The organism is Corynebacterium sp. HMSC14H10 (genome assembly GCF_001807105.1).
Taxonomy (GTDB): domain Bacteria; phylum Actinomycetota; class Actinomycetes; order Mycobacteriales; family Mycobacteriaceae; genus Corynebacterium; species Corynebacterium jeikeium_D.
Genome location: NZ_KV787410.1, coordinates 1 through 112079, shown reverse-complemented (window position 1 = coordinate 112079; position 112079 = coordinate 1). Strand labels below are relative to the sequence as shown.

Sequence of the window (112079 nt, the reverse complement as noted above, 5' to 3'; positions counted from 1 at the left end):
CTCGCTGCACTTGGATCCGGAAGCCATCGCGGAGGAGCTCGGCTTCGACTCTGCCACGGACAACTCCATTGACGGCACTTCTTCGCGTGACTTCGCCTCTGAGGCGGCATTCGTCTTCGCCCAGATTGCCGTGGACATGTCTCGCCTGGCAGAGGAAATCATCTACTGGGCCACCCCTGAGTACGGCTACGTCACTCTGGCTGATGCCTGGTCGACTGGATCCTCCATCATGCCGCAGAAGAAGAACCCGGACGTGGCAGAGCTGACCCGCGGTAAGACCGGTCGCCTGATCGGTAATCTTGCAGGGCTCATGGCCACGCTGAAGGCTCAGCCGCTGGCCTACAACCGCGACCTCCAGGAGGACAAGGAGCCTCTGGTGGACTCGGTCGAGCAGCTAACCCTACTGCTTCCGGCTTTGACCGGTCTAGTGGCAACGCTGACCTTCCACGAAGACCGTCTGCGCGAGCTCGCTCCGGCTGGCTACACCCTGGCCACGGACTTGGCTGAGTGGCTGGTCCGCGAGGGCGTACCGTTCCGCGACGCTCACGAGGCATCCGGCCAGTGTGTCCGCATCGCAGAGTCCAAGGGCAGTATCGGTCTGGACGAGCTTTCCGACGAGGACCTCGCCGGTGTCCACCCGGCACTGACTCCGAAGGTCCGTGAAGTGCTTACTATTGACGGCGCTGTCGCTTCCCGCGATACTCGCGGCGGCACCGCGGGTGTCCGTGTTGCAGAGCAGCTCGCTCGCGTTGACGAGAAGAATACCGAGCTGAAGCAGTGGGCTGAAAAGCCGGTTCGCGGCTAAAGCTGCTAGAGCTAGCAAACCTGCTAGCCCAGCTAACGCAGCTAATTAATCGGTGTGCGGTCAATCGACCGCACGCCGATTTTTTACAGCCCGGGGGGGGGAGGAGAAAAACCAGCAACCCGACAACTGATGACCCGGTAACTATCAACCCGATAACTGGCCACCCGAAAAATTACGGGCTCCACGTGCGAATACGGGCTGCAAATGTGAAACTGTGTAAGTTTATGACACTTTCAAGCCATTTTTCGGACCATTTTTGTCATAAACGCAGTCACTAACTCGCGTTGGCACGCCGTCGCCAGCCATAAACGCAGACAGTAATTCACGCAGTCACTAACTCGCATTGGGTCGGTACCGCCAACCTGCGGAAGCCAAAAAGTAGCCCCGAGGGGGATTACCCTCGGGGCTACTGTGATGAGCTGGCTAGCTCGAAAGTCTTAAATCAGACCCTGCAGCTTCGACAGGTCGAACGGAATGGCTGCGACCAGTTCCTGCGGGAGCTCAACCTCGCCGGTCAGTGCACGGAACTCAGCGATGAGTGCCTGAGCGTCGGACAGGCTGTCGACGTTGGACAGGCGGTCAGCGAACTGCTGGACCAGGTCAGTCTTGGAGTCGGAAGCAGCAGCTGCCGGAGCGGCCTGTGCGCGAACAGGAGCGGAGCCCTGGCTCGGGTGCGGACGATCGGTCGGGCCGGAGGAGAGACCCAGGCTTGCGGAGCAAGCCGGCCATGCGCCCCAACCCTGCTGAGCCAGGACCTTCTCAGCAACGTAAATCTGCTGCTCGCGGGAAGCCTGATCAGCGGTCGAAGCGAACTCGTTACCACCGAAAGCGTTCCAGGTGCTTGCGGAGAACTGCAGACCGCCGTAGTAGCCGTTTCCGGTGTTGATGTGCCAGTTGCCGCCGGACTCACACTGTGCCAGGCGGTCCCAGTCGGAGTCCGGAGCTGCAGAAGCGGTCGGTGCGAAGATAGCGGCACCGGCACCGAGGATTGCGCCGGTCAGTGCAACCTTTGCCGAAGTGGAAGCGAAGGTGTTGGTCTTAGCTGCGTGGCGAGCCATATGAAAATTTCCTTTTCGTCGATTTTCTTTGTGGCGCCAGTGGGGCTAATGCAACCCCATCTCACTCTTATGGAAAGTTCTTCACGTTATTGATAACGGGCCGATGTCATCGCACTGGAGTGAGATGAAGGCGATCTATGCGACTTCGTCCGTTAAACGCGTCGATTGCACACCGTAGCGGTTGATAACGAAATAGTCACGCGAATCGCCGGATTCTTAATTTTGAGCGCAGGTGGGAAATATGCATAAAAGTAGGTGAAACTGCAGGTAAGAGACGTGACTGTTATTGGTGTTGTGTAAGTTAAAACTTCAAAATGTGATAAAGCTCACGTTATCGTCTTGTTATTTTTCCGGTTTTGGCGCGCCGCATGCACTGAGAAGGATGGCCATAAGAGATAGCCATAAAGAACCAACGCTGGCAGTTAGTTGCCGTCTCGGTGCGTCAATCCGCGAGAGTGTTCGCTTCACGCAGATCCGTCTTCCCTTTATGTCCCCATCTATGGGTATAATTGAGTTCTTTAGGTAATCGGAGGTGACGTGCACATGCACGCCGCTACCGCTGCCGCCACTTCGCACTAGTAAGCAGTAATAAATAATGTGTTCCCCGTTGGAGTGCGTCCTGTTTTGGTCGCACCTTAATTAAAGGAACACCATTAAGACAGCACCCGGCCTGGCATATCCTCGCGGTCCTGTCTGGCCAAGCTCGCCCCGAGCGAGCCTCTAACTCTGGCCGTTTGTGCGTGCGAGGACGGTGGCAAATGCGGAAGAATTGCATCTCCGATCCGAAGACCCTGAAGGGCAGTCACCGCTGCACAAGGGGAACGAGGTTGAGTGCCCCCAGTCACAGGGCACGGGAAGGTTAGGTGGAAAGTGCCCATCGGTAAGGTCAGGTGGTACGACAAGGATCGCGGTTTTGGCTTCGTTTCGAATCCGGACGGTGAAGATGTCTACATCGGCAAGAACGTGCTGCCGAAAGGCGTGGAAGAACTCGTAACTGGTCAGCGCCTGGAGTACGACTACGCTGACGGCCGCCCAGGCCCGCAGGCCCTCCGGATCAAGGTGCTCGACGAGGGACCGCGCGGTGCCCGTCACCGCCGTGGCGGGGCAGGTGGGGGCGCAGGAGCCCGTCGTCAAGCAAAGAAGCACAGCCCCAGCGATCTCAACGGCATGATTTCGGACATGATTTCCATGCTGGAGTCGACGGTGCAGCGTGACCTGCGCGCCGGGCGTTACCCGGAGCGTAAGGACGGCCACCAGATGGCTGAAGTCCTGCGTGCGGTCGCGCGCGAGCTGGACTCGTAAGTCGGTAGAAGATGTGAAAAACGCCCGCTCACGAAGGTGGATAACCTCAGTGAGCGGGCGTTTTGCTGTGCTTTACGACGGTTCGTTGACGATCGACCAAGTAATACCGTAGGTGGTCTCTTCACCCTCGGAGTTCTTTCCGATGAGCGCGGTGGAAACCTCCACGACCCCGAGTGGGGTGCGTTTGCCGGCAACAGCTGCGGAGCCGGCGATGGTCTCGGTCGTGGCTTCGCCCGGATCCTTGCGAGAGGTGGAGTTGACCGCATCGTCGGAGAAGAAACGCTGCAGAGTCCAAGAGTTAGAGCCAACAGTGGAGCCGACGTTAACCTCAGCTGTCTCCTGCTCGCCCAGAGAAATCTTGGCGGCGTTGGCCTCAGTCGTGGTGCAGGCATTCTTCTCAAAGAGGTCGCAGACACGGTAGGGAAGAACCTCTGTGGTTTCGCCGTCCTGAATGACCTCGATGGACAGCGCGTGCGGGTCGTCGATTGCCTGGTTGGTCCACTTATTGACAGCAAGGACAATGCCGGTGACGACAAGACCCACCACGACAATAGCGCCGACAACCATGAACGCCTTACTATTCTGTTGCCAGCGGCGCCTACTCGATCCCATCAACTCTCACTTCCCGACATTCGTAACGGAATTGAAGCTACGTTCAGTCACACTAGCCGTTTTCGGGCCAGATACTGCTATTCACTCACGGTAACACGGTAGGCCGTGGGCCATTTCTTCCCTGTGAGCAGGAACTGGCGGGGGCCATTGGGGGAGGTAGAGGAAGAATCCGGCATTAGAGCAATGCCGTTGAGCACATCAATACTGTTTTGCTCTGCTGGGGAGAGCTGCGCGTACAAGTCGCGGAAGAGTTCGGTGGCATCGACGATGCCTGTGACCTTTCCGTCTTCCGGGTTGATGCGGTAGATGAATGGACTCTGCCAGACGTTGGCCCAAATCTCGCGGTGCGATTGCGGGGAGTTTGGTCCGTCCGCGTTGCTCTGGTTGTTTGAATCGCTCGTGTCCGCTGGTACTTCGTCCGGCACTTCGTCCAGAGCTGCGTCGCCGTTGACAGTGACGCACTCGAGTTCGTTGAGCCACGTTGTCTCTGTACCTGCTGCAGTGACCGCCAGTTGACGCTGGGAAGAGAGGTCATCGGGGGCGCGGAAAGTGAGGGTGCCACTGCCGTCGGAGGTCACGATGGTGTCATCGAAGGAGCACGCGCCCCAGCCCTCGGTGTCGAAGGGAACCTCGCGACGCTGCTTGAGAGTAGCCGCGTCGCGTTCAATGGCGCGTCCTTCCTTCCACGTCAGCTGCCACACGGTATCTCCATGACGGGTAATCCCCTCGCCGAAGAGTTCAGGCTGTAAATCTTCCACGTTGGTCGGCTCGGCTGCAGAGTTGTCGAGCCACTGCGGTAATCGGTAAATCTGGGACTCACCGTAGAGGCCGGTGCCCATCAACAAAGAACCATCGGGTTCGAACTCAAGGCCCTGGACAAAAGGCGCAGCGACATTCTTCTCCGTGGGAAGTGGTGGAGCCGAGACAGGATAGGACTGCTCGATGGCCAGTTTCAGTGTCGGAACGTCACCGAGCCCCGGCACCTTATCGGCACCGACCAGTTCGGAGGGATTAACCGATGCTGAAGTCGACCTTGGGGCGGTGCCGGAGTTCGAGTCCGCACTAGCTCCACTAGAAGGGGCCTCGCCTGAGGGATCGCCACCTGAACCAGTTTCAGCCGCACAGCCGGCCAATAGGGCGGCAGTTGCCACGGAGAGGATGGCAGCTCGGACCGTCGTAAAGCGTGATGAGTGGAAAGGGCGGGCGAGTTTTGCATCGCCCGACGGGAATCTGTCCATAGCTTCACTCTAGGATAGGAAACGTGACTGAAAATCGACGACGTTCCCGAAACAGCCGCCGACGGGGGAAGGTGATGAATCACCAGGCGGTCGACACTGCCCGTACCGCGATTGAAGAGCTCGGGGAGGGGCCTGCCGGCGCGCACACCGGTGTAAGTGTCGTAGGCGAGGGCGTTGCGGTGCATCGTTTTGCGGCTGACCTGCCCGGATACAGGGGCTGGGAGTGGCATGTGGTGGTCGCGTGCGCGCCGGGCACTCAACAGGCGACGGTCAGTGAAGTGGCTCTTGTCCCTGGCGAAACCGCGCTGCAGGCGCCTGAATGGGTGCCCTACGAGGAGCGGCTGCGCCCCGGTGACCTCGGTCCACGCGATTTGTTGCCGGCTGCAGTGGGAGATGAGCGACTCGACGGCGATGACTTGCAGACCCGCACCTTGTCGGCGCGTGGTGTGGAAGACACCGAGCAGCGTTGGGAAGAGGGCGATACCGGCCCCGAGAGTGACTTTGCTCGGGAAGCATTGCACCGTTGCCGAACCTGCGCCTTTATGGTCCCGCTGACCGGGCCGCTCGGTAAGAACTGGGGCGTGTGCGTTAACGAATGGACATTCGATGCCACGGCCGTAAGCTTTGACCACGGCTGCGGTGCTCACTCAGCTATCCCGGAAGTAACGGGGCAGGGTGCACCGGTGGCGGAACCCTACCAGGATTCCCACCTGTAGCTTTCCACCTAGGCAAACGCGATGACGAAGAAGGTGCAGTTTCGACGCCACCGTGGCCCCAGAGACTGCACCGTTACGGTTTTCGGCACAAAAATTCCGCTCTGACACGGATAAACACGTGACACGGATAGTAAAGAGACTCTAGAGAGGCATAAAAAATGGACAAAGGTACGTCCACCTCTGCAGCATCCTCAGATGAGGCGAAGGACTCCAAGCCTGCACGGAAGGGGAGCCATCTTTCGGCAGTGGACCGCTATTTTCACATCACGGAGCGCGGTTCGACGACCGTGACCGAGATTCGCGGTGGCGTAGTGACCTTCTTCGCGATGGCCTACATCATTCTGCTCAACCCGCTGATCCTCGGCAATATCGAGGATGTCAACGGCAATAGCCTGGGGATACCACAGGTCGCCGCTGTCACCGCGCTCGCCGCGGGTGTCATGACCATTACTTTTGGTCTCTTTGCCAAGTACCCCTTCGGCATTGCGACGGGCCTGGGCATCAACACCCTGGTTGCCGTGACATTCGTTGCTAACGAGGGGCTGGCCTGGGAAGAAGCGATGGGCCTGGTCGTGCTGGACGGCGTGATTATCGTGCTGCTGGCGCTGACCGGATTCCGCACAGCTGTCTTCCACGCGATTCCGTCCGATATGAAGGCCGCGATGAGTGTGGGTATCGGCCTATTCATTGCCATGATTGGTCTGGTCGACGGTGGCCTGGTTCGCCGTATTCCCGATGCCGCTGACACGACTGTTCCGGTGCAGCTCGGCATCAATGGTCAGATTGCCTCGTGGCCGACCGCCGTGTTCGTCCTCGGGCTGATTATCTGCGGCATCATGGTTGTCCGCAATATTCCAGGTGGCCTGTTCATCGGCATCGTGCTGAATACCATCATTGCGCTCGCAGTCGAGGCCTTGACGGATGCGGGCCCCTCCTTCGCTGATGGCAAGCCAGTGCCGACCGGTTGGAATCTTGCGGTACCGACTCTGCCGGACCGCGTAGGCGGCATGCCGGACTTGTCCCTCGTTGGAGCTGTGGATCTTTTCGGATCCTTTGCCCGCGTCGGTGCCCTCAGCGCCACCATGCTGTTGTTTACCTTGGTCCTGGCGAACTTCTTCGATGCCATGGGCACGATGACTGGTCTGGGCAAGCAGGCCGCACTTGTCGATGAAGACGGTGTGCTGCCGGACATGAAGCGCGCACTGGTTGTCGAAGGCACCGGTGCCATTGTCGGTGGTGCAGTCAGCTCCTCGTCGAACACCGTCTTTGTGGACTCCGCAGCGGGCATCGCCGATGGTGCACGCACTGGCCTTGCCAACATTGTCACCGGCATCCTCTTTCTGGCAGCGATGTTTTTCACCCCGCTCTATGAAATCGTGCCCATCGAGGCTGCCGCGCCAGTGCTGGTCATCGTCGGTGCCATGATGATCGGGCAGATTACCGAGATTGATTTCACCCGTTTCGACATCGCACTGCCGGCATTTTTGACTATTGTCACCATGCCGTTTACCTACTCGATTGCAAATGGTATCGGCATCGGTTTCATCACCTTTGCTGCGATGGCTATCTTCTCGGGTCGTGCCAAGTCCGTACATCCGCTGATGTGGATTGTCTCCGGCCTGTTCATCATCTACTTCGCCGCCGATCCGTTCACCGCTCTGCTGGGCGGCTAAAGAGTTTCCATGAGTACCACCACATCCCTCGAACGCTTTGCGCCCATCGTCGTCGACGATCCCGCCGACAGCCGTCTCGATGACATCCGCAACCTCAACAAGTCCGATTCCCGCCCCGATTTGCCCGGTGGGAAGGGGCTGGTCATCGCCGAAGGCACGCTCATTGTGCCGCGGTTAGTGCGCTCACGCTTTCCGCTCCGCGCAGTCTTTGGTACTCGCCAGAAGCTCGCATCGCTTGCCGACGGACTGACCGCGAGCGAGGCCGTTATTGCGGAAACGGTGCCCTGGTTTGAACTCGACCGCGAGGTTCTGGCCGCAGCGGCCGGATTTGATCTTCACCGCGGCCTTCTGGCCACCGCTGACCGCGCGCCGGAGCTATCGGTGGACCAAGTTCTGAGCGGAGCCACCACCTTGGCCGTGATGGAGGGCGTCGGCGACCACGAGAACATCGGAGCCCTGTTCCGTAACGCGGCGGGCATGGGCGTGGATGGGGTCGTCTTCGGCGCGGCCTGCGCCGATCCGCTGTATCGCCGCAGCGTGCGCGTTTCCATGGGGCATGTGCTGACAGTCCCATTTGCGACTCTGCCCGGTACTACGACCACCTGGCAGCGAAGCCTGGACCAGCTCAAAGAGCAGGGCTTCCGCGTGGTGTCCATGACCCCTGCGGGCACGGTGGACCTGTGGGATGCCATGGACACGGACAAGGTCGCGATTCTCGTTGGCGCTGAGGGACAGGGGCTTACCGAGCACGCGATGGTAGCCACCGATGTGCGTGCTCGCATTCCCATGTCACCGGGAACTGACAGCCTGAATGTGGCTACCTCCGCAGCGATTGCGTTCTACGAGCGACTGCGCGTTCAGTCGCAGCGCGCAGTGCGGTAGAGACTATTTCCCGAACTTGCCTCGCGCCCGCCGCCAGGTGCGGCCAGCGAAGTTCTTGGCCTTAGCCCCAAAGCGACTGAGCTCCTCCAGAAAGTCTCGGTTCGGCTCTGCGTTGTGAACTTCGTAGTCGTCGTAGGCGCGGTCAAGCTCTGCGCCAGACTCGGACGAACCCGGCTCACCCATTAGCCCGCGTGGACTACGAGACGTCGAATACGAAGCTCCGGGAGCCGCACGACGGCCATCCACCGCAAAACCACTAACAGGGATGTCTGTAGCGGGCGAATGCGGGTCGAATCCGAGCCAGTCGGTGATGACGGCGTCGGCAAGCTCTGCCGGAACGAACGGCAAACCGACCCCCTCGCGTGGACGTGAACCCGTATCTTCGAAAGCGTCGGGCAGCGGGCGGTGCTTGCCCGCCCAGAAACTGCCCTCTGCGGGGCAGGGAAGACCGATGTCTTCCAGTGTGCGGTAGCGAGTAGCGGAGAAAGCGCGCTTGAGCTCACCATCGTGCCAATGCGCAAAGGCACCGAAGCCCGTGGATTTATTCGACACACTCGCGAAGACGTCCGTGGCGGCAATCTCCTGCCGCAGACGAGGCGACAGCTTGGACAGCTGCGAGACATCATCGAGAACCGTCTGCAGTACGGCAACGCCCTCAAAGCCACCGATGTAGTATTCACCGTCACCGGTTTCCGCCGAGCGGTTGAGCGGGAAATCACCAATCGGTGTTACCGGCAGCGTTGAGTCATAGAGAGCTAGGAAACGACGCCCGAAACCGCGGTCGTGCTGAACACCTGTCTCCAGGGCCGCAGCAGGGTCATTGGTGCTGATAAACCAAATTGTGACTACACCGCGGCGAATCGCGGAGAATTCGAAATCAGAAGCGTTGCCACTGGTCATGGAGCTCATTGTCGAGGGAAACTCCTACTTCTTCGGGCCGTTCGGACGTACGCCGAGAAGCACATCCTCCCACGACGGCATGACAGTCTTCTTCTTGCGCTTCGGCTGCTCCGCGTCCGGGTGCTGCAAGAACTCCGTCTCGTCAATATCGTCGTCGGCGGCATCGCTTTGCGACGGAACGTCCTGCTCCCCGTGGCCTCGCTGCGGCTCCGCCGAAGACTGCCATGCGGCTGGCATCTCAGAGGTATCCGCGGTATCAGCAGCTCGATTGGCCTGCGGAGCCAAGTCTCGGTTGCGGCGGGCAAAGTCGGGGTCAATCAGCTCTGCTGCCAGCTCATTGCGAGCAATGGTGAGCGCGGAAAGTCCCTCCGCCTGGTAACTCCACTCGGCCACGTTGGTGGTATGGCCGACATTCCAAGTAACCGTCACAATCCACTGTCCACTCGGGTCGCGGTAGGCGTCCCACGAGGCATCGGCGAGTTCCTGGCCACGGGCGGCAAAAGCGGTGGCGAGAATCTCCCACAGGGACAACTTGGCCGGGCCATCAATGCGACGTGGCTTCGACTGCTTGCCGAGCTCCGCAATACGTGCGCGCTCTGCAAGCACCGGGTAGGCGAAGGACTCAATCTTGCGCGGCTGCATGCCGCTGTACTCAATGAGCTCCTCCACCGTCTGACCGCTGCGAATGCGGTCCTGAATTTCGCGCGGCGACAAAACTACGCGAGGCTCTTCCAGAACAGGCTTCGGCGCCGTTGGAGTCTTCTTCGGTGCCCCGCCTGCCGTAGCGGAGTTGCCGGCCGCCTCGCTGCCTTCGGCCGCGTCGCCGCTTGCGGTGGTGGCTTCCGCTGTGCTGCCACTAGTGGAACTTCCGTCGGTGGAGCCCCTCTCTGCGGTAGCACTCTCCCCAGAGCTACCGCTGGCAGTGGCGGTGGCGGCGCTGGATCCGTCGGCAAGCGATGCGGAATCAGCTACAGCAGGGGAACCAGTGGCATCGGCGAGCTCGAAGTGCTCGACCAGGAAAGTGCGCAGGTTCTCGTCGAGAGGCAGCGTGAAGCGAAGTCCCTCCTGCCGTTCCTGCTCGGTGATATCGGCGGGAACGAGAATCAGTGAATCGGTCACATCGCCGTCCAGAACGGGCTTCAGCTCCCTCATGCGAGAACCTCCTTGTTGGTCGACGTTATAAGTAATGCTCACTAATCATGGTAAACGACAAAACTCCCGCGTCACGGACAAATGGGGCAATGCCCTTGCGCGTGGCGCGGGAGTTATGCGGCTGAGGCCGGTATTTGGCTGTTACTTTGCAGCGTAGCCGTTGTCCAGAACCCAGTCGATAGCGCCAGTCAGACGACGGATGTCCTCCGGGTCGATGGCCGGGAACATACCGATGCGCAGCTGGTTGCGGCCCAGCTTGCGGTAAGGCTCGATGTCGAGGATGCCGTTGGCGCGCAGAACCTTGGCGATCTGTGCGGCGTCGATGTTGTCCTCGAAGTCGATGGTGCCGACGACCAGCGAGCGCTTTGCAGCATCGGTGACGAACGGAGTTGCCTCCGCGCGGTTCTCAGCCCAGTTGTAGAGGTGGGAGGAGGACTCGGTGGTGCGGGCAACCATGCCATCGAGGCCACCGTTGGCGTTCATCCACTTGACCTGATCAGCCAGCATCAGCAAAGTACCGACGGCCGGGGTGTTGTAGGTCTGGTTCTTGCGGGAGTTATCAACGGCAGTCTGCAGGTTCAGGAAAGCCGGGATGAAGCGGTCGGAAGAATTGATCTTCTCAATACGCTCGATGGCAGCCGGGGACATTGCAGCCAACCAGATGCCGCCGTCAGAAGCGAAGCACTTCTGCGGGGAGAAGTAGTAGACGTCAGCCTGGGACATGTCGACCGGGAGGCCGCCGGCACCGGAGGTGGCATCGATAGCCACGAGCTGGCCCTCGGAGCCTGCCGGGCGGGTGACCGGAACCATGGTGCCGGTGGAGGTCTCGTTGTGAGCCCAACCAATAAGGTCAACGCCCTCTTCGCCAGCGACAACCTCAGGTGCGGAACCCGGCTCTGCTTCGATGATCTGCGGAGCGTCGAGCCACGGAGTCATCTTGGAGGCCTTGGCAAACTTGGAGGAGAACTCACCGTAAGTCAGGTGAGCGGACTTCTTCTCGATGAGCCCAAAGGTGGCAGCATCCCAGAAAGCGGTTGCGCCGCCGAGGGACAGGACAATCTCGTAGCCGTCCGGAAGCTGGAAGAGCTCAGCCAGACCCTCGCGAACCTCACCAACAACGTTCTTCACTGCCGGCTGACGGTGGGAGGTACCCATGATAGAGGTACCGCCGTCAACGATTGCCTGAATCTGTGCCGGGCGAACCTTCGACGGACCGCAACCAAAGCGGCCGTCGCCGGGCTGGAACTCTTCAGGGAGGACTGGGAATTGATCGCTCATATGAGGCGCAACCTTTCAAAGTGCATTCAAAGTGAAGCTTGATATACAGCCGTTGTCTTCAAACTCTAGCGGTAATCGGGGGTACTTATAGCAAAAGGGTGGGGTTCAATTGCCCCCGCTTCCGTACTTTGCATAACAAAACAGGGTGGATTGGCGTATTTGCAAAGTTTGCGAAGAATTTTTTCCAGTTTTGTTGGTGCTGAAAACTTGGCGGTGTGGGGCCTCGGGCGGGCGGCGAGGGGTGAATTATTGTGGATTTAGTCGATGTGTTTTCGGGCGTCGGCTCAATGACTTTTGAACTTTTAAAGACATTGGCTGTTGAATGGGCTCCTGACCTCCTGATTAGTAAATGAGCAGTGACAACGTAATAAACCCGTTTTTTCCATTTGCATTTCGGGGTGAAGAAGGGTCAAGATTGGGTAAGCCCAGGCTGCCCGAATGGGGTAGAGGGTGTTGCACTGCTCACACTCTTTGATATTGTGTGTTCTAATCCACTGCAGGTGTCGGTTCTTTATGGTTACGACACGGTCGATGTGAACTAAGCAAACTTTTTTCACTGGGCAAGATGCAATGGAACGCAAATGTCGCGCATAATTGAATCATTGAAAACAATGCGACCCCGAAGGGGTGGCGTGGAGTTGGGAGGCAGCATGCTGTTTTCCGCTGTGCCTGCTTCCCCCGCACTCTGGAGTCGTTAAGAAGAATTTTTCTGTGAAAGGGAAGTTGTGGCTACTAAAGACGGCAAGGCTGTACTCCACTACCCGGGCGGCGAGTTCGAGATGGACATCGTCAAGGCAACCGAGGGTAACGACGGTATTGCACTGGGCAAGATGCTCCAGGAAACTGGACTGACCACCTTTGACCCGGGCTACACCGCCACCGGTTCTACCGAGTCCAAGATCACTTACATCGACGGCGGTAACGGCATCCTGCGCTACCGCGGTTACCCGATTGAGCAGCTGGCTGAGAAGGCTACCTTCAACGAGGTTTCCTACCTGCTGATTCACGGCCACCTTCCGTCTGAGGAAGAGCTTGCGCAGTTCAACCACGACATTCGTCACCACACCCTGCTGGACGAGGACTTCCGTCGCGCATTCAGCATCTTCCCGCGTGGCGCACACCCGATGCAGACCCTGGCTTCCTCGGTCAACATTCTGGCTTCCTACTACCAGGACGAGCTGGATCCGCTGAACGAAGAGCAGCGCAACCTGGCTGCGGTTCGCCTGATGGCTAAGGTCCCGATGCTGGCTGCATACGCTTACCGCGCATCCAAGGGCGAGCCGTACATGTACCCGGACAACAACCTGAACGCTCGCGAGAACTTCCTGCGCATGATGTTCGGTTACCCGACCGCTGACTACGAGGTTGACCCGGTAGTGGTTGACGCTCTGGACAAGCTGCTCATCCTGCACGCTGACCACGAGCAGAACTGCTCCACCTCCACCGTCCGCATGGTCGCTTCCTCCGGCGCTTCCATGTTCGTCTCCATCGCTGCTGGTATCAACGCTCTGTCTGGCCCGCTGCACGGTGGCGCTAACCAGGCTGTTCTGGAGATGCTCGAGGACATCCAGCAGAACCACGGTGGCGACGCAACCGAGTTCATGAACCGCGTGAAGAACAAGGAGCCGGGCGTCCGCCTGATGGGCTTCGGTCACCGCGTCTACAAGTCCTACGACCCGCGTGCAGCTATCGCTAAGAAGACCGCCCACGAGGTGCTCCAGCACCTCGGCGGCGACGAGCTGCTGGATCTGGCTATGAAGCTGGAAGAGATTGCACTGGCTGATGACTACTTCGTCTCCCGCAAGCTCTACCCGAACGTTGACTTCTACACCGGTCTGATTTACCGCGCCATGGGCTTCCCGACGGACTTCTTCACCGTCCTGTTCGCCATCGGCCGCCTCCCGGGCTGGATCGCTCAGTTCAACGAGCAGGTCACTGACCCGGCATCGAAGATCAACCGTCCTCGCCAGATTTACACCGGCGAGACCGAGCGTGACTTCGTTCCGCGCGACCAGCGCTAAGGATTTTCTAGCGATTACCGCGTAGGAGTTTCTCGCAGGTAACTCAGCATAGAAAAGTCCAGCGTTGAAAACGCGAAAAGGCGCGTACTAGCCTTCGAAAGGTTGGTACGCGCCTTTTATTTTTCCTAGAATTCTAAGAAACCCCATTTAAGTTGGGTCCATTTACGTTGGGCTGAATACCAACTGTGAAAAAGCCAACTGTGATAGGAGATTGTCTTGTCCAAGCCAGAACTCACTGCTAAGTCCGGTCCGGCTCCGACGGAACTCGTCATCAACGACCTCACTGTCGGTGACGGCAAGGAGGCCACCCCGGGTGCTCGTGTCGAGGTCCACTACGTGGGTGTTGACTACGAAACCGGTGAAGAGTTCGACTCTTCCTGGAACCGTGGCCAGTCCATCGAGTTCCCGCTGAACGGCCTGATTGCCGGTTGGCAGGAAGGCATTCCGGGCATGAAGGTCGGCGGTCGTCGCGAGCTGATTTGCCCGCCGGAGAAAGCTTACGGCCCGGCTGGTGCAGGACACTTCCTGTCTGGTAAGACCCTGGTCTTCGTCATCGACCTGTTGGACGTTAAGTAAAAGTCCGCATGCTAGCTCTGTTGGCCGGCTGAGCTTCGCTTCGCGGTTCCTGCCCATCCCTCCGTCGGCGGTTTGCAGGATTTCCGGCGAAGAAAGTGACTGCGTTTATGACACTTCAGGCGTGAAAAATTGCCCAAAAGTGTCATAAACTCAGTCACTTTCTTGCTTTCTGAGGTTGGGGTGGGGGCTGAAGGCCCAAACCAGCCCCACGCCAGCCCCAAACCAGGCCCAGACCCCTTACTCACCCAGCGCGAAGCGACGGTAGTGGTCGAAACGTTGCTCACGGCCAACGCGAGCCGGATTCTTCTCCAGCTCCCAGAGGGCGTGCTCGATAGCACTCAGAGCACGGCGGGGCAGTTCGGCCGGATTCTCAGGTTCGGCCACAATCTCGTCGATGACCCCGGTCTTCAGCATGGCCTCGGCGCCAACGCCCTGCTCCTCCATCATTTCCGGGGCATGCTCGGTGTCTCGGTAGATAATCGCCGAAGCACCCTCCGGCGGCAACGGAGACATCCAGGCATCGTGCATTGCCAGCACGCGGTCAGAGGGCAGCATGGCCAGCGCACCGCCACCGCAGCCCTGGCCGAGAATGAGTGACACGGTCGGAACCTTCAAGTTCACCAGCGTGGTCAAGGTGCGGGCAATCTCGCCGGCCATGGCATTTTCCTCGGCGTCTTTGGTCAACTCAGCGCCTGGGGTGTCAATGACCGTGACTAGCGGAATGTTCAGGCTCTCCGCGATGCGCATCGCACGGCGGGCAAAACGCAGTGAGCCAGGCCCCATTGGATGCGTGCCCAGCGGCGGCTGGTTATGGCGATCCTGGGCGACCAGAATCACCGGCCGCTCACCAATCCGCGCCAGGCGAGCCCGGACCGACAGCGACTTGTGGCCATCGCCGGTGCCGGAGATTGGCACGGAGCAGTCGACAAGGGCATCGATAATATCGCCGCCACCTGGACGAGAAGTATCGCGGGTGCGCAGGATAGCTTCCCAGGTATCGCGACCGTCAATGGCTGCTACTGGCGGTGGGGTGGGTTCGCTGGGGTCTCCGTCGGCAAGCACGTCGATGGTGCGGCGGACAGCGCCGCGCAGACCTTCGAGCGGAATGATGCCGTCGATAATGCCCTGCTTGAACAGGTTCTCGGAGGTCTGAACGCCTTCGGGCATGGGTTCGCCGGTAGCCAGCTCGACGACGCGCGGGCCGAGGAAGCCAAGAAGCGCGCCGGGCTCTGCGAAGGTGAAGTGGCCTGCCGACCCCCACGACGCCATGACACCACCGGTGGTGGGATTGCGCAGGTACACCAGGAATGGCAAGTGAGAATCCTTGTGGCGCGCCACTGCGGTGGTAATAGAGATCATGAGCGCGAACGCAGCAGTGCCCTCCTGCATGCGAGTGCCGCCCGAGGTCGGGGAGAGCAACAGCGGCAGCTGCTCCGCAGTCGCGCGCTCGATGCTGCGAATAATACGACGAGCGGTTGCGGCGCCGATAGAACCGCCGAGGAAGCCGAACTCAGAACAGATGACGGCGACGCGCTTGCCGCCGACGGTGCCTTCACCGGTGATAACGGCCTCATCGAGACCGGTCTTCTCAGAGGCTCGGGACAGTGTGCCGCGGTAGGCCTCGTCGATGTTGCCATGCTCGGGCGCGCCGTCCCAGGATGTGAAACTTCCGTGGTCGAGGACGGTATCTATTACTTGTTGGGCGCTGATTCTAGCCATACCTCCACGGTAGTAAACAAGGGGTAAACCGGCTTAGTTGATGGTGGGCGGAAAGGGGTAGCGCTATTGTCGGAAAAAACGTGTCCGCACTACCGAGGAGTCGAACCAATGCCGATTACTGAGCGCCTCACCGAGCTGGCTGAACAGAGGCCAAACGTATGTGTCGTCGGTTCCATCAACGCAGACCTGACTGTCACCGTGAAGCGCCTGCCGCATGGTGGCGAGACTATCGAGGGCAGTCCTCTGCGCATTCTGCCGGGCGGTAAGTCGGCGAATCAGGCGGCGACGGCTGGAAGACTGGGCGCGGCCGTGGAACTGGTCGGCGCGGTCGGTTCGGATCCCAATGCGCAGTTGCTGCGCGACGCGCTTACCGACGCTCACGTGGACATCTCTGCAGTTGAGACCGTCGACTCTGCCACTGGTACAGCCATGATTGTCGTTGATGATGCGGCGGAGAATTTCATTGTCATCTCCGCTGGCGCCAATGGTGAAGTCGATGCTGAGATGGTGCGCAGTCATGCGGACAAGATTCAGCGGGCTGGGTGCCTCGGTCTGTGTCTGGAGATTTGTGATGAGGCTGTCCTGGCCGCCGCACAGATTGCCCACGATGCGGGTGTGCCGGTGGTGTTCAACCTGTCGCCGATTCGGGCGGTCAGTGAGGATCTGCTCGCGCTGGTCGATGTCCTCATTGTCAACGAGCACGAACTCGCAGCCATCATCGGCTCCGAGCGCGCGGTCGCCGGTTGCGAGCACGGTCAGTGGGATGCGGTTGGGCGCGCGCTTGCCGACGAACACGGGATTTCCACGGCCATTGTCACACTTGGCGGGGAGGGGTCTGCGGTCTTGAGGACGTCGGAAAGCGAGGTGGCAGTCACTCGCATTCCAGCGCTGCCCATCGAGGTCGTGGACACCACGGGCTGCGGTGATGCGTACATGGGTACGGTCCTCACCGCGTTGGCCGCGGGCGATGATGTGGTGACGGCAGCTCGTCTTGCGGCGGTGGTCTCGGCTCATGCGGCGACAGGCGTGGGGGCGCAGACCTCCTATGGCGAGACAGGAAAAATCGCGCAGTTTGCGGCGGACCATGGTCTATAAGGTGCGCTGAGCAAACTACGCGATTGACGATTATTCGGTTTTAGGTGACCGTGGCCGAAGGAGTCACGCTCTTTTGGGCAGGGCTGGGGCTAGCTCTTGGCTGTCAGAGCCTTCTTCCAGCTGACCGCGGCACCGGTGCGCAGGACATTGCGCGGGTAGATCCAGGCGGCGAGTGCGATGACTGCGGCTACTCCCACAACCATGATTAGCAGCGAAGCCGCCAACTGGAGTGCGGAGAAGTTGCCAACGGCGTACTGCATCGGGGCAGTGGTGATGGAAACCGGTGGAATCCACGCTGCAATCTGCATGACGGTAGAGTCCAGCTTGCTCCAGCCAAACAGCGGAACATACATCGTGATCAGCGAGAACACTAGTACCGGCATCTGTGCGCCCTGGAAATCTTCCATACGGCTGACCAAGGATGCGGAGGCTGCATACAGCGCGGCGAAGAAGAAGTAACCGAGGATGAAGCACGGGACCAGCAGCCAGACTGCGGACCACGGCACATCGAAGCTCTCCGCCAATCCGGTAATCATGAGGGCAACTGCGGCGCTGGCGGTCAGCACGCTCATCATGATGATGCCAGCCAGACCGGCGCCGAGGATCTTGCCAGCCAGCAGGTGCGCCGGGCGAACGGTCGAGAGAATGATCTCGATGACGCGGGAGGACTTCTCCTCGATGACGCTGGTGGCCACCGCGCCGCCGAAGACGAGGATGGCGGTCATCATGACCATCACACCAATCAGTGTGATGACCACTGCGGGCATCTTCTCGTCTTTGGCTTCATCCAGCGACTCCACCGACACGGCTGCGCTTTGAGTCTTGGAGAAAAACTCGCTGGGGTTGATTCCGTTTTCGCTGAGCAGCATGGCTTCATTTTGTTTCTGCAGCGATTCCTGCAGCATTGGGGCCAGCCAGGATGGGGCGTCGTCGGCAAGCAGCTTCCACGAGCCCTCCTTGCCTTCTGCGGTGTCGGGGACGAGAGCGGCGTCGGCGTCACCGTCGGTGACGGCAGCGCGAGCGGCCTTGTCGTCTGCCGCGGACGTAATCTCCAACGGTGAGAGCGATGCTGTGGCAAATGCGCCGGCTGCGGCATCCGCGCCTTCAGCATCCTTTATTTCGGCGGTAGCGTCGGCGAGAGAGTCCGCGAACGGCGCTTCTCCGACGACCGCGATTTTTACGGTGTCATTATCGGACTTGGAGGTCATGTAGTCGGCAACGAAGATACCGCCGACGGCCGCCACTGCCATGATGATGAGCGTGATTAGCGAGCTTTTCTTCAGCAGATGCTCGCGGAGTTCGCGGACGAAAACAGTCTTGACGGCCGTTGAGGCGTTGTAAGTGTTGGTGCTCATTGCTGTACGGCCTCCTGGTAGAGCTCGGTAAGTGGAATTTGCAGAGGTCCAAACGAACGGACCGTTCCCGCTGCCATCGCGCTGTGTAGCAGCTTCTGGTCGGTGTCGGCGGGGGCGTTGGAATCGAGGTGAACGACGGTGGCACCATGGGTATCACGCTCCACGCTTGTCACGCCCTCGACGGAGGTCGCCCAATCCTGGGGCGCACCATCGAGCTTGACGACGAAAGCCCGTGGGCCCCGTGCTCGCAGCTCATCAACAGTGCCTTCCACGAGCATGCGGCCGTCGCGGATGATGCCGACGCGGTCACACATGCGCTCGACAAGGTCGAGCTGGTGGGAAGAGAACACAATCGGGGTGCCGCGGTCGGCGTACTCCTTGAGTACGGAGCTCATCACCTTGACCGCAACTGGGTCGAGACCAGAGAAGGGCTCGTCGAGGACGAGTATTTCTGGGTCGTGGACGAGGGAGGCTGCCAGCTGCACGCGCTGCTGATTGCCGAGCGAGAGCGTGTCGACCTTGTCGTTGGCGCGCTCGGTGAGACCGAGGCGCTCCAACAAGTTGTCGGCGTTGGACTCCGCGCGCTTGGTGGGCACACCGTGCAAGCGAGCAAAGTAAATCAGCTGCTTGTGGACCTCTGCCTTTGGGTAGAGGCCGCGTTCTTCTGGCATGTAGCCAATCGTGCGGCGCAGCGAGTCATTCATCGGGGTATCGCCGATGCGTACCTCGCCTTTATCGGTAGCCAGCACGCCCAGGGCAATGCGCATAGTGGTGGTCTTGCCGGCACCGTTAGAGCCGACGAAGCCGTAGATTTCTCCAGGGTGAACTTGGAAGCTCATGCCGCGGAGAACCTGCAGGTCTCCGTAGGACTTCTCAAGCCCGTCAATAATGAGGCTGTTCATGGTGATCCTTAGATTGAGGAGTGAAGGGCAGGGGAGGGATGTGAGTTTTTGAGCCCGTACTAGTCGTCGCGCAGATTCCAGGCGTAGACGACGGTGGGCAGCGTGGAAATGAAGAGAAAGATGACGATGCCGACAACTCCGAAGCTGTACGGAACGTAATGCCCCCAGTCCGCCTGGCTGTTCATGACCGGCACACCGACAATAAGCAGGGCCAGGAAGACTGTCAGGCCGAAGTAGGTGTAGCAGCGGTATGTCAGTCCCCACAGGTTCAGGATCTGTTCCTGCTGGTATTCGTCCAGTAGTGAGATGGGTGCGCTGTCAACCATGTCGACGGTGATGTTGAGGCTGGTCCAGACGAAGATCAAGATGAGGGAAACCACTGGCCAGAGCAGAGAAAGCCAGCCCGGGAACATGTCGGTCAGGCTACCGAGAAGCGCGATGCCACTCAGCAGCATCAGCACAACGCATACCTCGTATGCGATGACCAGCTTCCGCCGCGCCGCCTGGTTGCGCCACTTGGGCAGCCAGCTCGACATCTGCTCGACACGCTTTGTGTATTTCGCTTCGCGCCGGGCTTCTAGCTTCTCGAAAAAGCTCGGTGTTGCGTTTTCAGTCCGAATCGTTGGCATCGTTAGCTTTCCTTTCGGTATAGGGCAGAGGACATAGGCTTGAATTCCTCGCGAGAGAACACCGCCTCAACGGGGAGATCGAACACCGCGCAGATGCGAAATGCCAGATCCAAGCTGGGGTAGTGGTCACCTCGCTCCAACGCGCCAATCGTTTGAGGATTGACCTCTACTTGTTTGGCTAGTTCGGCTCGGCTGAGGCCGTGTTCTGCCCGCAGCACTGAAATTCTGTTGAATATCGGGTCTTTGGGTTTAATCTTTGGGGACACACCCCAAAGTGTTGTATAAACACAACGCTACGTCAACTGCTTGCAACAAAATGAAGCGCACTCACCTTTCTAAACCGCAGGTCAGCTGGGTAGAAAAAATCTAAAAAACTTTCAGTCCGTACACTCGGTTGGCATGACCACACTCAATCTGAAGTACGATGCAGCGACAACCGGAATTGCCAACGTGGAAATGGTCGATGGCAACGCCATCCCGATTCTGGGGTTCGGTACCTACAAGCTTGACGATGAGCAGGCGCGCGAATCCGTGCGCTACGCCCTGGAAATCGGCTACCGCCACATCGACACCGCATCGCTCTATCGCAATGAGCGAGGGGTGGGGCAGGGTATTGCTGATGCGGTCGCTGCGAACGTCGTAAAGCGTGAAGATATCTTCGTGACCACGAAGGTCTGGAACGATGCGCAGGGGTCGACGGCGACGCGCGAGTCCGTGCGGGCATCTTTAGAACGGCTCGGCCTTGACTACGTTGACCTGGTGCTTGTGCACTGGCCGGTGGAGAAGCAGGGGACGTTTGGGCAGTGTTTCGATACGCTACTGGAGCTCAAGAGGGAGGGGCTGATTCGCTCGGTTGGTGTGGCGAACTTTTACCCAGAGGTGCTCGACCAGCTCTCGGAGACTCCGGTGGTCAACCAGATTGAGCTGCATCCGCAGTTCCCGCAGAATGAGCAGGTTGAAGACGATCGCCGTCGCGGTATCGTCACGCAGGCTTGGTCGCCGCTGGGGCGCGCGAAGTACTTTGAGGGCTCGCCGATTGCTGAAATCGCAGATCGCCTGGGTAAAACTCCCGCCCAAGTTGCTATCCGCTGGCACCTTCAGCGTGGCATCGTGGCCATCCCGAAGTCGGGCACGCCGTCGCGCATCAAGGAGAACTTTCAGGTCACCGACTTTGAACTCACCGACGAGGACATGGAAACGATTGCGTCGATGGCGCGTGCCGACGGGCGCCTGAGCGGCGACCCGCGGGTATTCGGCAACGAATAAGCGAATTTAGATTTGCTTATAGCCCCATCACTATTGGTATTTCGCGGGTAGCCTAAATGCTATGAGGAACCCAGTATCTGAAATCCGCGTCGAAGCCGACGGCGCAATTGTCACTATCACCATCGACCGAGATCATAAGCGCAACTCCTTGACTGCCGACGTGTGTCGTGACATCGCCGATGCGGTGGAAGCTGCCGCTGAGGTTCCAGAGCAGCGCGTTATCCTGCTGCGCGGCGAAGGTCGTGCTTTCTGCGCTGGTGCTGACCTGAGTGGCCAGCATCATGAAGATTCCTTCCACGAACAGCTACGTCGAATGCTGCGCACAATCGAGGCCAGCCGTCTGGTGGTTATAGCGGATGTGCAGGGGCCGGCTGTCGGGGCTGGTATGCAGCTGGCGATGGCGGCCGATTTGCGCGTCGTGGGTGAGCGCGGCTGGTTTATGATTCCGCCGGTCAAGCTCGGTATTGCTGTCGATGCCTGGACAATTCGCCGCGTACGCGTACTCGTCGGAGGTGCCCGCGCCCGCACTATTTTGTTGGCGGCCGAGCGCATGGATCAGGAAGCCGCCCGCGGTTGTGGTCTGGCTTCCTACCTCGGTGGTCCGGACAAGGCGGAGGAGGTAGCGCTTCGTATCGCCACCTACGCGCCCCTGTCGCTGGCCTACCACAAGGCAGTGCTCAACGACGATGAGACACATAGCCCGTTGAAGGACTACCAGCAGGAGCTCTACGACACGGTGTGGGCTTCCGAGGATGCTGCGGAGGCATCGAAGGCGCGAGCCGAAAAGCGCGAACCAAATTTCATTGGCAAATAGGTCGAATAGGTTCAGCAATTAGGCGAATAGGGTAGGCAGACATGGGCTCGTGGAAAACTCCCGACAGCGGTCTTACTCAACAGCAGGTCCAGCAACGCATCGAGTTGGGGCACGTCAACGAGCTGCCGCCAACATCCGGGCGCAGTGTGTGGGACATTATCCGTGCCAATGTGTTTACCCGGATTAACGGTATTCTCGCTGTTTTATTCGCAGTCGTGCTCTATACCGGCTCAATCGTCAACGGTGCCTTTGGTCTGCTGATTATCGCCAACTCTATCGTCGGCATCATCCAAGAACTGCGTGCCAAGCGCACACTGGACAAGCTTTCCATTGTCGGCCGTGCAAAACCCATGGTCATTCGCGACGGGGAGCCTGCTCGCGAGATCGACCGCGAGTCCGTCGTCCTCGACGATCTCATCGAGGTTGGTCCCGGTGACCAAATCGTCGTTGACGGTATTCTCCGCTACGCCTCTGACGTGGCTGTCGATGAGTCCTCTCTCACCGGTGAATCCGATGCCGTCGATAAGAGCGTTGGGGACATGGTCTACTCGGGTTCCTCGGTCGTGGTGGGGTCGGCGCGATATCAGGCCACCAAAGTGGGCAAGGAGGCTTACGCCGCCAAGCTCGCAGCTGAGGCCAACAAATTCACGCTGACTGATTCCCAGCTCTTCCGCGGCATCAACAAGATCCTGACCTACATTTCCTGGATTCTCATTCCCGTCGGCGCCTTGGCAATCTATACGCAGCTCTTTGTCGCCGGCGATGATTTCAACGATGCGCTGCTGGGGATGGTCGCCACGCTGGTGCCCATGGTCCCTGAGGGGCTTGTCCTCATGACCACCATCGCTTTTGCCCTTGGGGTGGTGCGCTTGGGGCGACATCGAGTGCTGGTCAATGAGTTGCCCGCCATCGAAGGTCTCGCGCGCGTCGATACCGTGTGCGTCGACAAAACCGGCACGCTCACCGAAAACGCGATGCAGCTAGTGGAAGTCGACATCGTATCGGGTGACGGTACTTCCCGCGATGAGGTCGACTCCGCGCTCATCGATCTGTGCAAGCTCGACGATCGTCCCAACGCAACGGCTCGTGCACTGCTCGATGGGCTTGCGGACGCAGGGGACGTCGTAAAGCATGAACAAACCAAAACCCGCCCCTTTACCTCGGCGAATAAGTGGTCGGCGCTGACGTATCGCGGCGGCGCGACGTGGGTTTTCGGCGCGCCCGATGTGCTTGTCGACGACTCCGCGGTCGGCATGCAGAAAGCTCGGGAGCTTATGGAGGAAGGACTTCGTGTGCTCCTGCTCGCGCGGACCTCAGTTGGGGCAGATGACCTGCCCGGCGGTGCGCTGCGGAAGAGTGGCGAGGTGGAGTTGGAGCCAGTCGCCCTTGTCGTGCTGGGGCAGAAGGTGCGTTCAGATGCGGCAGACACGGTGGCCTACTTCTATGAAGAAGGCGTCGAGGTCAAGGTCATTTCTGGTGACAATGACCGCTCCGTGGGGGCTGTTGCACGTGAGCTGGAAATGGAGGGGGCTAACAATCCTGTCGATGCGTCTGAGCTTCCGGTCAGCCGCGATGAGAATAGCGAAGCCAAGCCCACCGAGATCCGCAACGAGTTCGCAGACATTGTGGAGTCGCGGCAGATCTTCGGCCGTGTCACGGCGGAGAATAAGCGCGATATGGTTCATGCGCTGCAGTCGCGGGGGCATCATGTGGCGATGACCGGTGATGGTGTCAATGATGTGCTGGCGCTGAAAGCGGCGAACCTGGGCGTGGCTATGGGGGATGGGGCGCCGGCGACACGTTCGGTTGCGCAGTTGGTGCTGTTGGATAATCGCTTCGCCGTGATGCCGATGATTGTGGCGGAGGGGCGTCGCGTCATTGGCAATATCGAGCGTGTGGCCAACCTCTTTTTGACGAAGACCATCTACTCGGTGGTGCTGGCGCTGGCTGTGGGGCTGTGGGGGATGGATTATCCATTCGAGCCGATTCACGTGACGATTACGGGTTGGTTCACAATTGGAATCCCGGCGTTCGTGCTGTCGTTGGCTCCTAACTTGGAGCGTGCGCGCGATGGTTTCGTGCGGCGCGTGTTGCGCTTAGCGATACCGGCGGGCATCACGGTGGGGTTGTTGACCTTCATGTTTTGGTTGTGGGCAAACCCGGGAGTCGACGCCAGCGATGCGGCACGAGGGGAGGCGTCTACTGCGACCCTCATTGTGCTGATTGTTTCGGCATTTTGGGTTTTGGTGGTCGTGGCTAGGCCATACACCTGGTGGAAGGTTCTGTTGCTGGCGGTATCGGCAGGAGCCTACCTGTTCATCTTCTCGGTTCGTTCAGTGGCCACAGTGCTTAATCTGTACTGGGTAGGGCGGGAGCTGTTGATTCCCGCGCTGATCGTGGGGGCCATCGGCGCGGTCATTATCGAAGCGCTGTGGTGGTGGCGTCAGAGTAAGCCATTGCCGGAAGAAGCGGAGAACACGAGTACAACGGCGTAAATGGGGGTAGTAAAAACGGCGCCTAAGTATGCAGGTAATGGCGTTTTTGGGGGTGCCTTAAGGCTCGCTGAGAAGTAGTTAGCCGCATTTAACTTCTTTGCTAACTGTGTTCCAGGTAACTTTGTTTCCACACATAATGAAAAATGTGGTGCATGGCACACCCTCGGGGTGGCTGTGCTGAACCTCATTACGAACACCTGCATAACTTCCTGGAAAGGATTAGCCCGTGTCCGCAACTCCCTTGCCGACAGACCGGCATAAGCCACAGGCGGCCGAGTACCGCTACGTGCAAAACTCAGCGCAGTTCCAAGAGCTCCGCTCTACATTCCGTTCTTTCGCCATCCCGATGACCGTCGCAGGTCTGGTGTGGTACATCGCATTCGTTTTGCTTGCGACGTTCGCGCCGGATCTCATGGCGACTCCCGTACTGGGCAATATCAACCTGGGCATCGTCCTTGGTCTGCTCCAGTTCGTGACCACCTTCGCCATCACCTGGGTGTACATCAACTTCGCCAACAAGAAGCTTGAGCCGATGCAGGCAGAGCTGCGCGAGGCACTGGAAAGCGGAGAAATCGCTGAAATCGTCGCAAAGAAGGAGGCATAGGCATGCTGACTAGTTTCTTTGCTGCAGATGACACTGCAGCAGCAGGTAACCCGATTCTCAACATCGCGGTCTTCGTCGCCTTCATTGTTGCGACCATGTTCATCGTTACTCGAGTGGGCAAGGGCGGAAACAAGGGAGCATCAGACTTTTACACCGGTGGCGCACAGTTCTCCGGTACCCAAAACGGTCTTGCCATTGCGGGTGACTACCTCTCGGCGGCTTCCTTCCTCGGTATCGTCGGCGCCATTGCGCTGACTGGTTACGACGGATTCCTTTACTCCATCGGCTTCTTCGTAGCCTGGCTGGTCGCGCTGCTGTTGGTTGCAGAGCCGCTGCGTAACGTCGGTAAGTTCACCATGGCCGACGTGCTGTCCTTCCGTCTTAAGCAGCGCCCGGTACGTACTGCGGCTGCTATCTCGACCCTCGCGGTGACCCTGTTCTACCTCATCGCGCAGATGGCCGGTGCAGGTTCCCTGGTCGCCGTGCTGCTCAACATTCACGACTCCACTCAGCAGTCCATCGTTGTCGCGGTCGTCGGCATCATCATGGTTGCTTACGTTCTCATCGGTGGTATGAAGGGCACGACTTACGTGCAGATGATTAAGGCCGTCCTGCTGGTCGGTGCTGTCATCATCATGACTCTGATCATCCTGGTTGGCGTTAAGGGTAACTTCTCCCAGCTCCTGCAGGACGCAGTGGACATGCACGCGAGCTCGGATCACATCGCCGAGAAGGGCTACGAAGCCTCCGCCATTCTTGAGCCGGGTCTGAAGTACGGCGGCTCCTTCGTTCAGCAGCTGGACTTCGTCTCTCTGGGCCTGGCACTGGTCCTCGGTGTTGCTGGTCTGCCGCACGTGCTCATGCGCTTCTACACGGTGCCGACTGCAAAGGAAGCTCGTAAGTCCGTGACCTGGGCAATCATCCTCATCGGTGGTTTCTACCTGTTGACCCTGGTACTCGGTTATGCCGCCGCCGCACTTGTTGGTCCGGACCGAATCAACGCCGCCCCGGGCGGAGCCAACGCTGCAGCTCCGCTGCTGGCCTTCGAAATCGGTGGCTCCATCTTCATGGCAGTGATTTCCGCAGTGGCGTTCGCTACCGTGCTGGCCGTGGTCGCTGGTCTGGCAATTACCGCTTCCGCGTCTGTCGGCCAGGACCTCTACCAGGCCGTGATCCGCAAGGGACAGGCCACGGAAGCCGAGCAGGTTCGTGTCTCCCGCATTACCGTAATCGTGCTGGGCGTTGTCGCCATTATCCTCGGCATCCTGGCCATGGGGCAGAACGTCGCCTTCTTGGTGTCGCTGGCCTTCGCAGTGGCAGCATCCGCAAACGTACCAACCATCCTGATGTCCCTGTTCTGGAAGCGCTTCAACACCGCAGGCGCAGTTGCCTCCATGTACACCGGTGTCATCGCCTCGCTGGTTCTGATTATCTTCTCCCCGGCAGTTTCCGGCAGCGAGTCCTCGATGATTCCGTCGGTTGACTTCTCCTGGTTCCCGCTGACCTCGCCGGGTCTGCTCGCAATCCCGCTGGCGTTCCTGGCTGGCATCATCGCCACCTACATGGGCAAGCCGGATAACTTCGATGACCTGGCAGCTGAGATGGAAGTTCGCTCCCTGACCGGTGTTGGCACCGAGGCTGCGGTTGATCACTAATAACCACTGCGTCCTTGGCTGGCAACGCTGCCCGAACAGCTCAGCCAATCGCAATTAACTGAATAGACAAATGCAAAGGCCCCGTTATCGTCACTGGTAGCGGGGCCTTTGTGGTGGGCGCGGGGTCGTCGTCAAGCATGTGCGAATCAGTGCATGATAGTTAATGGACGGGCCTGTTGCCCTGGATCCGCAGGGGCTCGCGGAAGCGAGCACGGAGTCTTAGATATAAGGTGGGAAGGTAACAATCTGGTTTGCCCCACCGCAATAATTGGAGTGTGTATGACTGACAATTCTGGCGCTTCTGAGAACAACAATTCTTTCCGTAGCGCCCTGCATGATGAGCACGTAAGCCTTGGCGCAGAAATGCGCAATGTTGGTGGCTACGAAGTGCCGTTCCGCTACTCTTCGGAAATTGCAGAGCACAACGCAGTGCGTGAGGCCGTTGGTGTTTTCGACCTGTCGCTGATGGGTATCATCCGCGTCACTGGTGAGGATGCGGCGGCGTTCCTTGCACACTCCCTGATTTCGGCAATCAAGCCGCTGGCGTTGGGTCGTGCCAAGTACACCATGATTGTGCAGGAAGACGGCGGCATTATTGATGACCTCATCATTTACCGCCTCGGTAGTCACGAATTCATGCTGGTGCAGAATGCCGCAGCCGCTGAAGATGTGTACTCGACGCTGCGCGAGCGCGTTGGTGGCTACAACGTCGAGGTTGAGCGCATGAATGACAAGAATGTGCTCCTGGCCATTCAAGGGCCGAAGGCTGCGAAGCTTCTGCGCCGTCTGTTGCCACAGGATCTGCACGCGACTCTCGATGGCATGAACTACTACTCTTGCACTCTGCTCGAGGTCGCAGGTGTGGAAATGATTGTTGCCCGAACCGGCTACACCGGTGAGGACGGCTTCGAGATCTTCCCGCCGGCTGACCGCGCCGTCGAGGTCTGGCGTGCAATCATTGCAGCAGGTGGCAAGGTGGAAAACCCGGAGGATCCGGCTGACAACGGCGCTGACCTCGGCCTGCTGCCGTGTGGTCTGGCCTGCCGCGACACCCTGCGTCTTGAGGCCGGTATGCCGCTCTATGGCTACGAGCTGACTCGAGACCGCACTCCGCTGGAGGCCGGTCTGAAGTCCATCATGGGGCCGACCAAGGGGCAGTTTATTGGGCGCAATGCACTGATTAATCGTCCGCAGTCGAAGGAGCTGCTGGTTGGTCTGCGTTTCTCCGGTGATGAAGCTCCGAAGCGTGGCACCAAGCTCATTGATGCGGAAGGTAACGAGGTTGGCGTGCTGACTTCCGCCAAGGTGTCGCCGACTTTGGGTCACCCCATCGGTTTTGCATACGTTCAGCGTTGGCAGTCCTCCACTGGCACGGAGCTGACCGTTGAAGGCGCCGACATTACCGCCACCGTCGTTCCGACGCCGTTCTACAACCGCCGTCACCGCAAGTAGGGGAGCGCGGGTGCTCCGCCCCATTGTGGCGGGCTCAGATCTGTTCAGGCTCGTCTCTTCGTATCTGTTGGGTAAATAAAAAATCCGCTGCAGTATTGTTGCAGCGGATTTTGGTTTTTAGGGCGAGCTAGGGCACCTTACCTAACGGAGCCCCGAGCCGACGAACCTCGCAGCCCGAGACGAACCTAGCGGAACAGGCCGGTGAGCCCATGATTATCTTCGCTTGGCTGCTCTTCCTGCTCCGATTCCGATTCTGTCGGCTCGCCGGAGGTTGTCGGAGTCGTTGAAGTATCGGGAGGCGTGGAAGAATCAGAGGTCGTCGAGCTCTCCGTCTCACTTGTCTCCGTTGTGCTCTCGCTCGGAGTCGTCGGCTCAGGTTCCTGAGGCTGTGGCTCAGAGGTCGTCGGAGTAGTGGAGATCCACATTTGCTGCGATGTCGGGTTCGCGGGGGTTTGCTGCAGCACCGTCCACACTTCCTGCTCGCCGACTTGTGCGCATTCAAGATTCTGGCCGTTGGCGCTCATTCGTATTTCGCCGGTCTGGTTCGGGCACAGGTGCCCGATGCGCGGCGTACCGCCTTCTCGAACCTTTGGTCCGGTCGTCGTCGGCGAATTCGTCGTCGACACCGTAGTAAGTTGGCTTGACGACGAGGTTTGCGTCGCGGCAACCTCCTCGCTTTCGCTGTTGGCGCAGCTGGTGGCCATGGCTGCGAAGGTGAGGAAGCAGCAGGCCAGCGCCAAGTGCTGGCGGTTCTTGCGCCGGACGGCAGTGAGTTTAGGGTGCTGTACGGCTGACAGCTGAGTTCGCGTATTCACATCCATCTCACTTTCTGGGCTTCTCGGGCCTGCGTCGCGTGGTTTAATTCTCGGCTTTCTGGGGCGGCGTCTCCTGAAAAACCACTGGGGGTGCCAGCTATAGGGGAACTTGCCAAGTTATTGGCAAGGTAGTTGCTGACACCCAATAGATAGGTTGATTCAACCGGCAACTATACAGTCAACTTTTCGATTTGCATACTGGATGCTTCTAATCGTGGCAGAACGGGTGCGGTAGGGAAAGGCAATTCGTCTGTGAAGTCATAAGTGGTTTTGATAGCGTGTGTCCCATGTATCGGCGCACCCCGAATCGATTCCCCGTCAAGAGTAATGCGGATTTGTTCGCTCGGCGCAGTGGCGCGTGGATACTGGATTCGTTCCTTGTAGGAATCTTTGTTGCCATCATTGTGGCACTTGGCAAACTTGCGTGGGAAGCAGCCATGGCGAACTGGGCGCTGCCGAGTCCGCCAGAGTTCAGGATTTTGTATGGTGTCATATTCCCAGCTGTCTTTTTCTTTGTGCGCGTGGTTGCAGAGGCTCGCGGTGAACAGACGTTTGGTAAAAGCGCATTTTTGCTACACGTTGTTCCAGCGCGGAAAGCAGACTCTGGGGCAACTCCGTTCGAAGTCGCTCAGCCAGAGGGAACATCGGAGCTCGAATCAGGAGACGATTCTTGGCACAGAGGTTGGCGGGCAGCGGTACGTAATTGTTACCTATTGTCGCTGATTTTCTTGCCTACGGGTTTTGAGCCAAACGTTGAACTGTTTTTTGGTGTCCTGATGATTTGGGTTGCTGTTTGCCGCTGGCACCCATTCGACTGGTTGGCAGGAAAACGCGTCGTTGTTGAAAGGCGTAGCGAGCGCTAACGTTCGAGCAAACGTCAGGCCCTGGCTCTTTCCTCCTCGGCCTCAACCTCAGCGTTGAATTCTCGTTTAGAAGACTGCCACTGGTCTTCGGTCATACCGATACGCCAGTAGCCAGAAATGGAAACGTCCTTCTTCGGGATCTCAGATTCAACGAAGAGGAAGCGGCGCAATTCCTTGATCATCTCGGCGACACCGTGGACGAACCAGCTAGTTTTCTTACCTTCTGGAATGCCCGCCTCGCGCACTGCGCGGGATAGCTCTGTGCCGTGGGTTGCGCCGTTGCGGAGGACCCAATGGACTTCCACACCCTCTCGGGTTGGAAGCTCAAACTTCCGGTCTTCGGACTCGATTTCGATGTATGCGGTTGCGGTCGTGCCTGCTGGGAGATGCTTCAGTCCGGCGCTGATAGCTGGCGCTGCGGACTCATCGCCGGCGAGTACAAAGTGTTCATATTCTGCTGCAGGTCCCCATGCGCCTCCTGGCCCTAAGAAGCCACGCTTGTCTCCGATTTCGGCTACGCGTGCCCACGGTCCAGCCAGGCCGGAATCGCCGTGGGTGACGAAGTCGACGTCAAAGTCGCCGGTTTCGGAGTCCACATTAATCAGAGTGTAGGTGCGGGTGATTGGCAGTTTGTCTCGCGGCTGTTCGGCGCGAATTTTCGCAATATCGAACGGCCAGGAGTAATCAGCGTCCTCTGGCACAAACAATAATTTGATGTAATGGTCGGTAAACTCCAGCTCCTTGCCCACAAATGCAGGCGAGTTCATGCTCAAACGAACAAGGTCTGGGGAAATCTGGCGACGTCCAGTAACTGTTGCCTCGTGTGCCTTACGGGGCTTACGCTTCGGTGCTGCTGCTTTAGCTAGGCCAGTCATAGTTGTCACTGTCCTTCAACAAGTCTTGGGCTGTTTTGTACTGGCGGAAGTCTACACGCCACGTGATTAGGTAAGCCTAACACAAGTGTTTCTGGAAATTGCTGGGTGATGCGTTCTCAGGAGGGGGCGTAGTGGCCGGTCGTGAGAAAAACAAAGACCCCCGCGCCCTATATGTAAAAGGTCGCGAGGGTATTTGTGCCCCAGAGAGGAATCGAACCTCCGACACCGGCTTTAGGAGAGCCGTGCTCTATCCACTGAGCTACTAGGGCAGTCATCTTCCGGATAATCAGCAACGAAAAAGATTCGCAACTACCGGAAAAATTACTTCATCACTTTAACGCATCTGCGAGCTCTCGTGGCAATTTGGTCCTCGACCTGACACGCAAACATGCAGGAAGCTCGCTATTACCCCCATGTGCTTTTGTGCTCGGCGGTGCCGCCCGGAATCTGGCTAACATGGTTTATAACGAGCGACTTTCTTGCGCTTGCGGTCACAACAGCGCTACTTATTTTCCGGTCGCTGTTTTGGAGGAGGATGACAAAATGATTAAGCCAACTTTCACGGATGTCAACGGTGTCAAGATTAAGTGCTCCATGACCACGGACTCGGACAAGCCGCACCTTTTGGTTTCGCGCATGGAAGATGATGGCTCTTTGACTCCGATTCTGGAGATGAACGTGTACGACTCCAAGTACATGGCCAACGCTTGCGAGATTTACTTGAAGCAGGCCGCTTCGGCTAACCTCCAGGGTTCGATGGCTGGCCTGTCTCCAGATGAGATGGCTGAACAGTTCGGTTACGAGGGAGATCCGACCAATCACTAGTCGAAACGACGCCGCCCGCACTCAGGCCGAGAGCCCTGTATACAGCGGATATGTCGATGTAGACATCATCGGAATCGGCGCCGGTAGTCCGAGCCACATTACGCTCGAGGCTATCGGCGCTCTTGCTGATGTCGACGTAGTTTTTGCTCTCGACAAGGGTGATGCCAAAGCGGACTTGTTGGCTGCGCGACAGGCGATCGTCGATAAGCATGCGCCGCATGTCGAACTCGTTACCGTTCCCGACCCGCCACGTGACCGCACGCCCGATAACTACGGCGCAGTCGTCCGTGACTGGCATCAGCGCCGTGCAGAGCTGCTTGCCGACGCCTTCGTCGCTCACCTCGGACGAGAGGGCAAGCGCCGCGGTGCGTTCTTGGTCTGGGGTGACCCCTCCTTGTATGACTCAACATTGCGGATTTTGCAGCGCGTCCGCGACCTTGGGCTGGACGTGCGCTCGCGAGTTATCCCCAGTGTGACGGCGATTTCCGCGCTGACCGCAGCGCATGGAGAGTGCCTGAACCAGATTGGTAAGCCGGTATTGATTACCACTGGTCGGCGCCTGGGGGAGCGTGCGCCTGGCATGGATGCGGTGGTGATGCTCGATGGCGGTGCAGCCTGGCTCGAGCACGCGGACCCGGAGGAAGAGATTCTCTGGGGTGCATTCCTGGGAACGGAGCTGGAGACGCTCCGCCGTGGTCGCGTTGGCGACGTCGGCGAAGAGATTGCGGAGCTGAAAAAGAAGCTCCGTGCGGAGCACGGTTGGATTATGGATATCTACCTGCTGCGTTCCGGCGCCTAGGACTGAGCAGTCGCAGCGGTGCCAGTTCGGCTAGCTGACTTTCTTGCCCAAGAAGCCCTCTGCCCATCGGTGGAGGGCTTTTTCGGCGGCTTCGACGCCGTCGGCGACGGTTACCTTGGTGAGGACCTGATCGTCGTTAGGCAACACGCGTGCGGGATCGCCTGCGGGACGGACGGTGATGCTGACGTGGTCGGCATTGATGACCTCGACGGTTGCTAGTGCGAGCATCTCGACGTTCGTCTGCTCAGCAACCGCAAAGCGGTAGGCGGTGTCGTTTTCCCACTCGGTGGTGGAGTTCCGAAGGAACTCGGCGACGGAGTCAGGGGCCAATTCTGTGAGTAATTGGGTTGCGACCGGGGCGTCATCGACGCGGGAATCGTGGCGCAGCGGACGGCAGTAGAAGCGGCCGGCATTTACTTCCATGGGTTCCATACCGTCCACTCTAGACGTCCTGAACAGTGTTTAAGGGCGCCGGGGGAGGGGCTGAAAAGAATCAAGCGGGGCTGGCTGCGAATCCCATCGCAACCAGCCCCGCTTAGAGCTTTAGAACTACTTCAGTTCCATCAGGACATCGCCCTTGCCGACACCTGAGCCAGCCTCGGTAGCCAGACCCGTGACAACGCCGTCCTTGTGAGCCTTGACTGGGTTTTCCATCTTCATGGCCTCAAGGACAACCACGGTGTCACCCTCGGAGACTTCCTGGCCCTCTTCGACGTTGACCTTGATGACGGTGCCCTGCATCGGAGCAACCACAGCGTCACCGGAAGCGGCCTTCTTGGAACCGCCAGCGCGCTTCTTCTTGCTCTTCTTCTTGGCACCAGCGTTGCCGCCGCCCAGAGCCAGGTCGCCCGGCAGGGCTACCTCGACGCGGCGACCGTCGATCTCGACGACAACCTTCTGAGCCGGAACGGTGTCGGTGTCAGCGTCGGAGTCACCGTCGTACGGAGCAATCGGGTTGTCCCATTCCTCTTCAATCCACTTGGTGTAGACGTCAAACTTCTCGCCATCGCCGACAAACGCCGGGTTCTCCACAATGTGGCGGTGGAACGGAATGACCGTTGCCAGGCCCTCAACCTGGTACTCGGACAGAGCACGAGCGGAGCGGCGTAGGGCCTCTTCGCGGGTCTCGCCCCAAACAATCAGCTTGGCCAGCATGGAGTCGAACTGGCCGCCGATGACGTCGCCCTCCTTGATGCCGGTGTCCATGCGGACACCCGGGCCGGACGGTTCGACGTACTTGGTGATGGTGCCCGGAGCCGGCATGAAGTTGCTGCCGGCGTCCTCGCCGTTGATGCGGAACTCGAAAGCGTGACCGCGCATCTCCGGGTCTTCCTTGATGGACAGTTCCTTGCCTTCAGCAATGCGGAACTGCTCGCGGACCAGATCGAGGCCGGTAATTTCCTCGGTGACCGGGTGCTCCACCTGTAGACGAGTGTTGACCTCGAGGAAGTTAATCAGACCGTCAGCGCCAACCAGGTACTCAACGGTGCCCGCACCGTAGTAGCCAGCCTCGCGGCAGATGTCCTTAGCGGACTGGCGCAGGCGCTCATCCTGCTCTGGGGTCAGGAACGGAGCGGGTGCTTCCTCGACGAGCTTCTGGAAACGACGCTGTAGCGAGCAGTCACGGGTGGAGGCGACAACGACGTTGCCGTGCTTATCAGCGAGAACCTGGCACTCGACGTGGCGTGCCTTGTCCAGGTAGCGCTCTACGAAGCACTCACCGCGACCGAAGGCCGCAACGGCCTCACGGGTAGCGGACTCGTAGAGGTCGGCGACCTCTTCCATCTTGTGTGCGACCTTCATGCCGCGGCCACCGCCACCGAAAGCGGCCTTAATGGCGATTGGCAGACCGTGCTCCTTAGCGAACGCGACGACCTCGTCTGCATCCTTAACTGGCTCCTTGGTGCCTGGAGCCATTGGAGCGTCAGCCTTCAGCGCGATGTGACGAGCGGTGACCTTGTCGCCCAGGGCGCGGATGGACTCTGGTGACGGGCCAATCCAGATCAGGCCAGCGTTCTCAACAGCCTCAGCGAAGTCGCCGTTCTCCGACAGGAAGCCGTATCCCGGGTGGATGGCATTAGCGCCGGACTTCTTTGCGGCGTCCAGAATCTTGTCGAAAACTAGGTAGGACTCAGCGGAAGTGGTGCCACCGAGAGCAAAAGCCTCATCCGCCATGGTCACGAAAGGAGCGTCCGCATCCGGCTCAGCGTAAACGGCGACGGAAGGAATGCCGGCGTCCTTCGCAGCGCGAATAACGCGAACGGCAATCTCGCCACGGTTGGCGACGAGAACCTTCGTGATTTTTTCAGTGGTCTGCTCGGACACGAAATCCTCCATTTTTCGTGGGCACCCCGAGAATTGGCCCTCGGGGCAAGGTTGCGACAGTCATTTGTAGGAATCACAAGCAGCACTGCAGTTAACTGAGTGGTGAACCGCAATGCGGTTCACCACGCGGTAGCTAACAGCGTGTGACCCAATGTCTCCATTGTGTCACAGGTGCGGTAAGCAACCTCTTTTTGCTCGCTACATAAGGGGGTAGGGATTGTGGTCTTGAGCAGCGTTCAAGTGGTCATGGGGGCAGCTGAAGTGGCTATTTTCCGCCCAAAAACCTAGGTTTGTGGTTAAAATTATCACCCAAGAGTGCAAGAGCCGCCCCCTTGATTGGGGGCGGCAGGGGGAAACTAAATCTCCGGTGTAGCGTCAGCCGCTGACGCTGGAAAAACGGTGGGGGAAGCGCCCACCGGTTGCGTCGATCGCCTACAGGCTTCCCGGCTCCGAACCGTGGGCAATGGGCATGCCAATCATATTGCCCCACTCAACCCACGAGCCGTCGTAGTTGCGAACATTCTCGTGGCCGAGCAGGTGGTGCAGTACAAACCAGGTGTGCGCGGAGCGCTCGCCGATGCGGCAGTAGACAATCGCCTCATCTTCAAATTGGACGTGCGCGTAAATCTGCTCGAGCTCTTCGCGATCGCGGAAACGCGAGTTCGGGTGAACGGACTGATTCCATGGAATGTTTACCGCGGTTGGAATGTGGCCACCACGCAGGACGCCTTCCTGTGGGTAATCGACCATGTGGGTTCGTGCACCGGCATACTCCTCCGGAGTGCGCACGTCGATAATCGGAGCCTTTCCAATGAGCTCACGTGTATCGCTGAAGTAGGCGCGCAGTGTCTTGTCGTCGCGCTCGACGACAGGGTAGTCAGTGCGTGGGTAATTGGGGACCTCGAAGCTCGTGTCTCGTTCTTCAGTCATCCAGGCATCGCGGCCACCGTTAAGCAGGCGCACGTCGGGATGCCCAAAAAGCTCGAAAACCCAGAGTGTGTAGGCGGCCCACCAGTTGGACTTGTCGCCGTAGATTACGACGGTGTCATCGCGCGAGATACCCTTCTCGCGCATGAGCTCGGCAAAGCCTTCGGCGTCGATATAGTCGCGGCGCACAGGATCGTTGAGGTCGTGATGCCAGTCGATGCGAACCGCGCCCGGAATATGTCCAATGTCGTAGAGCAGTGAGTCCTCGTCGGATTCAACAACGCGCAGACCGGGAGAGCCCAGTCGGGCAGCAAGCCAGGAGCTAGAGACGAGGCGCTCAGGGTGGGCGTACTGCTGGAACTGGGGGTGCGGGTCGTGCGGAACAGCCATCGGATACTCCCTTGGCGCAAGTTGGGTGGGTGGGACTTTCTGACGTTTATCGTCAATTGCATATCTAGTTTACGGGTCGCGTGGCGAACGGCGGAATAGTCCCCAGTGTGAGCGCTTTCCGACGGCAACAATTGCGTCCGCGGCCACCCTGGGATACGCCTCACAGTTGGGGGTAAAAGCAGTGTTTTCAGCGCGCTTGGAGTCCAGGTAGTGCCCTAAAATTTAGCTGAGAGTTAGCGCAAAAACTGTGTTGATTCGTATCACTGGAAAATGGGCTGAAATGGGCTATCTGCCTGGGTATTCGCTGCGTTACGGAGACAATTGAGTGCCGGAAGTCCATGTATTTTCTTAAAAGGAGTGCCTGTGCACAAGAACATTGTTGTATTCGAGATCGAGGGCGGCTCGGACAAGTACTTCGACGGACACCGCAAGGACACCATGCCAATCGTCAACGCTATCCGCGAAGCCGGTTGGTCCGCTGAGGTCGTCTACTACCGACCGGAGTGGAAGGACGACCTGTACGACTACGTCTCCCAGAACTTCGACGGCTACATCTCCCGCGTAAACCCGGGCAACATCCCGGGTGGTGAGAGGGGCTACTTCGAGCTTCTGACCAGTCTCTCGGTCGCTGGTTTGGTTGGTATGTCCACCCCGGGCGAAATGATGGCCTACGGCGCAAAGGACGCACTGGTCAAGCTCAAGGACACCGACCTGGTTCCGTCTGACACCGCTGCATACTACGACGTCGAGGCATTCCACAGCACTTTCCCGACCTCCCTGTCCTACGGCGAGCGCGTCCTCAAGCAGAACCGTGGCTCCACCGGATCTGGCATTTGGCGCGTGCGTATCGCTGACGAAGAGGTTGCTAAGAACGTTGAGCCGGGCACCCCGCTGCCGCTGAACACCAAGCTGAAGTGCACCGAGGCCGTGGACAACCACACCGAGACTCGCGAGCTCGGCGAGTTCATGGATTTCTGCGACCAGTACATCATCGGCGATAACGGCATGCTCGTGGACATGCGCTTCATGCCGCGCATCACCGAAGGCGAAATTCGCATTCTGCTGGTCGGTCCGCACCCGGTCTTCGTGGTTCACAAGAAGCCGGCCGAGGGCGGCGACGCTTTCTCCGCAACCTTGTTCTCTGGCGCGAAGTACACCTACAACAAGCCGGAAGAGTGGCAGGACCTCATCGACATGTTTGCTGAGGCTCGCCCGGTCATTGCCGAGAACCTCGGTGGCGACAATATCCCGCTAATCTGGACCGCTGATTTCATGCTGGCAGACGGCGAGGACGGCGAGGACACTTACGTTCTCGGCGAGATCAACTGCTCCTGTGTCGGCTTCACCTCCGAGCTGGATATGGGTATTCAGGAGCTTGTTGCTCAGGAGGCCATCAAGCGCGTTGAGGCTGCTAACAAGTAGTCTCAACAGCTAAGAAAACCGCACCAATTTGGTGCGGTTTTTGCTTTACGACGTCCTTGCGATGCCTACCGATTCCAGAACTGGGAGACCGAATAGCCGTAGCGATACAGAGCTCGGCGCACGACAGGTAGCGACAGTCCGATCACACTGGATGAGTCGCCATTGATGCCATCGACAAACCAGCCGCCTAGAGCCTCCAAAGTAAACGCGCCAGCGCACTTCAGCGGCTCGCCCGTCGCAGCGTAGGCACGGATGTCCTCTTCTGGGACTTCAGCGAAATCGAGGGAAGTAATCGCCACCTCAAGGTGCTCGCCCTTTGGTGTCACGACACAGTGACCAGTAATCAGCTCAGCCGTCCGGCCACTCTGTTGATGCCAGCGCTCAATGGTCTTTTCTTCCGTGTGGGGCTTGCCCTGCAACTGCCCGTCGAGAAGCAGCATTGAATCCCCGCCAATGACAATGTCATTGGGGTAGGCCGGAGAGGCAGCGTGTGCCTTGGCCTGTGCGAGTTCCTCGACGATGCGTACCGGCGATGCGTCCGGAAGGGCTGTGATTACGGCATCCTCGTCGACGTTGGGCGCTACTGTGATGGGCTCGATGCCTGCAGAGCGCAGAATGTGCAGTCGCGAAGGGGAAGTGGAAGCCAAGACGATTCGGGGGCTGCTCATAGTTAGTGATTTTAGTGAGGGTGGAATCGTAAAGCCTAATTTTTGTGGCAAACATGCGTGGGGTTGGCCCGATTGTAAGAACAGGCAGATTTTTTTAGATGGCAGCTGCCTTCTAGTGATGTAAAGTAAAGTGGACATCAAGTTAAAGAAAGTACACAGATGAGTGGGGAAGAACGTTCGAACCAGGTCAGGAGATACCGACGCTGGTTGGAGCTGAGCCAAGCGGATTTAGCCGCGAAGGTGGAGGTCTCGCGGCAAACCATTGCAAATATCGAGCGGGGAAATTACTCGCCTTCGGTGTATTTGGCGTTGCGTATCTGCAAGGTACTGGGAAAAACAGTCGAAGAAATTTTTGGTGAGGAAGGATACTGACAATGCCCTATGCGGATGTCGTAATTGAACGCAACAGCGCCACGGTGGACGATGAGTATCAGCAGATGTTGCTGCATAAGTCCTACACGTACGGGTTCACAATGATGATGTGGGCTAATTACGTGCTTGCAACGGTACTGATTTGGCTCATTCCAGAGCCAAAGATGGTGGGCGTGACAGTGGCAATCATCTTGATGCCGCTGGTTGGACTCCTGTTTTCGCAGCGGTGGTTGCGACGTCAAGTGCCAATGCCGAAGATTAATGGTCTTACAAAAGGCGAGATTGCAGCACTCGTAGCCGTCATTGGGCTGTGGCTGATTGGTTTTATCAGAGTGCAAATGCTCTCTGAGGCAAGCGCTGGTGGGGCACTATCGGAATCGTGGGGATTCATTGCCGGCGCTGTGGTGGGTGCTGCCATCGGTCTGGCGTTTGTGTATTTCCTGTTCAAGGTGGTGTGGCCGGTAGCTCGCAACCGTGATCAGCGTCGGCTGGACCGGGAGCTCGATGACGAGTTTGATGGCGAGTCGCTGGGTGAACAGCGCTAGTAATAAGCAGTGGTCAAGGCTAAGGCAGTAACAAAAACCAAAGCGCCACCATCGGAAAACCCGATGGTGGCGCTTTGTGCTAGCGAATCGACGCAGCTAGCGTGCGGTAACGACTACGCGGTAAGCGGTAGCTGTACTAGTAGAAATGGACGTTGCGGAACGTGCCCGGTACGTGCTGGTGCGGCTGGTGGAAACCCTCTTCCAGCCGACCCCAGTTGTTGCGCGGGCCGCGGTCCTCTGGGGCACCGCCGGCTGCTGCCATACCTGCGAACAAAAGCGCGAGCGTGGCGGTTTCAGCGTCTGACGGGTTGCCCTTGAGGACGGACATGAACGGTGCAGCCGGGGCTGTAGCGGCGTCCTTGTCTTCGGTTGCTGGGGTGTTTTTGGAATCGGTCACAGCGGAATGTTCCCATGCTTCTTGGCGGGTACGTTAACAACCTTGCGATCCAGCAGACGCAGACCCTCGATGATCTGGCCGCGGGTCTCGCTCGGCGGGATAACGGCGTCGATGAAGCCGCGCTCAGCAGCCATGTACGGGTTGACCAGGGTGGCCTCGTACTCTGCCTCGTACTCCTTCTGCAGTGCGACGACATCCTTGCCCTCGGCCGCAGCAGCCTTGAGCTCCTTGCGGTAGATGAAGCCGACAGCGCCGGAAGCACCCATGACCGCAATCTGAGCGGTCGGCCATGCCAGGTTGATGTCAGCGCCCATGTCCTTGGAGCCCATCACACAGTAAGCTCCGCCGTAGGCCTTACGGGTGATGACGGTAATCTTCGGGACGGTGGCCTCAGCATATGCGTACAGCAGCTTGGCGCCACGGCGGATGATGCCGTCGAACTCTTGGTTGGTGCCCGGCAGGAAGCCTGGAACGTCAACCAGCATGATGATCGGAATGTTGAAGGCGTCACAGGTGCGGACGAAGCGAGCCGCCTTCTCGGATGCCTTGATGTCGAGGCAGCCAGCGAACTGAATCGGCTGGTTGGCGACGAAACCGACCGAGCGACCCTCCACGCGACCGAAGCCGATGACCACGTTCTGTGCGTAGTCCTCCTGAATTTCCAGGAAGTCCTCGTCGTCGACCAGACGGGTGATGACGTCCTTGATGTCGTACGGCTGGTTTGGGGAGTCCGGAATCAGCGTGTCGAGCTCGAGGTCAGTCTCAGTGATGTTGTCAGCGATGGAGCCCTCGAACGGCTCAGCCTCCATGCGAGGAGCCTCAGCGCGGTTGTTGGACGGCAGGTAGCTGACTAATTCCTGAACGAAAGTCAGAGCGTCTTCGTCATCAGCGGCGGTGTAGTGCGAAGTACCGGAGGTGCTCATGTGAGTACCAGCGCCACCCAGCTCTTCCTGTGTGACCTCTTCGCCAGTGACGGTCTTAATAACGTCCGGGCCGGTGATGAACATCTTGGAAGTGCCATCGACCATGACAATGAAGTCGGTCAGAGCCGGGGAGTAGACGTGGCCACCAGCGCAGGCGCCCATGATCAGGGAGATCTGTGGGATAACACCAGAAGCCTGGGTGTTTCGGAAGAAAATCTGGGAGTAGAGGCCGAGGGAAACAACGCCCTCTTGGATGCGGGCACCAGCACCCTCGTTGATGCCGATAATTGGGACACCGGTCTTGATGGCCAAATCCATGATCTTGACAATCTTTTCACCGTAGACTTCACCGAGCGCGCCACCGAAGATGGCGCCGTCCTGCGAGAAGACACAGACCTGGCGGCCATCGATGGTGCCGTAGCCTGTCACAACACCGTCAGTGACAGGGCGCTTGGCGTCGAGGCCGAAGTTCTTGGAGCGGTGACGTGCGAGAGCGTCAACCTCCACGAACGAGCCCTCGTCCAAGAGGAACTCGATGCGCTCACGAGCGGTCATCTTGCCCTTGTCGTGGACGCGGTCAATGCTGGCCTGGCCCATTGGAGCCTGGGTCTCTGCGAGACGGGCTCGCAGATCGGCCAGCTTTCCAGCAGTAGTGGTCAAATCCGGGGTTTCACCGGTTGATGTATTTGCGGCAGTCGTCATACCAACTAGTTTACGTTTCGAAAACGGGGGGAGGTAGTTGGGGGCAATCGCTGTTAACAAAAGTAGGGGTAATGACTAGCTCGTTGTACAGCAAAAAGCCTGCTCTTACAGTGGAATATTGCCGTGCTTGCGCGCAGGCCACGGTACTTTCTTTGAAGTTAGAAGGCGCAGATTTTTTATCACTCGAGTTCGTGTCTCGGAGGGGAGGATGACTTCATCAATTAACCCCCGTTCGGCGGCACGATAAGGCGTGAGCATGTGTTGCTCGTATCCCATTTCCAGTTCAGCAATGAGTTCTTTCACACTCTCGGGAGTGCCAAATCTATCGGCCGCTGGGTCTGCTGCGAGAGCTGCTTCGGTGGCGGTTCGAATCTCGGCACGATGGAGGAAGCGTACTGCGCCTGAGGCGCCCATCACGGCGATCTGTGCCGTCGGCCAAGCCAGATTTACATCCGCGCCGAGCCCCTTTGATCCCATCACGCAATACGCGCCGCCATAGGCTTTGCGCATGGTGACGGTGATTTTAGGAACGGTTGCTTCTGCATACGCATAGAGCAATTTAGCGCCACGGCGCAGAATTCCCTGGTGTTCTTGATTTGAACCGGGGAGAAAGCCGGGTACGTCTACGAGAAAGACGAGTGGAATGTTGAAACAATCGCAGGTTCGGACGAATCGCGCGGCCTTCTCCGCTGCATCGATATCTAGACAGCCCGCGAATTCCATGGGCTGATTAGCGACAAACCCAACAGATTGACCGTTGAGACGGCCAAGGCCAATCACGACATTGGCTGCTCGGTTTTCCTGGATTTCCAGGAACTCCGCATCGTCGCAAAGCGCGTAGATGACTTCGTGCACGTCGTACGGCGTGGATGGGCTGTCGGGAATGAGACTGTCGAGGGTGCGATCGGTGTCGGTGATTTCGTCACTGGCATCGGAATCCCAGCTGGGCGCGGGGGAGGTTGTGTTGTTGGGGAGGTAGTCGAGCAAATCGCAGACCCAGTCGAGTCCATCCTGCTCGCTAGCGGCGGTGTAGTGGGAGTTTCCGGCGATCTCCATATGGGTGTCGGCGCCGCCGAGCTCGTGCTGGCTGATTTTTTCGCCTGTGACTGTTTCGATTACGTCAGGGCCGGTGACGAACATACGGGAGTTTTCCTCCACCATGACAACGAAGTCCGTCAGTGCTGGGGAGTAGGCATTTCCGCCCGCGCAGGCGCCAAAAATGACTGAAATCTGCGGAATGACGCCGCTGGCGCGAACGTTGTGGTGGAACGTCTGGGCAATAAAGTCCAGTGAGACTGCGCCATCTTGGATGCGGGCGCCGGCACCTTCGTACATGCCAATAAGGGGGCGGCCGGTAGTGATGGCAAGTTCCTGAATCTTGACCATCTTTTCGCCGTAGACCTCTCCGAGTGCACCACCGAAGATTGTGCCGTCCTGAGAGAAGATGCAGACCTCACGGCCGTCTATGGTTCCCCAGCCGGTGATGATTCCGTCGGTCGCGGGGCGTTTGGCTTCCATCCCAAATGCGGTAGTGCGGTGGCGGGCTAGCGCATCAAATTCGACAAAAGATCCTTCGTCCAGCAGGTAGTCAATGCGCTCGCGGGCATTCATGCGCTCAGTCAGTTTGAGCTTGTCGTAGCCCCGCGACCCCATCGGAGTCAGTGCAGCAGTGCGTCGGCGTAGAAGGTCTTCATTGAGGAAAGCGGTGGTGTGTTGCTCCGCCGCCAAACGTGAGGAAATAGTCATGTTATGGAATGTAGTGTTTGGGAAGGAAAATAGTAAAGCAGGCGAGCTGTGATGATTCTCACGCTGTAGAGCTCTTGAGAAAGGTCACGACTCAGTGAATCCGGCCATGGCGCTAGACTGCTGTGCATGACCAACCCCAGGATTGTTGCTTCCCGCAAGCCTCTTGACGCCACGCGTGTGCGCGCAGCCGCGCCGGGCTGGAATTCCATTGAGGTTGTCGAAACCACTGGTTCGACCAACGCTGATCTTCGGAAACAGGCGGCACTGGGGCAGGTGGCAGATCTCAGTGCGCTTATCGCCTCGGAGCAGACCGCAGGTCGCGGTCGACTGAGTCGTAGTTGGACGGCCCCGAAGGGTGCGTCCATTGCACTCAGCGCGCTGCTGCGCCCGGAAGGGCTCGCACCCGAGCAACTGGGTCTGTTGCCGTTAGTCGCGGGCCTCGCAGTTGTCGATGCTGTTGTGGAAGTTGCGGGTCTTGCGCCTGAACGCGTTTCCCTGAAGTGGCCGAACGATGTCCTGGTTGACGGTCGTAAGCTCTGCGGAATTCTGGTGGAGGCCGCGTCGCTGACACCGCCAATTCTCATTCCGGGAATCGGCGTCAACGTTTCCCTGCAGGAAGATGAGCTGCCGGTGCCACACGCCATTTCGCTATACCTGGCGGGAGCGGAAAACCTCGACCGCGACGACATCTCCGCTGGTGTGCTGCGTGCGCTGGGACGTCGTCAAGCGCAGTGGCGAAAGGGCGATGCGGAGCTGCTGCGGGACTACGAGGCGGTGTGCGCGACCATCGGTTCGAACGTGCGCGTGGAGTTGCCGGGGGATCGCGTGCTGGTGGGCAAGGCGGTTGGCGTGCGTGCCGACGGCGAATTGATCGTCACCGATGAAGCTGGCACAAGTCACTTTGTTGCGGCCGGTGACGTGTTCCATGTTCGTGCCACTGACGGCGGCTATGCGTCCCCGCAGGCTGATTCGGAGCGGGGGTAGTGCTGTATGACCTTTCCCGATGATGAGTTGGACACGCGCGAGGCAATTCTGCTGGACACCAATCCAACTTTTGGTCGGCTGGTGTGGCCGCTCTTGGAACTCATGGTTATCACGGGCGTCTGCTGGTTGCTGATTGGTTTTATCGACGGCCCTGCGATTGCTCCGGGAGATCTGCAAGGTGTGCGTCAGCTGCTGCTCTTCGCGTGGCTGGGGCTTATTCTCTGGCGCGTCGTTCGTCCGGTACTAAGTTGGTTGGGGGAGCGGTTCGTACTAACTGATAGGCGAATTATTCTGCGCCGTGGCATTCTGCGCCCGCAGGTGGTCTCGATTGATCTGCGTTCGGTACGTGCGGTCAATCGCAAGGGCGGCGTGCTGTATCTGCACACCCGCAGTTTCGGCCCGCCGCTGGCTGTGGAAGATATTCCCAGCTCTCGTAAGGTGGCTAAGTTGGTCTCCCGGTTGACTTAGAATTTTGGGTCATAACCTACAATCAGGGGTGTGATTGCTTCGGATACCCCTGAAAACTCCACTAATTCCACTTCTAATTCCGCTGCAGCGCTAACTGCTGCGCAGCATCCCGCGCATGCTGATGGCGTGCCGGTTGTGGCGGTGATTGGTGACGGTCAGCTGGCTCGTATGATGCAGACTGAGGCCATTGAGCTGGGACAGTCCATCCGTTTGCTCGCCGGTTCGCCGGATGCTTCCGCAGCGCAGGTGTGTGCGGACGTTATCATCGGCGACTACCACGTCTGGGAAGATGTTGAGCGCGCTGTCGCCGGTGCGCAGGCCGTGACTTTCGACCATGAGCACGTTCCCACCGAATTCCTCAACAAGCTGACCGAGATGGGCTACTCGGTTCAGCCTCAGCCGTCGGCGTTGCTGTACGCGCAGGATAAGCTGCTGATGCGCCAGCGCCTGGAGGAACTGGGCGCTCCAGTACCTGCCTACGCTGCAATTGAGTCCGCCGAGGATGCCGAAGCATTCTTCGACCGCGTTGACGGTGCCGTCTGCCTGAAGGCTCGCCGCGGCGGTTACGACGGTCACGGCGTGTGGTTCCCGAAGGACCGCGAGAATCTGCGCACGCTTGTCGACGAGCTGTTGGGCAAAGATGTGCCGCTGATGGCCGAGCGGAAGGTCGCGCTGGTTCGTGAGTTGTCGGCCATGTGTGCGCGCACGCCGTCGGGCGAGGTCAAGGCCTGGCCGGTCCTCGAGTCCGTGCAGCGTGACGGCATCTGTGTTGAGGCAATCTGCCCGGCGCCAGGGCTTGCCGACGACCTTGCGAGAGCGGCCGAAAAGCTCAGTGTGACCATCGCTTCCGAGCTGGGAGTAACCGGCGCGCTGGCAGTTGAGCTGTTCGAAACCGTCGATGCTGACGGCAATCCGGAGATTTTTGTCAACGAGTTGGCCATGCGGCCACACAACACTGGTCACTGGTCGCAGGACGGCTGTGAGACCAGCCAGTTTGAGCAGCACCTGCGTGCAGTTGCTGACATGCCACTGGGTTCCACTCGCCCGACTGCGCCGGTGACGGTAATGGTCAATACGCTCGGTGGCGATGAGGCCTCGGATGTACCTATTTCACAGCGTTTTGCTGAGGTATGGCGTCGTTTCCCATCAGCGAAGATTCACTGGTACGGGAAGGATTGGCGCCCTGGACGTAAGCTGGGGCACGTCAACCTGTGCGGCTACGACGCAAGCCCGGAAGGCATCGCGGAGACCCGGCGGGTTGCCAACCTCGCTGCTGGCTACATCGTCGATGGCGTGTGGGCAGACGGCTACACCGCATAGGTGGCTGGCGCTGTATAAGAATTAGATTGCTATCTCAAGGAGACAACATTGGCTGAAGCAAACCAGGTGGCAAGCCCGAAGTTGGCCAACGTAACCGGTCCGCTGGTCGGTCTGATTATGGGGTCGGACTCGGATTGGCCGACCATGGAGCCCGCAGCGGAGGTCTTGGCTGAGTTCGGAATTCCCTTTGAGGTAGGTGTGGTCTCTGCACACCGCACTCCGGAACGCATGATTGACTACGCAAAGTCCGCCGCTGACAAGGGGCTGCGCTGCATTATCGCTGGCGCCGGTGGTGCAGCACACCTGCCGGGCATGGTTGCGTCGGCCACTCCGCTGCCGGTTATCGGCGTGCCACGCGCGTTGGAGAACCTGGAGGGTGTCGATTCCCTGCTGTCAATCGTTCAGATGCCGGGCGGCGTTCCGGTGGCAACCGTCGGTGTGGGCGGCGCTAAGAACGCTGGCCTGCTGGCTGTGCGTATTCTCTCGGCCGGTTACCCGGAGCTCATTGTGGCGATGGAGAACTACCAGGCCAACATGCGCGATCAGGTCCTGGAAAAGGACGAGCGTCTGCGCAAGAAGCTGATGGGTGAGTAGGGCTCGCAACCAGCCCCGAACTACCCGCGCATATGAACTGCGGGGTAGTGGAACGTGTCCGGGTCGGCAGTCTCCCAGGCTTCGGCCCAGTTGTGGAAGCGAGTTCCGCTCAGCAGCTCGCCTGGCTGCAGCCAGTTGTAGAGCTCCGCGTAGGTCTCACCGACCTGCTCATTGGTGCGCCGCAGCAGGTGGGACGGCCCCAGCTCAGAGAAGCTATTCAGGCCCATCGATGCCAACAGGCTAGCTGCTTCCGCGACCGTGGCATTGTGATAGTTGGCCACACGCTGACCCTTGTCGTCGACATCCAGGGCCTTCCACAGGCTCGGATCCTGGGTAGCCACACCCACCGGGCAGGTGTTTGTATGACATAGCTGAGATTGGATACAGCCGGTGGCCATCATCATGCCGCGAGCCGAGTTCACAAAGTCAGCACCGATGCACATGCGCTTCACAATATCGAAGCCAGTAATGACCTTGCCGGACGCACCGAGCTTAATGCGATCGCGCAGACCGGCACCTACGAGCGCGTTATGGACGAGAATCAGGCCGTCGGTAAGCGGCAGGCCAACGCGGTCGGAGTATTCCAGCGGTGCAGCACCGGTGCCGCCTTCAGCGCCGTCGACGATGATGAAGTCCGGGGTGATGTTCTCTTCCAGCATGGCCTTGCACACGGCGAGGAACTCAAGCTGGGAGCCAACACACAGCTTGAAACCGACCGGCTTGCCACCGTTGAGCTCACGCATGGTGCCCATAAACCGAACAAGTTCACGCGGGGTGGAGTAGACGCGGTGGTACGGAGGGCTCATCACGCCCTTGCCAACTGGTACGTGGCGAGTAGCCGCAATCTCTTCGTTGACCTTGTGACCTGGCAGCATGCCGCCGAGTCCAGGTTTTGCGCCCTGGCTAACCTTCAGATAGGTTGCCTTGACCTGCGGAATCTTAGCCTTTTCGCGGAAGAGCTCCGGGTCGAAGTCGCCATCCTCAGTACGTGCACCGAAGTATCCGGACCCCAGCTGCCAATAGAGGTCTGCGCCATACTTCAAGTGGTAAGGGCTGATAGCGCCCTCGCCGGTGTCCTGTACGAAGTTGCCCAGCTTCGCGCCCTTATTCATTGCCATGACAGCGTTAGGGGACAGAGAGCCGAAACTCATGGCTGAGATGTTGAAGATAGACGCTGAGTACGGCTGGGCGCAGTCCGGACCGCCAATATCTACGCGCGGATCCTCGATGACGTGCTGGCTCGGCGCCATCGAGTGGCGGACGTACTCGTAGCCGGGCGCATTAATCTTTCGCTCAGTACCGAATGACTTCTTCGAGGACAGCCCCTTCGCACGCTCGTAGACCACGGTACGAGTATCGCGGTCGAACGGAGCGCCGTCGAAGTTGCGCTCGATGAAATACTGCTGCATCTCAGGGCGAATGGTCTCACCCATGTAGCGCAGATGGCCGATGACCGGGAAGTTCCGCAAGATGGAGTGCTTCTTTTGAAGCATGTCATAGATAGCCACAACATCCAGGAAGAGGATGAAGGCCATCAGAATCCACCACCATGGGCTCAGATCCCATACAGCCAGTGCGCCCAAGACGTTGATGAGGGCGAGAATCGCAAGAATATATGGTCGGGTAATCACGGTTTCCAGGTTATCGCGACTACTTAGAGCGCTTCTCGACGGGACAGCTGCGACTAAATCACACGGGCTTTTTCGGCCGTAGAAATAGCAGTGACACGCTCGCTATCACCACCGCGCACGACGACGGCAGCACCTCCACGAACCCAAGCCGACAGCACATTACGTGCCCATTTATCTGCGGTGACCTGTGAAGAATCAGGCACCAGCCAGCCGTCGGAAACGACGCGGGAACCGGTCGTGAGCTGCATCTCGTCCGCGTAATCGCCAGCAGATGAAAGCAGTTCTGCAGCCGACTTCTCCCCAATAACGGGGGTTTGGTCGGAGTCCGGGCCTGCGCCTAGATATGCGTCTGGGTGGAAACGAACTTCCGGACCAAAGTCAATGACTCCCGGTGGAATATCATCACCGCATTCCACGACACCACGGCCAAAGGGATCGTCGGTAAGCACTGCGAGGTAGGCATCTGGGAACTTCTCTTCCCACGTGCTGACGTTGCTGACAGTGGTGAATACGACCAGCGGCTCCTCATCGCTAACGGTGACGCCAGCACGCTCGCAGCCCAGGATGATGCAGGCGGACTGCCAGATCAACGGCAAGTCAATCCATACTTGGTCTCCGGCGACGAGGTCGAACTCATCGTGCAGCATGTTGGCGATCTTGCTGGCCCAGTTGTCCAGGGTTTGGGCCGATAAATCGGTACGACCGCCGGTAGTTTCGTCATAACAGGTCAAACGAGGCACGGACGGGTCGGCCTCGAGAAGTGTCTTCAGAATCTCCACGCCTCCAAGGGTAACGAGATTCTCTCCAGGCCGTCGGGAAGAGTCGCCTAACTCAATAGCAGGGTGAACAACAGGACCGTCGGCAAGCAGGCGATCGTCGTAATCACGCCACAATCGCGCGCCTGCTCAAGGTTCCGGCCGAAGCGGGAGGCGAAGGTGTAGACGTTCTGGGCTGTCGGCAGGCCGGCGATAATCACAGCTGCCAGCAGCGCATGCCCGTTGAGACCGAAGACGAAATGACCGAACAGCAGAGCGAGCGCGGGGTGGAGGAAAAGCTTCAGCATAGACGCCACCACGACGGCGCGACGAGGGGAGCGGCCGGCTTCCATAAACGGCATGCCATGCAGGCTAATACCGAAGGCCAGAAGTGCCATTGGCACTGCGGCTTGCCCCAATAGCCCCACTGGATGCGCTACGAACTGAGGTACTTCGATAGCAAACGCATTAACCGCAAGCCCCACCATCGCCGCCAGAAAGATTGGGTTCTTCAGCGGTGCCATGATGACATTGCGCGGTCGGAAATGGCCGCGGTTGGTGAGGATTTCCAGCACCGTCATGGAAGCGGGCGCATAGAAGGCAATCTGAAAGATAAGGGCTGGGACGACGGCGGTAGCGTCGTGAAGCACTGCGACTGCGATGGGCACGCCGAGATTAGCGACGTTGTTGTAACTCGTCGACATCGCGCCGACCACAGCATCGGCGCCGCGCTGTTTGAACATGGGCGCCACAAAAATCCGGTAGAACGCCGCCGTGCCAAGCGCCGACAGTGCCGCGACACCAAACGCCGAACCGAAGATGCTCGCCGAATCCGCCGTTGCGAGAGTGTGCGCGAGCATGCACGGCATCGCGATCCAGAACACGACCATGTTCAGGGTAAAAGATGCCCGCTTATCGACGATCTCACTGCGCCCAAACAACCAGCCAACAATGATCAGTACTGCGACGGAACCAAAGCCGGTGAATATTTCGGTGAGAGCGGGCATAAGTGCATATTTTAGACAATAAAAAACGGACCCAATCCAATCCCCTCGGTGGGGAAGGACTGAGTCCGTTTTACGCTGTTATCGCATGTATCGTCATGCGGCCAGCGCGTAAATAAGGCCTTTCGGCGGGTGTTCGAATGATCGGCTCCCGCCGACCAGCCATCTTTAGCGGCTGGTGAACGGCAGGAGTGCCATCTCGCGGGCGTTCTTCACAGCGGTAGCGACCTGGCGCTGCTGCTGCGGAGTCAGACCGGTGACGCGGCGGGAACGAATCTTGCCACGGTCAGAGATGAACTGGCGGAGCAGGTTAATGTCCTTGTAATCAACCTTCTCAACGCCTGCGGCCTTGAGCGGGTTCTTCTTCGGGCGGCGGGACTGCTCCATCCGCGCCTTCTTGTTAGAGTGATTGCGCTTCATTGGTGCTCCTCGACTTACCAGCTGGACTTACGGACGCCCGGGAGTTCGCCACGGTGGGCCATCTCACGAACGCGGACACGGGACAGACCGAACTTGCGGAGGTAGCCGCGCGGGCGACCATCTGCAGCGTCACGGTTGCGGACGCGAATCGGGGACGCGTCACGCGGCTGACGGTTCAGCTCGTACTGTGCGTCCATGCGCTCTTCGTCAGTGGAGTGCGGGGACTTGATGATGCGCTTCAGTTCAGCGCGACGTTCTGCATAACGAGCGACGATTTCCTTGCGCTGCTCGTTCTTGGCAATCTTGGACTTCTTAGCCATGAATTAGCGCTCCTCGCGGAATTCGACGTGCTTGCGGACAACCGGATCGTACTTCTTAATGGTGATACGGTCCGGGGTATTGCGCTTGTTCTTACGGGTCACGTAGGTGTAACCGGTGCCCGCAGTGGACTTCAGCTTGATGATTGGACGAATGTCATTACGTGCCATTTTTTAGATCTTCTCCCCACGTGCACGAATCTGAGCAACAACAGCCTCGATACCGTACTTGTCGATGGTCTTCAGACCCTTCGGGGACACATTCAGAGTGATGTGACGCCCCTCAGAGGCGAGGTAGAACTTCTTACGCTGCACGTTGGGGTTCCAACGGCGCGACGTGCGCCGGTGGGAGTGGGACACGGTCTTGCCGAAAGACGGCTTGCGTCCCGTAACCTGGCAAATCGCCGACATAGGGATTCCTTTGCTTCCTTGCCGCCCAATGCCGACATCACTGGTGCGCCACGCCGGACTATTGAATAACCGAGGAATCCACCTGGCCTTTTCCGGGGCGCTGCCCACTGACACTCGACGCTGAGCGCGTAAACGAATAACTAGACAACAGCGAGAGAACAGTTTACACACGAGTTGCGGGATAACCTAATCGCTGTTCCACTGTGGTTTTCTCGGCGCGACTCTCGCGGGTCGTCATAGAGTTCGTGCTTGTCGACGGGCGTTAGTGCAGGGCCCTTTTTTAATTTTCGGGCTCGAGCCTGTAATATTCCATCGAGTGTCACATGCCGGTTTATAGAAGTATTGACCCGGTACGTGTCATTGTAAGTCGTGTTCGTACCCAACTCAGGCACGATTCTCTCACTCTTAGCTGGGGGAAAGCGACCTGAAGTTCAATCCTGAGGGAAACGAGAATTAATGAAGAAGGACATCCATCCTGATTACCACCCGGTGGTTTTCAAGGACGCAGGCACGGGTCACTCTTTCCTTACCCGTTCCACCGCCACCTCCGACCGCACTGTCGAGTGGGAAGACGGTAACGAGTACCCGCTGATCGTCGTTGACGTCACCAGCGAGTCGCACCCGTTCTGGACCGGTGCTCAGCGTGTCATGGACACCGCTGGTCGCGTCGAGAAGTTCCAGCGCCGTTACGGTAACCGCATTCGCCGCGCGAAGAAGAACTAAGAATAGGAGGGGAATAAGAAAATGGCAGTACCAAAGCGTCGCATGTCGCGTGCTAACACCCGCGCTCGCCGTTCCCAGTGGAAGAGCAACAACGTCGCTCTCCAGGAAGTCAAGGTAAACGGCCGCGTCTACAACGTTCCTCGTCGCATCGCCAAGGCTGTTCAGCTCGGCCTGGTTGACGTCGAGAAGTTCTAACGCGCATCTTTTAGGATGCTGACAACGTTCCTCGCTGAACCGCGAAGCGCTTCGCGCGCCCAGAGTGCGTTCAGTGCGTAAGGAACAGTTGATAAAGAGCTTTTTAAACCTCACCCCATCGCTTGTACTCGGCGATGGGGTGAGGTTTTTCAGTTCTATGGCCAGGTTTTATGGGAGCACTCTCACGAAGAATCTGTGTCACATTTACACTCACCTTATATTTTCAAGGCACAATGGGCAGTATGAAGATTTTGGTAGTTGATGACGATCAAGCGGTACGCGAAGCGTTGCGGCGATCGTTGACTTTTAATGGCTACACGGTCGAGCTCGCCGAGGATGGCGCAGAGGCCTTGGAAAAGATTGCCAAGGATCGTCCGGATTTGGCTATTTTGGATGTCATGATGCCGAAGCTGGACGGCCTGGATGTTTGCCGTCGGCTGCGCAGCGAAGGCGATGATCTGCCGGTCATGATGTTGACTGCACGTGATTCGGTCTCCGAGCGCGTAGCTGGTCTTGATGCCGGCGCAGATGACTACCTGCCCAAGCCGTTCGCATTGGAAGAGCTGCTCGCTCGTGTCCGTTCGCTACTTCGTCGTTCTGCTTTGGAAGTGCCTGCGATGGAGGATGCCGCAACTCTGCAGTTTGAGGATCTCTCCTTGGACCCGGAAACTCGTGAGGTCTTCCGCGGTGAACGCCGCATTAGCCTCACTCGTACAGAATTTGCGCTGCTGGAATTGCTGATGAGCAACCCGCGGCGTGTACTCTCCCGTACCGCCATCTTGGAGGATGTCTGGGGCTATGACTTCCCGACGTCCGGCAATGCGCTGGAGGTCTACATTGGTTACCTGCGTCGTAAGACTGAGGCAGAGGGAGAGCCGCGTCTGATTCACACCGTTCGTGGTGTCGGTTATGTGATGCGGGAGACCGCACCGTGATGTTGCGCCGTCGTCGTTCGACCGGCGGTGGCGTGCAATCAAATCAGCGTTCTGCCACGGAGGTCAATCCGGGGCAAGGTACCGTCGGTAAGCAAGAGAAGTCCGCGAATACTGAGACGATGGCAGGGGAATCGCTTCCCGGCCTGCCGCGGAGCTCGCGTATCCCTTCGCTGCGTTGGCGGCTGACTATTCTGACAGCGCTCATTGTGGCGATGTCGGTGGGGCTGATGACGCTGGCTGCATTTTTTACTGTGCAGGCAGCGCTATACCGCGAGGTGGACAGTAACCTCCGTAGCCAGGCGGAAAAGCTGCTGATGTCACCGTACGCTTCGGAGTTTGCCATTGGCCCCTCCTTTGAAGCGGACTCGAACAGGATTCTGAACCCCGATTTGGACGCGGTGTACTTTGCCCACGGCAGTGTGGCGGGCAAAGGCGGTGGCTCAATCTCTATTGGTGGCCCCGAACTTGCGGTGTTGCGGGGGAATCGACAGGAATCGATTCGCACCGATGAGTACAACGGCCGTCGTGTATACGCCGTCCGCTCCGAAGACGGTGCGACGCTGATCCTTTCGCAGGATCTGAGCTCGACGCAGTCGGTCTTGAAAGCGCTCAGTGCAGTGCTGCTGAGTATCTCTGCTATCGGAATCCTCTTCGCAATCGGATCAGGTATTACGGTGGCAACAACGGGTCTGCGCCCGGTCACTCGGCTGCGCATTGCTGCGGAGCGGGTGACGGAAACCGACGAGCTGCGCCCAATCCCTGTGGAGGGCGACGATGAGCTTGCGCGCTTCACCCGCAGCTTCAATGAGATGTTGGCTGCACTTCAAGCGTCGCGCATTAAGCAGGCGGAGCTGGTTGCAGATGCTGGTCATGAGTTGAAGACTCCGCTGACGTCGTTACGCACAAATATTGAACTGCTGATGATGGCCTCCCGTTCGGGAGCGGCAATCTCGGATGAGGATCGCGCGGATCTGGAAGCTGACGTCATCGCACAGCTGGAAGAGTTGTCGACGTTGGTCGGTGACTTGGTTGATCTGGCACGCGAAGATGGCCCGCAACAGGTTATTGAGCATGTCGATGTCGACGAAATCATTTCCACGTCGCTGGCGCGTGTTGAGCGTCGTCGTCCGGATATTACCTTCGATGTGCAGACAGCTCCGTGGTATGTCTACGGGGATTCGGCGGGTCTTGGTCGCGCAGTTTTGAACTTAATGGACAATGCTGCAAAGTGGTCACCAGAAAATGGCACCGTGCGGGTTCGTCTAACGCCGCTCAGCGAGGTTGTCGCTGAATTCACGGTGGCGGACTCGGGGCCAGGTATCCCGAAGGAAGATCGAGACAAGGTCTTCGAGCGTTTCTACCGTTCCATTCAGTCGCGGTCGATGCCTGGATCCGGCCTGGGCTTGGCCATTGTGAAGTCGGTCATCGTCCGCCACGGGGGCACGATTACTGCCGATGAGTCCGATGATGGCGGTGCCTTGATGCGAGTGACTCTGCCGGGCAGTCCGCACAGCGGAAAAGGTGACGACTCCGATTCAGCTCAAGAGCCTAGCTAGAAACGCATAACCCCACGTCAAAGCTGATGTAATCCCCGCTGCGCGCGGCCTTTTAAGGAAGTGTGTGGCGGGGATTCGGTGTTTCATTCGGGGAATTATCGGCGAGACCGCAGACTGCTCTCAGCCAATTGTTAGACAGACAGTGCAAGGTATTACGTATGAGCAACTCTTTCAACGATTCCTCGCGGGGAGATGAGCGGGGACACTACTCCTCGCAATCTCACAACTTCAGCGAGAACCGTGCCATGGGGGATGCTGGTGAGACAAACCAGTTTTCTGTCAATGAGCGCGGCTGGGAGAATTCCCACTACAACACCATCCCGTCTCAGCCGAACGGCGCTTACGGAGGCGGTTCAGAGTGGGACGTTGCGGCCAATCAGCAGAAGACCAAGGGTGCCCAGGGGGCTAAGGGCATGGGGGCGCTGGCAGTCGCTGCCCTGATGCTGTGCTCGGCCGGTATCGGTGGCGGTGTCGGCGCATGGGTAGTTCACAACTCGCAGTCGTCGGCCCCCGCGGACAACGCGCTGGATAAGCCTGCGGAAACCCGTCAGGTAGCAGCAGCTGAGGGGTCCGTGGAGAAGGTCGCGCAGAAGGTCCTTCCCAGTGTCGTCTCCATCACCACTGCCTCGGAGCGGGGCACGGCGTCGGGGTCAGGCTCCATTCTGTCGTCCGACGGTCTGGTGCTGACGAATAATCACGTCGTTGCAGGCGCGGGTCCGGACGCACATATGGAAGTCCTGCTTTCCGACGGCACCACGCACCCGGCAACTCTGGTTGCAGGGGATGCGGCTACGGATATTGCCGTTATTCGAATTGAAGGTGTTAACGGGCTGCGACCAATCTCGCTGGGCAACTCCTCGCAGGTTCAGGTTGGCCAGGAAGTGGTGGCCGTTGGTTCGCCACTGGGACTGACCTCCCCTGTTACGCAGGGCATTGTCTCCGCTAAGAACCGTCCGGTGACCGCCGCTGGTGAAGACGGTCAGTCCTCGGTCATTGATGCAATCCAGACCGATGCGGCGATTAATCCGGGTAACTCCGGCGGAGCGCTAGTGGACATGGAAGGCAACCTCATCGGTGTGCCCAGCGTGATTGCCTCTAACAGTGAGGCATCGGAACAGGCGGGCAGCATTGGCCTTGGTTTCGCAATTCCGGTTAATCAGGCTCGTCGCATAGCGGAAGACCTGATCGATTCCGGCAAGGCGCGGATGCCTGTCATTGGCGCCCAGATTGATTCGCGTCCGATTGCACGTGGTGCACTGGTGCGAGAGGTAACGCCAGGTGGCCCAGCTGATAAAGCGGGGCTGAAAGATGGTGACCTGATTACCAAGGTTGATGACCGCACACTTGACAACGGCGTTGCACTAATTGCGGCTATTCGGTCGCATCGGATCGGGGATTCTGTCACACTTACAGTTACAGATGAGCGAGGCGGCAACGAGCGAACGGTCGATGTCACCTTGGCAGAAGCCCAGGATTGATAGGCAGCGTGGTGGAGTGAGTACCTCACCATCTGTAGAAGAGTTTTCGAGTGAAACTTCGAGTGAAAAGCTGTGGGAGAAAGCGAGATAGAGCAGATGAGTGAAACCGTGAGTACTGAGCCAAGTGACGTCAACCTCGCTGAGATGGAGCGTCTTATCAACGACGACGGCCAGGTCCGAAATGCGTTCGTTGTCCTCGTGGGCGACCATTTCGAGAACCCGGATGGTGCGGCTTCGCTCATGGTTGAGCTGTTGGAAGAAGACGGCTACTCGGTCGATGCCGTGGTCAGCACGGGTGCAGTGAAGCGTGAGATCCGGAAGGCTCTAGATACCGCTGTTGTCGGTGGCGCCGATTTGGTCGTCACGGTGGGCGGTGTTGGAGTTGGTCCTCGTGCGAAGACTCCGGATGCCACTCGCAAGGTTCTCGATGTGCGGCTGCAGGGCATCGAGCAGGCTATTCGTAACTCCGGTATGGGAGCTGGCGCCTTGGATGCGGGGCTGTCCCGCGGTTTGGCCGGTGTGTCCGGTCAGACAGTGATTGTCAATCTCGCGGAGTCTCGCGCAGCAGTGCGCGATGGCATGGCGACAATTCTCCCGCTGGTCTCACATGTGCTTGATGACCTCTGCCGCTGGAGCGTCTAGGAATGGGCGACGCCAAACATCCCAATCAGCCCGAGCAAGAGCAAGAGCAAGCCGCGCCGCGCAGTGGCAGCCGTAGGCAGCGTCGCCGCGCAGGTGCACCGGCGAAAAACTTTGCCCAGTCGCGCAGTGCGAAAACTGCGCGCACAGTGCACTACCACGATGAATCCCCGGAGGATGCTCGTGATTTTGATGCGGACTACTGGACAAAACAGCGCCCACCCCATTGGGGATGAGCGCTGTGTAAAAAGCGTTAGTTAGCTTCTTATCGGAAGCTCGCAACTAGCAGCTAGAGGCTAGTTCAGCTCCGTCTTCGGCTTGCCGTTCTGCTCTGCCAGCAGGTCACGAATCTCAGTCAGCAGGTCAGCCTCGGTGACCTCCGGTTCAGCGGAGGTCTCCAGACGAGCCTCACGCATCGCGTTGAACTTGTTCATCGGAGCAACGATGACGAAGTAGACAACCGCTGCGACCAGCAGGAAGTTGATGACTGCGGTGATGACAGCTGCGAAGTCAAGGTAGGTCGACGGGTTGCCGCTGATGATTTCGAAGCCAAGGCCAGTGACCTCTGCGCCACCGATGGTGTTCAGCAGCGGCTCGAGCAGGCTGTCGGTGAAAGCAGTGACGATTGCGGTGAACGCAGCACCGATGACAACACCGACCGCCAGGTCGATGACGTTGCCGCGCATGATGAACTCTTTAAAGCCCTTAAGCATAGGAAATTTCCTTCTGTAGAAACGGAACAAACCAAACGAGACCTGTGAGTCATCGTGTTGCTCATGGCAGGCCCATACGATTTTGAGAAACGGGGCAGTGCGATATCAGGCAGTGCCACTCTTCTTCGCTCTAATCGTAGTTTTGAATTGCCTGGCCATTGTATCCCCGCACTAAGTTGTGGGACAAGTCAACTTTCTGCGAAAAACACTGTTCAGGACCATAAAATCTTTGAACCAGTGAGATTTTGGTCACTAACCCGCGAGTAACAGTGTGAGCGGAGATGCTAGCGATGTCGCAGCCACCACCTCCGCGGCGCCGGTGGGCAGAGCGACCAAGACCACCTCATCGTCGACGATGTTGACCACCCTTGCCCCGTGTGCAAGCGGCGCCGCCACCCCGCGCTCATCCGCTGTCGACACAATATCCACGCTGTCACCAGTGCGAAGAGCGGACACAATGCCCGCATCAGTCAACGTGATGGCAATAATTTTGCTTTCCGACGTCCCCGTCAGCGACTTGGCAAGTGACGGGCCGACCATTCGCTGCTCTGTAATTATCTCTCTCGGTGACATGCCGGTGGCCAGGGTGCGTCCCCGCACAGAGGCGATGTCCGTTACGGCTCCACCGGGAACGAGCTCCCGGGGAATGTCCTTGAAAGCCACATCTTGTTCTGCCACCGATGCGCCAGCGGCAATGGATTTGGCGCTAACCACTACCCGAATATGGCCGCTGCGGGGTGTCAATGACTCCACCGCCGCCAGGCCGACTGCGCATAGGAAAACAGTGAGGGCAACCATCCGCCGAATAGTTGTGGGGCGGAGCTTTCGGAATGGACGCGGAAACCGGGACGAATATTTTGGGCTCATATTAAGTTAGGCGCGAAAATCCCGGAATCGGTTCCATTAAATCTGTGAAATCCCCGCTGGCGTGATCACATAATCGGCAGGAATGTCGTGCTCATCGTAGGCAAGCTCCGTGCGCAATTCGGTGTCGAAAACAGCAACAGCGATGACCACAGTTCTCGCTCCATCCGTATCGTCGCCGCGTCGAGCGAAAACCAAGCTGCGATCGTAGTAACCAGCGCCACGCCCTAACCGCATCCCGGTTGCGAGGTCGGCCGCAACTGCCGGCAGGATAATGGCTTCGGCAACTCCTAGCTCAGCTGGGCCAGCAGAGTCTTCCACCGAAACAGGTTCTAAGAGTCCAAATCGGCCCTTGTGGAAGCTGCCGTTGTAGTAACCCCAGTGCAGCGGTTGTGGTGGACCGGGCGGGCAGACGGGAAGCAGAATTCGTGCTCCGGGAACCGCGTTGGCCAGAGCTTCCACAAAGCCCTGGCCGGGCTCACCACCAGTCGAACTAGAAACGCTTGCGCCGGGTTCGTCGCCAGCGGGGACATAGGCGGCAATGATGGGTTTTGCGAGGTCGCCGACGGTATTGGATAACCATTCTTGCAACCGCTGTACCAGTGCTTCGTCGTCAAGCATGCGCTCACGCTGCCCCTTGGCGGCGCGTGCGGCGAGTACCTCGTGCCGTGTGCGGGCTTTGAAATCAGACGTGGTTTCGGGAAGCGGAGCCATACCTGCAAACCTACTCTGTCAGGTAGGGGAGCGACCTCTGTCGTCAGCGCAGGAGAAAATTTCTGATTAATGCGTTGAAAAAGCGGGGTCAGCCTCCGAGCAAATGGAAGTTATATAGGTATCGTTGCCATTATGGTCTCATCGTCTAAAGAGTCTGGTTCGGACATGACTACTCCGGTTCGAACTGTCATCGTTCCTGCCGCGGGCATGGGTACGCGATTCTTGCCTGCCACCAAGACAGTGCCGAAAGAATTGCTGCCCGTAGTTGATACGCCGGGCATCGAGATGATTGCTGAAGAGGCCGCCGCCACTGGTGCGCAACGCCTGGCTATTGTCACAGCGCCGAGTAAGGATGGCGTGCTTGGGCACTTCGACCCGCGCCCGGACCTTGAGCAGACTCTTGCCGAGCGCGGCAAGGACAAAATTGCAGCGAAGGTACGCCGCGCCACCGAGGTCATTCGCGTGGAATCCGTTGTTCAAGATCGACCGCTGGGCCTGGGGCATGCGGTGTTGGTCGCAGAGCCGCTGCTCGAAGACGATGAGGACAGCGTTGCTGTCATGCTTCCCGACGATCTCGTGCTCCCAGTGGGCGTGATGGATCGTATGACGGAAGTGCGCGAGCGCTTTGGTGGTTCGGTGCTGTGTGCGCTGGAAATTCCTCACGAAGAGGTCTACAACTACGGTGTCTTCGATATTGAGGACGCTACCCCGGCGGAGTCTGGTGAGCTCGGTGCGGACGCAGCCGACGCTGATGCCTGGGACGATGTGAAGCGAGTCAAGGGCATGGTGGAAAAGCCGGACCCCGCGGATGCTCCATCCAACTTCGTTGCAGTCGGACGTTACTTGCTCGATCGCGCCATCTTCGATGCGCTGCGCCGCATCCCGCGCGGTAAGGGCGGCGAGTACCAGCTCACCGATGCAATTGAGTTGCTGATTCAAGAGGGGCATCCGGTTCATGTGGTCGTTCACAAGGGGTTCCGCCACGACCTGGGAAATCCTGGTGGCTTCATTCGTGCTTGCGTAGACTTTGGACTCAGGCATCCGGACTACGGTGAGGGGCTGCGCGACTACATGCAGCAGCGTCTGGCGCAGGATGAACAGGCTTAAAGCCTCTTTCTAGAGGCTTGTACTGAGAAGCTGAATAGCCATAAAGCGCACCGCGGGTTGGTGCCGAGGAAGGTAAAACATGCGTTCTGTGGAAGAACAGTTGGCGGCAATCACCGCACACGCTGTGATGCCTGATCCTGTGCGCGTTGCTATTTCGGAATCCCTCGGCATGCTGTGCGCTGAAGATGTCATCGCAGAGCAGCCGCTACCTGGATTCGTGCAGTCAGCGATCGATGGTTATGCGGTGCGCGCTGTCGATATCGTCGGCGAATCTGGTTCTTTACCTCCGGATGCGCGTCAGAGTGATGTTGATTTTCGCGAGGTCGAGTTACCTGTTGTCGGTGAGGTGACAGCCGGATCTCACCATCCGATGCGGCTACAGCCGAAGCAGGCCGTGCGCGTACAAACTGGTGCGCCACTGCCATCGCTTGCCGACGCCGTCGTGCCCCTAAACTGGACCGACCGCGGTGGCCGTCGAGTTAATGTTCTCCATCCGGTCTACTCCGGTGACTTTGTGCGCAAGGTCGGTGACGACGTGCAGCCGGGTGACGTGGCGGTGTCCTTGGACTCGGTGATTTCGCCGTCGCAGGTTGGATTGCTGGCAGCGGTGGGGCGTTCGAAGGTTTTGGTGCATCCCAAGCCGCGTATGTCCGTGATTTCCATTGGTAATGAGTTGGTCGATGTTGACCGCACGCCGGGGCTCGGTCAGGTCTACGACGTCAACTCCTACGCGTTGGCAGCAGCCGGCCGCGATGCCGGGGCCGAGGTACACCGAGTGGGTATTGCCACCGGTGAGCCCCGTCGCATCCGAGAAATCATCGAAGGCCAGCTCATTCGCAGTGAGCTCTTGGTCATCACGGGGGCTGTCGGCGGTGCCGCGGGTGAGCAGATTCGCCGTGTGCTGGCTGAATTGGGCGAGGTTGATGTTTCCCGCATCGCTATGCATCCTGGTTCGGTCCAGGGCTTTGGTCTGCTGGGAGATGACAAGATTCCAACGTTCCTCCTGCCGTCGAATCCGGTCGGCGCATTGGTCGTTTTTGAGGTCATGGTTCGTCCCCTCATTCGGCTGGCGTTGGGTAAGCGCAATCCCCGCCGCCGCGCTGTCACCGCTCGTGCTGTCGGCCCGATCGAGTCGGCAGAGAAGCGCCGTGGCTACATCCGTGGCCAGCTCATGCGTGACCGCGAGACCGGCGAATACATGGTGCAGCCGCTGGGAGGTTCCGGCGGTGCGCAAGCCCACCTTTTGGCCGGTATGTCGGAAGCCAACAGCCTCATCGTGATTCCGGAAGACGTGCTGCACGTGCGTCCGGGAGATGTAGTTGACGTGCTGTTCATGGCGCGCCAGGCCTAACCTCACTCCACTACCGCGAGTATTGTTGCTGTGCGTACTTCTCGTCTAGTGACCAGTGGCGGCCGAGTCCGCCTGCGTGTGCCAGAGCGCTCTGATGCCTCTGCATGGCGGGCACTGCGGCTGCGTGACGAGCCCATTTTGCGCCCCGTGGAGCCAACCCTCGAGGACGACTGGGCTAACGCCCACAGGGCTTCTGTTTTCCGCCGTAATCTGCGCAGTTGGCGTCGTTCAGAGGCTGCGGGAGACATGATTGTCTCCACCATTGAGGTAGACGGCCAGTTCGCCGGCATGCTCACACTCGGCGGTATTACGCCTTTCCCCGTCGCTCACGCCTGGATTGGTTACTGGGTCGGCAGCGGCTTTACATGTGGAGGGGTCGCCACTGCTGCAGTGGCGTTGGCGTCGGATTATGCCAAGAGAGTTGGCGTCCACCGAATTGAAGCGACTGTGTTGGACAGCAATGTCCCGTCGATACGCGTGCTGGAAAACTGTGGGTTCGAGTACGAAGGCGTGGCGCGGGAAGCCTTCCATATGGATGGCGCGTGGCGCGATCATCTGACCTATGCGCGGGTGGGGGAGGACAGTGCAGTGGACCTCATCGTGGCGAGTGGTCGCGCGCAATATGAAGAGGCGGAGAAATACCCACCGCAACGGCGCGCCTGAGTAGTCTGAGTAACACACGCCGATAGGGTGATGACAACTCTACTATTGGGCGAATTCGCTCTAGATACGCTGACTGCCTTCGCAAATGCCTCTGTGGAAGGGCATGTGGGTGGCGTATTTGGGCCGGGGGGGGAGACGGCGAAACCCCGGGCGAAATCGCAAGGAGACACAAAATATGTCAACTTCACTGTTGCTGATACTCATCGTTGTACTGTGGCTGTTTGTGCTGGCCCCGCTGGTGGTCAATACGCGCAAGCCGATTCGTCGTACCTCCGATGCGCTAGGTAAGACCCGCGTGCTGCATCGTGGTGGCGAGGAGTTGGCCACGACGCGCCGCCGTCCGTCTTTTAAGGAGTCGGACGTGCGCGTGGCCGAAGAAGTCGACGATTCTCTCGAAACCGTTGACGCGCAGGTCGACGATGACTTCGATGTCAGCGACGTGCTTATCGACGACACCGTGGACGAGGCGGCCGACCCGGCCGTCGTTGACGGCGATATCGTCTACGAGCTGGAAGCGGCAGATGCAGAGGAGGAGACCCCGCAGGCGGATGATTCCGCTACCGAGGAAGCCACTGCTGAGTCTTCTGACCGCTCTGACATGGACGTGTCCGATGATGAGTCTGCAGACCAGTCGCTGCAGGCTGTCGTTAATGACGAGGATGCTGAATCTGACTCCGCCGTTGCCTCCGCCGAAGGTGACGTGGGTCGTGCAGATGAGTCCTCTTCCGATGTGAGCGTTGACGTTCGCCGTCAGTTTGTCGACGCCGATGACTTGATGTTCGAAGATGCCGTTGAATCTGACGCTGATTCCGGTGCCGCGGCTGACGCTGAGCACGCGGACGCTGAGGCTCTCTCTGAGACTGAAGAGGCAGCAGACACCGTAGACGAGCAGGCGGAACCCGACGAGACCGTCGAGGACGACAGCGACCACAGTGTCGAGTCCAACGATGACGCAGTCGCTGTCGATGACACCTTGACCGAAGATGATTACGCGTTCGCTGAGAAGCGCCGTGGTCGTGGTGGGTTCGATCCGATTTCGGATGCCCAGTACGCTGAGACTCGCTTTGCCCGCCGCCGCCGTTCGGTTGCTGGGCTGGCAGCGTTCATCGCGGTCACGGTCATCATCGCTGCTTTCGCCGGTGGTTGGACCTGGTGGATTCCACTGGTCGGTGTCGGCTTGATGACCCTGTATCTGGTCAACCTGCGCCGCACCGTGCGTGCAGAGCAGGAACTGCGGGCTCGCCGAATTCGCCGTATGAAGATGGCCCGCCTCGGCGTGCGTAACCGCGAGGATGATGAGCTGGGAATTCCACAGCGTCTGCGCCGTCCGGGCGCGGTAGTGGTCGAGCTTGATGATGAGGACCCGGATTTCGCAGATCTGGCCTACACTGACTACCGCTTTGATGACGACGATTATGACGAAATGCCACAGGCTCGTGTGAGCTAGTCCTGTGAGCTGAGCCGTAGAACAACCTTAAAGTTGTCTGAGCACGTCAGCGCGATTTTTTGTTAGAAACTCGGCCTGTTACGATGTCACTACCTAAGACATGACACACCGGGTGTGTTTGGCGGAAGGCTTCTCCCGAGGGGTTGGGAGAAGCCTTTTTGCATGTTTAAGTCGCTGGCCTCTCGCAGCCGCAGTGCTACCGTGTTTTGACCGTGCCGTCGGGTAGCATGTCCCTCATGGATCGACCGGTAATGCGCGATATCGCGCTCGTGATTCTCCGCCTGATACTCGGAATTATCTTCATCTGCCATGGCTGGGACAAGATTTTTATCACCGGTATCGACAAGACGACCGGTTACTTTGTCGCCGTGAATATCCCGCAGGCGCACTTGACGGTCTGGGTTGTCGCTCTAGTCGAACTGGTCGGTGGCGCGTTGCTGATTCTGGGACTCTTGGCACCGACGGTGGCGATGGTCTTCATCATTGAGATGATTGGTGCCTGGTGGTCGATGCACTTGGGCAATGGCCTGTTTATCCGCGACAACGGTGCGGAGCTTGTGATGTCGCTCATCGGTGGTCTGGTGATGATTTTCGTTTTCGGGGCTGGCCGTTTCAGTTTGGACAGGCAGTTCATCAGGTAAGACCTCATTAGGTACAACCCCCTTAAGAGTTAAAGGCGGTGGAGATCCCCCGTGGAGTGCGAGGAAATTCGCGCAGCATTGTCAGCTCGTCTCGATGGCGAGCAGGCAAGCATTGCCGATGAAGTCATCGATGCCCATCTTGGGGCCTGCGAGGAGTGCCGAGCTTGGTACGAGCGAGCGGTGCGGCTGAACCGCGCCCTTACGGTTGGGCCTGCCGATGGTATGCCGGAGATTTCCACGGATGATCTCTCGGAGCGCATTTTGGTCTCCATCGAACCGGAGCGCCGGCGGCGTGAGCGCGCATGGCTGCTCATGGCCGGCACCGCCCGCGGGGTGCTCATTGCACTGGGCCTTTGCTGGGCGGTCTGGGGGATTGCGACACTGGTCGACGCCTCCGGCATGATGACGCTCGGACTTTCCTCGACGCAGCCGCAGGGCGGTGCAGGAATCGCGACAAGCACGGAAGCGCCTATCGACGGTTCCACTGCCACTGTTGACCCAATGGAGCTCGGAGCACGCCTTGCCATCCAGCTTGCGGCAATTCGGCTTGCATTGGCAGTGGGATTGTTCTGGGCTGCCTGGCGGCCACGCGCTGCCATGGGCATGGCGCCGGTCTACGGTGCCGTCGCCACGTTCAGCATTGGTTTCGGTATTCGTGACATTCTCATCGGTGCTCAGGGAGCATCAGAGATCGCTGGCCTGGCCTTGATGTTTGTCTCCGCTTTGACACTGGCCGTTGTGTGGCTGGGCGGTTATACGCCGACGGCAATCGCACAGGCATGGCGGGCTGCCTCCGGGTTGCCGGTCACAGGCGTGCCGCCACAGCGGGACTAGCTCCAGGACGGCAACCAGAACCGCCAGTCAAAGTGGTTGAGAGGCAGCGGGTAGCCGGTCAAAATCGGCAGCCAGAACACAAACGCGGCCACCACTAGTGCGGCGTGCGTGCCAACGATTACCAACCCCACCGGCTTATCGCGGGGCCGCCAGTGTGAGAGATCGTCGGCAAGCAGAGCAAAGGCGATGAGTACGAATGGAATCAGCGCGGTGGCGTAGAAGAAGTACATCTGACGGTCGTAGCCGATGACCCACGGCAGCCACGAGGCGAGGAAACCGATGACTGGCAGCGCGTAGCGGCCGTCGCGGCGGCCGAGCCAACGCCATGTGGCCCACAGGACCACGGGGACCAGCAACCACCAGATGGGTGGGGTGCCAAAGAGCATCATCCAGCCCTTGCACTCCTGGCCGTCACTGCAGGTGGTTTCGGTGGAGTAGTAGAGCATTGGCCGCCAACTCACCAGCCACTCCCAAGGCTTGGACTCCCAAGGGTGTTTGTGGCCATTAGAGGTGGTCAGCTCGGCGTGGAACTTCAGCACGCTGTTTTGGTAGTGCAGGTAGTTCTGCAGGGCCTCGGGAAGCCAGTCGGTGCCGGGGAGTCCCGTATCGCGGTCTTCGGGCGAGACATGGCGATAGACCGACGTTTCTTCGGCGAACCAGGAACGCCAACTTAAGAAGTAAACGCCCAGTGGGACTACCACCAGATCACGCAACGCCGGGACGGTATCCCGGGCGAGTGCGCCGAGCACGGGTTTGTGCGCACCGGCATTCTTGCGGGAGACCAAATCCGTGAAGACGGACCACAGGCCGAATGCGGCCATGTAATACAGGCCAGACCACTTCACCCCGGTGGCAAGCCCCAGCATGATGCCGGCGAGCAGTCGCCACCAGCGATAACTGAGATAGGGGCCGAAACTACCTAGCTCCGTGGCGGATTCCAGGCGCTTGCGGGCATCGACCTGGTCGATGAGAAGTGCCCACGCGGCCGCAGTGATGAAGAAGGTCTGAATCATGTCCAGCATGCCGACCCGGGAGGAGACAAACAGCACTCCGTCGGCAAGCGCATAGAGACCAGCGATACCCACTGCCAACCGCGAGCCGCGAGAGATGCGTCGGACGATGTCCATGAGCAGCAGTATGACCAGCGTGCCACACACCGCCGACATAAACCGCCAGCCCATTGGTGAGTAACCGAAGATCCATTCGCCCACGGCGATGACCTGCTTGGCCACTGGCGGATGCACAATCAGACCGTAGCCGGGATTGTCCTCAATGCCAGACGAGATGGGGTCGCGGGTGGACTCCAGAATCTGCCATGCTTGCGGCACATAGTGCTTTTCATCGAAGAGCGGGGTGCCATTGTCGGTCTTGGCAGCAAGCCCGATGAAACGGGTTAGCGCTGCGACGATTCCGAGAACCACAAAAGTGGCGGTATCCCATTTGTCCCACCGCCGCAGTGGCGGCAGCGAGGGCACCGGGGGAATCGGGCGCAGGAAACGCTTTTTCGCGCGGCGCTTGGTTTCCGGTGGTGGGGTTAAAGCGGCATCGGTCACGAATGTCAGTTTAAGCTATGGAATCATGACGCATTCGGCATCGAACTTCCAACCGCACGAGAACGCGCCTCTTAGCGAGGCAATGACGCTGGCCCCTGGCATCACTCTGGTGGCAACGCCGCTGGGCAATATCGCCGATGCCTCCGACCGCTTGCGCGGTGCGCTTATCGACGCCGATATCATCGCCGCGGAAGACACCAGGCGAGCACGCAACCTGGCCACAGCGCTGGGCATTTCCCCCAAGGGGAAGTTTGTTTCAAACTTCGATCACAACGAAGAGAGCCGCACTGAGTCGCTGATTCAGGCGGCGAAGGCGGGACAGAAAGTCATTGTGGTGACCGATGCGGGGATGCCGGTGGTGTCGGATCCTGGCCTGGCTGTGGTGGCGGCTGCTCACGACGCGGGCGTGCCCGTGTCCTGCGTACCGGGGCCGAGCGCGGTGACTACCGCATTGGCTCTCAGCGGGTTGGGCGTCGGCCACTTTTGCTTCGATGGTTTTGCACCTCGTAAACAGGGGGCGCGCCGGATCTGGCTGGAATCACTGAAGACAGAGAAGCGGGCCTGTTGTTTCTTTGAGTCGCCGCATCGGTTGGCTGTTACGTTGGCCGATGCCGCGGAGATTTTGGGTGAGGAGCGGCGCGCGTCGGTAAGCCGTGAGCTGACCAAGCGTTTTGAAGAGACTCGCCGTGCGACGCTGGGAGAGCTGGCTGCGTGGGCGGAGGAAGGTGTCCGCGGCGAAATTACGGTGGTGATTGAGGGCGCGGGGCAGCAGGCGACGGAGGTATCCACGGAGGACTTGGTTGACCGCGTGGAGGAGCTTGTGGCTGATGGCATGCGGCTGAAGGATGCCGCGAAGCAGGTTGCGGCAGAGGCTGGAATGACAAAGCACCGTGATCTCTATCAGGCGGTTTTGGCTGCTCGTGAGGGAAATCGTTAGCCGATTGTTACTTTGTGCCAGAAAATGTTCCAGCGCACGCCAGTGAACAGGGTAAACGCTGTTATTGGGAGTTTTGTAATTCAGACGGGAAATGAGGAAAACCTGAGAGAATCCACATCCTGAGTTGAAATCCCAGGTCAATGGTGGACATGGTGGAGGAATGACGAATCCACCAGAGCATGAAATACAACAAGAAGTAGGGGAGTCAGTCGTCGGCGAAGTCAGGGCCGACGATTCTCACGCTCCCGTGAACCTCGGGGTTACCATCCCCGCCGTTGTCGCAATTCTGGCAATCATCGTCTGGGGCCTGGCGTGGCCGGATAGTTTCTCGACGTTTGCATCTAGCTCTCTGAACTGGGTCGTGGAGAACATCGGCTGGCTGTTTATCTTGGCCAGTACCGTCTTTGTCTTCTTCATTGTGTCCATCGCGATTTCCAAGTTCGGTCACATCCGCTTGGGCAAGGACAACGAGAAACCAGAGTTTTCCACGCCTAGCTGGATTGCGATGATGTTCGCCGCCGGTATGGGCATCGGTCTGATGTTCTACGGTGTCGCTGAGCCGCTGACCTTCTATCGCGATGGCGTGCCGGGCCACCAGCCGAAGGAAGTCGGTACCGCCATGGCTTCGACGATGTTCCACTGGACTCTGCACCCGTGGTCGCTCTACGCCATCGTCGGTCTCGCAATTGCTTACTCGACCTACCGCCTCGGCCGAAAGCAGCTGATTTCGGCGGCGTTCATCCCGCTCATCGGCGCGCGTCGCGCTGAGGGGCGGTTGGGCAAGCTTATCGACGCGCTTGCGGTTTTTGCCACCGTCTTCGGTACGGCAGCCTCTCTCGGTGTGGGCGTACTTCAGATTTCCGCCGGTTTGGAAATCAACGGGTTCAACGCCATCAAGGGCGCACCTTTGTGGATTGGTCTTATTCTCGTTCTGGGCTGTGCCTTCTTGGTCTCTGCACTGTCGGGCGTGGGCAAGGGAATTCAGTACATCTCGAACTTCAACATGGTTGCCGCAGGTCTGCTGGCTCTGCTGGTGTTGGTCCTCGGCCCTACCGTGGTGATTCTGAACCTGATTCCGACCTCTATTGGCAGCTACCTGGATTCCTTCTTTGAGATGGCCTCCCGCTCCAGTGCTTCCGCTGACGGCACCGCCGGTGAATGGCTCTCTTCCTGGACAATTTTCTACTGGGCCTGGTGGATCTCATGGTCGCCGTTTGTCGGTATGTTCATCGCACGTATTTCTCGCGGCCGTACTATCCGTGAGTTCGTCTTCACCGTCGTCGCAGTTCCGTCGATTGTCTCTGCCGTATGGTTCTCCATCTTTGGCGGCACCGCCATTACTCGTGAGCAGCAGGGTGCTTCCATCTATGGCGACGGCTCGGCTGAGAGCCAGCTGTTCAACCTGCTGGAATCCCTGCCGGGTGGCGCGATTACTTCCGTCATCGCAATGGTTCTGCTGGCTACCTTCTTCATTACCTCGGCGGACTCCGCCTCCACGGTGATGGGCACCATGAGCCAGTTCGGTCGACTCACAGCATCGCGCACGGTCACTGCTATGTGGGGTATTTTCACCGCTCTGATTGCGATTGTCCTATTGGTCACCGGCGGCAGCGATGCCCTGTCCAACCTGCAGAACATCACCATTTTGGCGGCAAGCCCGTTCGTCATTGTTATCTTGGCGCTGATGGTGGCGCTGGTTAAGGGGCTTTCCGACGATCCGATGTACCTCGATGACAAGGAACAGCGTCAGTTTGCCCTGCGCATGGCTCGCGAGCGCCGCTTGGCGGAAGCGGCCGAACAGCGCGAACGCCGCCGTGCTCGTAAATTGCGCAACTAGCTTTCCAACAGCAGCGGTGCGGCCTTGGCCTCAATCTCGGCCCATTCGCCCTCGGGCGTAGACCCGATGGTGATGCCACCGCCGATGCCAGCTTCGACCCGAACTCTCCCCGAGTTCGGGTCTTTTGCATACTCAGCGGTACGAATGGCGACACTGAGCTCAAGTGCATCCCCGTGGGCCGCACCAATCGCGCCACAGTGAGCGCCACGGGGCTCGGGTTCCCACTCGCGCAGAAGCTCAATTGCTCGCAGCTTCGGTGTACCGGTGACTGAGGCCGGTGGGAAGCAGGCATCGATCAGCTCAGCGTGGCTGAGCTGATCGGGAAGTTCCGCGGAAACTGTGGAAAACAGGTGCCACACGCCCGGTGCCGGACGCACACTGAGCAGATCCGTGACCTTCACAGTGCCAGTTTTGGCCACCTGGCCGAGGTCGTGGCGCACCAGGTCGACAATCATGATGTTCTCGGCGACATCCTTATCGCTGCGCAACAGCTCATGCGGGGGCCGGTCAGCGGGAATCGTGCCTTTGATAGGAGTTTCAGTCACGCTTGTGCCAGCGCGGATGAGGAACTCCTCAGGACTCAGCGAGGCCAGAATTGGAATTCCAGCATCGAGGTTGCCGGGCAAGAATGCCGCTCGAGCCGGCTGATACCGCGCCACGCGGGAGGAAAACCACGCGCCGGCGTGGGCTAGTGCAGCATTGTCCACATCGACGTTCGTGCCCGATCCCGCATTCAGCTCCGCGTGAAAGCGTGTGGAAATGCAGGTTTGGTACACCTCGCCCGCGGCAATTGCCTCCTTGCAGTTCGCCACTGCAAGCTGGTGGCGTTCTCGGTCGCCTTGATCCCACTCCAGTGGTGTGGCCGCGGGGAGTGCGTCGTCACGCGTGTGTTCGTGCGAGTAAGTGATGGCCTCCTGAAGGGCTTGGAAATCCGGATTTGAGGGGTCACCGGTGCCGGGGCCGTCGAAATGCCACGTGCCGTCGTCGGCAAGCAATGCGACGCAGCCAGCGGTCCCATGCGCGCTGGTGCCGGAGTAGGGGCGGAACCCAAATATCCACGCATCGGAGCCGGGGCTGGTGAAAAGCGCTGTCGAATCGCAGGCGGTGAGCTCGACGTTGGCGGCGAGAACTGCGCGATAACCGAACCAGGAGCCGACGAGTGCGGCGGGGCGATGACCGGCGGCGATAAGACGAGCTAGCGCAGTGGTCGCGCGCGAAGTGAAGTCAGCGGCCGAGTCGGAGGAGGTGGACCGAGTGGACATAGGACATAAGCGTAGTGACTGCGCGAGCGCGCGATGACGCTAGGGGACAGTTCTTGGAAGACTTCATGAGGGCACAGTTCATCGTGATGGTAGGTCATCTATTACCCTGTTAGATATGTCTCGCATTTTCACAGCAGTTGCGTGGCCGTACGCTAACGGTCCGCGACATATCGGCCATGTTGCAGGTTTCGGTGTCCCCTCGGACGTTTTCGCTCGCTACCAGCGAATGATTGGCAATGACGTGCTGATGGTCTCCGGTACTGATGAGCATGGCACGCCACTGCTTGTGCAGGCGGAGAAGGAAGGCGTTTCTGTCCAGGAATTGGCCGACCGTTACAACCGCCAGATTGTGCAGGACCTCGCGGGTCTGGGACTTTCCTACGACCTGTTTACGCGCACCACCACGCGCAACCACTACGCGGTTGTCCAGGAGCTCTTCCGTGGGCTCTACGAAAACGGCTATATGGTCAAGCAGACCACGATGGGTGCGATTTCCCCGTCGACCGGTCGCACGCTGCCGGACCGTTACATCGAAGGTACCTGCCCAATTTGTGGCGCTTCCGGTGCCCGCGGTGACCAGTGTGACAACTGCGGTAACCAGCTTGACCCGGCTGATCTGATCGATCCGGTGTCGAAAATCAACGGCGAGACCCCGAAGTTCGTTGAAACTGAGCACTTCCTGCTCGACCTGCCGGCTCTGGCAGAGGCCTTGACCGAGTGGCTTCAAGAGCGCAAGGACTGGCGCCCAAATGTACTGAAATTCTCCCTGAACATCCTGAAGGACATCCGTCCACGCGCAATGAGCCGTGACATTGACTGGGGTGTTCCGATTCCGCTGGAGGGCTGGTCGGAAAACGGAACCAAGAAACTCTACGTTTGGTTCGACGCTGTCGTCGGTTACCTATCCGCTTCCATCGAGTGGGCCTGGCGCATTGGCGACCCGGAAGCGTGGCGTAAGTGGTGGAATGACCCGGAGGCGCTGTCTTACTACTTCATGGGCAAGGACAACATCACTTTCCACTCCCAGATTTGGCCGGCTGAGCTGCTGGGCTACCGTGGCGAGGGCTCCCGCGGGGGCGAGGTCGGGGAGCTCGGTGAGTTGAACCTGCCGACGGAGGTCGTCTCCTCGGAGTACCTGACCATGTCAGGCTCGAAGTTCTCCTCTTCCAAGGGCGTTGTCATCTATGTGAAGGACTTCCTAGCGGAGTTCGGCCCGGATCCGCTGCGCTACTTCATCGCAATGGCAGGCCCGGAGAACCAGGACACCGACTTCACCTGGGATGAGTTCGTCCGCCGTGTGAATAACGAGCTGGCCAACTCCTGGGGCAACCTGGTCAACCGCACCGTGTCCATGGCTTTCAAGAACTTCGGTGAGGTGCCAACTCCGGGCGAACTCACTGACGCTGACCGTGAACTGCTCGACCTGGCTGAGCGTTCCTTCGCCGAGGTCGGCGACGCACTCGCACTGTCCCGCTTCCGCGCTGGTATCACTGCCGCAATGCACCTGGTCGGGGAGGCGAACGCCTACATTGCTGCGCAGGAGCCGTGGAAGCTGGCGAAGGACGAGTCCCAGCGTGAGCGTCTCGCCACTGTGTTGTGGACAGCGCTGCAGGTAGTCAGCGACGCCAATGTCCTGCTGACCCCGTACCTGCCGGAAAGCGCGCAGAAGGTCTTCGAGACCCTGGGCGGCGAGGGCATCTGGGCCGCAATGCCGGAAGTCCAGGAAGTCGAGGACGACATGCCGGTCGAACCGGTCGGCGCAGACCTGCCGGCAGAGGGCAGGAGCTACCCAATCATCACTGGTGACTACGTCAATCAGAAGGCCGCCTGGCATCGCTTCGACATTGAGCCGGGTACGCAGCTTGCCAAGCCGAAGCCGATTTTCTCCAAGCTCGACTCTGAGTTGGCTGAGCACGGCCCTGAGTGGGCACAGGTGAAGTAGGGGCGCAGTAGAAGAATGGGAAAGCGCAAACGCAAAATTGCAGAACCCGCGGAGTATCTCACTCCGCTGTTTGACGCCCACACGCATCTCGCGTCCTGCGGGGCGCAAACTCCGGAGGAGATTGCGGCTCTCATGGACCGTGCCGCCGCAGCGGGCGTCGTCGGAGTTTGCACGGTCGGCGATGGCATGCCGGAAACCGAACTGGCCTTTACCGCCGCACACGCGCACCCCAACGTCTGGGCCGCCGCCGCCATCCATCCGACGCGCGCACACGAGCTTGACGACGACGCCAAGACCCGTCTGACCGACATGGCTGCCGACCCCAGGGTTGTGGCCGTGGGGGAGACGGGATTGGATTGGTACTGGTTGGATTCTCTCGACGGCTGCGCGTCGAAGAGCGAACAGCTGGCTGCGTTGCAGTGGCATATGGAGCTCGCAGCAACCGTCGGCAAGCCGTTGATGATTCATAACCGCGACGCCGATGAAGATCTGATGGCGGCGTTGGACGGCTATGACAATACGGTCATTTTGCACTGCTTCTCCTCGCCCATTGAGGTTGCCCGCGAGGCCATTGCGCGCGGTTACCTGCTGAGCTTTACCGGAAACGTGACCTTCAAACGCAATGATTACCTGCGGCAGGCTGTGGCTGAGGCGCCGGCGGAGCAGCTGCTGGTGGAAACCGATGCTCCGTACATGACCGCGGAGCCGTTCCGAGGTGCGCGCAATGAGTCAACTTTTATCGGTCATCAGGCGCGTGCGATGGCTGCGGCCCGAGAAATCGGGGCGGAGGAGATGGCGCAGATTTTGACGGATAACGCACGTCGGGTGTACGGCATTTAAGCACGTGCCGACGTATTGCCGCCCTGAGCTGTGGAAATGCAGCCGGGGCGGTTTGTTGTATTTCCCGTCACTTTTATCGATATATTTTAGACAACACTGAATCTTTACCGTACTGTTACAAACTGTATTTCTTTCATCTGATAGCTGCCCATCCTCCGAAAGGCTGTGACGAACCCCGTGAGTGCTGCGAAGAAGCGTCATCTCAATCGTGCTAACGACGGAGTCTCCACTTCGTCCAAGATCGCTGCTGGCGGTCTGGTCGCTGCTGTTGCTCTGGGTGGCACTGTCGCAGCATCCAACTACGACACCATCACCGTCGAAATTGACGGCAAGGTCGAGCAAATTGCAACCTGGTCCAAGGATGACAAGGCCATTCTAGAGAAGGCTGGTGTCGAAACCACCGGCGGAGACCTGGTTCAGCGTCAGGGCGATCTCACGGACGGCGGCAAGCTGGTCTACCGCTCTGCCAAGCCGGTCACGATGATTGTCGATGGCAAGCCGCAGGAGCACAAGACCAATGCCATCACTACCGATGAGCTGATTGAAGGTCTGAAGAAGCAGGGGCTCATCTCCGATAAGGACAAGGTAGAGGTCGAAAAGGGCGAGATTTCCGCTAAGGGGGTCGAACTCGACGTCGTTCGTGCCAAGAATATTGTGCTTCACGACGATGCCAAGGACATCGACCTGACCGTCCCGGCTATGACCGTCGGAGATGTGCTGGCTCAGCGTGGCATTGAACTGCGTGAAGATGACACCGTCGAGCCGGGTCTGGATGCTCCGGTCACCGAGGGGATGCGCATCGCTCTGTCTCGTCTGATTGATAAGACCATCACCGAGACTGAGGAGATTCCAGCTCACGAGAACATCATTGAAGATGATTCGATGTTCGAAGATGAGCGCATCGTTGAGCAGGAAGGTGAACCGGGCCAGGTAGAGCGTCAGGTCAAGGTCACCTCTCGCGATGGTGAAGAGCTCGGACGCGAGGTCCTGGAAGAAAAGGAGCTAAAGGCTCCGGGTATCTCCACTATCCGCCAGGGCACTAAGTCCCGCATTGCAGCTCCGGCTGCCGGCTACGGCGTGTGGGATCAGCTGGCTCAGTGTGAGTCCGGCGGCGACTGGGCTATCGATACCGGTAACGGTTTCTCCGGTGGTCTGCAGTTCACCGATTCCACCTGGGCAGCTTACGGTGGTACTGAGTATGCACCGCGTGCATCGCAGGCTTCCCGCGAGCAGCAGATTGCTGTCGCTGAGCGCGTCCAGGCTGGTCAGGGTTGGGGCGCATGGCCCGCTTGTACCGCTTCCATGGGTCTTCGTTAAAGCTAGTTCCGTCTAGACAGAACGAGCTAAGCCTATTTTTTGTGTTGACCCCGTAGTATCTAACTGTGACTAAAGCAGAAGTTTCTTTCTTGGGGCCGGTCGAAGTACGCGACTTGGCGGCGCAATTGGATATTGTCCCGACGAAGAAATTGGGGCAGAACTTCGTCCACGACGCCAACACCGTGCGTCGAATTGTCGCTGCGGCGGATTTGCCGGAGGATTCCTACCCTGTTGAGGTTGGCCCCGGCTTGGGCTCGCTGACCCTCGGGCTGCTCGAACACTGCGGCCGCGCCGCGGCTGTTGAAATCGATCCGCGGCTGGCGGCGCGTCTGCCCCAGACGGTTGCTGAGCGCGCCGAGGGCTGTGAACTCGAGCTCATTGAGAAAGATGCGCTGAAGGTCAGCCGCGAGGACTTTCAGACCGCCCCAGATGCGCTGGTGGCCAATCTGCCATACAACGTTTCGGTACCGGTGCTGCTGCACATGCTTGCCGAGCTCCCCACCATCCGCCGTGTGCTCGTGATGGTGCAGTCCGAGGTCGCTGACCGGCTGGCGGCTCAGCCGGGCTCCAAGATCTACGGCGTCCCCAGCGTCAAGGCCGCCTACTACGGCACAGTGCGTCGCGCCGGTGCCATTGGTCCGCACGTCTTTTGGCCGGTCCCGAAGGTTGATTCCGGGCTTGTGCGCATTGACTGCTACGCCCGCTCCGACGCTCCTGAGAACTCCAATGCCGCCGATGCCCCCGAGGCTCCGTGGGAGATTTCGCCGCAATTCCGCGCGCGCCTTTTCCCGCTTATCGACGCTGCTTTTGCGCAACGCCGCAAGACCCTCCGTGCGGCCCTATCGGGGATTTACGGATCTGGCGCCGCAGCCGAAGAGGCGCTTATAGCAGCGGGGATTGACCCCAAGCAGCGAGGAGAGAAGCTCGAAATTGCCGATTTCGTTCGCCTCGCTGAGGTCTCACGAGACCAGCGCTTTTAACAAAGGACAGGCGATCTTTCCCCCATGCACCGTGACGGCAACCCCAGCAGGGCCGAAATCGGCCGGCGCGAACCGCGCGACCTGGCTTGGACTAAGTTCTGGCCTGACGACGACGGCTGGGTGTGCAACTGCATAGTTTTCCGAAGTGACCGCTTGCTGCTTCTGCTGCGTGAATACGAGGGCTTCCTCGGGGGCCAGTGGGATTTGCCCGGTGGCAAGCTCGACGCGGGGGAGGAGCCCGCGGAGGCCGCTGTGCGCGAACTGCGTGAAGAGGCCGGCCTGCGCGCAGCGGAGGTCAGCGAATTTGCCCACTATTCCAATCCGGATATGGGCGGGGAGAATTTCCGCTTCCACACGGTGACCTTTCTAGTACGCGAGGCCGACGACACGCAGAATGTCCAGCTCAGCGGCGAGCATCCGGAATTTAAATGGGTAACCCGAGAGCAGTTCGATGAGCTGCCGGTGGCCTGGTATGTCCGGCGTGTGCTTGGCAACGTCGAATGGGGCACAATAAATACTCATCATGGCGAATCTGATTAATTGCGAGAATATTTCTAAGTCCTTCGGGCTCAAGACTCTGCTCGACGGCGTCAGCCTCGGTGTTCAAGAGGGCGACCGCATCGGTGTTGTCGGTTTGAACGGTGGCGGCAAGTCCACACTGCTGAAGATTCTGGCAGGCGTGGAGCCAGCGGACTCCGGACGTATTTCGCGAGCCAACGACATGGCCATGGCGCATGTCACCCAGGGCGCCGAGCTCGACCCGAATTCCACCGTGTTTGAGTGCGTCATTGCACCGCTGGGACTCGCTGAACACGAGTGGGCGGGTAACGCTTCCATCCGCGAGGTCCTCGATGGCATCGGTATCAATGACCTCGGTATGGATACCAAGGTCGCCAATCTCTCCGGTGGTGAGCGCCGTCGCGTTAACCTGGCGGCCGCGCTGGTCCGAGATCTGGATCTGCTCATTCTCGATGAGCCAACGAACCACCTCGATATTGAGGGTGTGCAGTGGTTGGCCGATCATGTTCTTTCGCGCCGGGCAGCCCTGGTCGTCGTCACGCACGATCGTTGGTTCCTGGATACCGTTGCCACGAAGACGTGGGAAGTCCACGATGGCACCGTCGATTTTTACGATGGCGGTTACAACGACTGGACGTTCGCGCGTGCCGAGCGTGCGCGCCAAGCCGATGCCGCCGAGCAGCGTCGCCAGAACCTTGCGCGTAAGGAACTCGCGTGGTTGCGCCGGGGTGCGCCGGCCCGCACCTCGAAGCCTCGCTACCGCATCGAAGCAGCTGAGGCTCTCATCGCCGATGTCCCGGCGCCGCGTGATTCCGTGGAGTTGATGGCGTTTTCGCAGCGTCGACAGGGCAAGGTGGTCGTAGAGCTAGAGCATGCGTCCCTGGAAACGCCCGATGGTAGGGAATTGCTTAACGACGTCACGTGGCGTCTGGCCCCCGGCGAGCGCATTGGCCTGGTCGGTGTCAACGGCTCGGGTAAGACGACTTTGTTGCGCGCATTGGCGGGAGACTACCCCTTAAGCGATGGCAAGCGGATTGAGGGCAAGACGGTGCGTCTGGGTTGGCTGCGACAGGAGCTCGATGATCTGCCGCTGGATATGCGTGTGCTCGACGCTGTGGAGGACGTGGCGACCTACATTGACCTGGGCAAGAAGCAGATTAGCGCCTCGCAACTGGCGGAGCGACTGGGTTTTTCCCCGAAGCGGCAGCGCACCCCAATCGCAGACCTCTCCGGCGGTGAGCGTCGCCGCTTGCAACTCACACGCGTGTTGATGAGTGAGCCGAACTTCCTGCTGCTCGACGAGCCGACGAATGACCTGGATATTGACACGCTGCAGGAATTGGAAGACCTGCTGGACAATTGGCCGGGCACGTTGGTGGTCATCTCGCACGACCGCTACCTGATTGAGCGTATTGCCGACTCGACCTGGGCCCTCTTCGGCGATGGCGAGCTGACGAACTTGCCAGGCGGGATTAGTCAGTACCTCCAGCGTCGCGCACAGCTGGCTGACTCGGCCGCTAGTGGTGGTGCCTCTCAAGCAAATGCCGGTAGTCCGCAGACCCGTGGCGCAGCTTCAGAGGAGGATACCTCGAAGCTCTCGGCTGCGGAAGCTCATGCTGTCCAGAAGAAGATGAGTGCTCTGGAGCGGAAGATGGCGAAGCTCAGCCAGCAAGAAAGTGAACTGCATGCGCAGATGGCGGAAGCGAGTGCTGATGTAGCCAACTTGGACACACAAAAGCTGGCGGACCTCGATCGCCGTGCTGCGGAGGTGGTTGAGCAGAAGGCAGAGCTGGAGATGGAGTGGCTGGAGCTAGGGGAGCAGCTCGAGGGCTAGCATCTTACTTCAGCTACTAGCCGAACATTTTAGGTATGAGCCGGGTACTCGTGGTCAGCGTGCCCGGTTCTTTCAATTTGCACCGTGGCGTGTTCAATCCCGTGGACGTCGTGAAGCAGTGCCTGCGCGCGGTCGAGCAATGCGTGCTCGTCGCCGTTGGGGAGCGTGTCGCAGCGCACGAGATGGACAGATGCCAGTAGGTCGCTGCCGTTGAGGGACCAGACGTGGAGATCGTGGACATCGACCACTCCGTCCAAGTCAGACAGGTCAGCAGTGATTCTCTCAGTGTCGACGCCCTTCGGGGTGTACTCCAGCAACACGTGGAGACAGTCGCGCACCAGAACGGCGGCTCGGGGGACGATGAAGAGCGCAATCACGATAGAGACCACCGAGTCGATGGCAGTCCAGCCGGTGTATGCGATAGCGATAGCGGAGATAATGACGGCGACCGAACCAGCGGCGTCGACAAGCACGTGCAGATACGCGCCGCGGACGTTGACGCTTTCCTTGGCAGCGCCGGCGAGCAGAAACGCCGCAATCACATTGGTGAGCAGGCCGATGACTGCGATGATGAGCATCGACGTGGTTTGAATCTCAGATTGCTCCACTGACCCGAATCGCCGGATTGCGCCCCAGAGAATCACAGCGGCAATGATGAAAACTGTCAGACCGTTGACGAGAGCAGTCAGAACCTCAACACGACGGTACCCGTACGTCGCGCGGTGATTGGCTCCGCGCTGGGCGATAGCCAAACCGGCAACTGCCATAAGCAGGCCTGCGGAGTCCGTCACCATATGGCCGGCATCTGCCAGCAGCGCCAGTGAACCCGAGACCAAGCCGCCGATGAGCTCGGCGAGAAATACGACAAGAGTTAGACCCGCAGCTGCGAGCAGGCGACGGGCAGGAGTATTCGCGGGGTCAATATGAGCGTGGTCATGGCCGTGTGAATGACCGTGTGAATGACCGTGGCCGTGTGAGTGGCCAGAGTGTTCAGTTGTGTCCATAACCCCTAATGATAACAGGGCTATTCAGCCTCCGGAAGATAGCTATCCGCCCACGCATAAATCAGGTCAGCAGCGCGCGCGGCGGACTTAGCGCGAGTGAGCAAGTGGTCTGCGCGATCCAAGCTCATCAGGGATTTTGGATAGCGAGAGACCTGGAAAATCTTCTGGGCGCTATCGATACCAACAGTCTGGTCGGTCGGGGAGTGCAGAATAAGCAGTGGCTTGCGCAGCTGGCTGAGATAAACCTCCGGGTTGTAGTCCGCCAACACTTCCAAGAACTCACGGGAGATGGGAATGCCACGACCTTCAATCTGCAGAACCTGCGTGCCGTGCTCATCGACCGTCGAAATGTCACCGGCGATGCGCACAATCGAGTGTGCCGGATCGAAGGGTGCACCGATTGTCGCTACCGCCTTGATTTTCGGCATATCGTGGCCGGCGTTCAGCGCCGCTGCGCCACCGAGCGAGTGCCCAATCAGTAGCGAGGGGGCCTCAAATTCTGCCTCCATGAACTCGTAGGCGGCCTTAAGGTCATCGATGTTGGTCTGGAACGTCGTCTCACCGAAATCACCAGTGGACTGCCCGAGGCCAGTGAAGTCGAACCGGAATGCCGCAATGCCCTTCTTCGCCAGCGCCTTGCAGGTGCGTGACGCGCCGGGCACCATCCGATTACACGTGAAGCAATGACCAAATAGCGCCCACGCGCGTGGCTGACCGTCCGGCAAATCAATTGATGCAGCCAGAGTCTCGCCGGTCGATCCCGTAAATTTTAGGTGCTTTGTTGGCATAGGTTATATCCGCGTCTCAGTGTGTGCTCAATGTGTGTACGTTTTCGCTTTACGACGCCCGTTGTGGTGGCGACCGTACGCAATATTAAGCCCGGGTGCCACAAATAAGTGAGGGATTGGGCGAAAAATTCGACCAATCCCTCAATCTCCTAGTGGCTGTGAGTTAACGCACCGGAACCCCCGGCCCCAGCGGAATGCCCGCGAGATACCAGAGGACGAAGAATAGGAACCAGCCCACCATCATGCACAGCGAGTACGGGATAGCCAGCGACATCAGCGTGCCGACACCCGCAGGCTTGTAGTACTTCTGCAGGAAAGTCAGCGCCAGCGCAAAGTACGGCGACATCGGCGTAATGATGTTGGTCGGGGAGTCACCAATACGGAATAGCTGCTGGGAGACCTCTGGAGAGACGTTGACGTACATCAGCATCGGCACAACGACCGGCGCCATCAGAGCCCACTGTGCGGAGCCCGAGGTAATCAGCAGGTTGAGAACAGCCACCATCAGGACGAAGGCAGCAAAGAGCAACAGCGGCGGCAGATCCGCCTTGGTCAGGAATTCGGAGCCCTTGATAGCGGTCCACTGGCCGATATTGGACCACTTGAAGTAGGCCGTGAACTGCGAGACGGCGAAGAAGAGCACCATCATTGTGGTCAGTGTGCCCAGGCCGCGTTCCATGAAGGCGGGCACGTCTGCTGAGGAGGTGATGGTTTTGGCACCGATGCCGTACGCAATGCCGACCACTGCGAAGAAGAGGGCGATGGACGCCACGACGTCGGTAAGCAGCACGGAATTCAAGATGCCGTCGCCTTCGCCGCGCAGAGGCGAACCCGGGATGAACAGGGCAGCGAACCAAAGCGCCAGGAAGATGACAGCGGCGATGTTGCCGTAGCGGAGGCCACGTCGTTCGGCATCGTTGAGGATTAGCTTGTCGCGGCCATTGCTGGAGCTGCTAGATGCGGTGTTCCGCTCCTCCTTCTTGGCGTTTTCCTCGGCAGCTTCCTCCGAAGCGCCCGGTTTGGTGAATTCCGCGGCATCGTGGTCAATGTGGTCGTCGTGGACGGTCTTCTCCACGTGCTTGGTAATAAACAGTTCAGTAACGGCGGTAATAATCAGAGCCAGCACAATCGACGAGGCCATAGTGAAGAAGTAGTTGGCCAGCGGTGAAACTACGTATTCCGGATCCACGAAGTGCGCTGCATGCGTGGAGATACCTGCCAGCAGCACATCGGTGATGTTGAGCACCAGTGACGAATTGAACCCGGCCGACGAGGCGGCAAAGGCGACCATCGCACCGACAATAGGGTTACGACCAACTGCGGCGAATGAGGCGGCACCCAGCGGAATGAGAATCACGTAGACGGCATCAGAAGCGATTGAACCAGTCACGCCGGCCAGTGCAACAATGAATGTCAGCAGGACAGGGGAGTGCACCTTGGAAATTGCCGCGCGGATTGCCGAGCCGATGTAACCGGAGTACTCCGCAATTGCGACACCGAGCATGCACACCAGAATCAGGCCAACTGGTGCGAAGTCCGTGAAGTTCGTTACCGCCTCAGAGACCATCTTTTGCAGGTACTCTGCGGTAGCAAGGCTTTCCACCTCGATGATGTCACCCGACGCGGGATCCTTGGCCTGCATACCCGCAGCCTCACCGAGCCACGAAGAAACGATGACTACACCGGCAAGAATCACGAATAGCCAAAATGGATTTGGCAGTGCGTTGCCGATACGTTCCAGTGTTGCTAGGAACCCCTTTGGCTTCGGTGGCGCTTTGTCCGGTTCCAACGTTTTTGACTGTCCCATATATATAAATCCCTCTGTGTTAGACGTTGGTAAAAGGTTAGGGGAAAGTAAGTTGCGTCACAACGTAAAAGGCCAGAGGCATATGTATGTCGGGTGCGAGCAGGCGCATAAGGGAAAGTTAAGGGAATAGCTAGGGAATAGCTGTAGTGCACCTTCTTCGACTAGAGTTAATCAGGTTATGGGCAAGAAGAAGTCGAAGAAAGAAAAGGTCAGCGCCAACAACGCGGTGGTGGCCACCAATCGTCGTGCCCGCCATGACTACAACATTCTGGACACCTACGAATGCGGTGTCGTTCTCGTGGGCACTGAGGTCAAGGCGCTGCGCGAGGGCAAAGCATCGCTTAATGACGCCTTCGCGACCATCGACGACGGCGAAGTGTGGCTCCGCGGGCTGCATATCCCGGAGTACTCCTACGGTTCGTGGACTAATCACTCACCGCGTCGCTCGCGCAAGCTGTTGTTGCACCGCAAGGAGATTGACACCCTGTGGGGCAAGGTCCGCGATGGCAACAACACGCTTGTACCCCTGAAGCTGTATTTCACCGACGGCCGCTTGAAGGTCGAGCTCGCACTCGCCCGCGGTAAGCAGGATTATGACAAGCGCCAGGACATCAAGCGCCGCACGGAGGAGCGCGAAGCTACTCGTGCGCTGGGCCGTCGTGTGAAGGGCATCAAGGGGTAAAAGAGGTCTTCATTAGGAAAGGGCTCTATTAGAAGGGGAACTCAGTCGCATCGACTGGGAGGATGAGCAGGCCAATGACGTTTTCGTGACGGTCAAAGGCAACTCGAGCCATCCATTCGCCAGCCTCATGTTTGAGGGTGGTGATGACGAGACTTGTGCCGAGAATCTTCGACAGGAGTTTCTGCGAGGTCGGTTCCTTAGTCCTGGTTCCCCCGAGGCTGGTGACTTGGGTGTCGTCGAAAGATTCGAACGCCCCAGTCTCGGTGAGAACATCTTCCCAGACAGAGTAGATAGTGGACCAGGGGAGATCCTTCCGGAGCTTTGGGGAGATCATGCTTACGGTTTCTGCTTCTTCACCGTTGATGATGTGGCGAAGGAATTTTTCGCCGAGTTCGGCGATATGTGTAGTTTTTGTGGCAGTCATCAATTCTCCTGAAACGGGGTTTTGGACACTTCCGAACCGTTTGAATGCCGCTTGCCGGGAGATATTGAGTACATTTCCAATCTCTGCCCATGAATGGCCCGCTGCGCGAGCCTGCGCCACGGCATCTTCAAGTTCTTGTTCGGCAATGTTCGTTGCTTGCAGTCGGTGACGGATTGTCGTCAATGGATCCATGACTGCAGTCAACCATTGGTTGACAATGGTGTCAACTCTAAGTTGACATGTGGGTGGGGAGCTGCTGGCTGTATGACGAGGTCTGTTGACTTTCCTCGTCGTAAAGCGTTATCCTTGAACATCCTTTGAGTGCTACGCACTTTCCCGTGCTCGAAGGCATTGTATGGGGCTGACATGGTTTCGACACCGTACAGTGAGCCAGGGGAAGCGTGCCGGTGCAGGCTAGAGACCACCGTTAAGCGTCGTAGCAACTGATTAAGCGCCGAGAACACTCAGCGCGACTACGCTCTCGCTGCCTAATTAAGCGACTAGCGTGTCTGTCAGGCCGGGCTTGCCCTTTGGTCCGGACCCTGGCATCGACTTAAAAGGGCTCGCCCGATGGGTGTGCCGTAAGGCTCATCGGGGATCTTCTTGCTTGCGGCTGGGCCCGTCATTCGGACATGTTTGCCTGAGCCGAAGGGTCGAGTAGAGGCGATTGTGCGAACTGCGCACGGAGAAGCCCTGGCGAGTTGGCGGTGGACCCGAGTTCAATTCTCGGCAGCTCCACAAATAGAAATCCCCGGTCATTATGGCCGGGGATTCTCTCGTTGTACTTGAAGACGTCTGAGCGACGTCGAAAGACCTTAGAAGGTGCTCTTGTAGACGTTGGCGATAGTGGTGCCAGCAACTGCCGAACCGTGGAAGGTCGGGTGGTTGGTCATGTTGTAGGAAGCAACATCGGTATCCAGAATTGCGGAGACCTGACGCTCACCGTCCGGACCACACATTGCGACGTCGATGTTGGTGACTTCCTTCATGTTGACGAAACCGATACCGGATTCAGCGGCAGCGCGCATCTGGCGGTTCTGCAGAGCCATCTCAAAGTGGTGCATGCCGGCAGCCGGAATGTGCGGTGCGAAACCTGCGGCGTTAACCGGGCAAGCGTAGTGAGTCGGGTCATTAGAGGTGAAAGCCGGGTAGCCAATCAGCATGACGCGAGCAGTTGGGTTAGCGGCCTTGATCTTCTCCACAGCGGCCACAACGTTGGTGGTGTACAGGTCATCCTGAACCGGCATTGGCAGCACAGCGCCCTGCATCGCGTCATTGGCGCCAACGTAGATGGTTACCAGCTGGGTAGCCGGGCCGAGGGAGCCCTGAGCGATGGCGTTGTCAACCTGGCCCATCAGGGACTTCTGCGGCTGAGTCGGCATGAAAGCGGTAGTGCCGTTGCAGGAGTAGTCGTGCAGTTCAAGGCCAGTCTCACGAGCAACGTGAGAGCCGATGTTCGAGACCGAAATCGGGCAGCCACCACGGCCCGGTACGGCCGGGTCGGACTGACCCGGGTTAGCAGCGAAGGAATCGCCGAAGGCAACGTAGTTACCAGTAGGAAGAGCGTTGGCAACACCACCGGTCAGGAGGGAGGCTGCCAGCGCAGAAGCTGCAGCTGCCGAGGCTGCTGCACGGCGAACAACGTTGTTCTTCATAATTAAAAACCTCTTAGTTGAAAACCTATAGAAGGAAAAACTCGCGCTACACTCGCGATTTCTTCGCCACAGACCGTCCCTGGAAGAACCAAGTCCGACAGAACCAAGTCCGACAGAACCCTGAGCGGATACTTAGAGACGCGCCTTTATCACTTTGTTATACAACTAGGTTCTAAGCCCGATGTCAACCGGAATAAGCTAGTTATATGGATATTCGGCGCTTTCAATGCCTCTTTTTTGTCTCTTATCGCTGGTAGGTGGATTTATGAGGCGCTTCCGAACGTGGAATACAACGCAGCGATGACACCATCGGCTACCCCAGAACCATCTTTTAGCTCAATCTCATCTTCAGCAAAGGGTCCACGCTCATCCAGTTCCGCCTCTGTGGGGCGAGGCTGAATCAGCGTTAGGTGTGGACCTTCACTGATAACGCCACTGAAAAGACGTGCCTGACGAGCCGCCTCACCATCCGCCTGTGCCCGCACCTCGTCCAGGGACGCGCCCTCAAAGCTGTCTGCCTGCTCCGGGGCGATGACCATAATTTCCTGCGCTAACACGGCACCGACGACACCTGCCGGCCAGGATGTCCGAGCGATAAAGTCCGCCAACTCAGGGCTACCACCTTCAATTCCCTCGGGGAGAGGTTCCTGCGCAACGACAGTCAATGGGGCGCTGTCAATCAGCTCGTCGGCAAGCACGTCAGCAAGCGCGGCGGTGGGGACGAGGGCGAAGAGGCTCGGAGCGCGGTCCCAACCTTCGGCGTGGACGTATTCGACAGCTTCGCGCACGGCGCGATTGAGTGCCTGCTGGCTGAGATGAGTCTGAGTGCCGTTGTTTTCGCTCATGACGCTTGACGACGCCCCTTTCCTGGCAACGCTGTATTAACAGCATCCTTAGTCAAATGTTAGGAACTTTATTTAGAGTAGATGACAGATAAGCGTACGACCGACTTACCAGCTCGCTGGCAAGTCAAGCTCAACTCGAACAGGAGAGACGTTGTCTCTAAACCAGACTCGACCGAGACGATCGGCGGGTGGCCGACCGGGGGGGCTGGCAATTACCGTGTTGGTGATTGCCGCGCTGACCTTTGTTATTCCAATCGCCGTCAATTTTTATACGGACTTTCAGTGGTTCGGTGAAGTGGGGTATCGAGGGGTATTCGCCACCACGTGGCTCACTCGTATCGTCCTGTTTATCACTGTAGGCCTGATAGCGGGCGCACTGACATTTCTATCTATGTGGCTGGCGTGGCGCTCGCGGCCCGTCGACCTCGGACTGACGGATCCACGCAGCCCGCAGGCAGTGTACCGACGGATGGCTGAATCCGGTTCGAAGTCGATGTTCACCACGCTGCCCGTTGTATTCGGCGTACTCGGTGGCCTTGTGGGGCAGGGTAATTGGCAGACGGTGCAGCTGTTCTTAAACCGGCAGTCCTTCGGTGAGACTGACCCGCAGTATGGCAAGGACTTGGGCTTCTACGCATTCCAGTTGCCGCTGTGGTCGTACATCGTTTCGACGCTGGTTGTCCTGGTAGTTATTGCGTTCCTGCTGTCGCTGGTGACGCATTACTTCCTTGGTGGCATCCGCCCAGGTAACCCGACTACAGGGGAGAAGACCCGCGTTTCCAATGCGGCTCGTGCGCAGTTGGCGTGCTGGGCCGGTGTTTTCATGCTGCTCAAGGCTGTGTCTTACTGGCTGGACCGCTATGAGCTGCTGAATAACAAGCAGAAGACCTTCACCGGTGGTTCCTACACCGATATCAATGCGCTGCTGCCGGCGAAGATTACGCTGCTGGTCATCGCAATCGTCGTGGCCGCTGCATTCTTCGCGGCCATTTTCCTGCGCAATCTTTCGATCCCGGCGTTTGCCACCGTGCTGATGTTGGTTTCCGCAGGTCTGATTGGCGTGGCCTGGCCGATGGCAGTTGAGCAGTTCTCAGTTAACCCGAACCGCGCTTCCAAGGAACGCGAATACATTGCGCGCAATATTGAATCGACGCGCTACCACTACGGGCTTACCGACGACAAGGTGAAGGTCGAGCGCGACTGGGGCGTTCCGGCTGAAAAGGAAGGCGATAAGGAAGCCGCGAAGGAAGGTGCGGACTCGATTTCCCGCGATGCCGCTACTCTGGCCAATATCCGAATCCTGGATCCGGAAGTGCTGCCACGTACCTTCACGCAGCAGCGTCAGCTGAAGAACTTCTATGGTTTCTCCGATCCGCTTGCCATTGACCGCTACCAGATCGATGGCGCGTCCCGTGACTTCATCGTCGCTGCTCGTGAACTGAACCCGCAGACGCTGCAGGGTAACCAGACTGACTGGATCAACCGTCACACGGTCTACACCCACGGCAATGGTTTCGTTGCTGCGCCGGCTAATAAGGTCGACGAGGTTGCCTCCGAGTCCGGTTCCGCCCGCGGCGGTTACCCGCTGTACACCGTGGCTGACCTGTTCGAGTCCGAGGACCCGAACGGCATGAACCTGAACCTGAAGCAGCCGCGTATCTACTACGGCCCGGTTATCGCCAACAGCGATGCCGACTACGCGATTGTTGGCGGTAACGGTGACGGCAAGGACTATGAGTACGATGCCGACGGCCGTAACTTCACCTACGACGGTGAGGGCGGTGTTGGCGTAGGCGGACTTGCCAGCCGCATGATTTTCGCCACCCGTTACCAGGAGCTCAACATCCTGCTGTCCGACCGCATTGGGCCGGACTCCAAGATCATCTACAACCGCGATCCGCGTGACCGTGTTCAGAAGGTCGCCCCGTGGCTGACTACTGACACCAAGACCTACCCGGCTGTAGTCGATGGCCGTATGAAGTGGATTGTCGACGGCTACACCACGCTGGCCAAGATGCCGTACTCCCAGCGCATGAGCCTCCAGGAGACCACGCAGGACTCCATTAACCCGGATGGCACTCCACGCCCGCTGCCGAACAGCGAGGTCAGCTACATCCGCAACTCGGTCAAGGCGACCGTCGATGCCTACGATGGCACCGTTGAGCTCTACGAGTTCGATGAGAAGGATCCGGTGCTCAAGGCCTGGGAGGGTGTCTTCCCGGATGTGGTGAAGCCAAAGTCGGAGATTTCCGAGGAGCTGCAGGAGCACCTGCGCTACCCGGAGGACTTGTTTAAGGTTCAGCGTGAGCTGATGGCCAAGTACCACGTCAGCGATCCGGGCGTGTTCTTCGCCAATGACTCCTTCTGGTCCGTCCCGTCCGATCCGACCGCGCCGGAAGAGCAGAACCTCTCCCAGCCGCCGTACTACGTTGTCGCTTCCGATCCGAAGACCGGAAAGCCGAGCTTCCAGCTGATTTCCGCCTTCCGCGGTCTGGAGCGCGAGTTCCTCGCCGCCCAGATGAGCGCTTCCTCCGATCCGGAGACGTACGGTCAGATCACCATCCGTGCCCTGCCGACCAACACCCAGACCATGGGTCCGCGTCAGGCGCAGGACACGATGATGTCCGCAGATGAGGTCGCCCAGGACCGTACTCTGCTCGAGGGCACGAACGTGGTCACCAACGGTAACCTGCTGACGCTGCCGGTCGGCGATGGCGAGATTCTCTACGTCGAACCGGTCTACACCCAGCGCAAGGGCCAGGAGACCGCATTCCCGAAGCTGCTGCGTATTCTCGTCGCTTACCGCGGTCAGGTGGGCTACGGCGCCACGGTCACTGAGGCTCTGAGTCAGGTCGGTATCGATGCTTCCGCCGCGACTAAGGTCCGCGGTGAGGAAGAGACTGAGGAGCAGTCGGCGGATAAGGACAAGGATGCCGCCGACGCTGAGTCCGACGACGAGGCACCGAAGGAAGAGCGCAAGGTTGATGTCGCCGCGCGTGACGACGCCGCTCGCCGTATCTCCGACGCACTGCAAAAGCTTAACGACGCTCAGAAGAACGGTGACTACGCGGCACAGGGCCAGGCACTTGCCGAGCTCGACCGCGCTGCCGCTGACTACCAGAAGGCCAACGGCCAGTAAGACGTGCAACGAGTAGTTAACCGAGAATCATAGGTTTCTATGGTCCGAAGACTCCCTAGGTTGTAGCGAAATTGGCTATGACCTGGGGATTGGTCTTTGTTGGGAGCGTCGTGCTACAGTTACTTCTCGTTGGTCAGAGAGACCAGCGCCCGCTGTGAGTGCTTGTAAAAGCCGGGACAGTTGACGCGGGGTGGAGCAGCTCGGTAGCTCGCTGGGCTCATAACCCAGAGGTCGTAGGTTCGAATCCTGCCCCCGCCACTAAGAAGAGACCCCTACCGGTGCAACGCCTGTAGGGGTCTTCTTTATTCTGGGGCCAAATCACCGTTTTTCACCGTTTTTTTTGGGGGGGGGTAAGTCGTTGGGTAGCCGTTGGGTCTGACGAACTCGCGCACTGCACAACCGGGCATTAAAGGGGCGGCCATCAGAAATGCGGTGTGAGGCGCTGCTCGATTAGTCGGCATGAAGGTACTTAGCTTGAGGGGGTCCTGGGTTGATTCCGGTCGATTCACCTCAACTCATGTACGCGCTGCTGGCTTTCAGTTTCACATATCGATGAGTTATTCACTTATGGCCATGCTGGAGCGCATCGATAGGTGAATCATGCATCGATAAGTGAGCGCAGCGCTAGAAAATAGCTGGCAGACGGGCCTGGTCAGTCCACTGTGGGGTCGCAACAGTAGAGGGCGGGAGAAAACTTTTCCTGTCCCCGCCCTCTATAAAGAACTCTACGAAGCCCTGGCTTTCGATTTCTTCAGCATGATCATCGGCAGAATCAACAGGACTAGCCCACCGATAAGCGCTACTCCACCGAATAGCCACACCAGTCCGGCGTGTTGAACAGTGGGGCAAAAATTATCACGCCGAGTAGCGCGAAGAATCCCCACTGCGCCAGGTACATGCCTACGGAATAGGACCACATCGTTCGCGCGCGCTGGCGCACCTTGGCATCGAAATCCATTGTGAATGGCAGGGCACCGAAGACTGCCGCGATGAGAATGGTCGCGTAGTCGCCGAAATGCTCGCTGAACTGGATTATTCCCAAAGCGTTGGGGCCTAGCAGCAAGCCGAGCAAGCCCGCAGTAATCGGTGCGGGGATGAGAAGCTTTTGGAACCAGGGGATGAACCGTCGCATCAAAAAACCACCTACCCAGTTCATTCTGGGAGGTGGTTTTGGTTGAGGTCAGACGGTTTTACTGTCGCCCATTCCTAATGCGCGACCAAGCCGCTGCGATAACCACGCCAGCGCATGCGATGGCGAGGTAGGCCCACATGTGATCACCGCTGGTCTGAATGGTCTTTGGCGGAGCAGGAGTGTTCTCCGCAGTTAGCACACTTTCTGTGTCACGGCCGGAGGTGATGTCATCGATCCAGTCAGCAGTGCCAGCGAGGGTAGTGATAGCTGCGCTGGGGGAGGGCAGGTCAGGGTCGCCATTGGAGGTTCCGGCGGTAGCGAGACCAGCGAGCTCTCCGTCAACGAAGAATGGACCACCGGAGTCGCCTCCCTGCATACCCGCGCCAGAAACGGAATGTGCGTCCAGGATGGCGCTTTGAATCATTGGCATCATGGCAGCGTCGGCTGGGATACTTTCTGTCCCTGCCGGAATCGACTCGGTTTTGGAGTCATCTGGCATGGCAGCTCCTGGCTGCATCTCCATTGATTCCATAGCGTCACCCGGAACAGCGTCACCCGGAACAGCGCCGCCCGGAATAGCCTCACCCGGAACAGCTTCGCCTGGAGTAGCGTCACCCGGAACAGCACCACCAGGCGCAGCCTCACCTGGAGTTCCTTCAGTCGGCCCGCCGCCCAGCAGCTCATTGACGACCATCTTGGTCATCGGAAGCTGCCCGGATCGTGCCATGGACGAGCTGCTGCTCCAGCCGTAGAGAGTTCCCGTCTGTCCAGGTGTGGGGATATCGCGGGAGACCTTCGCAGGGGTTGCGTCGGTGACCTTTTCGGTCAGGTGAAGCAATCCCGCATCAGACATTGGAGAAAGCGCCCAAGAATCGGCATCGTAGACCTTTCCACCGATGCGGGCCTGGGTCCCTTCGTTGTTCACAGACTCCAGGCAGTGGCGTGCGGTGAGCACCCACTGGTCGGCAACCAGCGTGCCGGTGCAGTCACCGAAATTACCGATTTTGCCAATCTTTAGCGCGGCCACAGAACTGCTTTCAGCATTGGCGGGTGCGGGTTCGCCGTTTTCCAATGCAAGAGCTGGAGTCGCAGATAGAAGCAGGGGGCTGCTAACAATTGCTGCGATGGAAAAAGATGTTTTCTTCACGGTTATTTCCCTTTCCCAGAAGGAACAATGCCCTTGATTGCGGTGGCAACGAGTTTTTCGGCAGGGCCCTGTCCGACAAATTTCTTCCAGAGGCTAGCGATGACGAGGAAGAATACGATGAAACCTGCTGCAGACAACGTGGAATGCAATGCAACATTCTGCTGCCAATAAAACGCGGTGAGAACGTGCAGGATGTAGATCGTCAGCGACATTGTTCCCATAGCCGCGAATGGGTAAACCACAGCTGGGAAGCGATCGCCTACGAAAAGGCACAAGTGCAGCACAATGGCGGCAACTGCGACGGAGAGAATGATTTCTCCGAAGACGCCAGTGTGTCCGGTAAAACGGAGCCAGCCAGCAATCTCGGGATCAAATCGGAAGTACATGCCGACGGCAGTGATGACAACGCTGACAGCGGTAACAATCCAGCTCAACCGAGTATTAGTGCTCGTCTCAGAGGTGGAAGTGCTTTGCAGGCGACCGCGCAAGTAGACGTCGTAAAGCAGCATGCCGCCGATGAAATATGCAATCCACGCGAGTAGCGGATAGATCTGTGGCAGCGTCATAGGCGCGTACTTGATTGTGGCGGCGATGGTTGCGGCGATGAAGAAGCCGACTCGCCACCAGGTTCCGAGCGCTGGCATCCAGGAAACCAGCATCATTACCAGGCCCATGATGACGAGGACCACCTGAATTTCTCCACCGACCGGCAATAGTGCCAGGCCGATGAGAATGATCAGGGCACCGCGGGTGATTAGACGCAAGAAGGTAGTGCTGCTGTAATTACGGCCGATGATCATCATTGTGGCGCCGGCGATGATGGCGAACAGTGATGAGGGTAGGCCAGAGAGCACAACCTTTGTGCTCCAAAGTAGTGAGGCCATATGGACAATGATCATGCCGATGATGGCGAGTGAGCGCGCTATATCAAGCCCCACGATTCGGGTAGGTTTATTCACCCCGGATTTCTCCTTTACTACAACTTATAGGGAGGTGCTCTTTGGTAAAAAGCACTCTCTACAAACGGCGTATTGAAAACGACTTTCTAGTTGTAGCAACCGAACCTGACAATACATTAAGTGACTATGTGTAAATCATGGTGTTTCGTCTGTGTTTTTACTGGGAAACTAGCGCGCTCAAAAAGCTAAGAGGCAGGCGTAACCTGGTGGCATGACATCGATGCTGACGAGTTTCACCTGGGCAGAGGTGCCAGGCGTCTTCCTCGCGTACCTATTAATCATTGCCATCCCCACCGCTCTCGCATGGGTGGGTGCCGCATGGTTGGCCAAAAAATACGGCGAGCGTATCGCATTTGGGCACACGATTTTCGTCTTTGTCGCAGCATTCCTAATCTGCTTTTGTACGCTCGCGTGGACACTTGAGGGCGAATACGACTACTCGCCGTGGCAGGTTTTCTGCAGCGGCTTTGCGATGGTCATCCTCACTGCCTCTGCCATGATGCGCGTGCCCGCCCCAACTCTGAACCTGCTGCCCACCTGGTGGGCTGCCGTCGCCGGCTACGCCCTGTGCTGGAGCATCATTGCCGGCACCGACGACACCACCGGGCTCTGGGCAGTCGGCCTGATGTTCCTGCTCCTCGGTCTCATCGCAGGCGTCGGCGCAGTCGTGTGGCTTACGCTGGCGATAAGGCGGCTTTTGTTGGATTCTGCCGCTTAGGGATTCTTAGTGGAACGGAGTTCGACAGCTAACTCGTCGATACGGCGCTCGAGGTCATCGCGAATCAGGTCCATGCGTTCTTTTCCGTCGATGCCTCGTTTTGAGGGCTCGTCAGTAAGCCAACGCTCGAGTGAGCCTTGAGCGTCCGAGGGGAGCTCTACATGAGCGGCATCGCCGATGATGACAACACGATCTGCAGTCCGGAGAATCGTGGGGGCAATGGGCTTTGGTGATGCACTGTCCATAGAGGCGCCGATTTCTGCAACTGATTTGGCTGCAAGCGCATTGGTAGTAGTTTTGGGGTTCGTTCCTGCTGAAAGGGCGATGAACTGCGTGGCATATTTTGCACGCGCAATGGCCTCGGCCATCTGGGATTTACCGGCATTTGCCACGCAGATGAAAAGTACCTTCGGGATTTCCTTCATTTCAGAATCCTTTTTCTATAGTTTGTCCGGTACGGAAAGGTCAATAGGGAAAAGGCGCGGCCCGAGCCAGCGGGTGACGTAGACAAGTGCAACGAGTACGGGTACTTCAATAAGTGGTCCAATCGTTCCCGCAAGTGCTTGCTGGGACAATGGGCCGAAGGTGCCAATCGCAACCGCAATTGCCAACTCGAAGTTATTTCCGGCGGCCGTAAAGGCAATCGATGCGGAGGTTGCGTAGTTCATGCCCGCGGCCTTGGCCGAAGTGAGAGCGATCGCGAACATGGCGAGGAAGTAGATCACTAGTGGTAGCGCCACTTTCGCAACGGTCCAGGGATTCTCAAGAATCTGCTGTGACTGAAGTGCAAAGAGCAACACGATTGTGTATAGAAGGCCGGCAAGCGCCAATGGTGAGATTTTGGGCAAGTAGTCATTTTCATACCAGTCGCGACCACGGGCGCGTTCACCAACTATGCGTGATGCTGCGCCAGCTAGAAGCGGAATACCGAGGAATACCACTACGGATAGTGCGATTGCCCAAAAAGAAAAGGTGGCGGAAGTGGTTTCCAGTCCCAACCAGGAGGGCAGAATCTGCAGGTAGAACCACCCCAGAGCGCCGAACATGAGAATTTGAAATAGCGAGTTTACGGCCACCAGTACGGCAGCGACTTCAGTATCGCCGCAAGATAGGTCGTTCCAGACCAAAACCATTGCAATGCAGCGGGCGAGACCGACGATAATCACGCCAGTGCGCAGTTCTGGACTATCGCTGAGGAATATCCAGGCAAGGATGAACATCAGTGCGGGGCCGAGAATCCAATTGAGGAAGACTGTGATGCCCATCAGCTTCCTTGATGTCAAAATTCCGCCCGTTTTGTCGTATCGAACCTTTGCGAGCGGTGGGTACATCTTGACCAGCAAGCCGATGGCGATTGGTACGGAAATTGTCGCAATTTTTGCCTCTGCCAGCCAGTTCACAAATGATGGTGCAATTTTGCCCAGAATGAGGCCAATTGCCATTGCAGCTGCAATCCATAGCGGCAAGAAGCGATCTAGGAAGCTGAGTGACTTTGTAGTCTGTGTCATAGTTTCCGGTGTAATCAATATATCGATGATGGTCAATATATTTAGGGGGGCGTGTAGCCTCAACAGGTATGGACGAAATCTCAGAATGCTGTGCACTTGGCGGTCGGCCTCTCGACACGGCGGAAGCGCAAGCTGCGGCAACGCTCTTCAAAGCGCTGGCGCAACCGGCGCGCCTGCAAATTTTGTCTCAGCTCGCTGCCGCTGGCTGTAGTCCGATGACCGTGGGTGAGCTGGCCGCTGTTTCTGGGCTTAGTCAGCCGACGGTGTCGCATCATTTAAAGACCATGGCGGATGCCGGGCTGCTAACTAGGTCTAAGAGTGGACGGGTGGTAACCCATGAGGTACGCCCTGAGGTATTTGCTGAGCTGCGACGTATCCTGGATATCGGTCACGCGGACGGGAGATAGTGAGCCGCTCGTCGCAAATTGCGATAGGTTGGAAAACCCTGTTTACCCGCCCAGGCGCTTGACGACGGCGTCGTGAAGCACCCCATTCGTCGCAACTGCGTCCCCGCCGTGCGGCCCGTCGACTCCCGCTAGGGAAGTGAAGTGGCCGCCAGCTTCCTCCACCAGGATCGCAAGCGCTGCCAGGTCCCACAGGGAAACCTCCGGCTCCGCGGCGACATCGACCGCACCCTCGGCTACCAGGCAGTAGGAGAAGAAGTCGCCATAGCCACGCAGGCGCCAGGCGTCATCGGTGAGACCGATGAAGTTGTCGCGCAGGTCGCGCTCAGCCCAGCCGGTGAGCGAAGAGTTGGAAATTGAGCAGTCCGCGATGTCCGCCACCTTCGAGACCTCAATGCGGCGCTCGGTGGCCTTCCGGCCGCCGACGTGGGTGTGCTTGAATGCGCCGTCGCCCTTGGATGCCCACCAGCGACGGCCCAGTGCTGGGGCAGAGACTACGCCGACAACCGGCTTGCCGTCCTCCAGCAGGGCAATCAAGGTGGCCCAGACCGGGACATTGCGCACGAAGTTCTTAGTGCCGTCGATGGGGTCGATGACCCACTGGCGCCCCTCAAACACAGCTTCGCCACCGAATTCTTCGCCGAGAACTTCATCGCTCGGGCGCTTGTCCGACAGAATCTCGCGGAGCAGCTTCTCGCACGCGATATCGGCATCGGAGACCGGAGTCAGGTCGGGCTTGGACTCGACGACTAGATTGGCCGCCTCGAAGCGGGACATCGTGAGGTCGTCGGCTGCGTCGGCAAGCGAGAGTGCGAGGGCGAGATCTTCGGAGTAAGAGGTGGTCATGGCCGAAATTCTAGCGCAGAACCTCACGTAACTCTGCGACCTGGCTACTCGAGCCCGCGAGCTTCCAGCGCCCCACCGACGTGCATTCGCCGCCTGCGCCCGTAATAAGCGCATACCCAGGCAGCCAGTCCCAGGCGGCGACGTCGCGCTGGAACCACACGCCGATGCGGCCGTCGGTCACGCCTGCCATATCCACCGACGCTGAGCCCAGCATGCGCCAGGTAGCGCTGCGGGACACCGCATCCAACCAGGACTTTGTGGCGGTGACCTCGGATTCCTCGCTCGAGTTCACCACCGTGGTGTGGAGGTAGGTCGCTGCGCAGACTTCCGAAAGCGGGTGGTCAGTGACCCGGAGATCGTCAACAGTGCCGTCAATGTTGATACGAGTGGTCGGGAGATTGGGGCCACCAATCCAGCTTTCGCCGGTTGCCGGACGGTGCACCGCGCCGAGGACGACCTCATCCGGATCGTTCACATCGCCCATAACCAGCGCCAATGCGCTGCACCAGTAGTCCGAACCAGTGGTGAAGTTGTAGGTGCCATCGACAGGATCAATCACCCACGTGCGACCAGACTGGGACTCCTTCGCTGACCCTTCCTCGCCAAGAATGCCGTCCTCCGGGCGGAGCGCGGCCAAAGCCTCGACGACGAATTTCTCCGCTGCGCGGTCGGCCGCGGTGACGACGTCGGAAATCGATGTCTTGTACTCCGTGACCAGGCCTTCGTCTCGCATACGCGCGGCAATGGCAGCGGCACGCTTCACGATGGCAACCGCAACACTGGTATCCGATGCCACAATCGACTCGGATACTTGGGAGAGAAAGAGTTCTAGGTCTTGGCTGGAATCTTGGCTGGCGGTGGATTCAGACATACGTCCTATTGTGCACCGAAACAGGCGGTATAGCTAAGGTAGTACCCGTGAACCCGGATCTGAATGCTGACCTCAAAGAACTCGACGCGACGCTGACCACCATTGAGAAGGTGGTCGATGTCGACGAGCTTTCCGACCGGATCAGGGAGTTGGAAGCCCAGGCCGCCGACCCGTCGCTGTGGGATGACCCCGACCACGCGCAGCAGGTCACCAGCGCACTATCGCAGGCACAGGCGAAGAAGAAAAAGATCGACTCGCTGCGCGGGCGCCTCGACGATCTCTCCGTGATGTACGAACTCGCGGAAGAGGAGGGCGACCCCGACGCCGTCGAGATGGCCGATGCCGAACGCGCTGAGCTGCGTGCCGACATCGAATCCCTCGAGGTCACGACGATGCTTTCGGGGCCTTACGACGAGCGCGAGGCGGTCATTAACATCCGCTCCGGTGCCGGTGGCGTGGATGCCGCTGACTGGGCCGAGATGCTCATGCGCATGTACCTGCGCTGGGCCGACAAGCACGGACATAAGGTCGAGGTTTACGACACGTCCTACGCTGAAGAGGCCGGTATTAAGTCCGCTACTTTCGTCGTCCATGGCGAGTACATGTACGGCACCCTCTCGGTCGAGCAGGGCGCGCACCGTCTGGTTCGTATTAGTCCTTTTGATAACCAGGGGCGCCGCCAGACTTCCTTCGCTGAGGTCGAGGTGCTGCCAGTTGTGGAGGAAACCGATCACATCGACATCCCCGAGTCAGATTTGCGTATCGACGTCTACCGCTCCTCCGGCCCAGGTGGGCAGTCGGTGAACACCACGGACTCCGCGGTCCGACTTACGCACGTCCCAACCGGCATCGTGGTGACCTGTCAGAACGAGAAGTCGCAGCACCAGAACAAGGCATCTGCGATGCGTGTTCTGCAGGCGAAGTTGCTGGAGAAGAAGCGCCAGGAAGAGCGCGCGGAGCTGGACGCTCTCGGCGCAGGCGGCAATGCCTCGTGGGGTAACCAGATGCGCTCCTATGTGCTGCACCCGTACCAGATGGTGAAGGATCTGCGTACCGAATACGAAGTCAACAACCCGCAGTCGGTCCTCGACGGTGACCTCGACGGTTTCATTGAGGCCGGTATTCGCTGGCGCATGGCTCAGCAGTCCGAAGGGGAGTAGCGCTAGAAGGGCGGTTCGTCTTCGGGTGCTTCCGGTGCGGTGGGGTCGTCGGCTTCTGATTTTCTCTCGTTTTTGTTCATTCCCAGTTCTTCGCGAGCCTGATTTGTCAGCTCCTGTGATTCGCGGAGGTTTTCCAACCTCTGCTCGTTGTACTCTTTGAGTGTCTGTGCTTTCTTTGTCTTGCGCAGGTCGAAGGAGTAGCGACCGTGGCCGGAGAGCGGCCCTGATTCTGTGCTGATTAGGGCAGCTTTTTCAGCGCTCTGATCAGTGGCGGAGGTCCAGTACTCCACGCCGTCGATATCGCGCACGACATTCCAAAGACCGGCCGTTTTTAGATTGTGGTGGCGACGGCATAGGCAATGGAGGTTGGGCGTCTCGGTTTGGCCACCTTCGTCGGGATTCTCGTGGTTATACGGCTGAATGTGGTCGATGTCGCACTTCGTCGCATCGACATCGCATCCGGGAAAGCGACAGGTGCCGTCTCTACCTTGGATGTAAGTACGCTGTCGCTCTGTTGGCGAGTACTTTTCCGTTTTCTCGTCCGCTAGTAGCCGGATGCTAGTGACCCGATCGAGCCAGGATTCAGTGGCGATTTTGTTGATCCACCCCAGGCCACCGATCCAGGCTTTTTGGGGCTTGTCTTGGGTTAGTGGGCAGTACAGATTCAGTGTGGCGGTGACCTGGGCAGTCCCGTGCAGAAGATGTGAAAAGGCCTCGACAAAGTCGCAGTCCTGATCAGCGGTGATTTCCTCCAAGACCTTCTGAAACTCAATTGCCCGCTCAGGCATCAGTTCCATGGTGACTTCAGTGAGGTTGTCCTTTAACTCGAACGTTATAGATTCGCCAGCTTTTTGCTCGATGCCTTTTTGAAACGAAGTGATCGGCGGGTCGTACTCATTCTTCGGGCGCAATAGCGGGCTGACTTCATCAATAAGCCGCTGAATATTCTGTTGAAGGCTCCGAACTCCGCGAAGAACTTCACCATTGACTCTCGGAGTGATCAGCTCAAGGAGATGGTCTTCGAAATATCTCACAGCCGAGGGGTCATCCAATGGGAGGATGGCCGTGGCAATGACCCGCATGTGGGGAAGCGGTAGCTGTGCGCGTTTGAGCAGAAGCTCTTTTAACCGCGGGAGTCGCTCTAGTTGCATTCCGACATCGATGTACTGGAGTGTTCTCCCACGTGACATGCCAAGAGCTGGAGCGATTTTGGCGATGTAATCTTCGACATCTTTTGTTGAAGAAGAGGGAACACAAGCAAGGGCAAGCTTCAAGTCAGCTCGATTGCGGTCAATTCCAAGACGTGCTGGTGCTGTTTGAGAAATCTCATGGTGAAAGCGTGGTGCCGTCGCTTCCATTGCCGCAGCGTAAGTGCGTTTGCGTGGTATATGTTCCCCGCTGGCCATTGGTGAATCCCCCTGAAAGATAAGGCCTGGACGTTGAAATGTTGAAATAAGGAAGAGGTAGTGAAAATATTTTCGACTAACTCTGAGCGTCAATTTTCCGAGCTTTAAGCAGCTCGGCGATGCTATTCGGTGTTTTTAATCCTCGTGTTTAATCTTTCATGGCTCATTGTAATCGAACAGGCAAGCGAATTAAAGGGGTATTTAAAGATTTTTGGGGAAAATAATTTCGAATGCCGCTATGGCGTGAGCTTTCGTGCAGTCGCGCGCTCTGGGGTAGCGTTCGACGCCGCCTGTTCCCGCAATCCCGTCACGGCGCCCAATTCAACGCATTCCAGAGTGACTTGAGTGGCTTAAGTGATTAGAGTGTCTACTTATGATCACTTTCGACGGGGTTACCAAGTCCTACTCGACTTCTAGCCGACCAGCTCTCGACGACGTTTCAGTCCACATAGATAAAGGTGAGTTTGTCTTTCTCATTGGACCGTCGGGCTCTGGTAAGTCGACCTTCCTGCGCCTTATGGTGCGTGAAGAGAAAGTGGATTCAGGAAAACTGACGGTTGCAGACCAGGATCTAACCAAGATTTCTCGTCGCAACATCCCGAAATTGCGTCAAAAGGTGGGGTACGTCTTCCAGGACTTCCGCCTGCTGCCAAAGAAGACGGTGTACGAAAATGTCGCGTTCGCATTGCAGGTAATTGGCAAGCCGAAGGCGAGAATCGACAAGGCAGTTCCGGAAACGCTCGAAATGGTCGGGCTCTCGGGCAAGGAAAACCGCTACCCGCACGAGTTGTCTGGTGGTGAGCAGCAGCGCGTCGCCATTGCTCGCGCCTTCGTCAACCGCCCGCTCATCTTGCTTGCCGACGAGCCCACCGGCAACCTCGACCCAAGCACCTCCGGTGACATCATGCTCCTGCTTGACCGCATCAATCGCATGGGCACGACCGTTATTGTGTCGACTCACGACAACGATGCCGTGGACTCCATGCGTCGCCGCGTGCTGGAGCTGGAGCTGGGGCGTCTCGTGCGTGACGACGCCACGGGTGTTTACGGCCTGAACAACTAGCAGACAGTCCATCGGTAGAAGAACTCATTCGAAAGGTATTACTGACCTATGAAGACTCGCTTTGTCCTCGGTGAGGCTTTCTCCTCCTTGGGCCGAAACATCACGATGACCATCGCGATGATTATTACGACTGCGGTGTCATTGGCGCTGCTTGCGACGGGCATCCTGGTTACCGAGCAGACCAGCCGCACGAAGGATCTCTATCTCGATCGAGTAGAAGTGCAGATTGAGCTGAATGAACAAATCTCCGCCGAAGACCAAACTTGCTCATCGCCGGAGTGTGCTGAGGTCGTCGGCAAGCTTGAAGAGGCTGACGGCATTGATTCGGTGACCTTCCGAAATCGTCAGCAAAACTTTGACCACTTCGTGGAGATGTTCAAGGACAGTGACCCCGTGCTCGTGGAAAATGCGACGCCGGAGTCGCTGCCGGCTGTCGTGATGGTGCGTCTGAGTGACCCGACCGATGTCAGCCCGCTCGATCCGATTCGGGAGCTGCCCCAGGTCGACCACGTTACTGACCAGCATGAAGAGATCGGTACTGCAGCTCAGAACCTGGACTCAGTGCGAAATGCGACCTTCCTGCTAGCGGCGGTGCAGGCCGTTGCCGCGGTGTTCCTGATTGCGAACATGGTGCAGATTGCGGCGTTCTCGCGTCGTAAGGAAGTTGAGATTATGCGCATGGTCGGTGCCAGCCGCTGGTTCACGCAGGCGCCGTTCGTCCTCGAGGCTGTGATTGCGTCGCTGATTGGTGGTGTGCTGGCCATTGGTGCGCTGTTCCTGGGCAAGGCGACGGTCATCGATCCGGCGCTGAGTAACCTGTACAAGGCACAGCTCCTGGCGCCGCTGACCAACGGCGATATCGGTGTGGTGGTGCCGATCGTGGTCGTTATTGGCATGGTCTTTGCTGGGCTTGTTGCACAGGTCACGCTGCGTCTTTACTCACGCGACTAGGGTTGCAAAAAGGTTAGCTATTAGGCCCCGCGGTTAAACCCGGCGAATAGGGTCGTCGCGCCCTGCCGGGTAAACTGTGGACTATGAATAATGACGACGTCCAGCGCCCACCGAAGCTCGACAAGAAGGCTTATGAGGCCGAGCTCAAAAAGCTCCAGGCAGAGCTCGTCGAAATGCAGCAGTGGGTGGTAGAAACCGGTGCCCGAATTGTCATCGTGATGGAGGGGCGTGACGCTGCCGGCAAGGGGTCGGCCATTAAGCGCATCACGCAGTACCTGAACCCCCGTACCTGTCGTATTGAGGCCCTGCCGGCTCCGACTAGCCGTGAGCAGGGTCAGTGGTACTTCCAGCGTTACGTCGAAAAGCTGCCGACTGCTGGTGAAATCGTGATTTTCGACCGCTCCTGGTACAACCGTGCCGGCGTTGAGCGTGTCATGGGCTTCTGCACTTCGCAGGAGTACCGTCGCTTCCTGCATCAAGCGCCGATTTTTGAGCGTCTGCTGGTCGAAGACGGCATTATCCTGCGTAAGTACTGGTTCTCTGTGTCGGACGAGGAGCAGGTTGCCCGCTTCAAGTCCCGTCGTGAGGATCCACTGCGCCGCTGGAAGCTCTCGCCGATGGATCTGGAGTCCATCACCCGCTGGGAGGATTACTCCCGTGCAAAGGATGAGATGTTCATCCACACCGATATCCCGTCCGCACCGTGGTTCACGGTTGAGTCTGAGGACAAGAAGCGTTCGCGTATCAATGTCATCAACCACCTGTTGACGACCATTCCGTACGAGCGCATTCAGCGCGATGTTCCGGAAATCCCGGAGCGTCCGGAGTCGGAGGGAAGCTACGAGCGTCCGCCGCGCACTGAGTTCCGCTATGTGCCGGACGTTGCTGCCAATCTCGAGGCTGACCGCGTGAAGGGCGCAGGCAAGTCCGATAAGAAGGGCAAGAAGCACAAGAAGGACAAGAAGAGCAAGAAGAAGTAGCTCCTTAGTCTCAGTGAGGTTCTGGTCGTCAGAACCTTCGCAGCAGAACCTTCCCGTCAGAACCTTTCCCTGGTTAGTTATCTGTGTCACACTGGGTGACATGACTGCTACTGATAACGGTTCTGGCACTGCACGCACCGAGGTCGATGAGCCGAAGGTGCTGCGAGAAGTCCACGGGCGATCTGGTCACCTTCGGCTGAATAGGCCGAAGGCACTTAATTCGCTCGATTTGGATATGGTCACCGAGGTCGTCGAGGGGCTCCGCGCATGGCGTGACGACGACTCGGTGGACCACATTGTTGTTTCATCCGGTCACCCCAAGGCGTTTTGTGCCGGTGGTGATGTGCGCGCAGTTCGGCAGGCTGTGCTCGATGGCGTTCCGGAGCAGGGGGAGGAGTTTTTCCGGGATGAGTACGAGATGAACGCGATGATTGCGGAATTCGCGCAGTCCAAGCCATATATCGCGATTATTGATGGCATCGCTATGGGCGGTGGCCTTGGTGTTTCCATGCACGGCTCCCACCGAATCGTGACCGAGCGTGCCAGCGCTTCCATGCCAGAAATGGCAATCGGCTTTATTCCCGACGTTGGAATTACCCACTTTTCGCAGCATGTGAACACGCGGTTAGGAGGGCCCTCGTCGGCAATCGCGAGGTTTACCGGGCTGACCGGTTACCGCCTAACTGCGGCGGACATGCTGTGGTCTGGATGGGCGACACATGCGGTGCCATCCGCGCAGCTGGACGAGTTTGTTGCGGCTCTGGACCGCGATGGAATTGATTCGGCGCTCGCGGAGTATGCGCTCGATGTGGACTCAGCTGAGGCTCGTGATCTGCTCGGGGATCCGCAGTTGGCCGAGTGGAGCGACTGCATTGAGGCTTGCTTTGGGGCTGATACCTGGGCGGAGATTGAGCGAGCTCTCAACGAAGCCGCTGAGGCGGGCTCCTGTGCATCGTCAACAGTGGAGACTTTTCGCGACCTGCTGGCACCCGCCAACCTGGAGAGTCTCGTGGCGGCAGCGGAGCTCTATGCAGCGAACGCGGGTCCGGGGGTTACGCTGCAGGAGGCTCTGAACCGGGAGATGAAGCTCGGCGCTTACATGCGTCAGCACCCCAATTTTGCCGAAGGCGTGCGGGCGGTTTTGGTGGACAAGGACCGCGACGCCACCTTCAAGCCCGCCTCCGTTCAGGAGGTCGATGTCGAGGGGATTCGTCAGCACCTGAGCTAAACAAAACTGTGACGGCCCGTAGTCGGCGCGAAATCATCGGCAATCATGGCCGCCAATTCGAGATAACTCTGGGTGGTGGCGGGCTGGAGATTGTCCAGCTCGATATTGGCACCATTCGCGATATGCGGATCGTAGGGGATGACCTGCACTGCACGGCAGCGCTGGGCAAATAACTCGTGCACGGTCTCTGTGGACAGTCCCTGTTTATTTAGCTCGTTGACCACCACGACAGTGGTAGAAACCAACCGTTCGAAGCCGTGCGCTGAAAGCCAGTCCAATGTCGTCCAGGCGCTTTTCACGCCGTCCAGTGCAGGCGTGGTGACCAGCACCAGACAATTGGCCGCAGACAGAATCGAAGCGGAGATGGGCTGCGTCAGGCCGGTACCGCAGTCAGTCAGGCTCACGTTGTAATGCCGTCGAAGGATGTCGAGGGCCGCGCAGTATTCGCCGTCGGAAAGCGCGATCGTCGATGTCGGATTTTGGTCGCTGCCGACAACCTCCAGCCGCGATGGCGTGTGCGATGTATATGTACGGACCTGCGCGTATTTGTCCGTATCCGGGGCTCGGAGCAGATCGCGAATAGATGCGGGATTGGCTGCGGTGACGCGTGCGCCGAGGGTGCCAAAGTCCGGATTCGCGTCGATCGCGACGATTCGGTCACTGCGCAGGCTTGCAAGCGTGGCGCCCAGGCACATGGTTGTCGACGTCTTGCCAACGCCGCCCTTCACGCTGATAACAGCGATGTTGTAGTCACCGTAGATAGGCTGTCGCACCCGCTCTATCAGCTCGCGTTGCTTGCGTGCCGACGATGATTCCCGCGGTGAAATTGCGCCCCAGGTGGCCTTATGAACCCAGCTGCGCCAGCCCGACTGTGGTGCCTGCCGCGAGTTCAGGCTAGCGGCCAAGTCTGAGACGGAAACTGCGTGATTGACTGCGTGTTTGGTGGAAGTCATAGACTTCATCGCCTCCCCAAAAATCCCCAAAGTATGTCCCCGCCGTCGTTTTTACCACGCAGCCAGAACGACGGCGACTCCAAAGAAGGCATCGAGAATTCCGACCTGTTTCGGAGTCCACGGCCGAGCGCGGCGAGCGCCGGAGATTGGCATGGCAAAAGACCTGATGAGAAGCCCAATTGCGACGATGGGCACACCGATGCTGATGAGGTTCCGGTCGTGGAGGAGGAGCCACCCGATGATGGCCACGGCGGTAATGAGAACGTGATACGTGACCGAGCCAATGAGCCACTGGCGGTTGCCGCGCTTGCGAATCATAGTTTTTACATAGGGCACGGTGCCGACGAAATATCCAGCGTAGATAGCCGCAATTGCCCAAGCTTTCGGGGTTGGTCCGGCGATGATAGGCACCATGAGGCTAGCGGCCAGAACGGTGGAGACACCAGAGAGAAGTGAGCGCGGTCGGCGGCGGTAGGTCTCCCAAATAGCGATAGCGGCAAGAGGGGCAATGAGGGCGACCCAGGTGAGGAGGGAAACGTCGGCAAGCAGTGTGATGCAGCCGGCGACGGCAGTGAGCGCGGTGTATGTGGCGGCGGGTGCGAGGTGGCGGCGTTGGCGACGAGAGCGGAGCCAGACGCTCACGGCGAAGAATGCGAAGTAGCCGAGCAGCCAGGTCGCGGTGACGGCAAGGCCTGTCCCTGTGGGGGTGAGGGCGAGAGCGGTCAGCGGGGGAATGGTGACCATGAACCAGGCGCCGTGCTGGTCCGGAACCCAGCCAGCGGAGCGCTTGTGATGGGAGCGGCGGGCGGGGCGGGGAGGACGTGGTTGGCGGGGCTTTTGGCTCATACTACGCATTGTAGATGCGTAATTATGTCGAGGCTGTATTAGAACCTCATATTGAAACCTCATTGAATAAAATGCACATGCGCGCAAGGCGACAGTGCTAACGTTGAACTCGCATTCTCAGGGCGAGGTGAAATTCCTCACCGGTGGTGATGCTGCGGCTGACGCAGACAAGTCCACGAGCGCCCTACCTGTGGCCAGAAGGGTCGTCAGGTAGGGGACAAGCAGATTTCGGTTGGAATCCGAAACCGACGGTCATAGTCCGGATGAAAGAGAAGGAGTTGAATAATTCGTGGAATACGTGTCGGATTTTTTGGTGGGTTTCCTCACTGCACAGCTCAGTGTGGCGGGAGCACCAATCTTGATTCGAGAAATTGTCGGTAACCTCTTTGGCCTGGCGTGTGCCTTCCTAGGTATGAAACGGAAGGTATGGGCTTGGCCGGTCGGCATTATCGGAAATGCCTTGCTGTTTACCGTCTTCCTCGGCGGAGTTTTCCACACGCCGCAAAATCTTGATCTCTATGGCCAGGCGGGGCGTCAGGTCATGTTTATCGTCGTCAGTCTCTACGGATGGTTCAGCTGGGTCAAGAGCCGCAATCAGAGCGGTGACGAGGTCGCAATTGAGCCTCGGTGGGCGACGGCATCGGAACGCATTGGGATGATTACCGTGGCTATCTTCGCCACTGTGATTTGTGCCAATATCTTTGAGATGCTGGGCTCGTGGGGGCCATGGGCCGATGCCTGGATTTTCGTCGGTTCGATGTTGGCGACCTGGGGTATGGCCCGCGGGTGGAACGAATTCTGGCTAATTTGGATTGCCGTTGATGCCGTGGGAGTGCCGTTGCTGCTCAAGGGTGGCTACTACCCGTCGGCGGCGCTGTACCTCTTCTACGGATGCTTCGTTATTTGGGGCTTTGTCTCCTGGGTTCGCCTCGAGCACCAGAGCGACAATGACCAGCAGAAGAGCTCCGCGACCGACCAAGTACCGGCTTTGGCAGCAGCCGAGCGGTAGGATAGTCCAGGTGAGCTTCCGACCAGATAACTCCCGTACCAACCGCGCCCATCAAGCCGAAGAGCGTGCCCGCAGTCTCGTGCAGGACGTCCTCGACCGCGAGGAGCGGGTACGCAACAATCTGGCCAGCGCTGATGTCGACCCGTGGACGATGCGTTTCGTCGTCGATGAGTCGATTTCTGAGGGCGCAATCATCACCTGGCGCAATGAGGCCACTCGTGCCCGCCGCATCATGCGCCGCTATGACATTCAGCGGGGCTACCGCGAGAAGTTGCGCGAAGTTGAAAAGCGCATCGATGCCATGTTGCACCTCGCGGAATCGCTGGAGGAGTCGTGGGACGCCGCGGCACACGCCTCGAAGAGGCTTTCCGACGCGGAGGCCCGCGATGTCGCAGCCTTTGAACGCGAGCGCGAGCGGCAAAATGACGCGGCAGAGACTAAGCGGCAGCGTGAGGAGAAGGTCCGCAAGTTCCGTCGGAAAGCGGAAAATATTGCTACCGACGCGTGGGACGCGGGCCGTGACGCGCTGGAGAAGCTGCCGCCGCTGTCGTCTTCGCTGAAGGACATCGCGGCTAAGTTCCGTTCGCGGGGCTCGGAGGAGGAACCGCGCGAGGTACGGCGGGCAACAGCCCGCGACCTGCGCAAGGAGCCCCCGCTGCCGGAGGACTAGCGCTCCTCAGCTTTAGCTGCCTGGACTACCTCAGCGAGCTTGGAAATCTCCTCGTGAGAGGGGCGGATATCCGGATGCGTGCGACAGTAGTCCAGCAACAAATAGCCAGCTGTGCGAATGCGACGATGCCCATCCCAGTGTGGAGTGGCGATTTCGGGGTCGTTGGTGGCCAAAGACGAGATGGCCTGGCGCTCACTGAGCAGCTCGTACTGGAGATCTCGACGAATATCGAGCGCCTGATTCGGAGTACCGGTTAGCAGCGCGCCGAGAAGAGCGCCCATCTGTCGATAGCAGCGCGGAATATGACGCAGGTAGTGCTTTTCAATGCTCTCGGTTGGCCAGAAGTGCAGGACAGCGAGAGCCAGCGCGCAGGCGATACCGACTTCCAAGACACGATCGGTCACAATCGGTGCGAGTTCGCCAGCGACGTTTCCGCCCAGCAGCAGCGCCAATGGAGTGGTGACGATTGTCGTCAGCGCATAGTTTTTCACCACGAGAACCTCCGCGCCGAATTGGCAGGCTGCAAGCGCGATAAGTAGCGTCCAGCTGTCCAGGCCAAAGGAAAAGAGCAGCGCATAGAGGAAAATGCCGATAATCGAGCCGACCATGCGGTGAATCCCTCGGATCGAACCAGCGGTGCGGTCGGGACCCCACTGCAGAGTCATCAATGCGCTGACCACCGCCCAGTCAGGCCGGTCGAGACCGACAAGCACGCTAATGAGACCAGCTAAGCCACCGGTAATAGCAACCTTTGCCGCAGTCATCGACGCATGGGAATAGCGATCGAAAGAGCGGAAGATCCGGTAACTCACGCTTGGTCGCGCGAGTGGAATGGTTGTCTGCGTCTCGTCGAAGAGGTTAGGCGTGTCCACGATGTCCACAGCGCTGCCGTGCACGCCCAAGCGTGTGCGGATAGCAATCAGACGCTGATGAGCAGCAATGACACGGTTGACCAGTTCCGTGTGGGAGGGCTTGACGATTTTGCTGCCACGGATGATGCCTGCGTCGGCAAGCGATTCCCATGCGTCGGTCAGTGCAGTTTGCGCCTGGTGATGAACGGCGAACGATGTCGAGTCTGACTTTTCCATCGCGTCGATGGCTGATTCAAGGGATTCGACAGCCGCCATCTCGGGGCCATGCGGATTCCACAACCGCGGTGCCATGCCGATGACTATCGCGGAAAGCACGCCAACGGTAGCCCACATGGCGGTTTCCACCGGGTTGAAGCCAAGGCGGGCGACCATTGTTGTGCCGCCGGAGACCATCACAATAAAAAATGAACCCGGCGGTGGCAGGCGCAGTGCGTTTTGAATAAAAGCGCCGATGGTGGCCAGTATCGTCGTAAAAAGCGCAATGAGCAGCAGCCATAGATTGCTGCCGCCGGAAGCGATCTCACCGTGGACCACTGATCCGACAAAACTGCCGGACATAACTCCGGCGATCAGGCATAGCCCGGCGATGGCCATCACGCGCAGACGACTGCGGTAGGGGTGGCCTTCGCCATAGATGACCACGCACCCACCAGCGGCGATAAGGAGCATCTCCGAGCCATGTCCGGTGAGAAGTGCCACGGCACCCGGCAGGAATAGCGCGAGTGCTGCGCGGAGGGCGCCTGGCCATCTCTGTGCACGGGAGTGGAAGGCAGTAAAAAGTTGCCATGCACTTGGTTGTGGAGGAAGCTCAACCGTTTGGCTCAATGTTGGTGAAATCTCCTTAAAACTCTAGTCTGCGACCAGCGTCTCGAGCGTGAACTCCGGGTGCTCCTTCTCAATGAAGGACAGCTTCCACTTGTCCCCGAAGAGCGCGATGAGGGCGCCGTCGGAACGCGTGAAGATCTCCACGCCGCGCTGCTTTGCCAGCTCAGGCGCGGTCTCTTCGTCCGTGCGGCGGGCGACGGAGTAGGGGATGGGCTCGGCGATGGTCTCGACGTTGTACTCGTTTTCCATGCGTGCCATCATGACCTCGAACTGCATCGGGCCGACCGCGGCCATCACCGGGGCGGCATCGCCGCGGGCATCGTTGCGCAGAATCTGCACCACGCCCTCGGCATCGAGCTGATCGACAGCTTTGCGGAACTGCTTGTACTTGCCCAGGCTCTTGGCGCGCAGAGTGCGGAAGTGCTCGGGCGCGAACTGCGGCATCGGCTTGAATTGAACCTTGCGGCCCTCGTAGATCGTGTCACCCGGCGCCAGTGAACCCGCATTGACCAGGCCGACAATGTCGCCCGGGTAAGCCGTCTCCACGGTCGAACGTGTCCGGCCGAAAACGGTCAAAGCATACTTGGTGGAGAAACTACGTCCCGACTGCGCATGCGTGACCTGCATGCCGCGGTCAAACTCGCCAGAGACAACGCGCATGAATGCCAGCTTGTCGCGGTGGTGCGTATCCATACCCGCCTGCACCTTGAACACGACGCCCGAAAAATCATCCGTCGGCTCGCGCTTTTCGACGATAGCTCCCTGGCCGCCAGCCGCCGCAGCGGCAACGGCAGCCGGGTCGGACACGCGGGCACCAGGTGCCGGAGCCAGCTCGCAGAGAGTGTCCAGGATCTGGTGGACACCCCAGTTCAGCATGGCGGAGGCGAAAATCACCGGAGAGGTGTCGCCAGCGAGGTACATCTCCTGGTCGTGGTCAGCGCTATCGGCGGAGAGCAGCTCGGACTCCTCGGCTGCCGTCTCCCAGGCGTCGCCCTGCTCTGCGGCGGCCTCATCTGGGGTGAGGTGACGCTCAGCGGCAATAGTGGCGCCACCGGCAGTGCGCTCGAAGCCGATGAACTGCTTGGCTTCGCCGTCCTCACCACGCTCCAGCAGACCGCGGAAGTCGCCGGCCTCACCAACTGGCCAGTACAGCGGAGTCGGTTGCAGTCCAATCTCCGCGACAATCTCATCCATCAATTCCAGGGGAGCCTTACCCGGGCGGTCCCACTTGTTGATGACGGTGACGATGGGAATTCCGTTGGACTTACAAACCCGGAACAGTTTCAACGTCTGAGGCTCGAGACCCTTGGCACCGTCGACAAGCATGACAGCGGCGTCGACAGCGGTGAGCACACGGTAGGTGTCCTCGGAAAAGTCAGCGTGACCAGGCGTATCGACGAGATTGATCATGTACGGCTCGCCGTCGTGCCCCTCTGGCTGGTACTCGAACTGAAGCGCGGAAGAGGCAATCGAGATGCCGCGATCCTTCTCCATGTCCATCCAGTCGGACACAGTCGACTTGCGGCCGGCCTTGCCGTGGACAGCACCGGCTTCGTTAATGACATGAGCATGCAGAGCCAGCGCCTCGGTGAGCGTGGACTTACCGGCATCCGGGTGTGCGATGACGGCAAATGTGCGGCGGCGTGCTGCTTCTTCGGCGAGAGTGGTCACAGGGAGACTACGCTTTCCTTAAAAAGAAAATCGGAATAAGGGAATCGGGTTCAACCTTTCTAACTTACCGCTCCAGTGGGGTAAGGGGCCAATTACGTTGGGGTGGCGTTAGAGGTTGAACAGTTCGCGCAGCGTCGTGATGACGCCTTCCTCCGCGTTCGATGGTGCGATGTCGGTGGCGCGGCGTTTGATTTCCGGGTGACCGTTGGACATGGCAAACGAACGGCTTGCGTGGTCGATGAGCTCGAGGTCATTCAGGTAGTCAACAAAGCAGACAGTTTCGGCAGGAGAGACACCGAGGGCCTCCTGCAGGGCGGCGAGTGCCGTGCCCTTGTTGGTGTTGGCGTCGATGAGGTCGACCCAATGTGCACCGGAGACTACCGCGCGCAGGTGCGGGCTCTGGGAACGCAAGTAATCGGCGGATTCGTCTTCGACGGAGTAAGGATCAAAGGCGGCAATTTTGACGATGCCGTCCTCGGCGGCGGCGGCGATGACATCATCGACCTTCTGCAGCTTCAAATAGTACTTGGCGGCCTCGTTGAATTGCAGCTGCTGAACTTCCTCCGGAATATTGAAATGCGGCGGGAAAAACTCCACGTATGCGCTGGCAGCGCCGCAGATGATAACCGATAGAGGAGTGCGCCCCGCTGCCACGCGGTTGTCGTTGAACTGGCGGATCGCGTGTACCAACTGGGTGACGATGTCGTGGTCGATACTGGTAACTGAGACCACCTCGCCCGCATCCGCGACATAGTTGCCGTTTTCCGCAATGATTGGGATGCGGTGTGCAATGGGGGCGAACTGGTCGGCCAGAGTGGCGTACTGGCGGCCCGATGCGGGAGCGAAGTGGACACCGCGGTCGAGCAGTTCGGTGACTACCGGCCAAAAGGAATCCGGGATTTCCTTGTCTTCATTTAATAGAGTCCCGTCCATATCCGTGACTACAAGGCGGTATGGCGGCTGGGCGGGAGATTGCTGCTGGATATCCAGGGGTTCCGTCATGGCTTTAATTCTAACGGGTAAGTAGGGTTCACTTTTCTTCCTCAGGTCGCCTCCCAGCGCCTCCCCCGATTGGGTGAAAGCTGGGCCACAATACGGGGTACCCAGTTGAGGGCGATAGCCGGTGAACGGCGTGTGCGGGGTATTTTGAGGGGGAACTCATATTCATTTAAGCCAGGAGGATTTATGTCGGATTCGGCCCCCATCAAGCGCAATGACTGGAATGAGCGCATCAGCCTTGCAGAGCAGATGATCCCCCTCCTGGGACAGCTGCGACGCAACAACGATGTCGTGACTTCAATCTTCGGCCGCCGACTGGAAAACGTCACCGAGACCGGCATCATTAAGTCGCACCGCTACGCCCGTCGCATTACCTCGCAGGAGCTGCCTCTGAGCCAGACTCTGCCGATTCTGCAGGAACTGGTGAAGATGGATCTCGGCACCGCCTCCATCGACCTGGGCGCCCTGGCTACCAGCTTCGAAGAGGAAGGCGGCGACCTGCGCGCATTCCTCGAGCGGGAGCTTGCCGAGGTTATCGGTGCCGGGACTCACACCCCGAAGACCGACATTGTCCTCTACGGTTTCGGACGTATCGGTCGTCTGCTGGCCCGCATTCTGCTGGCTCGTGAGGCACTGTTCAACGGCCCGCGCCTGCGCGCGATTGTGGTTCGCCAGAATGGTGAGGACGACATCGTCAAGCGTGCTTCGCTGCTGCGCCGTGACTCCGTCCACGGTGCATTCGACGGCACCATCTCGGTTGACCGCGAAAACAACATTATTTGGGCAAACGGCACCCCGATCCAGGTCATTTACTCCAACGACCCGGCAACTGTTGACTACACCGCCTACGACATTAACGATGCGATTGTCATTGACAACACCGGTCGTTGGCGTGACCGTGAGGGACTGTCGCAGCACCTTCAGTCCAAGGGAGTTTCCAAGGTTCTGCTCACCGCGCCGGGCAAGGGCGATGTAAAGAACATCGTCTACGGAATTAACCACAGCATCATCGAGGACTCTGACAATATTTTGTCGGCAGCTTCCTGTACTACCAACGGCATCACCCCGGTGCTGAAGGTCGTCAATGACAAGTGGGGCGTCGAGTTCGGTCACGTCGAGACTGTTCACTCCTTCACCAATGACCAGAACCTGATTGACAACTTCCACAAGGGTTCCCGCCGTGGTCGCGCAGCCACCCTGAACATGGTTCTCACTGAGACTGGTGCCGCAAAGGCCGTCGCCAAGGCTCTGCCGGAGTTTGAGGGCAAGCTGACCGGTAACGCCATCCGCGTTCCCACCCCGGACGTTTCCATGGCGGTGCTGAACCTGACTCTGGACACTGAGGTCGACCGCGACGAGGTTAACAACTACCTGCGCGAAGTTTCCCTGAAGTCCGTCCTGCGCCAGCAGATTGACTACATCCACTCACCAGAAGTGGTCTCCACCGACTTCGTTGGTTCCACCCACGCTGGCATCGTCGATGGTCTGGCTACCATCGCCAACGGTAAGCACCTAGTGCTCTACGTCTGGTACGACAACGAGTTCGGTTACTCCAACCAGGTCATCCGCATTGCTGAGGAGATTGCCGGTGCTCGCCCGCGCGTCTACCCGAAGCGCAAGCACATCGACGAGCTGTAAGTCGGCGGTCCTGGGCTTGAGCTGTTGAGCCCTCGAACGCCCTCTTCCCCCTCCTAAACCACGGGGGTTGAGGCGATGGGGAGGGCAGGGGAGGGGGGACGGAGCTTTCGGTGCGGGAGGCCGCTATCGCCTACCGCTGGTGGACGTGGTTCTGCGCGGCTTCGGCGCGGATGCATGGGCCGGGGCGGTAGGGGATAGATGACGTTGCAGTGGCTCCGGGCAAGCCACATCACCGCGGCATTGTGCTTCTGTCCTTCACCCCGTTTACGCAGGTAGTAGTCGCGCGATGCGGGATGGCAGT

General features: G+C 58.7%; 107 protein-coding genes, 2 tRNA genes, 1 other RNA gene and 1 riboswitch (1 of these 111 running past the window's edge). Of the genes, 58 read left to right on the top strand and 52 right to left on the bottom strand.

What is annotated here, in order from left to right; translation table 11 throughout:
* On the top strand, window positions 1-805 hold the 3' portion of the coding sequence (gene argH / locus HMPREF3135_RS01855; RefSeq protein ID WP_070437609.1) for an argininosuccinate lyase. 635 nt of this gene lie to the left of the window's left edge; 805 of the gene's 1440 nt are visible here — the last part of the coding sequence; its start codon lies beyond the left edge, outside the window; it ends in the stop codon at window positions 803-805.
* 437 nt (window positions 806-1242) lie between these two features.
* On the opposite strand, the gene HMPREF3135_RS01850 is transcribed toward argH, so the two are convergent.
* Entirely contained in the window at window positions 1243-1863 is a 621-nt protein-coding gene (locus tag HMPREF3135_RS01850) for a transglycosylase family protein (RefSeq protein ID WP_016423316.1), read from the bottom strand.
* An 870-nt stretch (window positions 1864-2733) separates the two neighbouring features.
* On the opposite strand from HMPREF3135_RS01850, the gene HMPREF3135_RS01845 reads away from it, so the two are divergent.
* A complete protein-coding gene (locus HMPREF3135_RS01845; protein WP_005511873.1) occupies window positions 2734-3165 on the top strand; it encodes a cold-shock protein in 432 nt (143 codons plus the stop codon).
* 72 nt (window positions 3166-3237) lie between these two features.
* Here the strand turns inward: HMPREF3135_RS01845 and HMPREF3135_RS01840 are convergent, their stop codons facing one another.
* Together HMPREF3135_RS01840 and HMPREF3135_RS01835 are read right to left on the bottom strand one after the other, a co-directional pair.
* The gene (locus tag HMPREF3135_RS01840; protein ID WP_016423315.1) at window positions 3238-3732 is read right to left on the bottom strand and encodes a DUF2771 family protein; all 495 of its coding nucleotides are present in this window, start codon (window positions 3730-3732) and stop codon (window positions 3238-3240) included.
* A gap of 122 nt (window positions 3733-3854) precedes the next feature.
* Window positions 3855-5015 carry a glutaminyl-peptide cyclotransferase gene (locus HMPREF3135_RS01835; RefSeq protein WP_070437605.1) on the bottom strand — a complete coding sequence of 387 codons (1161 nt, stop codon included), beginning with the start codon at window positions 5013-5015 and terminating at the stop codon, window positions 3855-3857.
* A 23-nt stretch (window positions 5016-5038) separates the two neighbouring features.
* On the opposite strand from HMPREF3135_RS01835, the gene HMPREF3135_RS01830 reads away from it, so the two are divergent.
* The 3 genes from HMPREF3135_RS01830 (at window position 5039) to HMPREF3135_RS01820 (ending at window position 8286) form a co-directional block, all read left to right on the top strand.
* A complete protein-coding gene (locus HMPREF3135_RS01830) occupies window positions 5039-5731 on the top strand; it encodes a DUF3027 domain-containing protein (RefSeq protein ID WP_224433761.1) in 693 nt (230 codons plus the stop codon).
* Between the two features lie 158 nt (window positions 5732-5889).
* The gene (locus HMPREF3135_RS01825; RefSeq protein WP_070437602.1) at window positions 5890-7404 is read left to right on the top strand and encodes an NCS2 family permease; all 1515 of its coding nucleotides are present in this window, start codon (window positions 5890-5892) and stop codon (window positions 7402-7404) included.
* A 9-nt stretch (window positions 7405-7413) separates the two neighbouring features.
* Entirely contained in the window at window positions 7414-8286 is an 873-nt protein-coding gene (locus HMPREF3135_RS01820; protein WP_070429966.1) for a TrmH family RNA methyltransferase, read from the top strand.
* Window positions 8287-8289: 3 nt separating this feature from the next.
* Here HMPREF3135_RS01820 and HMPREF3135_RS01815 read toward each other — a convergent pair whose 3' ends face one another.
* The 3 genes from HMPREF3135_RS01815 to serC form a co-directional block, all read right to left on the bottom strand.
* Window positions 8290-9186 (bottom strand): DUF6928 family protein, encoded by an 897-nt coding sequence (locus tag HMPREF3135_RS01815; RefSeq protein WP_246818292.1) that lies wholly within the window; start codon window positions 9184-9186, stop codon window positions 8290-8292.
* A gap of 24 nt (window positions 9187-9210) precedes the next feature.
* The gene (gene sepH / locus HMPREF3135_RS01810) at window positions 9211-10338 is read right to left on the bottom strand and encodes a septation protein SepH (RefSeq protein ID WP_083280588.1); all 1128 of its coding nucleotides are present in this window, start codon (window positions 10336-10338) and stop codon (window positions 9211-9213) included.
* 141 nt (window positions 10339-10479) lie between these two features.
* A complete protein-coding gene (serC, locus tag HMPREF3135_RS01805) occupies window positions 10480-11616 on the bottom strand; it encodes a phosphoserine transaminase (protein WP_070437596.1) in 1137 nt (378 codons plus the stop codon).
* Between the two features lie 725 nt (window positions 11617-12341).
* Between serC and HMPREF3135_RS01800 the strand changes: the two genes are divergently transcribed.
* Both HMPREF3135_RS01800 and HMPREF3135_RS01795 read left to right on the top strand, forming a co-directional pair.
* Window positions 12342-13637, top strand: coding sequence for a citrate synthase (locus HMPREF3135_RS01800; protein WP_016423307.1), 1296 nt, complete (start codon window positions 12342-12344; stop codon window positions 13635-13637).
* 216 nt (window positions 13638-13853) lie between these two features.
* Window positions 13854-14213 (top strand): FKBP-type peptidyl-prolyl cis-trans isomerase, encoded by a 360-nt coding sequence (locus HMPREF3135_RS01795; protein ID WP_005511805.1) that lies wholly within the window; start codon window positions 13854-13856, stop codon window positions 14211-14213.
* Between the two features lie 237 nt (window positions 14214-14450).
* Here HMPREF3135_RS01795 and HMPREF3135_RS01790 read toward each other — a convergent pair whose 3' ends face one another.
* Window positions 14451-15932 carry a carboxyl transferase domain-containing protein gene (locus HMPREF3135_RS01790; RefSeq protein WP_070437593.1) on the bottom strand — a complete coding sequence of 494 codons (1482 nt, stop codon included), beginning with the start codon at window positions 15930-15932 and terminating at the stop codon, window positions 14451-14453.
* A gap of 108 nt (window positions 15933-16040) precedes the next feature.
* Between HMPREF3135_RS01790 and HMPREF3135_RS01785 the strand changes: the two genes are divergently transcribed.
* Window positions 16041-17027 (top strand): ribokinase, encoded by a 987-nt coding sequence (locus HMPREF3135_RS01785; protein WP_016423305.1) that lies wholly within the window; start codon window positions 16041-16043, stop codon window positions 17025-17027.
* Between the two features lie 89 nt (window positions 17028-17116).
* Here HMPREF3135_RS01785 and HMPREF3135_RS01780 read toward each other — a convergent pair whose 3' ends face one another.
* The 4 genes from HMPREF3135_RS01780 to HMPREF3135_RS01765 are packed head-to-tail and all read right to left on the bottom strand — an operon-like array spanning window position 17117 to window position 20179.
* On the bottom strand, window positions 17117-18382 hold the full coding sequence (locus HMPREF3135_RS01780) for an ABC transporter permease (RefSeq protein ID WP_016423304.1): 1266 nt from the start codon (window positions 18380-18382) through the stop codon (window positions 17117-17119).
* On the bottom strand, window positions 18379-19284 hold the full coding sequence (locus HMPREF3135_RS01775; protein WP_070429961.1) for an ABC transporter ATP-binding protein: 906 nt from the start codon (window positions 19282-19284) through the stop codon (window positions 18379-18381). The genes HMPREF3135_RS01780 and HMPREF3135_RS01775 overlap by 4 nt, the downstream gene beginning before the upstream one ends.
* Before the next feature lie 59 nt (window positions 19285-19343).
* Window positions 19344-19913, bottom strand: coding sequence for a hypothetical protein (locus tag HMPREF3135_RS01770; RefSeq protein WP_070437590.1), 570 nt, complete (start codon window positions 19911-19913; stop codon window positions 19344-19346).
* 2 nt (window positions 19914-19915) lie between these two features.
* On the bottom strand, window positions 19916-20179 hold the full coding sequence (locus tag HMPREF3135_RS01765) for a helix-turn-helix transcriptional regulator (protein ID WP_005511796.1): 264 nt from the start codon (window positions 20177-20179) through the stop codon (window positions 19916-19918).
* A 133-nt stretch (window positions 20180-20312) separates the two neighbouring features.
* On the opposite strand from HMPREF3135_RS01765, the gene HMPREF3135_RS01760 reads away from it, so the two are divergent.
* The 6 genes from HMPREF3135_RS01760 (at window position 20313) to gcvT (ending at window position 28199) form a co-directional block, all read left to right on the top strand.
* Window positions 20313-21179 (top strand): aldo/keto reductase, encoded by an 867-nt coding sequence (locus HMPREF3135_RS01760; RefSeq protein WP_070429959.1) that lies wholly within the window; start codon window positions 20313-20315, stop codon window positions 21177-21179.
* 61 nt (window positions 21180-21240) lie between these two features.
* Window positions 21241-21993, top strand: a complete 753-nt coding sequence (locus HMPREF3135_RS01755; RefSeq protein ID WP_070429958.1) for an enoyl-CoA hydratase — start codon at window positions 21241-21243, stop codon at window positions 21991-21993.
* Window positions 21994-22034: 41 nt separating this feature from the next.
* On the top strand, window positions 22035-24488 hold the full coding sequence (locus tag HMPREF3135_RS01750) for an HAD-IC family P-type ATPase (RefSeq protein WP_070437588.1): 2454 nt from the start codon (window positions 22035-22037) through the stop codon (window positions 24486-24488).
* A gap of 226 nt (window positions 24489-24714) precedes the next feature.
* A complete protein-coding gene (locus HMPREF3135_RS01745; protein ID WP_070437585.1) occupies window positions 24715-25092 on the top strand; it encodes a DUF485 domain-containing protein in 378 nt (125 codons plus the stop codon).
* A 2-nt stretch (window positions 25093-25094) separates the two neighbouring features.
* Entirely contained in the window at window positions 25095-26747 is a 1653-nt protein-coding gene (locus HMPREF3135_RS01740; protein WP_070437577.1) for a solute symporter family protein, read from the top strand.
* Window positions 26748-27026: 279 nt separating this feature from the next.
* The gene (gene gcvT / locus HMPREF3135_RS01735; protein ID WP_016423296.1) at window positions 27027-28199 is read left to right on the top strand and encodes a glycine cleavage system aminomethyltransferase GcvT; all 1173 of its coding nucleotides are present in this window, start codon (window positions 27027-27029) and stop codon (window positions 28197-28199) included.
* Between the two features lie 185 nt (window positions 28200-28384).
* On the opposite strand, the gene HMPREF3135_RS01730 is transcribed toward gcvT, so the two are convergent.
* Window positions 28385-29020, bottom strand: coding sequence for a hypothetical protein (locus HMPREF3135_RS01730; RefSeq protein WP_070437574.1), 636 nt, complete (start codon window positions 29018-29020; stop codon window positions 28385-28387).
* A 281-nt stretch (window positions 29021-29301) separates the two neighbouring features.
* Here HMPREF3135_RS01730 and HMPREF3135_RS01725 point away from each other — a divergent pair, with 281 nt between their 5' ends.
* Entirely contained in the window at window positions 29302-29877 is a 576-nt protein-coding gene (locus HMPREF3135_RS01725; protein WP_016423294.1) for an RDD family protein, read from the top strand.
* Between the two features lie 14 nt (window positions 29878-29891).
* Here the strand turns inward: HMPREF3135_RS01725 and HMPREF3135_RS01720 are convergent, their stop codons facing one another.
* Window positions 29892-30752, bottom strand: coding sequence for a siderophore-interacting protein (locus HMPREF3135_RS01720; RefSeq protein ID WP_070437571.1), 861 nt, complete (start codon window positions 30750-30752; stop codon window positions 29892-29894).
* A gap of 196 nt (window positions 30753-30948) precedes the next feature.
* Window positions 30949-31021 (bottom strand) — tRNA-Arg (locus HMPREF3135_RS01715).
* Window positions 31022-31295: 274 nt separating this feature from the next.
* On the opposite strand from HMPREF3135_RS01715, the gene HMPREF3135_RS01710 reads away from it, so the two are divergent.
* Together HMPREF3135_RS01710 and cobF are read left to right on the top strand one after the other, a co-directional pair.
* Window positions 31296-31577, top strand: a complete 282-nt coding sequence (locus HMPREF3135_RS01710; protein WP_016423292.1) for a cg0963 family protein — start codon at window positions 31296-31298, stop codon at window positions 31575-31577.
* The gene (gene cobF, locus HMPREF3135_RS01705; RefSeq protein ID WP_070437568.1) at window positions 31528-32376 is read left to right on the top strand and encodes a precorrin-6A synthase (deacetylating); all 849 of its coding nucleotides are present in this window, start codon (window positions 31528-31530) and stop codon (window positions 32374-32376) included. The genes HMPREF3135_RS01710 and cobF overlap by 50 nt, the downstream gene beginning before the upstream one ends.
* A 30-nt stretch (window positions 32377-32406) precedes the next feature.
* On the opposite strand, the gene HMPREF3135_RS01700 is transcribed toward cobF, so the two are convergent.
* The 3 genes from HMPREF3135_RS01700 to HMPREF3135_RS01690 all read right to left on the bottom strand — a co-directional run bounded on the left by HMPREF3135_RS01700 (window position 32407) and on the right by HMPREF3135_RS01690 (window position 36018).
* The gene (locus tag HMPREF3135_RS01700; RefSeq protein WP_042388876.1) at window positions 32407-32808 is read right to left on the bottom strand and encodes a hypothetical protein; all 402 of its coding nucleotides are present in this window, start codon (window positions 32806-32808) and stop codon (window positions 32407-32409) included.
* Window positions 32809-32925: 117 nt separating this feature from the next.
* A complete protein-coding gene (locus HMPREF3135_RS01695; protein ID WP_042388874.1) occupies window positions 32926-34713 on the bottom strand; it encodes an acetyl/propionyl/methylcrotonyl-CoA carboxylase subunit alpha in 1788 nt (595 codons plus the stop codon).
* A gap of 420 nt (window positions 34714-35133) precedes the next feature.
* Window positions 35134-36018 (bottom strand): sulfurtransferase, encoded by an 885-nt coding sequence (locus tag HMPREF3135_RS01690; protein WP_049189714.1) that lies wholly within the window; start codon window positions 36016-36018, stop codon window positions 35134-35136.
* Between the two features lie 363 nt (window positions 36019-36381).
* Between HMPREF3135_RS01690 and HMPREF3135_RS01685 the strand changes: the two genes are divergently transcribed.
* Window positions 36382-37440 carry a Cj0069 family protein gene (locus HMPREF3135_RS01685; protein ID WP_049189713.1) on the top strand — a complete coding sequence of 353 codons (1059 nt, stop codon included), beginning with the start codon at window positions 36382-36384 and terminating at the stop codon, window positions 37438-37440.
* 65 nt (window positions 37441-37505) lie between these two features.
* Here HMPREF3135_RS01685 and HMPREF3135_RS01680 read toward each other — a convergent pair whose 3' ends face one another.
* Entirely contained in the window at window positions 37506-38108 is a 603-nt protein-coding gene (locus HMPREF3135_RS01680; protein ID WP_016423286.1) for a Maf family protein, read from the bottom strand.
* Window positions 38109-38267: 159 nt separating this feature from the next.
* Between HMPREF3135_RS01680 and HMPREF3135_RS01675 the strand changes: the two genes are divergently transcribed.
* Both HMPREF3135_RS01675 and HMPREF3135_RS01670 read left to right on the top strand, forming a co-directional pair.
* Window positions 38268-38480: a helix-turn-helix transcriptional regulator gene (locus tag HMPREF3135_RS01675; protein ID WP_048733637.1), complete on the top strand. Its 213-nt coding sequence runs from the start codon at window positions 38268-38270 to the stop codon at window positions 38478-38480.
* Window positions 38481-38482: 2 nt separating this feature from the next.
* Window positions 38483-39025 carry a hypothetical protein gene (locus tag HMPREF3135_RS01670; RefSeq protein ID WP_070437565.1) on the top strand — a complete coding sequence of 181 codons (543 nt, stop codon included), beginning with the start codon at window positions 38483-38485 and terminating at the stop codon, window positions 39023-39025.
* A gap of 136 nt (window positions 39026-39161) precedes the next feature.
* Here the strand turns inward: HMPREF3135_RS01670 and HMPREF3135_RS01665 are convergent, their stop codons facing one another.
* From HMPREF3135_RS01665 to HMPREF3135_RS01655, 3 genes are all read right to left on the bottom strand, one after another.
* Complete coding sequence (locus HMPREF3135_RS01665; RefSeq protein WP_016423284.1) at window positions 39162-39422, bottom strand: acyl-CoA carboxylase epsilon subunit; 261 nt, start codon at window positions 39420-39422, stop codon at window positions 39162-39164.
* Complete coding sequence (locus HMPREF3135_RS01660) at window positions 39419-41047, bottom strand: acyl-CoA carboxylase subunit beta (RefSeq protein WP_016423283.1); 1629 nt, start codon at window positions 41045-41047, stop codon at window positions 39419-39421. The genes HMPREF3135_RS01665 and HMPREF3135_RS01660 overlap by 4 nt, the downstream gene beginning before the upstream one ends.
* 105 nt (window positions 41048-41152) lie before the next feature.
* Window positions 41153-42793, bottom strand: coding sequence for an acyl-CoA carboxylase subunit beta (locus tag HMPREF3135_RS01655; RefSeq protein ID WP_049171320.1), 1641 nt, complete (start codon window positions 42791-42793; stop codon window positions 41153-41155).
* 126 nt (window positions 42794-42919) lie between these two features.
* Between HMPREF3135_RS01655 and HMPREF3135_RS01650 the strand changes: the two genes are divergently transcribed.
* The 4 genes from HMPREF3135_RS01650 (at window position 42920) to purE (ending at window position 46159) form a co-directional block, all read left to right on the top strand.
* A complete protein-coding gene (locus HMPREF3135_RS01650) occupies window positions 42920-43777 on the top strand; it encodes a biotin--[acetyl-CoA-carboxylase] ligase (RefSeq protein WP_049171316.1) in 858 nt (285 codons plus the stop codon).
* 6 nt (window positions 43778-43783) lie between these two features.
* Window positions 43784-44245, top strand: a complete 462-nt coding sequence (locus HMPREF3135_RS01645) for a YdbT family protein (RefSeq protein ID WP_049171313.1) — start codon at window positions 43784-43786, stop codon at window positions 44243-44245.
* Between the two features lie 30 nt (window positions 44246-44275).
* Complete coding sequence (locus HMPREF3135_RS01640) at window positions 44276-45565, top strand: 5-(carboxyamino)imidazole ribonucleotide synthase (RefSeq protein WP_080969567.1); 1290 nt, start codon at window positions 44276-44278, stop codon at window positions 45563-45565.
* Window positions 45566-45682: 117 nt separating this feature from the next.
* On the top strand, window positions 45683-46159 hold the full coding sequence (gene purE, locus HMPREF3135_RS01635) for a 5-(carboxyamino)imidazole ribonucleotide mutase (protein ID WP_049171375.1): 477 nt from the start codon (window positions 45683-45685) through the stop codon (window positions 46157-46159).
* Between the two features lie 20 nt (window positions 46160-46179).
* On the opposite strand, the gene HMPREF3135_RS01630 is transcribed toward purE, so the two are convergent.
* The 7 genes from HMPREF3135_RS01630 to rpmB form a co-directional block, all read right to left on the bottom strand.
* The gene (locus HMPREF3135_RS01630; protein WP_048733621.1) at window positions 46180-47790 is read right to left on the bottom strand and encodes an FMN-binding glutamate synthase family protein; all 1611 of its coding nucleotides are present in this window, start codon (window positions 47788-47790) and stop codon (window positions 46180-46182) included.
* 53 nt (window positions 47791-47843) lie between these two features.
* Complete coding sequence (locus tag HMPREF3135_RS01625; RefSeq protein ID WP_016423276.1) at window positions 47844-48569, bottom strand: TIGR03089 family protein; 726 nt, start codon at window positions 48567-48569, stop codon at window positions 47844-47846.
* Between the two features lie 47 nt (window positions 48570-48616).
* Window positions 48617-49552 carry an AEC family transporter gene (locus HMPREF3135_RS01620; RefSeq protein ID WP_049171304.1) on the bottom strand — a complete coding sequence of 312 codons (936 nt, stop codon included), beginning with the start codon at window positions 49550-49552 and terminating at the stop codon, window positions 48617-48619.
* A gap of 165 nt (window positions 49553-49717) precedes the next feature.
* Window positions 49718-49969, bottom strand: coding sequence for a 30S ribosomal protein S18 (gene rpsR, locus HMPREF3135_RS01615; protein ID WP_005511410.1), 252 nt, complete (start codon window positions 49967-49969; stop codon window positions 49718-49720).
* A gap of 14 nt (window positions 49970-49983) precedes the next feature.
* Window positions 49984-50289 carry a 30S ribosomal protein S14 gene (rpsN, locus tag HMPREF3135_RS01610; protein WP_005511414.1) on the bottom strand — a complete coding sequence of 102 codons (306 nt, stop codon included), beginning with the start codon at window positions 50287-50289 and terminating at the stop codon, window positions 49984-49986.
* Between the two features lie 3 nt (window positions 50290-50292).
* Window positions 50293-50457, bottom strand: a complete 165-nt coding sequence (gene rpmG, locus HMPREF3135_RS01605; RefSeq protein ID WP_005511413.1) for a 50S ribosomal protein L33 — start codon at window positions 50455-50457, stop codon at window positions 50293-50295.
* 3 nt (window positions 50458-50460) lie between these two features.
* A complete protein-coding gene (rpmB, locus tag HMPREF3135_RS01600; protein ID WP_016423274.1) occupies window positions 50461-50697 on the bottom strand; it encodes a 50S ribosomal protein L28 in 237 nt (78 codons plus the stop codon).
* Between the two features lie 456 nt (window positions 50698-51153).
* Between rpmB and HMPREF3135_RS01595 the strand changes: the two genes are divergently transcribed.
* The 6 genes from HMPREF3135_RS01595 to HMPREF3135_RS01570 all read left to right on the top strand — a co-directional run bounded on the left by HMPREF3135_RS01595 (window position 51154) and on the right by HMPREF3135_RS01570 (window position 56226).
* A complete protein-coding gene (locus HMPREF3135_RS01595; protein ID WP_005511390.1) occupies window positions 51154-51420 on the top strand; it encodes a type B 50S ribosomal protein L31 in 267 nt (88 codons plus the stop codon).
* A gap of 21 nt (window positions 51421-51441) precedes the next feature.
* The gene (gene rpmF, locus HMPREF3135_RS01590; RefSeq protein ID WP_005511439.1) at window positions 51442-51615 is read left to right on the top strand and encodes a 50S ribosomal protein L32; all 174 of its coding nucleotides are present in this window, start codon (window positions 51442-51444) and stop codon (window positions 51613-51615) included.
* Window positions 51616-51857: 242 nt separating this feature from the next.
* Entirely contained in the window at window positions 51858-52550 is a 693-nt protein-coding gene (locus HMPREF3135_RS01585; protein ID WP_005511429.1) for a response regulator transcription factor, read from the top strand.
* Window positions 52550-54106, top strand: coding sequence for a sensor histidine kinase (locus HMPREF3135_RS01580; protein WP_049189711.1), 1557 nt, complete (start codon window positions 52550-52552; stop codon window positions 54104-54106). Before HMPREF3135_RS01585 ends, HMPREF3135_RS01580 begins: the two co-directional genes overlap by 1 nt.
* A 158-nt stretch (window positions 54107-54264) precedes the next feature.
* Window positions 54265-55584, top strand: a complete 1320-nt coding sequence (locus tag HMPREF3135_RS01575) for a S1C family serine protease (RefSeq protein ID WP_070437562.1) — start codon at window positions 54265-54267, stop codon at window positions 55582-55584.
* 144 nt (window positions 55585-55728) lie between these two features.
* A complete protein-coding gene (locus HMPREF3135_RS01570) occupies window positions 55729-56226 on the top strand; it encodes a MogA/MoaB family molybdenum cofactor biosynthesis protein (protein ID WP_224433575.1) in 498 nt (165 codons plus the stop codon).
* 293 nt (window positions 56227-56519) lie between these two features.
* Here the strand turns inward: HMPREF3135_RS01570 and mscL are convergent, their stop codons facing one another.
* From mscL to HMPREF3135_RS01550, 3 genes are all read right to left on the bottom strand, one after another.
* A complete protein-coding gene (mscL, locus tag HMPREF3135_RS01560) occupies window positions 56520-56936 on the bottom strand; it encodes a large-conductance mechanosensitive channel protein MscL (RefSeq protein ID WP_016423268.1) in 417 nt (138 codons plus the stop codon).
* A gap of 252 nt (window positions 56937-57188) precedes the next feature.
* The gene (locus HMPREF3135_RS01555) at window positions 57189-57734 is read right to left on the bottom strand and encodes an SAF domain-containing protein (RefSeq protein ID WP_224433571.1); all 546 of its coding nucleotides are present in this window, start codon (window positions 57732-57734) and stop codon (window positions 57189-57191) included.
* A gap of 105 nt (window positions 57735-57839) precedes the next feature.
* Entirely contained in the window at window positions 57840-58514 is a 675-nt protein-coding gene (locus tag HMPREF3135_RS01550; RefSeq protein ID WP_016423266.1) for a 5-formyltetrahydrofolate cyclo-ligase, read from the bottom strand.
* A gap of 132 nt (window positions 58515-58646) precedes the next feature.
* On the opposite strand from HMPREF3135_RS01550, the gene HMPREF3135_RS01545 reads away from it, so the two are divergent.
* The 6 genes from HMPREF3135_RS01545 to HMPREF3135_RS01520 all read left to right on the top strand — a co-directional run bounded on the left by HMPREF3135_RS01545 (window position 58647) and on the right by HMPREF3135_RS01520 (window position 64557).
* Window positions 58647-59621, top strand: coding sequence for a UTP--glucose-1-phosphate uridylyltransferase (locus tag HMPREF3135_RS01545; RefSeq protein ID WP_016423265.1), 975 nt, complete (start codon window positions 58647-58649; stop codon window positions 59619-59621).
* Window positions 59622-59700: 79 nt separating this feature from the next.
* A complete protein-coding gene (glp, locus tag HMPREF3135_RS01540; protein WP_005511382.1) occupies window positions 59701-60972 on the top strand; it encodes a molybdotransferase-like divisome protein Glp in 1272 nt (423 codons plus the stop codon).
* A 30-nt stretch (window positions 60973-61002) separates the two neighbouring features.
* Window positions 61003-61635 (top strand): GNAT family N-acetyltransferase, encoded by a 633-nt coding sequence (locus tag HMPREF3135_RS01535; protein ID WP_016423264.1) that lies wholly within the window; start codon window positions 61003-61005, stop codon window positions 61633-61635.
* A gap of 175 nt (window positions 61636-61810) precedes the next feature.
* Window positions 61811-63082 (top strand): divisome protein SepX/GlpR, encoded by a 1272-nt coding sequence (glpR, locus tag HMPREF3135_RS01530; protein ID WP_070437559.1) that lies wholly within the window; start codon window positions 61811-61813, stop codon window positions 63080-63082.
* Between the two features lie 251 nt (window positions 63083-63333).
* A complete protein-coding gene (locus tag HMPREF3135_RS01525; protein ID WP_016423262.1) occupies window positions 63334-63723 on the top strand; it encodes a DoxX family protein in 390 nt (129 codons plus the stop codon).
* Between the two features lie 51 nt (window positions 63724-63774).
* Window positions 63775-64557 carry a zf-HC2 domain-containing protein gene (locus tag HMPREF3135_RS01520; protein ID WP_016423261.1) on the top strand — a complete coding sequence of 261 codons (783 nt, stop codon included), beginning with the start codon at window positions 63775-63777 and terminating at the stop codon, window positions 64555-64557.
* On the opposite strand, the gene HMPREF3135_RS01515 is transcribed toward HMPREF3135_RS01520, so the two are convergent.
* Window positions 64554-66110, bottom strand: coding sequence for a dolichyl-phosphate-mannose--protein mannosyltransferase (locus tag HMPREF3135_RS01515; RefSeq protein ID WP_070437556.1), 1557 nt, complete (start codon window positions 66108-66110; stop codon window positions 64554-64556). The genes HMPREF3135_RS01520 and HMPREF3135_RS01515 overlap by 4 nt on opposite strands.
* 82 nt (window positions 66111-66192) lie before the next feature.
* Between HMPREF3135_RS01515 and rsmI the strand changes: the two genes are divergently transcribed.
* Window positions 66193-67047: a 16S rRNA (cytidine(1402)-2'-O)-methyltransferase gene (gene rsmI / locus HMPREF3135_RS01510; RefSeq protein ID WP_187269939.1), complete on the top strand. Its 855-nt coding sequence runs from the start codon at window positions 66193-66195 to the stop codon at window positions 67045-67047.
* A 160-nt stretch (window positions 67048-67207) separates the two neighbouring features.
* Complete coding sequence (locus tag HMPREF3135_RS01505) at window positions 67208-68884, top strand: BCCT family transporter (RefSeq protein ID WP_083280587.1); 1677 nt, start codon at window positions 67208-67210, stop codon at window positions 68882-68884.
* Here HMPREF3135_RS01505 and HMPREF3135_RS01500 read toward each other — a convergent pair.
* The gene (locus HMPREF3135_RS01500) at window positions 68881-70146 is read right to left on the bottom strand and encodes an aminodeoxychorismate synthase component I (RefSeq protein WP_070437550.1); all 1266 of its coding nucleotides are present in this window, start codon (window positions 70144-70146) and stop codon (window positions 68881-68883) included. The two genes, HMPREF3135_RS01505 and HMPREF3135_RS01500, sit on opposite strands and share 4 nt — an antisense overlap.
* A 115-nt stretch (window positions 70147-70261) precedes the next feature.
* Between HMPREF3135_RS01500 and metG the strand changes: the two genes are divergently transcribed.
* From metG to HMPREF3135_RS01470, 6 genes are all read left to right on the top strand, one after another.
* Window positions 70262-72088, top strand: coding sequence for a methionine--tRNA ligase (gene metG / locus HMPREF3135_RS01495; protein ID WP_070437547.1), 1827 nt, complete (start codon window positions 70262-70264; stop codon window positions 72086-72088).
* Window positions 72089-72103: 15 nt separating this feature from the next.
* On the top strand, window positions 72104-72928 hold the full coding sequence (locus HMPREF3135_RS01490) for a TatD family hydrolase (protein WP_070437545.1): 825 nt from the start codon (window positions 72104-72106) through the stop codon (window positions 72926-72928).
* Window positions 72929-73093: 165 nt separating this feature from the next.
* The gene (locus tag HMPREF3135_RS11635; RefSeq protein ID WP_276257241.1) at window positions 73094-74245 is read left to right on the top strand and encodes a resuscitation-promoting factor; all 1152 of its coding nucleotides are present in this window, start codon (window positions 73094-73096) and stop codon (window positions 74243-74245) included.
* Window positions 74246-74310: 65 nt separating this feature from the next.
* Window positions 74311-75225 (top strand): 16S rRNA (adenine(1518)-N(6)/adenine(1519)-N(6))-dimethyltransferase RsmA, encoded by a 915-nt coding sequence (rsmA, locus tag HMPREF3135_RS01480; RefSeq protein ID WP_070437542.1) that lies wholly within the window; start codon window positions 74311-74313, stop codon window positions 75223-75225.
* A gap of 24 nt (window positions 75226-75249) precedes the next feature.
* Window positions 75250-75765 (top strand): NUDIX hydrolase, encoded by a 516-nt coding sequence (locus HMPREF3135_RS01475; protein WP_070437539.1) that lies wholly within the window; start codon window positions 75250-75252, stop codon window positions 75763-75765.
* Window positions 75749-77578, top strand: coding sequence for an ABC-F family ATP-binding cassette domain-containing protein (locus tag HMPREF3135_RS01470; protein WP_049171263.1), 1830 nt, complete (start codon window positions 75749-75751; stop codon window positions 77576-77578). Before HMPREF3135_RS01475 ends, HMPREF3135_RS01470 begins: the two co-directional genes overlap by 17 nt.
* A gap of 29 nt (window positions 77579-77607) precedes the next feature.
* On the opposite strand, the gene HMPREF3135_RS01465 is transcribed toward HMPREF3135_RS01470, so the two are convergent.
* The 3 genes from HMPREF3135_RS01465 to HMPREF3135_RS01455 all read right to left on the bottom strand — a co-directional run bounded on the left by HMPREF3135_RS01465 (window position 77608) and on the right by HMPREF3135_RS01455 (window position 81177).
* Window positions 77608-78582, bottom strand: coding sequence for a cation diffusion facilitator family transporter (locus tag HMPREF3135_RS01465; RefSeq protein WP_016423250.1), 975 nt, complete (start codon window positions 78580-78582; stop codon window positions 77608-77610).
* Window positions 78583-78602: 20 nt separating this feature from the next.
* Window positions 78603-79370, bottom strand: coding sequence for an alpha/beta hydrolase family protein (locus tag HMPREF3135_RS01460; RefSeq protein ID WP_048733555.1), 768 nt, complete (start codon window positions 79368-79370; stop codon window positions 78603-78605).
* A gap of 163 nt (window positions 79371-79533) precedes the next feature.
* Window positions 79534-81177: an AbgT family transporter gene (locus HMPREF3135_RS01455; protein WP_049189696.1), complete on the bottom strand. Its 1644-nt coding sequence runs from the start codon at window positions 81175-81177 to the stop codon at window positions 79534-79536.
* A gap of 178 nt (window positions 81178-81355) precedes the next feature.
* On the opposite strand from HMPREF3135_RS01455, the gene smpB reads away from it, so the two are divergent.
* Window positions 81356-81859, top strand: coding sequence for an SsrA-binding protein SmpB (smpB, locus tag HMPREF3135_RS01450; RefSeq protein WP_038626299.1), 504 nt, complete (start codon window positions 81356-81358; stop codon window positions 81857-81859).
* A 28-nt stretch (window positions 81860-81887) separates the two neighbouring features.
* Here the strand turns inward: smpB and HMPREF3135_RS01445 are convergent, their stop codons facing one another.
* Window positions 81888-82283 carry a DUF3887 domain-containing protein gene (locus tag HMPREF3135_RS01445; protein WP_016423247.1) on the bottom strand — a complete coding sequence of 132 codons (396 nt, stop codon included), beginning with the start codon at window positions 82281-82283 and terminating at the stop codon, window positions 81888-81890.
* Window positions 82284-82640: 357 nt separating this feature from the next.
* On the opposite strand from HMPREF3135_RS01445, the gene ssrA reads away from it, so the two are divergent.
* Window positions 82641-83024, top strand: a transfer-messenger RNA (tmRNA) gene (gene ssrA / locus HMPREF3135_RS01440).
* A 74-nt stretch (window positions 83025-83098) separates the two neighbouring features.
* Here ssrA and HMPREF3135_RS01435 read toward each other — a convergent pair.
* A complete protein-coding gene (locus HMPREF3135_RS01435) occupies window positions 83099-83938 on the bottom strand; it encodes a GDSL-type esterase/lipase family protein (protein ID WP_048733544.1) in 840 nt (279 codons plus the stop codon).
* Window positions 83939-84201: 263 nt separating this feature from the next.
* The gene (locus tag HMPREF3135_RS01430; RefSeq protein WP_048733546.1) at window positions 84202-84783 is read right to left on the bottom strand and encodes a PPA1309 family protein; all 582 of its coding nucleotides are present in this window, start codon (window positions 84781-84783) and stop codon (window positions 84202-84204) included.
* 151 nt (window positions 84784-84934) lie between these two features.
* Here HMPREF3135_RS01430 and HMPREF3135_RS01425 point away from each other — a divergent pair, with 151 nt between their 5' ends.
* Together HMPREF3135_RS01425 and HMPREF3135_RS01420 are read left to right on the top strand one after the other, a co-directional pair.
* The gene (locus tag HMPREF3135_RS01425) at window positions 84935-87922 is read left to right on the top strand and encodes a UPF0182 family protein (RefSeq protein WP_070437535.1); all 2988 of its coding nucleotides are present in this window, start codon (window positions 84935-84937) and stop codon (window positions 87920-87922) included.
* A 184-nt stretch (window positions 87923-88106) separates the two neighbouring features.
* Window positions 88107-88180 (top strand) — tRNA-Met (locus HMPREF3135_RS01420).
* A gap of 541 nt (window positions 88181-88721) precedes the next feature.
* Here the strand turns inward: HMPREF3135_RS01420 and HMPREF3135_RS01415 are convergent.
* Genes HMPREF3135_RS01415 through HMPREF3135_RS01405 form a run of 3 tightly spaced genes read right to left on the bottom strand, consistent with a single transcriptional unit; the run spans window position 88722 to window position 91160 of the window.
* Complete coding sequence (locus tag HMPREF3135_RS01415) at window positions 88722-89054, bottom strand: sodium/glutamate symporter family protein (protein WP_070595373.1); 333 nt, start codon at window positions 89052-89054, stop codon at window positions 88722-88724.
* Window positions 89055-89112: 58 nt separating this feature from the next.
* Window positions 89113-90201 (bottom strand): trypsin-like serine protease, encoded by a 1089-nt coding sequence (locus tag HMPREF3135_RS01410; protein WP_070437528.1) that lies wholly within the window; start codon window positions 90199-90201, stop codon window positions 89113-89115.
* Window positions 90202-90203: 2 nt separating this feature from the next.
* The gene (locus HMPREF3135_RS01405; RefSeq protein WP_070437526.1) at window positions 90204-91160 is read right to left on the bottom strand and encodes a DUF418 domain-containing protein; all 957 of its coding nucleotides are present in this window, start codon (window positions 91158-91160) and stop codon (window positions 90204-90206) included.
* 211 nt (window positions 91161-91371) lie between these two features.
* Here HMPREF3135_RS01405 and HMPREF3135_RS01400 point away from each other — a divergent pair, with 211 nt between their 5' ends.
* Window positions 91372-91878 carry a hypothetical protein gene (locus HMPREF3135_RS01400; protein WP_048733884.1) on the top strand — a complete coding sequence of 169 codons (507 nt, stop codon included), beginning with the start codon at window positions 91372-91374 and terminating at the stop codon, window positions 91876-91878.
* On the opposite strand, the gene HMPREF3135_RS01395 is transcribed toward HMPREF3135_RS01400, so the two are convergent.
* Together HMPREF3135_RS01395 and arsB are read right to left on the bottom strand one after the other, a co-directional pair.
* Complete coding sequence (locus HMPREF3135_RS01395; RefSeq protein WP_048733886.1) at window positions 91875-92303, bottom strand: arsenate-mycothiol transferase ArsC; 429 nt, start codon at window positions 92301-92303, stop codon at window positions 91875-91877. The genes HMPREF3135_RS01400 and HMPREF3135_RS01395 overlap by 4 nt on opposite strands.
* 15 nt (window positions 92304-92318) lie before the next feature.
* Window positions 92319-93386, bottom strand: a complete 1068-nt coding sequence (arsB, locus tag HMPREF3135_RS01390; protein WP_070437523.1) for an ACR3 family arsenite efflux transporter — start codon at window positions 93384-93386, stop codon at window positions 92319-92321.
* A 68-nt stretch (window positions 93387-93454) separates the two neighbouring features.
* Between arsB and HMPREF3135_RS01385 the strand changes: the two genes are divergently transcribed.
* The gene (locus tag HMPREF3135_RS01385; RefSeq protein ID WP_070437520.1) at window positions 93455-93793 is read left to right on the top strand and encodes an ArsR/SmtB family transcription factor; all 339 of its coding nucleotides are present in this window, start codon (window positions 93455-93457) and stop codon (window positions 93791-93793) included.
* 42 nt (window positions 93794-93835) lie between these two features.
* Here the strand turns inward: HMPREF3135_RS01385 and hisN are convergent, their stop codons facing one another.
* Together hisN and HMPREF3135_RS01375 are read right to left on the bottom strand one after the other, a co-directional pair.
* On the bottom strand, window positions 93836-94636 hold the full coding sequence (gene hisN, locus HMPREF3135_RS01380) for a histidinol-phosphatase (protein ID WP_070437518.1): 801 nt from the start codon (window positions 94634-94636) through the stop codon (window positions 93836-93838).
* A gap of 10 nt (window positions 94637-94646) precedes the next feature.
* Window positions 94647-95507 carry an inositol monophosphatase family protein gene (locus HMPREF3135_RS01375; protein WP_070437515.1) on the bottom strand — a complete coding sequence of 287 codons (861 nt, stop codon included), beginning with the start codon at window positions 95505-95507 and terminating at the stop codon, window positions 94647-94649.
* Window positions 95508-95554: 47 nt separating this feature from the next.
* Here HMPREF3135_RS01375 and prfB point away from each other — a divergent pair, with 47 nt between their 5' ends.
* On the top strand, window positions 95555-96667 hold the full coding sequence (gene prfB / locus HMPREF3135_RS01370) for a peptide chain release factor 2 (RefSeq protein WP_038626269.1): 1113 nt from the start codon (window positions 95555-95557) through the stop codon (window positions 96665-96667).
* A 2-nt stretch (window positions 96668-96669) separates the two neighbouring features.
* Here prfB and HMPREF3135_RS01365 read toward each other — a convergent pair whose 3' ends face one another.
* On the bottom strand, window positions 96670-98025 hold the full coding sequence (locus HMPREF3135_RS01365) for an HNH endonuclease signature motif containing protein (protein WP_246818291.1): 1356 nt from the start codon (window positions 98023-98025) through the stop codon (window positions 96670-96672).
* 421 nt (window positions 98026-98446) lie between these two features.
* Here HMPREF3135_RS01365 and ftsE point away from each other — a divergent pair, with 421 nt between their 5' ends.
* The 4 genes from ftsE to HMPREF3135_RS01345 all read left to right on the top strand — a co-directional run bounded on the left by ftsE (window position 98447) and on the right by HMPREF3135_RS01345 (window position 102295).
* Entirely contained in the window at window positions 98447-99136 is a 690-nt protein-coding gene (ftsE, locus tag HMPREF3135_RS01360; RefSeq protein ID WP_070437506.1) for a cell division ATP-binding protein FtsE, read from the top strand.
* A 48-nt stretch (window positions 99137-99184) separates the two neighbouring features.
* Entirely contained in the window at window positions 99185-100087 is a 903-nt protein-coding gene (gene ftsX / locus HMPREF3135_RS01355; protein ID WP_070437503.1) for a permease-like cell division protein FtsX, read from the top strand.
* A gap of 83 nt (window positions 100088-100170) precedes the next feature.
* Window positions 100171-101067, top strand: a complete 897-nt coding sequence (ppk2, locus tag HMPREF3135_RS01350) for a polyphosphate kinase 2 (protein WP_070437500.1) — start codon at window positions 100171-100173, stop codon at window positions 101065-101067.
* A 100-nt stretch (window positions 101068-101167) separates the two neighbouring features.
* Window positions 101168-102295, top strand: a complete 1128-nt coding sequence (locus tag HMPREF3135_RS01345; RefSeq protein WP_070437497.1) for a 3-hydroxyisobutyryl-CoA hydrolase — start codon at window positions 101168-101170, stop codon at window positions 102293-102295.
* Here the strand turns inward: HMPREF3135_RS01345 and HMPREF3135_RS01340 are convergent.
* Together HMPREF3135_RS01340 and HMPREF3135_RS01335 are read right to left on the bottom strand one after the other, a co-directional pair.
* Window positions 102292-103248: a MinD/ParA family ATP-binding protein gene (locus HMPREF3135_RS01340; RefSeq protein WP_224433563.1), complete on the bottom strand. Its 957-nt coding sequence runs from the start codon at window positions 103246-103248 to the stop codon at window positions 102292-102294. The genes HMPREF3135_RS01345 and HMPREF3135_RS01340 overlap by 4 nt on opposite strands.
* 51 nt (window positions 103249-103299) lie before the next feature.
* The gene (locus HMPREF3135_RS01335; RefSeq protein ID WP_065421705.1) at window positions 103300-104094 is read right to left on the bottom strand and encodes a YwiC-like family protein; all 795 of its coding nucleotides are present in this window, start codon (window positions 104092-104094) and stop codon (window positions 103300-103302) included.
* Between the two features lie 109 nt (window positions 104095-104203).
* A riboswitch (FMN riboswitch) is annotated at window positions 104204-104373 on the top strand.
* A 19-nt stretch (window positions 104374-104392) separates the two neighbouring features.
* Here HMPREF3135_RS01335 and pnuC point away from each other — a divergent pair.
* The gene (gene pnuC / locus HMPREF3135_RS01330; RefSeq protein ID WP_224783741.1) at window positions 104393-105103 is read left to right on the top strand and encodes a nicotinamide riboside transporter PnuC; all 711 of its coding nucleotides are present in this window, start codon (window positions 104393-104395) and stop codon (window positions 105101-105103) included.
* A gap of 10 nt (window positions 105104-105113) precedes the next feature.
* A complete protein-coding gene (locus tag HMPREF3135_RS01325; RefSeq protein WP_016423226.1) occupies window positions 105114-105773 on the top strand; it encodes a hypothetical protein in 660 nt (219 codons plus the stop codon).
* Here HMPREF3135_RS01325 and HMPREF3135_RS01320 read toward each other — a convergent pair.
* From HMPREF3135_RS01320 to HMPREF3135_RS01310, 3 genes are all read right to left on the bottom strand, one after another.
* Window positions 105770-107470, bottom strand: a complete 1701-nt coding sequence (locus HMPREF3135_RS01320) for an FUSC family protein (RefSeq protein WP_070437494.1) — start codon at window positions 107468-107470, stop codon at window positions 105770-105772. The genes HMPREF3135_RS01325 and HMPREF3135_RS01320 overlap by 4 nt on opposite strands.
* 24 nt (window positions 107471-107494) lie before the next feature.
* On the bottom strand, window positions 107495-109141 hold the full coding sequence (locus tag HMPREF3135_RS01315) for a peptide chain release factor 3 (RefSeq protein WP_070437491.1): 1647 nt from the start codon (window positions 109139-109141) through the stop codon (window positions 107495-107497).
* Between the two features lie 108 nt (window positions 109142-109249).
* On the bottom strand, window positions 109250-110143 hold the full coding sequence (locus HMPREF3135_RS01310) for a Cof-type HAD-IIB family hydrolase (protein WP_070437488.1): 894 nt from the start codon (window positions 110141-110143) through the stop codon (window positions 109250-109252).
* A gap of 183 nt (window positions 110144-110326) precedes the next feature.
* On the opposite strand from HMPREF3135_RS01310, the gene HMPREF3135_RS01305 reads away from it, so the two are divergent.
* Window positions 110327-111778, top strand: a complete 1452-nt coding sequence (locus tag HMPREF3135_RS01305) for a glyceraldehyde-3-phosphate dehydrogenase (protein ID WP_049189550.1) — start codon at window positions 110327-110329, stop codon at window positions 111776-111778.
* The last annotated feature ends 301 nt before the right edge of the window (window positions 111779-112079 follow it).

Bases quoted from the DNA above. Each gene is read 5' to 3' on its own strand.
- HMPREF3135_RS01850 (WP_016423316.1), bottom strand. From the start codon at position 1,863: ATGGCTCGCCACGCAGCTAAGACCAACACCTTCGCTTCCACTTCGGCA.
- HMPREF3135_RS01840 (WP_016423315.1), bottom strand. From the start codon at position 3,732: ATGGTTGTCGGCGCTATTGTCGTGGTGGGTCTTGTCGTCACCGGCATT.
- HMPREF3135_RS01835 (WP_070437605.1), bottom strand. From the start codon at position 5,015: ATGGACAGATTCCCGTCGGGCGATGCAAAACTCGCCCGCCCTTTCCAC.
- HMPREF3135_RS01825 (WP_070437602.1), top strand. From the start codon at position 5,890: ATGGACAAAGGTACGTCCACCTCTGCAGCATCCTCAGATGAGGCGAAG.
- HMPREF3135_RS01820 (WP_070429966.1), top strand. From the start codon at position 7,414: ATGAGTACCACCACATCCCTCGAACGCTTTGCGCCCATCGTCGTCGAC.
- HMPREF3135_RS01815 (WP_246818292.1), bottom strand. From the start codon at position 9,186: ATGACCAGTGGCAACGCTTCTGATTTCGAATTCTCCGCGATTCGCCGC.
- sepH (WP_083280588.1), bottom strand. From the start codon at position 10,338: ATGAGGGAGCTGAAGCCCGTTCTGGACGGCGATGTGACCGATTCACTG.
- serC (WP_070437596.1), bottom strand. From the start codon at position 11,616: ATGAGCGATCAATTCCCAGTCCTCCCTGAAGAGTTCCAGCCCGGCGAC.
- HMPREF3135_RS01790 (WP_070437593.1), bottom strand. From the start codon at position 15,932: ATGGCTAGAATCAGCGCCCAACAAGTAATAGATACCGTCCTCGACCAC.
- HMPREF3135_RS01785 (WP_016423305.1), top strand. From the start codon at position 16,041: ATGCCGATTACTGAGCGCCTCACCGAGCTGGCTGAACAGAGGCCAAAC.
- HMPREF3135_RS01780 (WP_016423304.1), bottom strand. From the start codon at position 18,382: ATGAGCACCAACACTTACAACGCCTCAACGGCCGTCAAGACTGTTTTC.
- HMPREF3135_RS01775 (WP_070429961.1), bottom strand. From the start codon at position 19,284: ATGAACAGCCTCATTATTGACGGGCTTGAGAAGTCCTACGGAGACCTG.
- HMPREF3135_RS01770 (WP_070437590.1), bottom strand. From the start codon at position 19,913: ATGCCAACGATTCGGACTGAAAACGCAACACCGAGCTTTTTCGAGAAG.
- HMPREF3135_RS01760 (WP_070429959.1), top strand. From the start codon at position 20,313: ATGACCACACTCAATCTGAAGTACGATGCAGCGACAACCGGAATTGCC.
- HMPREF3135_RS01755 (WP_070429958.1), top strand. From the start codon at position 21,241: ATGAGGAACCCAGTATCTGAAATCCGCGTCGAAGCCGACGGCGCAATT.
- HMPREF3135_RS01750 (WP_070437588.1), top strand. From the start codon at position 22,035: ATGGGCTCGTGGAAAACTCCCGACAGCGGTCTTACTCAACAGCAGGTC.
- HMPREF3135_RS01740 (WP_070437577.1), top strand. From the start codon at position 25,095: ATGCTGACTAGTTTCTTTGCTGCAGATGACACTGCAGCAGCAGGTAAC.
- gcvT (WP_016423296.1), top strand. From the start codon at position 27,027: ATGACTGACAATTCTGGCGCTTCTGAGAACAACAATTCTTTCCGTAGC.
- HMPREF3135_RS01730 (WP_070437574.1), bottom strand. From the start codon at position 29,020: ATGGATGTGAATACGCGAACTCAGCTGTCAGCCGTACAGCACCCTAAA.
- HMPREF3135_RS01725 (WP_016423294.1), top strand. From the start codon at position 29,302: ATGTATCGGCGCACCCCGAATCGATTCCCCGTCAAGAGTAATGCGGAT.
- HMPREF3135_RS01720 (WP_070437571.1), bottom strand. From the start codon at position 30,752: ATGACTGGCCTAGCTAAAGCAGCAGCACCGAAGCGTAAGCCCCGTAAG.
- HMPREF3135_RS01710 (WP_016423292.1), top strand. From the start codon at position 31,296: ATGATTAAGCCAACTTTCACGGATGTCAACGGTGTCAAGATTAAGTGC.
- cobF (WP_070437568.1), top strand. From the start codon at position 31,528: ATGAGATGGCTGAACAGTTCGGTTACGAGGGAGATCCGACCAATCACT.
- HMPREF3135_RS01700 (WP_042388876.1), bottom strand. From the start codon at position 32,808: ATGGAACCCATGGAAGTAAATGCCGGCCGCTTCTACTGCCGTCCGCTG.
- HMPREF3135_RS01695 (WP_042388874.1), bottom strand. From the start codon at position 34,713: ATGGAGGATTTCGTGTCCGAGCAGACCACTGAAAAAATCACGAAGGTT.
- HMPREF3135_RS01690 (WP_049189714.1), bottom strand. From the start codon at position 36,018: ATGGCTGTTCCGCACGACCCGCACCCCCAGTTCCAGCAGTACGCCCAC.
- HMPREF3135_RS01680 (WP_016423286.1), bottom strand. From the start codon at position 38,108: ATGAGCAGCCCCCGAATCGTCTTGGCTTCCACTTCCCCTTCGCGACTG.
- HMPREF3135_RS01675 (WP_048733637.1), top strand. From the start codon at position 38,268: ATGAGTGGGGAAGAACGTTCGAACCAGGTCAGGAGATACCGACGCTGG.
- HMPREF3135_RS01670 (WP_070437565.1), top strand. From the start codon at position 38,483: ATGCCCTATGCGGATGTCGTAATTGAACGCAACAGCGCCACGGTGGAC.
- HMPREF3135_RS01660 (WP_016423283.1), bottom strand. From the start codon at position 41,047: ATGACGACTGCCGCAAATACATCAACCGGTGAAACCCCGGATTTGACC.
- HMPREF3135_RS01655 (WP_049171320.1), bottom strand. From the start codon at position 42,793: ATGACTATTTCCTCACGTTTGGCGGCGGAGCAACACACCACCGCTTTC.
- HMPREF3135_RS01650 (WP_049171316.1), top strand. From the start codon at position 42,920: ATGACCAACCCCAGGATTGTTGCTTCCCGCAAGCCTCTTGACGCCACG.
- HMPREF3135_RS01645 (WP_049171313.1), top strand. From the start codon at position 43,784: ATGACCTTTCCCGATGATGAGTTGGACACGCGCGAGGCAATTCTGCTG.
- purE (WP_049171375.1), top strand. From the start codon at position 45,683: ATGGGGTCGGACTCGGATTGGCCGACCATGGAGCCCGCAGCGGAGGTC.
- HMPREF3135_RS01620 (WP_049171304.1), bottom strand. From the start codon at position 49,552: ATGCCCGCTCTCACCGAAATATTCACCGGCTTTGGTTCCGTCGCAGTA.
- rpsR (WP_005511410.1), bottom strand. From the start codon at position 49,969: ATGAAGCGCAATCACTCTAACAAGAAGGCGCGGATGGAGCAGTCCCGC.
- rpsN (WP_005511414.1), bottom strand. From the start codon at position 50,289: ATGGCTAAGAAGTCCAAGATTGCCAAGAACGAGCAGCGCAAGGAAATC.
- rpmG (WP_005511413.1), bottom strand. From the start codon at position 50,457: ATGGCACGTAATGACATTCGTCCAATCATCAAGCTGAAGTCCACTGCG.
- rpmB (WP_016423274.1), bottom strand. From the start codon at position 50,697: ATGTCGGCGATTTGCCAGGTTACGGGACGCAAGCCGTCTTTCGGCAAG.
- HMPREF3135_RS01595 (WP_005511390.1), top strand. From the start codon at position 51,154: ATGAAGAAGGACATCCATCCTGATTACCACCCGGTGGTTTTCAAGGAC.
- rpmF (WP_005511439.1), top strand. From the start codon at position 51,442: ATGGCAGTACCAAAGCGTCGCATGTCGCGTGCTAACACCCGCGCTCGC.
- HMPREF3135_RS01585 (WP_005511429.1), top strand. From the start codon at position 51,858: ATGAAGATTTTGGTAGTTGATGACGATCAAGCGGTACGCGAAGCGTTG.
- HMPREF3135_RS01580 (WP_049189711.1), top strand. From the start codon at position 52,550: ATGTTGCGCCGTCGTCGTTCGACCGGCGGTGGCGTGCAATCAAATCAG.
- HMPREF3135_RS01575 (WP_070437562.1), top strand. From the start codon at position 54,265: ATGAGCAACTCTTTCAACGATTCCTCGCGGGGAGATGAGCGGGGACAC.
- HMPREF3135_RS01570 (WP_224433575.1), top strand. From the start codon at position 55,729: ATGGAGCGTCTTATCAACGACGACGGCCAGGTCCGAAATGCGTTCGTT.
- mscL (WP_016423268.1), bottom strand. From the start codon at position 56,936: ATGCTTAAGGGCTTTAAAGAGTTCATCATGCGCGGCAACGTCATCGAC.
- HMPREF3135_RS01555 (WP_224433571.1), bottom strand. From the start codon at position 57,734: ATGGTTGCCCTCACTGTTTTCCTATGCGCAGTCGGCCTGGCGGCGGTG.
- HMPREF3135_RS01550 (WP_016423266.1), bottom strand. From the start codon at position 58,514: ATGGCTCCGCTTCCCGAAACCACGTCTGATTTCAAAGCCCGCACACGG.
- HMPREF3135_RS01545 (WP_016423265.1), top strand. From the start codon at position 58,647: ATGGTCTCATCGTCTAAAGAGTCTGGTTCGGACATGACTACTCCGGTT.
- glp (WP_005511382.1), top strand. From the start codon at position 59,701: ATGCGTTCTGTGGAAGAACAGTTGGCGGCAATCACCGCACACGCTGTG.
- glpR (WP_070437559.1), top strand. From the start codon at position 61,811: ATGTCAACTTCACTGTTGCTGATACTCATCGTTGTACTGTGGCTGTTT.
- HMPREF3135_RS01525 (WP_016423262.1), top strand. From the start codon at position 63,334: ATGCGCGATATCGCGCTCGTGATTCTCCGCCTGATACTCGGAATTATC.
- rsmI (WP_187269939.1), top strand. From the start codon at position 66,193: ATGACGCTGGCCCCTGGCATCACTCTGGTGGCAACGCCGCTGGGCAAT.
- HMPREF3135_RS01505 (WP_083280587.1), top strand. From the start codon at position 67,208: ATGACGAATCCACCAGAGCATGAAATACAACAAGAAGTAGGGGAGTCA.
- HMPREF3135_RS01500 (WP_070437550.1), bottom strand. From the start codon at position 70,146: ATGTCCACTCGGTCCACCTCCTCCGACTCGGCCGCTGACTTCACTTCG.
- metG (WP_070437547.1), top strand. From the start codon at position 70,262: ATGTCTCGCATTTTCACAGCAGTTGCGTGGCCGTACGCTAACGGTCCG.
- HMPREF3135_RS01490 (WP_070437545.1), top strand. From the start codon at position 72,104: ATGGGAAAGCGCAAACGCAAAATTGCAGAACCCGCGGAGTATCTCACT.
- HMPREF3135_RS01475 (WP_070437539.1), top strand. From the start codon at position 75,250: ATGCACCGTGACGGCAACCCCAGCAGGGCCGAAATCGGCCGGCGCGAA.
- HMPREF3135_RS01470 (WP_049171263.1), top strand. From the start codon at position 75,749: ATGGCGAATCTGATTAATTGCGAGAATATTTCTAAGTCCTTCGGGCTC.
- HMPREF3135_RS01465 (WP_016423250.1), bottom strand. From the start codon at position 78,582: ATGGACACAACTGAACACTCTGGCCACTCACACGGCCACGGTCATTCA.
- HMPREF3135_RS01460 (WP_048733555.1), bottom strand. From the start codon at position 79,370: ATGCCAACAAAGCACCTAAAATTTACGGGATCGACCGGCGAGACTCTG.
- HMPREF3135_RS01455 (WP_049189696.1), bottom strand. From the start codon at position 81,177: ATGGGACAGTCAAAAACGTTGGAACCGGACAAAGCGCCACCGAAGCCA.
- smpB (WP_038626299.1), top strand. From the start codon at position 81,356: ATGGGCAAGAAGAAGTCGAAGAAAGAAAAGGTCAGCGCCAACAACGCG.
- HMPREF3135_RS01445 (WP_016423247.1), bottom strand. From the start codon at position 82,283: ATGACTGCCACAAAAACTACACATATCGCCGAACTCGGCGAAAAATTC.
- HMPREF3135_RS01435 (WP_048733544.1), bottom strand. From the start codon at position 83,938: ATGAAGAACAACGTTGTTCGCCGTGCAGCAGCCTCGGCAGCTGCAGCT.
- HMPREF3135_RS01430 (WP_048733546.1), bottom strand. From the start codon at position 84,783: ATGAGCGAAAACAACGGCACTCAGACTCATCTCAGCCAGCAGGCACTC.
- HMPREF3135_RS01415 (WP_070595373.1), bottom strand. From the start codon at position 89,054: ATGCGACGGTTCATCCCCTGGTTCCAAAAGCTTCTCATCCCCGCACCG.
- HMPREF3135_RS01400 (WP_048733884.1), top strand. From the start codon at position 91,372: ATGACATCGATGCTGACGAGTTTCACCTGGGCAGAGGTGCCAGGCGTC.
- HMPREF3135_RS01395 (WP_048733886.1), bottom strand. From the start codon at position 92,303: ATGAAGGAAATCCCGAAGGTACTTTTCATCTGCGTGGCAAATGCCGGT.
- arsB (WP_070437523.1), bottom strand. From the start codon at position 93,386: ATGACACAGACTACAAAGTCACTCAGCTTCCTAGATCGCTTCTTGCCG.
- HMPREF3135_RS01385 (WP_070437520.1), top strand. From the start codon at position 93,455: ATGGACGAAATCTCAGAATGCTGTGCACTTGGCGGTCGGCCTCTCGAC.
- hisN (WP_070437518.1), bottom strand. From the start codon at position 94,636: ATGACCACCTCTTACTCCGAAGATCTCGCCCTCGCACTCTCGCTTGCC.
- HMPREF3135_RS01375 (WP_070437515.1), bottom strand. From the start codon at position 95,507: ATGTCTGAATCCACCGCCAGCCAAGATTCCAGCCAAGACCTAGAACTC.
- HMPREF3135_RS01365 (WP_246818291.1), bottom strand. From the start codon at position 98,025: ATGGAAGCGACGGCACCACGCTTTCACCATGAGATTTCTCAAACAGCA.
- ftsE (WP_070437506.1), top strand. From the start codon at position 98,447: ATGATCACTTTCGACGGGGTTACCAAGTCCTACTCGACTTCTAGCCGA.
- ftsX (WP_070437503.1), top strand. From the start codon at position 99,185: ATGAAGACTCGCTTTGTCCTCGGTGAGGCTTTCTCCTCCTTGGGCCGA.
- ppk2 (WP_070437500.1), top strand. From the start codon at position 100,171: ATGAATAATGACGACGTCCAGCGCCCACCGAAGCTCGACAAGAAGGCT.
- HMPREF3135_RS01345 (WP_070437497.1), top strand. From the start codon at position 101,168: ATGACTGCTACTGATAACGGTTCTGGCACTGCACGCACCGAGGTCGAT.
- HMPREF3135_RS01340 (WP_224433563.1), bottom strand. From the start codon at position 103,248: ATGACTTCCACCAAACACGCAGTCAATCACGCAGTTTCCGTCTCAGAC.
- HMPREF3135_RS01335 (WP_065421705.1), bottom strand. From the start codon at position 104,094: ATGAGCCAAAAGCCCCGCCAACCACGTCCTCCCCGCCCCGCCCGCCGC.
- HMPREF3135_RS01310 (WP_070437488.1), bottom strand. From the start codon at position 110,143: ATGACGGAACCCCTGGATATCCAGCAGCAATCTCCCGCCCAGCCGCCA.
- HMPREF3135_RS01305 (WP_049189550.1), top strand. From the start codon at position 110,327: ATGTCGGATTCGGCCCCCATCAAGCGCAATGACTGGAATGAGCGCATC.